Source organism: Aquimarina spinulae, assembly GCF_943373825.1.
Classification (GTDB): domain Bacteria; phylum Bacteroidota; class Bacteroidia; order Flavobacteriales; family Flavobacteriaceae; genus Aquimarina; species Aquimarina spinulae.
In genome coordinates, this window is record NZ_CALSBP010000002.1 from 346,029 (window position 1) to 461,371 (window position 115,343).

99 protein-coding genes and 1 pseudogene (2 of these 100 cut by a window edge) are annotated in these 115,343 nt (G+C 33.0%); 54 read left to right on the plus strand and 46 right to left on the minus strand.

Going from position 1 to position 115,343, the window contains the following annotated elements; genetic code table 11:
* The 8 genes and pseudogenes from NNH57_RS07140 to NNH57_RS07175 form a co-directional block, all read right to left on the minus strand.
* Positions 1-703, minus strand: the 5' portion of a protein-coding gene (locus NNH57_RS07140; protein WP_108809390.1) for a M16 family metallopeptidase. Its footprint begins 2,171 nt before the window's first position; only the first 703 of its 2,874 coding nucleotides appear in the window; the start codon lies at positions 701-703; its stop codon lies off the left edge, out of view.
* Between the two features lie 396 nt (positions 704-1,099).
* A complete protein-coding gene (locus tag NNH57_RS07145) occupies positions 1,100-1,720 on the minus strand; it encodes a hypothetical protein (RefSeq protein WP_074409267.1) in 621 nt (206 codons plus the stop codon).
* A 115-nt stretch (positions 1,721-1,835) separates the two neighbouring features.
* A complete protein-coding gene (locus tag NNH57_RS07150; RefSeq protein ID WP_159099342.1) occupies positions 1,836-1,994 on the minus strand; it encodes a hypothetical protein in 159 nt (52 codons plus the stop codon).
* 463 nt (positions 1,995-2,457) lie between these two features.
* Positions 2,458-3,297, minus strand: coding sequence for a T9SS type A sorting domain-containing protein (locus NNH57_RS07155; protein WP_108809389.1), 840 nt, complete (start codon positions 3,295-3,297; stop codon positions 2,458-2,460).
* 101 nt (positions 3,298-3,398) lie between these two features.
* Positions 3,399-5,096, minus strand: a complete 1,698-nt coding sequence (locus NNH57_RS07160) for an AraC family transcriptional regulator (RefSeq protein ID WP_159099341.1) — start codon at positions 5,094-5,096, stop codon at positions 3,399-3,401.
* A gap of 281 nt (positions 5,097-5,377) precedes the next feature.
* Positions 5,378-5,491 (minus strand): annotated as a pseudogene (locus NNH57_RS07165) (magnesium chelatase subunit ChlI family protein); the annotation flags it as partial.
* A gap of 155 nt (positions 5,492-5,646) precedes the next feature.
* Positions 5,647-6,549 carry an RICIN domain-containing protein gene (locus NNH57_RS07170; protein WP_159099340.1) on the minus strand — a complete coding sequence of 301 codons (903 nt, stop codon included), beginning with the start codon at positions 6,547-6,549 and terminating at the stop codon, positions 5,647-5,649.
* A gap of 202 nt (positions 6,550-6,751) precedes the next feature.
* Positions 6,752-7,282 carry a hypothetical protein gene (locus NNH57_RS07175; RefSeq protein WP_108809386.1) on the minus strand — a complete coding sequence of 177 codons (531 nt, stop codon included), beginning with the start codon at positions 7,280-7,282 and terminating at the stop codon, positions 6,752-6,754.
* Positions 7,283-7,566: 284 nt separating this feature from the next.
* Here NNH57_RS07175 and NNH57_RS07180 point away from each other — a divergent pair, with 284 nt between their 5' ends.
* From NNH57_RS07180 to NNH57_RS07195, 4 genes are read left to right on the plus strand one after another with little or no spacing between them, the layout of a single operon-like run.
* Positions 7,567-8,265 (plus strand): hypothetical protein, encoded by a 699-nt coding sequence (locus NNH57_RS07180; protein WP_108809385.1) that lies wholly within the window; start codon positions 7,567-7,569, stop codon positions 8,263-8,265.
* A 10-nt stretch (positions 8,266-8,275) separates the two neighbouring features.
* Positions 8,276-8,932: a hypothetical protein gene (locus NNH57_RS07185; RefSeq protein WP_108809384.1), complete on the plus strand. Its 657-nt coding sequence runs from the start codon at positions 8,276-8,278 to the stop codon at positions 8,930-8,932.
* Positions 8,908-9,684, plus strand: a complete 777-nt coding sequence (locus NNH57_RS07190; RefSeq protein ID WP_108809383.1) for a sensor histidine kinase — start codon at positions 8,908-8,910, stop codon at positions 9,682-9,684. Before NNH57_RS07185 ends, NNH57_RS07190 begins: the two co-directional genes overlap by 25 nt.
* Entirely contained in the window at positions 9,685-10,326 is a 642-nt protein-coding gene (locus NNH57_RS07195) for a response regulator transcription factor (RefSeq protein ID WP_108809382.1), read from the plus strand.
* An 83-nt stretch (positions 10,327-10,409) separates the two neighbouring features.
* Here the strand turns inward: NNH57_RS07195 and NNH57_RS07200 are convergent, their stop codons facing one another.
* Both NNH57_RS07200 and NNH57_RS07205 read right to left on the minus strand, forming a co-directional pair.
* Positions 10,410-11,948 carry a YifB family Mg chelatase-like AAA ATPase gene (locus NNH57_RS07200; RefSeq protein ID WP_108809381.1) on the minus strand — a complete coding sequence of 513 codons (1,539 nt, stop codon included), beginning with the start codon at positions 11,946-11,948 and terminating at the stop codon, positions 10,410-10,412.
* Positions 11,949-12,178: 230 nt separating this feature from the next.
* A complete protein-coding gene (locus NNH57_RS07205) occupies positions 12,179-13,513 on the minus strand; it encodes an aspartate kinase (RefSeq protein WP_074409428.1) in 1,335 nt (444 codons plus the stop codon).
* 113 nt (positions 13,514-13,626) lie between these two features.
* Here NNH57_RS07205 and NNH57_RS07210 point away from each other — a divergent pair, with 113 nt between their 5' ends.
* On the plus strand, positions 13,627-14,280 hold the full coding sequence (locus tag NNH57_RS07210) for a hypothetical protein (protein ID WP_024770387.1): 654 nt from the start codon (positions 13,627-13,629) through the stop codon (positions 14,278-14,280).
* 52 nt (positions 14,281-14,332) lie between these two features.
* Here NNH57_RS07210 and NNH57_RS07215 read toward each other — a convergent pair whose 3' ends face one another.
* The 4 genes from NNH57_RS07215 to NNH57_RS07230 form a co-directional block, all read right to left on the minus strand.
* A complete protein-coding gene (locus NNH57_RS07215; protein WP_082994971.1) occupies positions 14,333-16,402 on the minus strand; it encodes a M13 family metallopeptidase in 2,070 nt (689 codons plus the stop codon).
* Between the two features lie 165 nt (positions 16,403-16,567).
* Complete coding sequence (locus NNH57_RS07220) at positions 16,568-17,023, minus strand: RES family NAD+ phosphorylase (RefSeq protein WP_074409272.1); 456 nt, start codon at positions 17,021-17,023, stop codon at positions 16,568-16,570.
* On the minus strand, positions 17,023-17,475 hold the full coding sequence (gene parS / locus NNH57_RS07225; protein ID WP_025664116.1) for a type II RES/Xre toxin-antitoxin system antitoxin: 453 nt from the start codon (positions 17,473-17,475) through the stop codon (positions 17,023-17,025). The genes NNH57_RS07220 and parS overlap by 1 nt, the downstream gene beginning before the upstream one ends.
* Before the next feature lie 46 nt (positions 17,476-17,521).
* Positions 17,522-19,831 (minus strand): hypothetical protein, encoded by a 2,310-nt coding sequence (locus NNH57_RS07230; RefSeq protein WP_074409273.1) that lies wholly within the window; start codon positions 19,829-19,831, stop codon positions 17,522-17,524.
* Positions 19,832-20,191: 360 nt separating this feature from the next.
* Here NNH57_RS07230 and NNH57_RS07235 point away from each other — a divergent pair, with 360 nt between their 5' ends.
* From NNH57_RS07235 to NNH57_RS07250, 4 genes are all read left to right on the plus strand, one after another.
* Positions 20,192-20,725: a hypothetical protein gene (locus tag NNH57_RS07235; RefSeq protein ID WP_074409274.1), complete on the plus strand. Its 534-nt coding sequence runs from the start codon at positions 20,192-20,194 to the stop codon at positions 20,723-20,725.
* Between the two features lie 213 nt (positions 20,726-20,938).
* Complete coding sequence (locus NNH57_RS07240) at positions 20,939-22,345, plus strand: ATP-binding protein (protein ID WP_074409275.1); 1,407 nt, start codon at positions 20,939-20,941, stop codon at positions 22,343-22,345.
* 139 nt (positions 22,346-22,484) lie between these two features.
* A complete protein-coding gene (locus NNH57_RS07245; protein ID WP_108809380.1) occupies positions 22,485-23,789 on the plus strand; it encodes a carboxypeptidase-like regulatory domain-containing protein in 1,305 nt (434 codons plus the stop codon).
* A gap of 190 nt (positions 23,790-23,979) precedes the next feature.
* Positions 23,980-25,434, plus strand: coding sequence for a S41 family peptidase (locus NNH57_RS07250; protein ID WP_108809379.1), 1,455 nt, complete (start codon positions 23,980-23,982; stop codon positions 25,432-25,434).
* A 6-nt stretch (positions 25,435-25,440) separates the two neighbouring features.
* Here NNH57_RS07250 and NNH57_RS07255 read toward each other — a convergent pair whose 3' ends face one another.
* Positions 25,441-25,629, minus strand: a complete 189-nt coding sequence (locus NNH57_RS07255) for a hypothetical protein (RefSeq protein ID WP_025664110.1) — start codon at positions 25,627-25,629, stop codon at positions 25,441-25,443.
* 269 nt (positions 25,630-25,898) lie between these two features.
* Between NNH57_RS07255 and NNH57_RS07260 the strand changes: the two genes are divergently transcribed.
* Entirely contained in the window at positions 25,899-26,492 is a 594-nt protein-coding gene (locus NNH57_RS07260) for a DUF4202 domain-containing protein (protein ID WP_074409278.1), read from the plus strand.
* A gap of 6 nt (positions 26,493-26,498) precedes the next feature.
* Here NNH57_RS07260 and NNH57_RS07265 read toward each other — a convergent pair whose 3' ends face one another.
* The 10 genes from NNH57_RS07265 to NNH57_RS07310 all read right to left on the minus strand — a co-directional run bounded on the left by NNH57_RS07265 (position 26,499) and on the right by NNH57_RS07310 (position 39,928).
* Complete coding sequence (locus tag NNH57_RS07265; RefSeq protein ID WP_074409279.1) at positions 26,499-27,365, minus strand: N-acetylglucosamine kinase; 867 nt, start codon at positions 27,363-27,365, stop codon at positions 26,499-26,501.
* A gap of 159 nt (positions 27,366-27,524) precedes the next feature.
* Positions 27,525-28,526 (minus strand): type I glyceraldehyde-3-phosphate dehydrogenase, encoded by a 1,002-nt coding sequence (gene gap / locus NNH57_RS07270; RefSeq protein WP_074409280.1) that lies wholly within the window; start codon positions 28,524-28,526, stop codon positions 27,525-27,527.
* A gap of 57 nt (positions 28,527-28,583) precedes the next feature.
* Complete coding sequence (pfkA, locus tag NNH57_RS07275; RefSeq protein ID WP_074409281.1) at positions 28,584-29,570, minus strand: 6-phosphofructokinase; 987 nt, start codon at positions 29,568-29,570, stop codon at positions 28,584-28,586.
* Between the two features lie 235 nt (positions 29,571-29,805).
* On the minus strand, positions 29,806-30,534 hold the full coding sequence (locus NNH57_RS07280) for a T9SS type A sorting domain-containing protein (protein WP_074409282.1): 729 nt from the start codon (positions 30,532-30,534) through the stop codon (positions 29,806-29,808).
* 296 nt (positions 30,535-30,830) lie between these two features.
* Entirely contained in the window at positions 30,831-32,213 is a 1,383-nt protein-coding gene (locus NNH57_RS07285) for an alpha-amylase family glycosyl hydrolase (RefSeq protein ID WP_108809378.1), read from the minus strand.
* A 37-nt stretch (positions 32,214-32,250) separates the two neighbouring features.
* Positions 32,251-34,107: a glycoside hydrolase family 13 protein gene (locus NNH57_RS07290; RefSeq protein WP_108809377.1), complete on the minus strand. Its 1,857-nt coding sequence runs from the start codon at positions 34,105-34,107 to the stop codon at positions 32,251-32,253.
* Between the two features lie 198 nt (positions 34,108-34,305).
* Complete coding sequence (locus NNH57_RS07295) at positions 34,306-36,612, minus strand: glycoside hydrolase family 65 protein (protein WP_132065744.1); 2,307 nt, start codon at positions 36,610-36,612, stop codon at positions 34,306-34,308.
* Positions 36,613-36,731: 119 nt separating this feature from the next.
* Positions 36,732-37,394 (minus strand): beta-phosphoglucomutase, encoded by a 663-nt coding sequence (pgmB, locus tag NNH57_RS07300; RefSeq protein ID WP_074409286.1) that lies wholly within the window; start codon positions 37,392-37,394, stop codon positions 36,732-36,734.
* A complete protein-coding gene (locus NNH57_RS07305) occupies positions 37,394-38,776 on the minus strand; it encodes an MFS transporter (RefSeq protein WP_108809375.1) in 1,383 nt (460 codons plus the stop codon). The genes pgmB and NNH57_RS07305 overlap by 1 nt, the downstream gene beginning before the upstream one ends.
* A 129-nt stretch (positions 38,777-38,905) precedes the next feature.
* A complete protein-coding gene (locus NNH57_RS07310; RefSeq protein WP_074409429.1) occupies positions 38,906-39,928 on the minus strand; it encodes a LacI family DNA-binding transcriptional regulator in 1,023 nt (340 codons plus the stop codon).
* A 483-nt stretch (positions 39,929-40,411) separates the two neighbouring features.
* Here NNH57_RS07310 and NNH57_RS07315 point away from each other — a divergent pair, with 483 nt between their 5' ends.
* The 4 genes from NNH57_RS07315 to NNH57_RS07330 are packed head-to-tail and all read left to right on the plus strand — an operon-like array spanning position 40,412 to position 47,642.
* Positions 40,412-43,339: a SusC/RagA family TonB-linked outer membrane protein gene (locus NNH57_RS07315; RefSeq protein WP_108809374.1), complete on the plus strand. Its 2,928-nt coding sequence runs from the start codon at positions 40,412-40,414 to the stop codon at positions 43,337-43,339.
* Positions 43,340-43,350: 11 nt separating this feature from the next.
* Positions 43,351-45,021 carry a RagB/SusD family nutrient uptake outer membrane protein gene (locus NNH57_RS07320; RefSeq protein ID WP_074409289.1) on the plus strand — a complete coding sequence of 557 codons (1,671 nt, stop codon included), beginning with the start codon at positions 43,351-43,353 and terminating at the stop codon, positions 45,019-45,021.
* A gap of 31 nt (positions 45,022-45,052) precedes the next feature.
* Positions 45,053-46,165 carry a SusF/SusE family carbohydrate-binding protein gene (locus NNH57_RS07325; protein WP_074409290.1) on the plus strand — a complete coding sequence of 371 codons (1,113 nt, stop codon included), beginning with the start codon at positions 45,053-45,055 and terminating at the stop codon, positions 46,163-46,165.
* 28 nt (positions 46,166-46,193) lie between these two features.
* Entirely contained in the window at positions 46,194-47,642 is a 1,449-nt protein-coding gene (locus NNH57_RS07330; protein WP_108809373.1) for an alpha-amylase, read from the plus strand.
* Between the two features lie 653 nt (positions 47,643-48,295).
* Here NNH57_RS07330 and NNH57_RS07335 read toward each other — a convergent pair.
* The 3 genes from NNH57_RS07335 to NNH57_RS07345 all read right to left on the minus strand — a co-directional run bounded on the left by NNH57_RS07335 (position 48,296) and on the right by NNH57_RS07345 (position 51,712).
* Positions 48,296-48,436, minus strand: a complete 141-nt coding sequence (locus NNH57_RS07335; protein ID WP_159099339.1) for a hypothetical protein — start codon at positions 48,434-48,436, stop codon at positions 48,296-48,298.
* A gap of 214 nt (positions 48,437-48,650) precedes the next feature.
* Positions 48,651-49,907 (minus strand): hypothetical protein, encoded by a 1,257-nt coding sequence (locus NNH57_RS07340; protein ID WP_108809372.1) that lies wholly within the window; start codon positions 49,905-49,907, stop codon positions 48,651-48,653.
* Positions 49,908-50,083: 176 nt separating this feature from the next.
* Positions 50,084-51,712, minus strand: a complete 1,629-nt coding sequence (locus tag NNH57_RS07345) for an AraC family transcriptional regulator (protein ID WP_132065742.1) — start codon at positions 51,710-51,712, stop codon at positions 50,084-50,086.
* 380 nt (positions 51,713-52,092) lie between these two features.
* Here NNH57_RS07345 and NNH57_RS07350 point away from each other — a divergent pair, with 380 nt between their 5' ends.
* From NNH57_RS07350 to NNH57_RS07375, 6 genes are all read left to right on the plus strand, one after another.
* Complete coding sequence (locus NNH57_RS07350; RefSeq protein WP_074409296.1) at positions 52,093-52,347, plus strand: hypothetical protein; 255 nt, start codon at positions 52,093-52,095, stop codon at positions 52,345-52,347.
* Between the two features lie 11 nt (positions 52,348-52,358).
* Positions 52,359-52,601 (plus strand): hypothetical protein, encoded by a 243-nt coding sequence (locus tag NNH57_RS07355; protein WP_108809369.1) that lies wholly within the window; start codon positions 52,359-52,361, stop codon positions 52,599-52,601.
* Positions 52,602-53,155: 554 nt separating this feature from the next.
* Positions 53,156-53,635, plus strand: coding sequence for a hypothetical protein (locus NNH57_RS07360; protein ID WP_108809368.1), 480 nt, complete (start codon positions 53,156-53,158; stop codon positions 53,633-53,635).
* Between the two features lie 344 nt (positions 53,636-53,979).
* Positions 53,980-54,261: a hypothetical protein gene (locus NNH57_RS07365; protein WP_074409299.1), complete on the plus strand. Its 282-nt coding sequence runs from the start codon at positions 53,980-53,982 to the stop codon at positions 54,259-54,261.
* Between the two features lie 214 nt (positions 54,262-54,475).
* Positions 54,476-55,495, plus strand: a complete 1,020-nt coding sequence (locus NNH57_RS07370; RefSeq protein WP_082994974.1) for a DUF6624 domain-containing protein — start codon at positions 54,476-54,478, stop codon at positions 55,493-55,495.
* Positions 55,496-55,718: 223 nt separating this feature from the next.
* Positions 55,719-56,207 carry a hypothetical protein gene (locus NNH57_RS07375; protein WP_108809367.1) on the plus strand — a complete coding sequence of 163 codons (489 nt, stop codon included), beginning with the start codon at positions 55,719-55,721 and terminating at the stop codon, positions 56,205-56,207.
* 116 nt (positions 56,208-56,323) lie between these two features.
* Here the strand turns inward: NNH57_RS07375 and NNH57_RS07380 are convergent, their stop codons facing one another.
* The gene (locus NNH57_RS07380; protein ID WP_108809366.1) at positions 56,324-56,908 is read right to left on the minus strand and encodes a hypothetical protein; all 585 of its coding nucleotides are present in this window, start codon (positions 56,906-56,908) and stop codon (positions 56,324-56,326) included.
* A gap of 753 nt (positions 56,909-57,661) precedes the next feature.
* On the opposite strand from NNH57_RS07380, the gene NNH57_RS07385 reads away from it, so the two are divergent.
* The 3 genes from NNH57_RS07385 to NNH57_RS07395 all read left to right on the plus strand — a co-directional run bounded on the left by NNH57_RS07385 (position 57,662) and on the right by NNH57_RS07395 (position 62,575).
* A complete protein-coding gene (locus tag NNH57_RS07385; RefSeq protein ID WP_074409304.1) occupies positions 57,662-58,579 on the plus strand; it encodes a sterol desaturase family protein in 918 nt (305 codons plus the stop codon).
* A 265-nt stretch (positions 58,580-58,844) separates the two neighbouring features.
* The gene (locus tag NNH57_RS07390) at positions 58,845-61,049 is read left to right on the plus strand and encodes a peptidase domain-containing ABC transporter (RefSeq protein ID WP_074409305.1); all 2,205 of its coding nucleotides are present in this window, start codon (positions 58,845-58,847) and stop codon (positions 61,047-61,049) included.
* A 233-nt stretch (positions 61,050-61,282) separates the two neighbouring features.
* Positions 61,283-62,575, plus strand: a complete 1,293-nt coding sequence (locus NNH57_RS07395; RefSeq protein ID WP_074409306.1) for an HlyD family secretion protein — start codon at positions 61,283-61,285, stop codon at positions 62,573-62,575.
* A 274-nt stretch (positions 62,576-62,849) separates the two neighbouring features.
* Here the strand turns inward: NNH57_RS07395 and NNH57_RS07400 are convergent, their stop codons facing one another.
* The 6 genes from NNH57_RS07400 to tilS form a co-directional block, all read right to left on the minus strand.
* Positions 62,850-63,488, minus strand: coding sequence for a DUF4494 domain-containing protein (locus NNH57_RS07400; protein WP_108809365.1), 639 nt, complete (start codon positions 63,486-63,488; stop codon positions 62,850-62,852).
* A gap of 219 nt (positions 63,489-63,707) precedes the next feature.
* Entirely contained in the window at positions 63,708-65,579 is a 1,872-nt protein-coding gene (locus tag NNH57_RS07405) for a DUF885 domain-containing protein (protein ID WP_108809364.1), read from the minus strand.
* 24 nt (positions 65,580-65,603) lie between these two features.
* Positions 65,604-67,460 (minus strand): CocE/NonD family hydrolase, encoded by a 1,857-nt coding sequence (locus tag NNH57_RS07410; RefSeq protein ID WP_108809363.1) that lies wholly within the window; start codon positions 67,458-67,460, stop codon positions 65,604-65,606.
* A gap of 142 nt (positions 67,461-67,602) precedes the next feature.
* Positions 67,603-67,884, minus strand: a complete 282-nt coding sequence (locus NNH57_RS07415) for a hypothetical protein (RefSeq protein WP_132065740.1) — start codon at positions 67,882-67,884, stop codon at positions 67,603-67,605.
* Positions 67,885-68,042: 158 nt separating this feature from the next.
* Positions 68,043-70,022 (minus strand): protein-disulfide reductase DsbD family protein, encoded by a 1,980-nt coding sequence (locus tag NNH57_RS07420; protein ID WP_108809361.1) that lies wholly within the window; start codon positions 70,020-70,022, stop codon positions 68,043-68,045.
* Complete coding sequence (gene tilS, locus NNH57_RS07425) at positions 70,022-71,368, minus strand: tRNA lysidine(34) synthetase TilS (protein ID WP_234423454.1); 1,347 nt, start codon at positions 71,366-71,368, stop codon at positions 70,022-70,024. Before tilS ends, NNH57_RS07420 begins: the two co-directional genes overlap by 1 nt.
* Positions 71,369-71,497: 129 nt before the next feature.
* Between tilS and NNH57_RS07430 the strand changes: the two genes are divergently transcribed.
* Both NNH57_RS07430 and NNH57_RS07435 read left to right on the plus strand, forming a co-directional pair.
* Positions 71,498-72,199 carry a hypothetical protein gene (locus NNH57_RS07430; protein WP_108809360.1) on the plus strand — a complete coding sequence of 234 codons (702 nt, stop codon included), beginning with the start codon at positions 71,498-71,500 and terminating at the stop codon, positions 72,197-72,199.
* A 298-nt stretch (positions 72,200-72,497) separates the two neighbouring features.
* Positions 72,498-73,601 carry a leucine-rich repeat domain-containing protein gene (locus NNH57_RS07435; RefSeq protein ID WP_108809359.1) on the plus strand — a complete coding sequence of 368 codons (1,104 nt, stop codon included), beginning with the start codon at positions 72,498-72,500 and terminating at the stop codon, positions 73,599-73,601.
* 15 nt (positions 73,602-73,616) lie between these two features.
* Here NNH57_RS07435 and pabB read toward each other — a convergent pair whose 3' ends face one another.
* Both pabB and NNH57_RS07445 read right to left on the minus strand, forming a co-directional pair.
* Positions 73,617-74,921: an aminodeoxychorismate synthase component I gene (pabB, locus tag NNH57_RS07440; RefSeq protein ID WP_108809358.1), complete on the minus strand. Its 1,305-nt coding sequence runs from the start codon at positions 74,919-74,921 to the stop codon at positions 73,617-73,619.
* Between the two features lie 7 nt (positions 74,922-74,928).
* On the minus strand, positions 74,929-75,465 hold the full coding sequence (locus NNH57_RS07445; protein ID WP_074409316.1) for an NADPH-dependent FMN reductase: 537 nt from the start codon (positions 75,463-75,465) through the stop codon (positions 74,929-74,931).
* Positions 75,466-75,553: 88 nt separating this feature from the next.
* Between NNH57_RS07445 and NNH57_RS07450 the strand changes: the two genes are divergently transcribed.
* From NNH57_RS07450 to NNH57_RS07480, 7 genes are all read left to right on the plus strand, one after another.
* Positions 75,554-76,909, plus strand: a complete 1,356-nt coding sequence (locus NNH57_RS07450; protein ID WP_074409317.1) for a DEAD/DEAH box helicase — start codon at positions 75,554-75,556, stop codon at positions 76,907-76,909.
* Positions 76,910-76,956: 47 nt separating this feature from the next.
* Entirely contained in the window at positions 76,957-77,706 is a 750-nt protein-coding gene (locus NNH57_RS07455) for an NYN domain-containing protein (protein ID WP_108809357.1), read from the plus strand.
* Between the two features lie 25 nt (positions 77,707-77,731).
* On the plus strand, positions 77,732-78,724 hold the full coding sequence (locus NNH57_RS07460) for a DUF1028 domain-containing protein (RefSeq protein ID WP_108809472.1): 993 nt from the start codon (positions 77,732-77,734) through the stop codon (positions 78,722-78,724).
* A 79-nt stretch (positions 78,725-78,803) separates the two neighbouring features.
* Positions 78,804-79,823, plus strand: coding sequence for a serine hydrolase domain-containing protein (locus NNH57_RS07465; protein ID WP_108809356.1), 1,020 nt, complete (start codon positions 78,804-78,806; stop codon positions 79,821-79,823).
* 19 nt (positions 79,824-79,842) lie between these two features.
* Positions 79,843-80,379: a metal-dependent hydrolase gene (locus NNH57_RS07470; RefSeq protein WP_074409320.1), complete on the plus strand. Its 537-nt coding sequence runs from the start codon at positions 79,843-79,845 to the stop codon at positions 80,377-80,379.
* Positions 80,380-80,492: 113 nt separating this feature from the next.
* Positions 80,493-82,265, plus strand: coding sequence for an ABC transporter ATP-binding protein (locus NNH57_RS07475; protein ID WP_108809355.1), 1,773 nt, complete (start codon positions 80,493-80,495; stop codon positions 82,263-82,265).
* 27 nt (positions 82,266-82,292) lie between these two features.
* Positions 82,293-82,532, plus strand: coding sequence for a CDGSH iron-sulfur domain-containing protein (locus tag NNH57_RS07480; RefSeq protein WP_074409322.1), 240 nt, complete (start codon positions 82,293-82,295; stop codon positions 82,530-82,532).
* Positions 82,533-82,598: 66 nt separating this feature from the next.
* Here NNH57_RS07480 and NNH57_RS07485 read toward each other — a convergent pair whose 3' ends face one another.
* From NNH57_RS07485 to NNH57_RS07500, 4 genes are all read right to left on the minus strand, one after another.
* Positions 82,599-83,921, minus strand: a complete 1,323-nt coding sequence (locus tag NNH57_RS07485; RefSeq protein WP_074409323.1) for a serine hydrolase domain-containing protein — start codon at positions 83,919-83,921, stop codon at positions 82,599-82,601.
* 214 nt (positions 83,922-84,135) lie between these two features.
* Positions 84,136-85,020 carry a TlpA family protein disulfide reductase gene (locus tag NNH57_RS07490; protein ID WP_074409324.1) on the minus strand — a complete coding sequence of 295 codons (885 nt, stop codon included), beginning with the start codon at positions 85,018-85,020 and terminating at the stop codon, positions 84,136-84,138.
* 3 nt (positions 85,021-85,023) lie between these two features.
* A complete protein-coding gene (locus tag NNH57_RS07495) occupies positions 85,024-85,461 on the minus strand; it encodes a MotA/TolQ/ExbB proton channel family protein (protein ID WP_108809354.1) in 438 nt (145 codons plus the stop codon).
* Between the two features lie 23 nt (positions 85,462-85,484).
* Positions 85,485-86,924 (minus strand): alpha/beta hydrolase family protein, encoded by a 1,440-nt coding sequence (locus NNH57_RS07500; protein WP_108809353.1) that lies wholly within the window; start codon positions 86,922-86,924, stop codon positions 85,485-85,487.
* Between the two features lie 216 nt (positions 86,925-87,140).
* Here NNH57_RS07500 and NNH57_RS07505 point away from each other — a divergent pair, with 216 nt between their 5' ends.
* Both NNH57_RS07505 and NNH57_RS07510 read left to right on the plus strand, forming a co-directional pair.
* A complete protein-coding gene (locus NNH57_RS07505; protein ID WP_108809352.1) occupies positions 87,141-88,211 on the plus strand; it encodes a sensor histidine kinase in 1,071 nt (356 codons plus the stop codon).
* Positions 88,208-88,918: a LytR/AlgR family response regulator transcription factor gene (locus NNH57_RS07510; RefSeq protein ID WP_108809351.1), complete on the plus strand. Its 711-nt coding sequence runs from the start codon at positions 88,208-88,210 to the stop codon at positions 88,916-88,918. The genes NNH57_RS07505 and NNH57_RS07510 overlap by 4 nt, the downstream gene beginning before the upstream one ends.
* A 105-nt stretch (positions 88,919-89,023) precedes the next feature.
* On the opposite strand, the gene lpdA is transcribed toward NNH57_RS07510, so the two are convergent.
* Positions 89,024-90,430: a dihydrolipoyl dehydrogenase gene (gene lpdA / locus NNH57_RS07515; RefSeq protein ID WP_074409329.1), complete on the minus strand. Its 1,407-nt coding sequence runs from the start codon at positions 90,428-90,430 to the stop codon at positions 89,024-89,026.
* Positions 90,431-90,681: 251 nt separating this feature from the next.
* Between lpdA and NNH57_RS07520 the strand changes: the two genes are divergently transcribed.
* The 6 genes from NNH57_RS07520 to NNH57_RS07545 all read left to right on the plus strand — a co-directional run bounded on the left by NNH57_RS07520 (position 90,682) and on the right by NNH57_RS07545 (position 96,303).
* Positions 90,682-92,238, plus strand: coding sequence for a hypothetical protein (locus NNH57_RS07520; RefSeq protein WP_108809350.1), 1,557 nt, complete (start codon positions 90,682-90,684; stop codon positions 92,236-92,238).
* A 142-nt stretch (positions 92,239-92,380) separates the two neighbouring features.
* Entirely contained in the window at positions 92,381-93,835 is a 1,455-nt protein-coding gene (locus NNH57_RS07525) for a hypothetical protein (RefSeq protein ID WP_108809349.1), read from the plus strand.
* A 193-nt stretch (positions 93,836-94,028) separates the two neighbouring features.
* The gene (locus NNH57_RS07530; protein WP_108809348.1) at positions 94,029-94,577 is read left to right on the plus strand and encodes a GNAT family N-acetyltransferase; all 549 of its coding nucleotides are present in this window, start codon (positions 94,029-94,031) and stop codon (positions 94,575-94,577) included.
* Positions 94,578-94,593: 16 nt separating this feature from the next.
* On the plus strand, positions 94,594-95,127 hold the full coding sequence (locus NNH57_RS07535) for a Cif family virulence factor (protein WP_108809347.1): 534 nt from the start codon (positions 94,594-94,596) through the stop codon (positions 95,125-95,127).
* Positions 95,128-95,179: 52 nt separating this feature from the next.
* Positions 95,180-95,695 (plus strand): signal peptidase II, encoded by a 516-nt coding sequence (gene lspA, locus NNH57_RS07540; protein ID WP_074409334.1) that lies wholly within the window; start codon positions 95,180-95,182, stop codon positions 95,693-95,695.
* A 2-nt stretch (positions 95,696-95,697) separates the two neighbouring features.
* Positions 95,698-96,303, plus strand: a complete 606-nt coding sequence (locus tag NNH57_RS07545) for a carboxymuconolactone decarboxylase family protein (RefSeq protein WP_108809346.1) — start codon at positions 95,698-95,700, stop codon at positions 96,301-96,303.
* Here NNH57_RS07545 and NNH57_RS07550 read toward each other — a convergent pair.
* The gene (locus NNH57_RS07550; RefSeq protein WP_132065738.1) at positions 96,294-96,998 is read right to left on the minus strand and encodes a hypothetical protein; all 705 of its coding nucleotides are present in this window, start codon (positions 96,996-96,998) and stop codon (positions 96,294-96,296) included. The genes NNH57_RS07545 and NNH57_RS07550 overlap by 10 nt on opposite strands.
* A 220-nt stretch (positions 96,999-97,218) precedes the next feature.
* Complete coding sequence (glyA, locus tag NNH57_RS07555) at positions 97,219-98,493, minus strand: serine hydroxymethyltransferase (protein WP_074409337.1); 1,275 nt, start codon at positions 98,491-98,493, stop codon at positions 97,219-97,221.
* Between the two features lie 344 nt (positions 98,494-98,837).
* Here glyA and fahA point away from each other — a divergent pair, with 344 nt between their 5' ends.
* The 3 genes from fahA (at position 98,838) to NNH57_RS07570 (ending at position 102,060) form a co-directional block, all read left to right on the plus strand.
* Positions 98,838-100,118 (plus strand): fumarylacetoacetase, encoded by a 1,281-nt coding sequence (gene fahA / locus NNH57_RS07560; RefSeq protein WP_074409338.1) that lies wholly within the window; start codon positions 98,838-98,840, stop codon positions 100,116-100,118.
* Between the two features lie 106 nt (positions 100,119-100,224).
* The gene (locus NNH57_RS07565) at positions 100,225-101,412 is read left to right on the plus strand and encodes a hypothetical protein (RefSeq protein ID WP_108809344.1); all 1,188 of its coding nucleotides are present in this window, start codon (positions 100,225-100,227) and stop codon (positions 101,410-101,412) included.
* 48 nt (positions 101,413-101,460) lie between these two features.
* Positions 101,461-102,060, plus strand: coding sequence for a Crp/Fnr family transcriptional regulator (locus tag NNH57_RS07570; RefSeq protein WP_074409340.1), 600 nt, complete (start codon positions 101,461-101,463; stop codon positions 102,058-102,060).
* 3 nt (positions 102,061-102,063) lie between these two features.
* On the opposite strand, the gene NNH57_RS07575 is transcribed toward NNH57_RS07570, so the two are convergent.
* Positions 102,064-102,642, minus strand: coding sequence for an RNA polymerase sigma factor (locus NNH57_RS07575; RefSeq protein WP_074409341.1), 579 nt, complete (start codon positions 102,640-102,642; stop codon positions 102,064-102,066).
* A gap of 119 nt (positions 102,643-102,761) precedes the next feature.
* Here NNH57_RS07575 and NNH57_RS07580 point away from each other — a divergent pair, with 119 nt between their 5' ends.
* The 5 genes from NNH57_RS07580 (at position 102,762) to NNH57_RS07600 (ending at position 109,268) form a co-directional block, all read left to right on the plus strand.
* Positions 102,762-103,922, plus strand: a complete 1,161-nt coding sequence (locus tag NNH57_RS07580; protein ID WP_108809343.1) for a FecR family protein — start codon at positions 102,762-102,764, stop codon at positions 103,920-103,922.
* A 154-nt stretch (positions 103,923-104,076) separates the two neighbouring features.
* A complete protein-coding gene (locus NNH57_RS07585) occupies positions 104,077-106,956 on the plus strand; it encodes a TonB-dependent receptor (RefSeq protein ID WP_108809342.1) in 2,880 nt (959 codons plus the stop codon).
* Positions 106,957-107,091: 135 nt separating this feature from the next.
* Positions 107,092-108,366 carry an NRAMP family divalent metal transporter gene (locus NNH57_RS07590; protein WP_074409344.1) on the plus strand — a complete coding sequence of 425 codons (1,275 nt, stop codon included), beginning with the start codon at positions 107,092-107,094 and terminating at the stop codon, positions 108,364-108,366.
* Between the two features lie 158 nt (positions 108,367-108,524).
* Complete coding sequence (locus NNH57_RS07595; protein WP_074409345.1) at positions 108,525-108,806, plus strand: hypothetical protein; 282 nt, start codon at positions 108,525-108,527, stop codon at positions 108,804-108,806.
* Positions 108,807-108,848: 42 nt separating this feature from the next.
* On the plus strand, positions 108,849-109,268 hold the full coding sequence (locus NNH57_RS07600) for a group III truncated hemoglobin (RefSeq protein WP_108809341.1): 420 nt from the start codon (positions 108,849-108,851) through the stop codon (positions 109,266-109,268).
* Position 109,269: 1 nt separating this feature from the next.
* Here NNH57_RS07600 and ytxJ read toward each other — a convergent pair whose 3' ends face one another.
* Positions 109,270-109,665, minus strand: coding sequence for a bacillithiol system redox-active protein YtxJ (ytxJ, locus tag NNH57_RS07605; protein WP_074409346.1), 396 nt, complete (start codon positions 109,663-109,665; stop codon positions 109,270-109,272).
* Between the two features lie 203 nt (positions 109,666-109,868).
* Between ytxJ and clpB the strand changes: the two genes are divergently transcribed.
* The 6 genes from clpB to NNH57_RS07630 form a co-directional block, all read left to right on the plus strand.
* Complete coding sequence (gene clpB / locus NNH57_RS07610; RefSeq protein WP_074409347.1) at positions 109,869-112,469, plus strand: ATP-dependent chaperone ClpB; 2,601 nt, start codon at positions 109,869-109,871, stop codon at positions 112,467-112,469.
* Between the two features lie 213 nt (positions 112,470-112,682).
* Positions 112,683-113,330, plus strand: coding sequence for a hypothetical protein (locus tag NNH57_RS07615; protein ID WP_108809340.1), 648 nt, complete (start codon positions 112,683-112,685; stop codon positions 113,328-113,330).
* Positions 113,331-113,446: 116 nt separating this feature from the next.
* Positions 113,447-114,043 (plus strand): TetR/AcrR family transcriptional regulator, encoded by a 597-nt coding sequence (locus tag NNH57_RS07620; RefSeq protein WP_074409349.1) that lies wholly within the window; start codon positions 113,447-113,449, stop codon positions 114,041-114,043.
* A gap of 54 nt (positions 114,044-114,097) precedes the next feature.
* Positions 114,098-114,580: an acyl-CoA thioesterase gene (locus NNH57_RS07625; protein WP_074409350.1), complete on the plus strand. Its 483-nt coding sequence runs from the start codon at positions 114,098-114,100 to the stop codon at positions 114,578-114,580.
* Between the two features lie 55 nt (positions 114,581-114,635).
* The gene (locus NNH57_RS26450) at positions 114,636-114,761 is read left to right on the plus strand and encodes a hypothetical protein (RefSeq protein WP_255409709.1); all 126 of its coding nucleotides are present in this window, start codon (positions 114,636-114,638) and stop codon (positions 114,759-114,761) included.
* A 165-nt stretch (positions 114,762-114,926) separates the two neighbouring features.
* A protein-coding gene (locus NNH57_RS07630; protein ID WP_108809339.1) for a SixA phosphatase family protein crosses the window boundary here: on the plus strand, positions 114,927-115,343 show its 5' portion. The gene runs 96 nt beyond the window's last position; 417 of the gene's 513 nt are visible here — the first part of the coding sequence; the start codon lies at positions 114,927-114,929; the stop codon falls past the right edge of the window.

Below are 115,343 nucleotides of genomic sequence, written 5' to 3' on the forward strand. Positions count from 1 at the left end.
CGGCAAGTACTATAGTAGCATTATTGGGTCCGTAATATTTATCATAAAACTCTTTTACATCTTCTACAGTAGCATTCTGAAGGTCTACTAACTCTCCTATTACCTGCCAGTTATATGGATGCCCATCTGGATAAATATTCTTATCAATTACCCAGTTGGTATGCCCGTAAGGATTATTATCTACACGTTGTCTTTTTTCATTTTGCACAACTTCCTGTTGATTTTTGAAAGCACTTTTTGTGACTGTATTAATTAGAAAGCCCATTCTATCAGACTCTAACCATAATACGGTTTCCATAGCATTTTTAGGAACTACCTCATAATATATAGTTCCGTCCTGCCATGTTCCTCCGTTAAGTGTTCCTCCAACATCCTGAATCTTTTTAAAGAATTGATCCTGAGGTACATTTTCTGATTCCTGAAACAGCATATGTTCGAATAAATGTGCGAATCCTGTTCTTCCTGGTTTTTCTCGATTAGAACCTACACCGTATTGGATTGCAACCGAAACAATCGGATCAGACTTATCCTGATGTAACACTACTTGAAGCCCATTTTCTAACTCATATTTTTCGAAATCAATAGATAGTTTACCTACTTCTTCTGTTTGTACTTCAGAATTTGTTTCTTTCTTGCAAGAAATAACTCCTAACAATAAAAAGGACACTACTACGATGAGCACCCTATGAACCTGAGTTTTCATAATTATATTTTTTGTTTATGAAGTTAAAAATAACCTTTGCCAATGAGTATTTCTATGGATATGTTATTAAAATAAAGTTAAAGGGGGCTATTTTATGCTTGTAAACTCTCTTAAAAAAGCTTTTTATGAGATAAATAGAAAGGCCTTCCATTCCCTGAAAGGCCCTTCTATCGATAAGTAGTATGTACTCCTTTTAAAAAATTGTAGTTAGTTAAGTTACTATAGTTTATCTGAGTTTATTTGCACTCTTAAAATCTAATGTTCTAATCATACATCAACAGATTCTATGTAGTAAAGAAATATTGCTATTTTTCTCAACATAACAACAAAACTGTATAACTCTAAAACGAGGTACATTACTTACGCGAAAGATTCTTACTCCTGGACTTACCAAAGTTAATATGTACATTGGTTTGCTGCATTTGTACATTCGGTAGCCATATTATTCTTTCTTATTTGGTATTCTTGAGAATTCATAATACCACAAACGACTGCTTTAAGGCTTGTTCTTTTCATTTCTCGTGTCCAGGCAATTCCTCCGGTTACATCTGGCTCTCTTAAAAGCAATCCCCGGTAAGCAATATAAATATCTAAATCCAGCTGAAGCTCTGTTAAATTGTAACGATTCAAATAGCTATAATACTGATTTCCCCATCTTACTTTAGCTTCATTTGATATTATAAATTGTTCTGTTACAAAACAAACATCTCGTCTATTTAGCTCTCTTACCCATTGAGTAACTACGCTTTGGTTTTCTGGACATCTTCTCAGAAAAGACAAATAGGAAATCCTAATCACGCAAGTTGCATCAATTTGAGGAGGTGAAGGGATATCTCTTGGTGGTCTGAAATCGGGATCTTCGGGAAAAGGAAATGACTTTTCTGGCGTATTGGTAGTATCTACTATCTCTACTGGCTCATTATTTGCATCTTCTTTCTCGCAGGAAGAAATTAAAAGCAATCCTAAAAACATAGGAAATAGTACAAGGTACTGTAATCTATATATTAATTTTTTCATGATATAAAAGTTGTTTTATGATTATTATGTGAAATTATTTATGTTTCAAATAGAGGCTAAACTGCATAGAACTTAGCCTCTTATTTATTGATTTGTCATCCGGTTTTGAAATAGATTATCCTCTAATGCAATGACCGTTATTACTACATACTGGCCATAAAAAAGGGCAGTCTGCATCTGAGTTGCAGTCTATTTTTATTCCTCCTTTAATAAAAGCTTGTTCGTTTCTTTTTAATTGATCGACACCATTAAGGTTTACAATGTTTTTTAACATAACTATTAATTTTAAAATCGTATTTGTGTGAACATTTATAGACACTCACAGTTTGTGTCTATCCTTGCAAGAATATTTTTATATGTCCAAAACAGGTTTTACATCTTTAGGACAGTTTCTTTTCTAATGTTTAAAAAGCCAGATTGTGGAACATATGCTAATCACTTATTTCAAAATTAGGTCGTGAATCCCTTTAAAACAAAGGGTTAATATTCATATTTATAAATTTGAACAACCAAAAATCAATAGCGCGATTTTAATAAAATGATACTTCTTAAGAATTGGCATACTCATCATATTTAGAAGGCTTAGGCATATGTTTTATGATCATAGAGCAATTCATTAGCTGTAAAGAATTTTCTTTTATAAATATGATAGGGATATGATTAATAAGTTCTATAAAAAAACCGTCTAGACATTTTCGCTAGACGGTTTCGTTCATTTCAAAAAAGTAGATTGTTTTTTAATTTTTTACCAAGGTTTTATAATACTTATTTTCTCCACTGGTAATCTGGCAATAATACATTCCTTTTTCCCAACCTAATGTTTCAAAACCATACATTGTTTTAAGTCCTGTACTACTTTTTCTTTTTAGCACACTTCTTTTTAATTTTATTCCATTGCTATTATATACTTCTATATGGATTTTATGATCATTGCTTTGCTTACCGAAATATTCAATCGTCAAATGATCTTTAACAGGATTAGGGTAAAATGTAATTGAATTTTTATGAGTAGATTTCGTTGATGCACGACCAGAACGATCTTTACCTATAAATATGTCAATTTCTAAAATATCATCTAACCAATTCCCATCGCTACCATCGTCATCATTACGATAATCTTCTTCATTATCATACTCTACCAAACGTAATGAAATTAAATTATTCTTCTCTTTAAAAAATAGAGGTGTGTTAAAAACATAGGGGTAGTCAAATATCGGATCTACAATTGATGGCACAGGTGGAGGATCGTTTTTTACGGGAGGTATAATTACAGGTGCACTGGCTCCAAAAGGATCACTGGGTACTACGACATAGGACAATCTAAAATATTTTGTAGTATTTATATTGGAGCTATAATCCAAATTAAGTTTTAATCGTATAATATCGTATGGTCTAAACGCTAACCTTTCTGGTCCTTTTAACTTTACAACCTGTTCTACTATCCCTTTATCATTAAAGGAATCTGTGATAGATATGGATACATCAATGGTACGATCCCTAGGGGTTATTTTTTCTTGCCCATTAATGAAATTAGGAATACATACTACAAGGAGTATAAAAAAATACTTCGTTTTCATGATTAAAATTTTAAGAGTTATACATTAAAAACAAAGTATCAATATTTGGGCTTATCTAATAATCCGAATTGTTCATATTTATAAATTTAAACAATAAACCGCTAGCTTAGCTCTAGTTTCTTAATATAAAATGCCGGATTTAGTCCGGTTTTACTTTTAAAAACTTTAATAAATGTAGTGGCACTTTTATAACCTGTTTCTTTTGCTACGGCCCTGATCGTATAAGACCTAAACATAGGGTCTTCTTTAAGTTTTAACAAGGCATAATCAATTCTTAACTCATTAAGATATTGGTTAAATGACTTCTTTTTTATTTCGTTCAAGGCTTTTGATAAGTAGGTTGTGTTGGTATGAAGTAATTTTGCTGTTGAATACAAATTACAGTCTTGCGAAATATAAAAATGAGTATTTTCTAATTCTTGAAGTTTCTTGAGAATTTTTTCTGATTTTTCATCTTTTATTTTCACTTCTCGAATCGGGTGTTCTGGCTCGTGATCTAAAGATTTTTTCTCTTTAATATCTTCAATTACTTTTAGAAACTTTTGTTCTTTTATTTTAGTTTTTCTTCGATATACCAAAAAAACAGACAATAGCGCTGTAATCAATACTATGGATATAGTTACAATAATTTTCTTACTTGTCACACTTTTTGTTTTTTCACTTACCAGTTTATTATTCTCGATTTTGAAATCTTCTAAATCATCTTCATACAATAAATCCTTGGCCACTAATCTTTTGTCATTTTTTACCTGAATAACATTTTGAAGCCTATCATAATACGATATCTGCTTTTCCTGATCACCCAATATTTTTGATGTTTCGATGGCCAGTTTATACATATTTTCTATTTTATCTGCCTCTATGTTATCACCAATCAGATCAAAATTTTTGTTTAATAAAGAAATCGTTTCATCATATTTTTTTTGTTGATATAAACATCTTGCCATATAATAATTGGCTATATACAAATTAGTTTGTTGTCCCCCTCTACTATTTACAAAAATGTCTTTTCCTTGCTTAAGAAACCCTAATGCTTTATAGTATTCTTCTTTTTTATAATAGATATCTCCGAGGTTGATATAAAAATAGCTTTTGTATATAGGTAAGTCATAATTCTCTGCAAACAAAATACCTTGGTCATTTATTTTTAAAGCCTCGTCAAGTTTATGGATTTCTGCCAGGCATTTGCCTTTTCCTAATAATGAGCTTAGGTAGGTGTTTTTATATTGAATGAAATTATTTTTTGTTTCTTTTTCTAAGGTTTTAAGTACTAAATCATATTCATTAATAGCATCTCTGTATCGTTTTAATTTCATACGCACATTAGCTATATTGGTATGACTTATAAACTTATATGATAAATTCGGTATGCCTTTAGAAAGTTCTTTGGCACTAAGATAAGATTGTAGTGATTCTTCATACGCTCCAAGAACATAATAACTACCTCCTAACAGACTGTGGCTTCCAAAAATCTTTATGGTATCTTTTATTTTTTCTGCAGCTTTAACAGATATATAAGCATTTTTTATCGTGTTACTGTGATTAGAACGTATGTATTCTATATATGCAATTTGATAGCTTGAGAAATATTGAATATTATAATCTCCCTGTGTTTTTCCTCTTTGCAAAAAAGCTTTGCAATAAGCTAAACCTTTTATAGTATCTTTATCTTTGGAGAATGCGTTTTTGATAAAATTTTCTATTTTTCTTATAGAATCAGATTGACTAATAAACAGTTTTTCTTTTTCTGAAATCAAATAAGACACCTCTTTTTCTTCCGCTTTGTTTTGTCCAATCACAACATCAAAGCATAAAGTAAAAACATAAAAAATAAGACAATATCTACAGTATTTAGAGTTACTAAAAACTGATAAAATTGATTTTGTAAAATGTGATAGTGAAAATAAGGTCATTGGTTTTAAAGAGTTAAATTTCCATATCATCTTCAATTATATGTAGGACTATAAAGATAGTCCTACATATAATTGAATTTTAATAATTAAAGAAATGTACATTTATATTTCCAAAATCATATCTTAATTAACACAAATAAAACTTATTTTCTTATTGCTTTCTACGATTAACATAACCATCCATCACGATCCAGACTTCTATATTGTATTGCTTCAGAAATATGATCTCCCAAAATTGATTCTGCTCCTTCTAAGTCTGCAATAGTTCGGGATACTTTTAGTTATTATTTTCAGAAATTATTCTAGGAACAAAATTTGTGTTTATCTCGTATTGAGTATTTGGTTCTGCTTTTGAAATACATACTACTAAATTTATTTTTATTTGAAACTTATCATAATAGATTCAGAGAAAGACAATAAATTACCTCTGCGAAGATTAATTAAGGTTAATCATTGATATTTTACCTTTTATCTGATGTCCATCCTGAGCTTTAATAAAGAAATTTGAAGATGAGTGTGGTTTCATTTTTAGTGTCGTCGACCTTCTTGCATAGCCACTGATAAACCTTATTTCATTATATCTTACCTTACAATGATAGCCAGAGCACAAGTCACATGTTTTATGACAACCCCAAATATTACTCGACAATTCAAGTTGAAGTTTACCAGAAATATAGTCATTAAGGTTTACTATAAAATCAACATTATGAGCATAATTATTCAGTTTGTTGATATTTCTTTTATGGTAATCCTTGTTTAAGGTTCCGTTAAACAATAACAAATTGGAGTTGTAATCCCCAACATAATTGACAGATGGAGCTAAAGTATTTTTTGTTGGATTATAATACTCTGAGTTATCTATGTTCTTGATTCGTACGATAAGAGAACCTTGTAACCTCGAGCAATCATTGTTATGAAAGGATTCAAAAGACATATCAGAGACGCTTATTCGAATTAATTGATTTACCTTTTCTCCTTTCTTTATAGTTTTAAGTTTCCAAGCAGAACCGTATCTTTTCCACATGACTATTCTAGTTCCTTCAGTACGTTTCCCCCATTGATTAATCATGTACGTTCCTTTTTTAGATTGAATAGAGTAATAACCATCTCCTATATCATTAAACTTCCATTTTGTATTAGAATTCCCCTTCCCTTCCCAAAGAACAACCTTAGCATCAGAATTGGAAGAATTATTTTCTATATGAACATATTTTCCAAGGTCAGATTTGATATAAAAATATCCATTGCCTGCATCCTCCAAATTAAATCGTTGAGTGACATCATTACTACCATTTCTTAGGTTAAGTGGTGTGCCTATTAACTGACATATGCAATTCAATGTCGAGGTATTTGTCTTCAAATTCTGATTCTATATAATATTTCCCCTCTAATTGAGCGTTCAAATTAGTTATGAATAGAACAAGTACTACTAACTGAAATATAAAAAGTGTTTTCATGATTTAGTGATTTACCCAAATCATGCACTGAAATTTTGACTTCATTAGGAAATTTCAGCGCATAATCCTGGTCGTAAGTTTTATTTATTTGTTTTCTGAATTTTTTAAAGCTTTCAATTTCAATGAAATTTCTTTTTGAGCAACCCCAAGGTTTTCACATAATTCACTTAAAACTTCTTCTACAATGTTTTCTTTTTTTATTACATCAATAAAATTATAAGAATCATTCTTTCCTGGAGATTTGCTAACAAGATCATGTATCTTATCATTTACTAGATCTTTGACTAGCGGACCTAGTGGCCAAGGCCAAGGGTTTATATCGTCAGGAACAGGATAACCTACAGTATTATTAAACCACTTTGAACAATTTATGCAAGGTTCTGGCCATGGGGGACCTGACAAACCTTCAATTCCGGATCTTATATGAAAATAATTTTTCCAACCAATGGGTCGTGGCCATGTTATTGGGTAAGGCTCATCTGGATCTGGAGTATATCCTACTAGATTCCTGAGCTTTGACAGTTCTTGATTTTGTAAAAAATCCTTTAAATAAGTTCTTGCTATTGTGGTAAGTTGGTACGTACCTGGATCAAAAAAAGACTTTGGTAAATTCATTTTCTTATGTATTAAGTTAAACAATTGATAATTTTCTGACTCTATGCTAAACCACTAGAGATCATAGAAATAAATATTTGCTAATAATTTGTATTCCAAATTTCGTGAAGCCTTCTTTTTAAATCGATGACTCATTAACCCAAAACTAGGCAGTGTGTTAGCGTAATTTAATTGGGTCATTTAACCCTGTGGATTTAAGTTAGATCACCTTATCAGAAACCACCAGTTAATTGTTTCTTTGTGAGGCATTTAAAAATAATTTCAGTAACTCAAAACACACTATCATGAAAAAAAGAATCGTAACTTTATTAGTATTTGTAGGAATAGTAGCTTTTATAATTTTTAGTGGTTGTAAAAAACAAAAAGTAGATCCAGCTTTTGACAAAACTATTTGCATGAATTATAAAGAGCCTGTAAGTAAATTAAGTGTTAAATTAGTTAAAGAAATGATAACTGGGTATCGAGATAATCAGCTTAAAGAAATAAATGAAGAAATGCATATAAATGATGCTCATTCTATTTGGTTTGATTTGGATACGATTAAAAAATTCATTTACCATATTGAAACTACTGCAAAAAACAATCCTAATTATGTTTCTAATGAAAGTGGTTTAGGGATTCGTATATACTATGCTAACTATCCAAAAAGAGAAACTTGGGAAAATGAATATCAAAACGATTTATCCGGTTTCAACAATAATGAGGAGACTATGCAATATGAACATCTTCATACACTGGTCATGATACCTACCATAAGAAGAAAAGTGGGTGCTATAGAATATAATATTGATTTTGACATTAATGATTCTAGAACATATACAACCAATCTAAAATACATAAACGGTTATTTCTCAAACCCTGACGAAGAAACAATCCCTGCTTTAACCTATTCAAAATCAAACAGATCAGGCACTATACCAAATCGTAATCATGGTAGTTTAATTCCGCCACGGAAAACCGAAGATATTGAAGAAGCTTTTTAAGAGATAAAGTATGTTTGAATTATTTACAATAGCATTAAGTAAAATACTACTAGGGATAGAATTTTTATCTGCCCTGGTAGCTGTTTTTTATTTTTTCAAGTTAAAAAATACTTTTTGGAAATGGTTTTGTGTGTACTTAATAATTATTCTTATTCAGGAGTTTTATTGGTATTTTAATACTCCCGTATATGATATTACTAAGCAAGAATATTATGCTTTTATTGGTATCCCTATCCAATACTTGTTTTTTTTCTGGTTGTATGCTCTAAAGTCGCTTAAAAGAAAAATGCTCTTTATTATTTTCTCTGTAATATATATTTCAACTATTCCTATAGAGATATATTTGAGTAAATTAAATATAGTCTATTCTTTAAACTTAACTATTGGAACACTATTATTAACACTATTAATCATTTTAGAATTAAAAAAACAAATAAAGACCGATGATATCTTAAGGTTTAAAGAAAACAAAATGTTTTATATAAATATAGGGGTAGTACTGTTTTATATCGGTACTTATCCATTTTTTGCATTTTATGATTTGCTCCTGCAAGAACCATACTTGAAGATTGGAGATATGTATTATCTTTATTTTAGAATATCTATTTGTTTAATGTATCTAGCGTTTATCGCTTCTTTTATATGGGGGAAACATCATTTAAAATAATGTTAATCATTTTTAATGTAATCTTTATTGCCTTTATCGGGGCGATAGTTGTTTTCATTCGTGAATACCATAGAAAAAAGAGAGCATATATAGAACAAATCAAAACCATTGATATACTACATAAAAAGGAGCTTTTAAAGACACAAATGGAAATACAGCTTCAAACAATGAAATCTATAGGTAGAGAAATACATGATAATGTAGGGCAAAAACTTACTTTGTCTAGTTTGTATTTACAACAATTAACTTTTGAAAACAAAGCTCCTCAAATTAATAATAGCATTGCCAATATTAATACTATTATTAGTGAGTCGCTCGATGAATTGAGACATCTTTCAAAATCTCTGATGGATGATACTATAGATAATAATTCAATTTCTGATTTGATAGAAAATGAATGTAGAAAGGCAAACAATTTAAAAAAATACAAGGTTCGTTTTAAGAATAATCTGGAACATACACCTAAATTATATGAAGTTAAAAGTATTTTATTAAGAATAACACAGGAGTTTATCCAAAATAGTATAAAACATGCCGGTTGTAAAAATATAGATATCTCGCTATATGAAAATGAAGGTAAATTACATTTAAAATTACAAGACGATGGTAAGGGATTTGATGTAGAAAACTTAAAAACAAATGGTATTGGAATAAAAAACATGAAGAAGAGAACGGAAATGATTGATGGAATTTTTAATTTAGAAAGTAATACAAAAAATGGCACAAAATTAACTTTAATAATTCCTATTTAGATGAAACATACTATTGTCATAGTTGATGATCATATTCTAATAGCTAATGCCTTAAGCGATTTTATTTCAAATTTCGATCAATTTGAAGTTTTGTATGCTTGCGAAAATGGGAAAGATTTTCAAGACAAAATTAAAACAAAGCCTATTCCTGATATTGTTTTATTAGATATTAGTATGCCAATTATGGATGGTTTCGAAACATCAAAATGGTTAAAGGAAACGTATCCAAAAGTTCTAGTAATGGTTTTAAGTATGCAAAATGATGAACAAAGTTTGATTAAAATGATAAAGAATGGAGCAAAAGGATATTTATTAAAGAATACTAATCCTGGTGAATTAAAAAAAGCATTAAATGAATTAGTTGATAAAGGATATTTTTTTCCAGACTGGGCTACCAGTAAAATACTTACTTCAATCAGTGACAATACAATAAGTGCTGATATAAAAACCAAATTATCTGAGAGAGAAATAGAGTTTCTTAAATATACACCTACCGAAATGACTTATAGAGAAATTTCAGAAAAGATGTTTTGTAGCCCCAGAACCATAGAAAATTACAGAGATAGTTTATTTGAAAAATTAGAACTCAAAACGAGAGTAGGGCTTGCTGTTTACGCCTTAAAAAATGGTTATTCCAAATAAACACATACTTTTACTTGCTTAAAATTAATAAGTTAACCTCAAAAAAAGTTTGTCATTTTTTTTATCCTATAAAACAAAAGTATTCACCCTAACCATCCATCACGATCCAGACTTCTATATTGTATCGCTTCAGAAATATGATCTCCCAAAATTGATTCTGATTTTTCCAGATCTGCAATAGTTCGAGATACTTTTAGAATACGATCGTATGCTCTGGCAGAAAGATTTAATCGTTCCATTGCAGTTTTCAGCAATTCTTTAGAAGCGTTATCTAAAACACAGTATGCTCTGATTTGCTTTACACCCATCTGTGCATTGTAATGGATATTTTGTAATTCTATAAATCTTTCGGTCTGGATATCTCTGGCTTTAATAACTCTTTTCCTTATCTCCACACTGGATTCTCCCCTACGCTCTTCACTCAGCTTATCAAAAGGCACAGGTGTGACTTCTATATGAATATCTATTCTATCTAATAATGGACCCGAAATTTTACTAAGGTAGCGTTGCATCTCTGCCGGGGAAGAGGTCACAGGTGCATTCGGATCATTAAAATACCCTCCCGGACTAGGATTCATACTTGCAACTAACATAAAACTTGAGGGATAGGTTACCGTAAATTTTGCTCTCGAAATGGTTACTTCTCTATCTTCGAGAGGTTGGCGCATTACTTCTAGTACTTCTCTTTTAAATTCTGGTAATTCATCTAAAAATAATACTCCATTATGAGATAGTGAGATTTCTCCGGGTTGAGGATAACTGCCACCACCTACTAATGCTACATTTGATATGGTATGATGCGGACTACGAAACGGTCGTTGTGCCATTAATCCTACATTATCTTTAATGCGCCCTACTACGCTATGTATCTTGGTTGTTTCTAGAGCTTCTTGTAATGACATCGGAGGTAAAATGCTAGGTAACCTTTTACTTAGCATCGTTTTACCACTTCCCGGCGGGCCTACCAATATAATATTATGTCCTCCCGCTGCAGCGATCTCCATACATCGTTTTATACTTTCCTGCCCTTTTACATCTGCAAAGTCAAACTCAGGATTATCCAGTGCCATATAAAATTCTTCTCTGGTATCTACAATGGTTTGTTCAAGCTCTCCTTTTTCATCAAAATAGTCAATTACTTCTCTAATATTTTCTACTCCGTATACTTCTAAGTGATCCACAATCGCTGCTTCTTTAGCATTTTGTTTTGGAAGTATAAATCCTTTGAATCCTTCTTCACGTGCTTTGATTGCAATAGGTAGCGCTCCTTTAATAGGTTGTAAACTCCCATCGAGAGATAGTTCTCCCATAATCAAATATTCTGAAATTGCATCTCCCTTAATTTGTGAACTTGCTGCAAGAATTCCTAAAGCCAGGGTAAGATCATATGCAGATCCTTCTTTTCTTAAGTCTGCAGGAGCCATATTAATGGTTATTTTCTTTCCTGGTAATTTGTACCCATTGTTTTGCAAAGCGGCAGCTATACGATAACTACTTTCTCGTATTGCATTATCTGGCAACCCTACAAGGTGATACCCTATTCCTTTATCGATATTCACCTCGACTGTGATGGATGTTGCCTCTACTCCAAAAACAGCACTCCCAAAAACTTTTGTAAGCATGTGTTATGTTTTACATACATGCAAACATACGTACGATGAGTTTTAAAAAATGAAACTGAGATTTTGTATTCGAAATACTTTAGATACGTATTTTACAATCTTCCTTGTTTAGATATTAAAAGATAAGAATTGAAAAGTAGGGCCCTCGCCTTATAAAGATATATTACGTATGATATAATATCCCAAGCTTATGCCCTACTTATTTTATGTAAAAATTACATAACAAACAATCATACAACTGCTTCTACCGTAGTTTGAAACAGCTTATCATTTAAAAACTTTAGTGTTGGTATTTTGTCTTTGGTATCTACCAAAATAGATATATTGTTATTGCTTCCCCCATAAGATACCATACGTACCGGTATGAAATTTAATATTTCGAAAAGCTTATATGAATTCTTATCATTGATAACCGATTCTCCTACAATACATATGATACTATGATCTTGCTCTACAGTTATTTCTGCGTAGGTTTCTATTTCTTTTACGATTTCTTCCAGATTGCTTGTATTATCAATGGTTAACGATATTGCAATCTCTGAAGTGGTAATCATATCAATTGAAGTGTGATAGTTATCAAAAACTTCAAAAATTCTTCTTAAATATCCATGAGCCATCAACATTCGATTCGACTTGATCTTAATCGCTGTAATTCCATCTTTTGCAGAGATTGCTTTCAATCCTTTTCGATATGTTTTATTAGAAATTACGGTTCCCGGTGCTTCTGGATCAAATGTATTTTTAAGAAGTACTGGTATATCTTTACCTACAACCGGAGAAACGGTTTGAGGATGAAGAATTTTGGCGCCAAAATATGCTAATTCTGCTGCTTCATTATATGTAAGATGAGAGATCGGATGTGTTTCTTCAACATATCTTGGGTCGTTATTATGCAACCCATCGATATCGGTCCATATTTGTACTTCTGAAGCGTTTAATGCTGCTCCAATAATTGTAGCAGTATAGTCACTACCTCCTCTTTTTAAATGACTAATTTGCTCTACCTCGTTTCTACATACAAACCCTTGAGTTATATATAAGGATGTATGAGGATTACTTTCTATTACTTTATTTAGTTTTTCGCCAACCTTGCTAATGTTTGGATTTTCAACAGAACCCACATACATAAACTCTTTTGCATCTAGTAAAACATTAGATATACCCTTGGCATTTAAGAATCCAGAAAATATATATGTCAAAAGCGCTTCTCCAAAGGTAATAAGCTTAGAATTGACAACTTCTGAATACTTCTGACTAGAGATCTCGAACATTTCTGTGATCATTGCAGACAAACCGTCTTTAAGCACATTTCTTGTTTCCTGACCCTCGATTAATTCATCAATAACATCACTGTGTTTGCTTTCTAATCGATGTAAATTTCTTGTAATGGCATCAACATCATTAAATTTCACATTTTCTACCAGTCGAATTAACTGATCTGTAACACCAGACATTGCAGAACAAACTACAATTTTATTTTCTTGATCAGAGATCAAAATTTCCTTAACCTTATTAAGGTTTTCAACAGATCCTACAGAAGTTCCTCCAAACTTTAAAATTTTCATCAATCTTGCTTTTTCATTTGTTTTTAACAATGCATAGTTAATTAATAACTCACAAATAATAAATATTTTAAAAGAAAAAGCATAGATTTGCACAGAATGTTAAATATGTAACAATGAAAACAATTACAGATTGTGTACACAATATTTTAAGGCATCAGCCTTTTCTAGAGGACGCACTATCAAGGGACATTATTAATTTCAGTTCGTTGGCTGTCGATCTATTACCTAAAGTGGAAAAAATCATGAAAAAGCCTGTTAAACCAGGTTCTATTGTGATGGCATTAAGGCGTTACCATCCAAGAAAAATAAAACACATCGATAATCTAAGGAATCTTGGTGATATCATGGTACGATCTGGGATAACCGAGTATACATTTTTAAACTCTAATAGTATTTTAACCAGCCAGAGTAATCTTTTGGAAAGTGTAAAAAACGAAACAAAAGCTTATTTTACGTACTCTAGCAATTTTCAAGAAAGTAATATATTAGTGTCTTCGTCACTTAAATCTACTGTCGAGAAACATTTTAAAAATGAAGTATGTATCTCTGTTGCAGATGACTTATCTTCTATTTCTATAGCGCTACCCGAAGACAATTCTAAAGTAATTGGTTTGTATTTTTATATTTTTAAGCTATTGGCTTATGAAGGCATTCCTGTTTTTGAAGTTATTTCTACCTCAAACTACTTCACCTTATTTTTAGAAAAGGAATATGTTAATAAAGCATTTTTATTAATGAATGAAGTTAAAGAAGACCAATCCTTTTAAACAAAAAAACCCTGCTCAATAGCAGGGTTTTAACACATTACATATTATATTTTTACCAAATATGTACTCGTTTTTCTGGTGCCAAATACATTTTGTCACCTTCTTTTATATCAAAAGCTTCATAAAAGGCTTTAACATTTAATAAAGGTTGGATAGCACGTGTTGTACCAGGTGAATGCGGATCTGTCTTTATTTGAGTTCTTAAAGCATCTTCACGAATCTTTGTTCTCCATACGGTAGCCCAAGACATAAAGAAACGCTGTTCTGCAGTAAATCCATCAATATCTTCTGGTCTTCCATTTTCTGCAAAATACATCTGTAATCCATCATAAGCTCCTAATACACCTCCTAAATCTCCTATATTCTCTCCTAGTGTAAATTTACCATTTACAAATACACTATCTAACACTTCAATAGCACTATATTGTTCTGCTAATGCATCTCCTCTTTCTGTAAAAGCTTTAAGATCATCTTCTGTCCACCAGTTTTTAAGATTTCCTTCTGCATCAAAACGAGCTCCAGAATCATCAAAAGCATGTGATATTTCATGCCCGATAACTGCTCCAATACCTCCATAATTAACCGCTTCGTCTGCTGTATAATTATAAAACGGTGGCTGAAGTATAGCTGCCGGGAACACAATTTCATTAAATAAAGGATTGAAGTATGCGTTCACCGTTTGAGGAGACATCCCCCATTTTGTTTTATCTACTGGCTCTCCTATATCGGCAATTGTCTTTTCGAATTGCCATTTTGATACCGCCATTGTATTTTCAAAATTAGAATTCCCTTCCTTTACATCAAGTGTAGAATAATCTTCCCATTTATTTGGATACCCAATCTTAACAGTAAACTTATCTAATTTTTCTATAGCTTTAGCTTTTGTGCTATCACTCATCCATTCTAATACTTCAATTCTTTTTTGGTATGCTTTGATTACATTCGCAATCATTTTCTCTGCCTTAGCTTTTGCTTCGGGTGGAAATTTAGCATCAACATATAATTGCCCAATAGCTTCTCCTACAGAACCATTTACTGCACCTAATGCACGTTCATCAAGTGGTCTTTGTTTTTTTGCACCTCTAAGTGTTTTGCTATAAAAATCCCAGTTTGCTTTTTCTATTTCTGTAGAAAGAGATCCTGTTGCACTATTTAAAGTAGACCAACGCATTACGGTTTTAAGATCTTCAATATCTGTTCCTGTAAGCACTCCTTGCAAGGCTTTCATATATTTTGGTTGCAAAACCATAACTGTATCCAGTTGTTGTTTAACACCAAGATCTTTCAATAATTTATTCCAATCTACTGCTGGAGTCATTTCTGAAAGTTGAGCCATACTTCTTGGATTATTAAAGTTACGAGCATCACGACTTTGAACTTTATCTAATCTAGGTTCAGCTAATTTGGTTTCGATATCCAAAATCTTTTCTGCTGCTTTATGTGCCTGATCTTCTGTATCCCCAATAAACTGAAGCATTCTCGTAATATGATCTACATATTGTCCTCTAATTTCTTTAGACTTTTCATCCTGGTCCAAATAGTAATCACGATCTGGTAATCCTAAACCACCAGTAGCTACATATGGAGCATTTATATCACTATTATTTAAATCTGGAAAAGAAGTAAACCCTAAAAATGGTGCAGAAGCAGCTGTTTCTGTTGCTAATACAGATTGTAAATCCTGGATATTCTTTATCGCAGCTATTTTATCTAGTGTTGGCTGTAATGGGGTTATACCTGCTTTATTTCTTGCTATTGTATCCATTATGGATTCGAAGATAACCAGAGCTTTGTGCTGATCAGTTCCTGCGGCATATTTGCCACTGGATTTTGCTTCTTCCATAATCTTAAGTACATCATCATCTGTTTTCTTTCTTAAAACTCCAAAGCCTCCCCATCGTGTTCTGTCTTCGGGTATTTCAGTATTCTTCATCCAACTTCCATTAACATAACTATAGAAATCATCTTTAGGACTTATACTGGTGTCCATGTTTTCCAGCACTATGCCGGGAATCTTTTCTACTTCAGCCACTACTTCGCTTTCGCTATCGCTTTTTTTTGTTTCATTTTTACAACTCACGAAAGCAAAAATAAATGCAGCCAAAAAGTAAACATTTTTCATTTTTATACTCATTCTGTTATTAAATTAAGATTAGTTATTTAGTAGGTATGACGTTTGAACCGTAAATTCGTTACGCATATTAAGTTGGTAATTTATACAAAATGAAATATGTTGATGAATTTTGGATAGAGTTTTAACGAAAAAATAAGATTTCCCCAAAAGATTTTATTTTAACAACCTGGTATCAAAACAAAACGGTTCGACATCAAGAAGTTTTACTTTATCAAATTTAGGATGCATTGGATTGACAAGAAGATTTTTTTCTTTCGGAATTATAATACTAGGGACTTTAAGTCCTAGATATTGTTCTTCTGCGATCCACGGCATCACAAAGTTTTGAATCTCGATAGGTACAGGAATTTGATTCCAATTATCTGATATCTTTTCTATGTCTATTGTAGTAATTAATGTATCAGGAACTTCTATAGTAGCAATCGACATATCATCTGGAAAATATGCAGCTGGCAAATGAGCCAGTACTTCGAGAGCAGAAAGTGCTGCTGTAGTACTAGTATACAAAACAGCGACTCCTTTAGGGTTCCATCTTCCTCCTACTGTTTTTGCTCCAATTCCGGTAAGGTCTTTTATATATTTTTGTTTAGCTATTCGATATACTCGCATTAGGCAAAAATTCCATGTTCTATTCTAACTAATTCTTCATTAAGTAACTGAAAACCAAATGTAGTATCTAATAATTCTTTTGGTTTTTTCATGGCTAATGCCACACTTGGATGCCCCATCCAGTCTTTAAAACGAGAAAGGTCTCCAAAAATATTTTCTCCTTTTGCATAAAGCTTAGCCAACTGTAATACTCTAGCACTAGCTTCTGTTCCTAATTTTTTATTTAAATCATAACGCTGGATAGTGCGTTCAGACATATGAAGTATATGTGCCAGTTCTTTAAGATCGAAACCAATAGTCTTTGCAAGATGTAGCAATGCTTTTTTATCTATCCCATTTCTTGATAGTTCAATAAAATCATACATATTACGTAAAGGGATATCTATATTTAGGTATCGTAATAAACCTTTATTTTCGAAACTATCAAAATCTAATGGAGATACTGCACTCATAGCTATATAATTTACGACAAAAATACAAAAAAAAATGACAACTGTCTCAGTTTACTGTTAAAATTGCATCTAATTGTGGTTTTACCTCATTTAATCGTGCTTCCATAGACCTAACTGCAACAGTCGACAGGTATCGGCCTAGTGGTAAAACTGGTTTAATCATAAGAACTTCTTCTTCCTTATTTTCTGGTTCTGAGAAAGAAAGCGGTATCATGGTTGGCTGTAATTTTATGATATACTTACTCCCCAGTTTTTTGATAATTTCTTGAGTATGTCCATATCTAACATTCTGCAAGGTTGTTAAAGGAGCTTTATATTGTGTTTGTGTTTTTATGATTTTACGCTCCTCGCTATTAGCAATAATAATATGTTTGATGTTGATCTTATCCTGCAACTCGGGGAAAGAATCTCGTAATACATTTCTAAAAACTTCTTCAACCCCTTTGGATACTATACCTCCTACATTATCATAATATCCTGCATCTGCATATTGATCAGAATATTGTTTATCCGAAACAGAAGTTTTTTTTACCTCTCCTACCGGGGTTATATAAGGAAACCCAGCATTTATACGCATTGCAGTTGATAGTCCTATAGAGCTATCGGGATAACTTTTTTGTAAATTTTCTATAAAATCTCTCATCCCCGTAAGTGGTCTTAGATGTGCATATTTAACAGGGCTTATTACATTATAGTTTCCTGTTTGTGTATGTGTAGTATTAATAAGTAGAAGTGGTGCGGTTCTCTTCTCTTCTAACTTGTTGGTACTATTGTTATAAAAAGATAAAAACTCTTTCTGCAGGATATCTTTATCTGACTCTTTAGAAAAGTATTTTTTATATGTATGACTCCATTGTTCTTCTAACAACTTCCCTCTATTTTTAAAACGAAACAAACTTGTTGTTTCCTTAAACAGATCTCTACCTAATAGTGATAGTAATGAAACTGATAAATAATTTTCTTTGTATACCGCACTTGCTTTATATTTCAAAGCCGGGTACCCATCAGTCGACTTCGTTTTAAAGTTAGCTTTTTTGTTATTATACATTGCAAGTTGCGCTTCTGCAAAAAACATAGCATTACCTACGCTTCCTCCCGATGCTCCTGTTAAGGACAGTAAATTTTCCTCAAAATAACTTCCATTAGACTTCTCATATAAATAACTATGCACTAAAAAAGACCAAAGTCCAGCTCTGGATCCTCCTCCTTCTGATGAAACCAAAAGAGCAGGAAACTTACCTTCTCTCTTTTCTATGATATCAATTCTATCTTTTATCCATTGATACAGATATTGCTCCATATCAGGTCTCTTTACTTCAGAAGGTTTTATAGTAAGCTGGTAATGATCTGAACTCTCTGAAAAAAGTCTGGAAGAAAATAAACATAAAACAACAATTATAGAAAACAAAGGTAGTTTTAGCTTTTTACCCAAAAGAATTAACACAAAACTTATCATGAATAAGCTTAATAATGATAATGTTAAAATTGATAAAGGGTTTATTCTACTAGCCCATTCGGGAACAAAATTAAGTGCAAGAAAAGAAAACAATAAAGTAAAACCCGAAAAGAGAACAATCCCATAAAAGAGTTTTTGGGGAAATTCTTTTAAAAATCGATAGCTATTAAACGATAATGTAAAGAAAAACAAAGCCAGTGCACAATTAGACAGAAAAAGATTTCCTAAATCTTTTTCTGTCTGAGTATTTAAAGTACCCAGCGATATAATAAAAACGATTAACCCTACAGATAATAGAACGATAAAAGCATTGGTCTTGGGAATCTTATTAATAAATTCCTGCATATGACCATATATAGTAGGTTCTGATAATAGAAAAAGAAAAAAGGTACAGTAGATAAGTGTATCTGTTGGTTCTAAAAAATTAGTATAGATATTATCAAGTTCAAAAAGCTTCATTGCATTAAGGATACTTAAAGCAGAAATAATTAGTAGTAAAAGTGCTAATATTCTTGGCAGTACTTTTCTCATATGTACCCTAGCCAAATAATGATATCTCACCGATTTATTTCTCTCCTGAAATTTATAATGTTGATTAGGAACAAATCCAATTAAGTTAGAAAACGAAATATCCTTATAATTATAATAGTAGAAATACTTTGGTATATTCCAGATTAAAAATGCTGAAACCATAAGTAAGAAAAAATACAAAGGTACTTCAAACAAAAAGGCATCTGCTTGATTAAGAATTAGCAATAAATCTATAGTCTGAGGAAAATGCCATAAAGCAAAATATAAAGCTAAAATAAGGAAGAGGCTAATTAGGTTATTAGATAACTCGCTTAACAGTATTTTAAACCATATACTAAATTGTTGAAAAAACAACAACAGTTTTACCATTTCTGAAATAATTTAGGTTTTAAGAATAAGAATATAAATCTAATGAATAAAACGAATACTCATATCTAAAAGTATTTTAATTTATTATTCATTAAAAAACAAACAAATATGGGGGTTACTTTTAAAAAATGTTAAAGAAAACTAAAAAAGATAATTTTATTAAACTACCTGTAATTAGAGGGGCATACGTGATTTTCACCTCTTAATCACAAATAAAAATCAATATTAAACTCAAAAAATTTACGTTTTTCGCATAAAATGTTGTATATTGTCGTTGATTTTGTGTTTTACACCGATAAAAAATCATTTAAAGTAAGTTATTACTTACAAAATTGAAGTTCAACCCCAAAACCAAACTTTATGAAAAAATTTCTACCCTTATTAGCCTTGTTATTAACAAGCATAACATTTGCAAATACTAAAATTGACATTTCTTATAAGTTAATGTCGGTAACAGAAAACACTGTAGTTGATGGTTTGGACGAAAATTCTGAAGAAGGTGTTATTTTCATTACAGAAAGTTTACATCTTGAAGCTGGAGTACGTATTAAAGTAAGAAACGCTTGTTTAATAATTCTAGGTGATTTAACAGGTAATGGTATTATTGACATTGATGATACAGCTACCGTAACCTTAGAAGGAGAAGAGCAAGGAAGAATTACTTTTATCAATAGATTTTTGGCAGATGATACCTGTCAACAAACTACAGATCAAAAAACTTTTAAACATATAAAAGAAGTTCCTCAAGGACTTAAATATAGTCTATACAACATGTCTGGAAGATTACTAGACAAAGGAGAAGTAGATGATTATATTCAAAATTATATAGACCCAAAGACCTATTTAATTAAAATAGATGGATACAAATTAAAAAAGATAATTTTCAAAATGTGATTTAATCATTAAAAGTAAGGTTTAAAATCCACGGCAATCCCCTGTCGTGGATTTTTTTAAAAATACTCTAATCTCCCGTTATATAAACCCTTAAAACATTGCTTAATATTTCAAAAAAAAACTATATTTAGCATGTATTCTCCCTAAGCTTCCCTAAATACTGCCAGTTTTTTAGATAATAAAGAACGTAAGAGCCCAACCAAAATAATTATTATGGCACAAATATCATGGTTCAAATCTGAAGCGGCTAGATATACTTTTTATGGGATATCTTTTGGGTTTGCATTTCCTATTCTCGCCACAAGTATTGATATGGCTAGGCTTGATCTCGAATTCTCATGGCAATCTATCGCTTATGTACAAAGAAATTTTCCTATTCATTACATCATAGATACTGCTCCTCTATTTCTAGGCCTATTTGCTATGTTTGGAGGTAGAAACCTAGATAAATTAAAAGAAAAAAATCAACAAATCTTAAAAGCCTCAAAATTTAAACAAGAGTTCCTGGCCAATATGAGTCATGAAATCAGAACTCCCATGGTTGGAGTTATAGGTATGATTGATTTGCTTTTTAATACTACAGAACTTAATGATCTTCAGAAAGAATATGTTAGTACAATTCATCAATCCTCTCATAATTTATTAGAAATCTTAAATCAAATTTTGGATCTATCAAAAATGGAAGAAGGAAAATTTAATTTATCCCCTACTCCCATTAATCTTAAAAAGCTAATCCATCAAAATGTAGATCTCTTTTTGGCCACCGCAACGGCTAAAGAAATTAATTTAATTCCAAAATATTCTGAAGAATTACCCGAAAATATAATGGCAGATGGTAATCGCTTAAATCAAGTTATTTCTAACCTTATTGGTAATGCCATAAAATTTACTAATAGCGGAGAGATCCATATACAAGTTTCTGTAGTAGCTCAAAAAAATGATTATTTAACTATTAAAGTAGAAGTGATCGACTCTGGTATTGGTATTGGTAAAAAAGATCAGGGAGCGCTTTTTAGTCGTTTCAGTCAATTTAATGAAGCATCAATTCTCTCGGGACAAGGAAGTGGACTAGGGCTTTCTATATGCAAAAAACTAGTGGATCTAATGCAAGGCAAACTTGGTGTAAAAAGTGAACTCGGAAAAGGCAGTAATTTTTGGTTTACTTTTAAAACAAATATCATCGATACATCAATTTCTATAAAAGAAAATAAAGTACCTACCCGTGTAAAGAAATATAAATATGGTTTACATGTACTGCTAGTAGAAGATTCTGAAACCAATATACTGGTATCTAAACAAATTCTAAAATATCTTGGTTGTACTGCAGATATAGCAAAAAATGGAAGACAGGCAGTCGACATGTTTAAAGAAGATACTTATGACCTTATTTTAATGGATATCAATCTACCCGAACTTAATGGTGTTGAAACTTGTAATCTAATTCGTAAAAACCACAAAAAAGTTCCCCCGGTAATTGCATTAACCTCTAATGCATTACCCGGTGATGCAGAGCGCTTTATCGCCAAAGGCCTGGATGATTATATCACTAAGCCCTTTACTACAGAAATTTTGAATATTAAACTCAAAAACTGGTTCGGAGATCATTACGGGTATCATTAATTGTATTTGAAGTAATCCAAAATTTAACAAAAGCTACTGTTTTAACGTATTGACATCAAATTTCTTCGGTAAAATTTCTTACCTTGTAATATAGGATTAAGCTCTTTAAAAAAGAAATTACAACCAAAAAACTCGAGCTATGAACAAAAAAAGTATTTTTTTTCACAATAGATATACCACCTTTCTATTGTTTATTTTGCTAACTATCTCATATTCTGCTCACATACAAGCATTCACTTATTTTCAGGATAGTAGTCAAGATAATACCAATTATAATGAGTACAAAGGATATATACTCGATAGTGAAAACAAAAGGCCTCTAATATCTGCATCTATTGAAGTAAATGAAACTAATATTTCTACAGTTACAAATGATGAAGGAAAATTTTCGTTAAAAGTTCCTAAGGATATGGCTAATAGAAAAATAACAGTCTCTTATCTTGGATATAGAGATAAAGTAATTATGTTATCCAAATTTAATGGTAAAGAGTTAAAAATAAAACTCAATATCTCTATTACCGAATTATCCGAAGTTAATATTGACCCAAAGGATCCAAATGCACTTATACGTGAAGTAATAAAGAGAAAAGGGAGTAATTATCTTAATGAAAAAAGTATCATGACTGCTTTTTATAGAGAAACTATCAAAAAACGCAGAAGCTATGTATCGCTTTCAGAAGCTGTGGTAGATGTCTATAAAAACCCTTATGAATCGACAAAAACAGATATCATTAAACTTTTTAAAGCTAGAAAAAGTGCCAACTATAAAAAATTAGACACATTAACATTAAAATTACAAGGAGGGCCTACCAGTACACTTTATATTGATGTGATGAAAAACCCTGAGATTCTTTTTACTAAAAGTATGACTGATTTTTATGTTTTTAGTTTTGATAAGTCTACAAAAATCCATGATCAATATATTTATGTATTAAATTTTAAACAACGTCCATACATAAAAGAACCATTATATTATGGGAAATTGTATATAGATGCAGAAACATTAGCAATGACCAAAGCTGTCTTTAGTCTTAATATGGAAAATAAAGAAGAGGTTAGTAAAATGTTTGTTAGAAAAAAACCGAAAAAAGCAAAAGTATACCCTACCCAGGCATCTTATACAATTGATTATCGTCAAAAAGATGGAAAATGGTATTATGGTTATGGAAGAATTGATCTTGTCGTAAAAATTAACTGGAAGAAGAAATTATTTAATTCAGTTTATAAATTAAATGTAGAAATGGCGGTAACAGATTGGAAAAAAAATATCAATAATGAAACCGTTAAAGTAAGAGATCAATTAAAATCTTCTGTAGTAATTAGCGATGAAGCGTCGGGGTTCTCTGACCCAGTATTCTGGGGTGAATATAATGTTATAGAACCCGAAAAATCTATAGAATCAGCAATCAAAAAAATAAAAAGACAACTGCGAAAATTAAACTAAAAACAGAACAATTTGCAATCTAAAAAGAGTATGTTTTTCATACTCTTTTTTTATTAAACTCGTAGCATTAATCTAGTAATAGATAAAATTCACTCAACAATTTTATTATTTTTACACCTGGGAAAACAAAAAGATTGCAACAATAAGCAATCTAAAGAAGTCAATTAAGTTATATCGTTAAAATCATCTAATGAAAAAAATACAGAGTTTTGTACTTTTTTACATACTCACTTGCGTAGTTTATACACAAAAACGTATGGATTCTCTTGCTGTTAGAGAAGATTTTAGGATTTTTGAAAATATCCTTAAAAAAGGACACCCCAGTTTATATGAATATATTGATCAAGATTCTTTGGAATATATTTTTGAAGTCACAAAAGAATCCCTAACTACAACAGATTCTGATATAAAATTATATCAAAACATGCTGGATGTTACAGATAGAATAAAAGATGGACATCTTTCATTTTTTGCTCCCAATACCATAAAAACAGATCAATATTATTTCCCTTTGATTCTTAAACTAATAAATACAGAGTTTTATACCGATACCGATGATTTTGATATCCCGATAGGCTCAAAAATTAATCGAATCAATGGAAGAAAAACTTATAAAATTTTACAACACCTAAAGAAATACGTACCAAGTGACGGCTATAATCTCACTCGAAAATATAGAGAAATAGAATTGAAATTCGGGTTATACTTTGCATATGAATATGGTATTGAGAAAAAATTTAGCATCGACTATACAGAACCAGATGGTGCAGAAAAAAATAAAATATTACCAGCAGAATCTTTTGTAAACGTAAGACTTAGAAACACCAAGCGTAATTCTTATTTTGCTTCATATCATAACCAAGAAAACAGTTTTGACTACTTTGATACATTTATCAATAACAAAAGCCCTTTTGTGTATTACAAAGAAGACTTAAATACGGCCGTCGTAGTGGTCAATTCATTTAGAGGAGATCTCAGAATTTTTAAATCTAATCTAACAAAAATCTTTAAAGAAATTAATAAAAAGAAAATTAGTAATCTTATCGTTGATGTTCGACAAAATGATGGAGGTTTTAGATCTAATGCAGTACATTTATTCTCATTCATCACCAACAGTGTATTTAAACAGATAACTAGTGAATATGTGGCTTCACTTACTGTTCCCGAACGAAAACATGTCACCAAGACCTATCTTAGTGAAAAGCATTTTTTAAAAGATAAGTTTTATAACCATCCTATATATGATGGATGGAAACTAATTTTTGATGATATGGAAGCTCTTATGGTTCCTGATAAAGATAGATTTCGAGGAAACGTATATGTGCTCGCGGGGGGAGCAACTTTTTCTGCCGGATCTGCCTTTGCATTAAATGTTAAAAATGACCCTAACATTATTTTGGTAGGAGAAGAAACCGGTGGTGGATATCACTTTTCTAATGGAGAGTTTCCTGTATATTACGAATTTCCTAATTCCAAAATAATTATGGTAATGTATATGGAAAAAATCAACCATTATGTAATAGACAAAAGAGTTCTTAAAGGGTCTGGTGTACTCCCAGACAGGCAAACTATATTTTCTATTGATGATCTAATCTCTGGCAGAGATCCTGACCTGGATTATGTGCTAAAATTGATTCGGGGGTAAGTAAAATCACCCAATATATGTATTTACACTGGTGACTAACTCGCAAGAATTATGCAGCATTTGCTTAAATCTTAACGCAAGGTGTTCATCGTTAAACTTCATCGCCTCACTAATACTGTTAGACAATACCAGTTCACCGATAAGATATTCAACAAAATAACTTTGATCATCTGTTAGAAGTACATATTCTGTCATACGATAATTTATTTTCCGAACTATATTTTATAATGGTACAACCTCATAAAGTTCGAAGGTAAAAATAAGTTTAAAACCTGCTCAAAAAGATAAAAGAGCAGAATACTTTTACACAGAAGTATTAACAATTTCATCTTACACTTAAGTCATAAATATTATTGTACATTCTAATACCATCTTGATTGTTTATCAATTTTTAAAAATTCTAAATGGTATTTACTTACTACAAATACTTTAAATTTGTTATTGCACTAAAAAAGTAATCCTATATGTCAGTAGACAAACTAGCAAAAGCCTACATTAGTATTGATAAAGCAAATGCAAAAGACCCAAATAAGGAAAAAGTAAATGATGTATTTGTTCCCAAAGAATTAATCTATGGGCAACGAATGACTGATACTATTGAAAAGTTTGAACCAAATGCTCCCGAAGCTCTTAAACTTGCTGCACGATCGCAGCATATTTGCAGGTGGGAAATCCCTCGCAAAAATTATGCAATGGATCGTATTGGTTATTTAAAATGGAGAGAAGAACTAAAAAAATTTCATGCATTAAAAGCCTCAGAGATTCTCGATGAGGTTGGTTATGATATAGAAACGATTAACCGGGTATCTTTTTTGATTCAAAAGAAAAAATTAAAAAAAGATCAGGATACACAAACTTTAGAAGACGTGATCTGTCTCGTTTTTCTTAATTTTTACTATGAAGATTTTCTGACTAAACATACCGATCAAAAAGTAATAGATATCCTTCAAAAAACCTGGCGTAAAATGTCTGAAAAAGGTCACGAATCTGCACTACAACTTTCCTATTCAGAAAAAGCTTTAGACTTAATTAAACAAGCATTGAGTAAAGATTCCTGACCTATATTAAAGTTTAGCTTTTTTTTTAATGACTTCGTTGCGATAGTAATCAATAATTCCATCAATGGGTCTTCTTACGATATTACCAACTTTTAGGTGATATGGCCATACTGCTGCTCTTATAATATCTTCACTAAAATGAGCTATCGAACCAATAAAGTGTATAGGTACATGTTGTGATTCTGGAAAACACAGGACCCTGGTCTCTATAAACTCCTGAATACCTTCGGTAATAATTTTATAAAAATAGCCGTTGCGCTCACTGGTAAAAATAAATTCTGCAAAAGAAGCCAAATATGTATTAGGATTTTCTCTTTTGTATAAGTTTTCTTTAATTGAATCTGAAGAAAGGTCAAAACGTTTTTCAAATTCTGATGCTATTTCGGGAGGCATTCTTTTATAGTAATAATCGCGTATTAGTTTTTTTCCAAAGTGATTTCCACTAGCCTCATCCATAAGAATATACCCCAGAGAATCTACCGACATATGAATATCTTCGCCATCAAAGTAACAACTATTAGATCCTGTCCCTAAAATACATATAATCCCTGGTTCTGTTGTAGCGGCATACACTGCTGCAACCATATCTTCTTTAACGATAACTTCTGCACCAACAAAAAAGTCCTCAAAGACTTTTTTCAACATTACTGCTGGTTTTTTTGTACCGCATCCTGCTCCATAAAAATGAACAGTATCAATTTTATCTTGATAGGAAGAAAGTTTGTCGTTTTTTCTAACTCTTTCTTCTAAGAGAGATTTTTCGAATACAGCAGGGTTTAACCCTTCTGTACGGGTTTTAAAAACGATTTCTCCTACATCATCCAGAAGAATCCAATCGCATTTAGTAGAACCGCCATCAGCTAATAAAATCATTTAAAAAATTTGTTATGTGGTTAGCAAATAGAATAAATACTAACATTTATTCTTTTGAATTTAATATGCTATCATCTCGAGCGTAATCGAAAACTATTAATTCTAATTACTATTTTTTAATTACGCTCAGATAGCCAATACTATACGTTATATAATACTTTATAAATTACCTACATGCATTGATAAATCAACCAACTTAGTAGAATATCCAAATTCATTATCATACCAGGATATCAGCTTAAAGAAATTCTCATTCAGTGCTATTCCTGCATTAGCATCAAACACAGAAGTTTGTGATTCTCCCACAAAATCCTGAGATACTACAGCTTCTTCTGTATATCCGAGAATACCTTTTAATTCATTTTCTGAAGCTTTCTTTACAACAGCCTTAAGTTCTTCATAAGAAACCGACTTTTTAGTTTTTACAGTAAGGTCTACTACAGAAACATCTACCGTAGGTACTCTAAATGCCATACCTGTTAATTTTCCTTTTAAAGCAGGAATCACTTTGGTAACTGCTACTGCGGCTCCTGTAGTAGAAGGAATAATGTTATTTAATGCGCTACGTCCTAATCTATAGTTTTTTCTCGACGGAGAATCTACCGTAGATTGTGTAGCTGTAGAAGCGTGTACTGTGGTCATCAACCCTTCTTCTATACCAAAATTATCATCTATAACTTTTGCTAACGGAGCTAAACAATTTGTAGTACATGAAGCATTAGAAACAATGGTATCAGAAGCTTTTACATCGTTATGATTTACTCCCATTACAAACATTGGAGCATCTTTTGAAGGAGCAGAAATCACTACTTTCTTAGCTCCTGCTTTAAGATGAGCATCTGCCGTCCCTAATGTTGTGAAGATTCCTGTACAATCCATAACTACATCTACTCCTACAGCACCCCATTTTAGATCTTCTGGATTACGTTCGGCGGTTACTCGAATTTCTTTTCCATTGACAACAAGGTTACCATTTTTGACTTCGATAGTCTCATCAAATTTCCCGTGTACCGAATCATATTCTAATAAATAAGCTAAATGCTCTACATCTAATAAGTCATTAATCGCTACTATCTCTACATTATCACGTTTAGAAGCAATTCTAAAAGCAATTCTTCCAATTCTACCGAAACCGTTAATTCCAATTTTTAACGTACTCATATTTAAAAATTTAGTTGTTTTATTAATTTATACTGACTGTGGTTATACTATTCAAAATTATACAGAAGTGATGTCTGCTACTTTTATCAATCCATCATGTTTATGAGGTCTTTTATCTAATGCAGTTTTAAGAGGTACAATAGTAACCACCTTATGAACAATCCCAATCATTACTTCACTTTTACCATCTAATAATGCTTCGACTGCTCCTACTCCTAGTTTACTGGCTAATACACGATCATAACAACTTGGTGGTCCACCCCTCTGGATATGCCCTAATACAGATACTCTTACTTCGTAATCATTAAGATTTTCTTCGACATATTCTCCTAGCTCAAAAATATTCTTGCCCGATTTATCCCCTTCTGCTACTACAATAATACTAGAGGTTTTCCCAGTTTTCTTACTTTTTCTTAGCGATTCTATAAGTCGCTCTACTCCCATATCTTCTTCGGGAATTAAAATTTCCTCTGCTCCTGCTCCAATTCCGGCATTTAAAGCGATATCTCCTGCATCACGCCCCATTACTTCGATTAAAAACAATCTATTATGAGAACTTGCAGTATCTCTAATCTTATCAATTGCCTCTACTACCGTATTTAAGGCGGTATCGTATCCTATAGTATAATCTGTACCGTTAATATCATTATCGATAGTGCCCGGGATACCTACTACCGGAAAATTAAATTCTTCTGATAATTTTAAAGCTCCTGTAAAACTTCCGTCACCACCAATTACAACAAGTGCATCGATACTATTTTTAACCAGATTTTCATATGCTTTCTGCCTGCCTTCTATAGTTCTAAATTCTTTTGAACGGGCAGATTTAAGAAAAGTTCCTCCTTTATTTATAACATTACGAACAGATCGTGCATTTAATACTTCGACTTCATTATTAATAAGACCTTCATATCCTTTATAAATACCAAAACATTTTACATCGTAATAGCTACACGCCCGAACTACAGCACGAATTGCTGCATTCATTCCGGGAGCATCTCCTCCCGAAGTTAGTACGGCTATATTTTTAACTTTTTTTGTCATTGAGCCAAATCTATCGTTATTGATAGTAATAACCTAATTTGCCCAAAAACTAAAACGTTTTCGGTTAATAAATTCAGCTTTTACTGACAAAAAATGCATTATTTTAACACATATTTCTACATTACATTAAAAATAAATTAATGTGCTTAAAATTGTAAAAAAATAAAAACGACCCGCAATAGCAAGTCGTTTTTGTAAATTAACACTACTAATTTTAAATATTCCTTATCGAGGATTATTTTACAAATTGCTTAGTAATTATCTTATCATCCTCTATATATACCTTTATGATATAGTTTCCTTTTGGTAATTTTTTAATGTTAATAGAGTTAGTAGTAGAAACACCTAATAGTCTAGAGTTTAGATCATAAATTTCACTCTTCTTGATGAAACCAGAATATTGGATAACTACTCTTTCCTTCCCAGGATTAGGGAACACCTTCAGGCTATTTATATTGGGTGTACCCGATTCTAAAGACATTTTATTTTCTTCGGGGCCATTAGCTCCAGAAAATATTTCTCCTGTAGAACTTCCTGTTGCAGATTTACCACAATCCTTCATTTCTATTCCGGTCCATCTAATTACCCATTCTCTATTCTTTGCTGTACTTGCTCTTAACGGGTTTGGAAAATTAAGTGATCCAACCGTTGGCAAATCAGAAGGTGCATCTGCCCATCTTAGATATATTCTAAATCCTGTAGGCGTAGCATTATAAATAGACGAGGTCCCAGAGATATACCAATGAAATCCTTTGTTGCCTATAGACTCCAGAGTTACTAAATAATGTGGAGTTGTTTTAAAAGCACATGCTGTGGTATTTACATCAACATAGATTCCTGTTGTGTTATAATTAACCCAATCATTTGGGGAGGTAACACCTTGTCCCATTTTTATTTGCCCTTGCACTACCACAAGGCAAAAAATAGCTAAAATTGTTAAAAAAATAGTTTTAAGAGATTTCATAATAAAAGGTTTTAAGAATTAAAAAAGTGAGTTGTTTTTTTTATTTGTTTGGTATAAAACAACGTTCTTCTAAGATACTACAAACCTCAAAAATTAGCATATGGAATAACAGTAAAAAAAAGAACAAATCTCCTTATTTTTTAATTCAAAAAACATATTAATTACATAATAATCAGATATTTAAAACAAACAAACAATGCATTCAGAATTAGACCTACAGTTGATATTTAACATTTTATTAACTCATAATTTCCCCAAAAACAACTTGCGTTTTAGTTCTAAATCCAATACCTATATCATTCTTCAATCAAAATCTGATATTGCCATGCGGTAAACTCATATGCTGCACCAGATGATGCTTCTATGATTTCTCCGGAAAGGTAATCTGTAAACTTTCCTTCATATGCCAAAGTAAACTTTATGGGCTGCTTTGTCATATTTGCAATAAAGATCACTTTATGACCGTCTTTTTCTCTTAAAAATGCTAATACACCAGTATCTTCAGAAGTTTTAATACGAGTATATGAAGCGGCATTTTTACCACCATGCAATGCTGGGTTTGTATTTTTTAATGCTCCTAATTTTTCATATAACGGGAAAAAATTGCCTTGTTTTTTTATAATCGTATCTTTTTCAAAAAACAAAAGACGTTTATCCATATCATATTCCTGTCCAGAATAAATCAAAGGCATACCAGGTGCAAGGTATGTAAGTGCTGCTAACATCTCTTTTGCATCTCCCATTCTTTCTTGTACAGTACCGTTCCAGGAATTTTCATCATGATTTGATGTAAAGTTCATTAAAATATCATCTTTTGCATACATGGTATCTATCTGGACCATTCTTTTATCCCATTCAGCAACATTAGCTTTTCCCTGAGCAATATCATTCATTTTATGATGAGTATCCCACCCATATCCCATATCAAATGCATTTTCTAATAACTCGGGCTCCCAACCTTCGGCTAACATAAATACGGGTTTAATCTTTTTAAACTCTGCTATGGTTTTATCCCAAAAATCTACAGGAACCATTCCCGCCACATCACATCTAAAACCATCTACACCTTCTTCTTTTAACCAATACAGCATATCATTTTTCATCTGCTCACGCATTTCTTGATTGTCATAATTAAGATCTGCTACATCGGTCCAATCTGTACCTTCGGTATGCGTGATAGCACCATTTTTATCTTTGGTGTAATATTCGGGATGTTCTTTTAACCAAATATGATCCCAGCCGGTGTGATTAGCTACCCAATCCAAAATCACATAAATCCCATTATCATGCGCAGTTTTTACTAATGCTCTAAAATCTTCGATAGTACCAAATTCTGGATTCACCTTTGTATAATCAGATACGGCATAATAACTTCCTAATGATCCTTTACTTTTGGTTGTAGAGATAGGATATATCGGCATTACCCATACTACTTTAACGCCCAGTTTTTTAAGAACAGGAATATCTTTGGTAAATGCACTAAAAGTACCTTCTTCAGAATATTGACGAATATTTGCTTCATATATAACTGCATTTTCCATCATAGCGTCGTTAACCGGTGAAAGTGCTTCTTTTATGACCTCCTGAGTTTCAGTCTTGGCAGTAGTTTCTTCTTTTGTTGTCTTTCCGCAGGAAAATAGAATTCCGATTACTGTAAGACTTAAGATTATCTTTTTCATTTAATTAAATTTATAGGTGGTTATTTGTGGTTATATTTTATTTTAAATCCAGTATCATTGATGTTTTAGCAGGTATGCTAAAATCCTCGGTGATGTCTATATTAGAATCAGTAATAATATCGGTTCCTACACTATAGTTTTTCATACCTTCTTTGAATCGGGCAACGTCTAATTTTTGATCTTTTAGGCTATTATTAATAACTACCATTACGCTTTTCTCTTCATTATACCTGAAGTATACATATACATTATCAAAAGGAATAAATTGTAATAGTTTCCCGGTATGAATTACAGCTGCTTTTCGCCTCCATTTTAATACTTTGCTGGTAAAAGAATGAAATGCTTCCTGGTCATTAGTTCTTCCATTTTTGGTTTCTGAAGATAAAAAAGCATTTTTTGTATCTCCCGGCCATCCACCAGGAAAATCTCTGCGAATATCACCATCGCCTTTTTTATCGCGATTGCCCAACATACCTATTTCATCACCATAATAAATTTGAGGAATACCACGAGTGGTAAATATCAAAGTCATCACCATTTTATAAATATCAATATCTCCTTGATATATCTCATTAATACGATTCGTATCATGGTTTCCTGCGAATAATAGAATATTGTTGATATCTGGGTATAGAAAATCATTTGTAAAGTTATTATATGCTCTTATCATTCCTTTATCCCAGGAATTTTCGTCTTCGTTAAATAATACTGTAATGGCATCATGAAGCGTAAAATCCATTACCGATGGTAAGTGAGAATTGTAGTTATCGATAGCTCCGATTTTACTATTTTTTTGCCAGTATGCTATCTGCGCCTGATTGTGCATCCATACCTCTCCTACAATATTAAAATTAGGATATTCGTCCATAATTGCTTTGGTCCATTTGGCTATTCCATCTTTATCATTATAAGAATAGGTATCTACTCTAAAACCATCCAGATCTGCATATTCTATCCACCAAATTGCATTTTGGGTAATATACTTAAGCAACAAAGGATTACTTTGGTTCATATCTGGCATGGTAGTATCAAACCACCCATTCATACACCCTTTACTATCTATTTGTGAGGCATTATAATCAAATTGGGTAGTCATACGATAATTACTACGTCTGAAACCTTCTGGCCATTGGTGTATCCAATCTTTGGTTGGTAAATCCTTTATCATCCAATGCTTAGATCCCCAATGATTGGTTACATAATCCATAACCAGTTTCATATCCTGTTTATGCATTTCTGAGGCTAGTCGTTTATAATCTTCATTGGTTCCATATCTTGGATCTATCTTATACAAATCACTTTGCGCATAGGTATGATACGAATACGTTGGTTCATTATCTTCTAGTAATGGGGTACTCCATAATGCTGTAACTCCCAAATCTTTAAGATAACCCAAATGATCAATTACTCCTTGAATATCGCCTCCATGGCGCCCGCCGGGATTAGAACGATCTGCTTTTTCTACTGTATCCTTATGAGAATCATTCTCTGGATTACCATTTGCAAACCGATCCGGCATGATTAAATACATCACATCACTGCTATCAAAACCTTTTCTTTCTGCAGAATTTGCTCTCCTGGATTTAAATTGATAAGGTTGAGAAAATACTACATTACCATTCTCTTTAAAATCAATTGAAACTGTACCAGCTTCAACCTTTTTGGTATCCAGAGTTATAAACAGATAGTTTGAGTTTTCGGTTTTGGTAATATCGCTAATCGTTATGTCTTTACTCTCTACGCTATATTTAGCAATATCTTTTCCGTAGCACAGTATCTGAAGTTCGTCCTGCTGCATAGCACTCCACCAAAATGGAGGTTCCATTTTTTCTACCTGGGCTTGTGTTAAAGCAACCAGACAAAAGGAAAACAGAGCAATTAGTTTACTTTTCATTTTTATATATTTTGTATTTATAGAAATGTTTATATAATCACTTTTTTGAAAACAATCGGTCTAACAAAAAAGCATTACTGTTTCTATTAAGCAGAGTCGATAAAGTAGGGTTCATTCATCTTATTACAGCTCGACTCTGCTCTCTAGAAAAGGTTGGGGGGCAAAACTTATTACTAAAATCGATTTCTAAATAACAGGTTACACAGTTATTAAACTGTTCGGAGAAATTTTAAACTCCTTATTATCTACATAAATTAATAATTCCTTAGTACCTTCAAGAGTAAACGATGTTCCTTCTTGAGATACTTTTACTTTAAGGATTTGATTTCTGAAATTTACATTGAAGGTATACCCTTTCCATTCCTTAGGAATTTTAGGAGAAAAAGACAAGGTATCATTCTTAATTCTAAGTCCTCCAAATCCTTCGACAATACTCATCCATGTGCCTGCCATACTCGTGATATGCAATCCTTCTTCAACTTCTTTGTTATAATCATCCAGGTCTAGCCTTGAAGTTCTCAGGTAAAAAGTATAGGCCTGATCCATTCTATCTAAAGTAGCTGCCTGTATACTATGAACACATGGTGAAAGTGAAGATTCATGTACAGTAAACGGTTCATAGAAATCAAAATGTCGTGTTAATTCTTCTTTGGTAAATTGATCCTCGAACATATAAAAACCCTGAAGCGTATCTGCTTGTTTAATATAAGGAGAGCGCAATATTCGATCCCAACTCCACTTTTGATTAATAGGACGTTGTGACTTGTCTAAATTATCTACTGTAATCAATTCTTTATCCAGAAATCCATCCTGTTGTAAGTATACCTGGTATTTTTCTGAATATGGAAAATACATTTGACCAGCCACTTCTAACATTGCATTAATTTCTTCCTGATCTAAATTGGTCCTTTTTATAACCCTTTGATAGTCAATTGTATATTGGGTTTTTATTTTATCAACGTTTTCAATACAATACTCGATACACCATTTTGCCAGGTAATTTGTATACCAATTGTTATTGACATTATTTTCGTATTCATTAGGTCCTGTGACGCCAAGGATCACATATTTATTTTTTTCTGTAGAAAATGTCGCTCTTTGATGCCAGAAACGAGCAATCGCAATCATAACTTCTAATCCCTTTTCTGTAACATAAGTATAATCACCGGTGTACCTAACATAATTATAGATGGCGAATGTCATTGCTCCATTGCGATGTATTTCTTCAAAAGTGATTTCCCACTCATTATGGCACTCTTCGCCATTCATAGTTACCATAGGATATAATGCAGCTCCATTGGTAAAACCAAGTTTTTTTGCGTTCTCTATAGCTTTTTCGAGATGGTTATAGCGATAGGTTAATAGATTACGTGCTACAGCTTGATCTTTGGTAGCCATATAAAACGGAATACAATACGCTTCGGTATCCCAATATGTACTTCCGCCATATTTCTCACCTGTAAATCCTTTGGGTCCGATATTTAATCTTGCATCTTTGCCAAGGTATGTTTGATTGAGTTGAAAAATATTAAATCGGATTCCCTGCTGTGCTTTTACATCACCTTCGATTACAATATCAGCCATTTCCCATATGCTCGACCATGCCTTCTTTTGTAAATTTAAAAGTGTATTAAATCCAGATTCTGAAGCCTGCTTAAGTATAGCTTTGCTAGTCGCTTGCAGATCTTCTTCTTTATGATTAAGAGATACTGTATATCCTCCAAATTTTGTGAGGCCTGCTGTTTCTCCTTTACGAACCTGAACAGTATATTTTAAATGTATATATGTACTGTTAGCTTCTACTTTTGGGGATATATCTTTTTGTATACTATTAACAAAAATCTGATTTGACATTCCTGTGCACACATGATAATCAGTCTTCATGGTTTTAGATAAGATATATGCAGTGTTTTCTTCGTGTGCCAGGTTATAGGTATCCCAAAACTTATCATCCCAGTTCGTATCCTCATTCATAATTCCCGAATCCAGATACGGTACTAATGTTATAGTAGCTTCTTGATTTACAGGAGTTACTTCATATTTAATTGCACCTACTTCATCCAGGTCCAAGCTTAGAAAACGTGTAGAAATAACAGATACTTCTATATTATTTGGTAAAACAGCATGAAACGAACGTTGATACCAACCTTCTTTCATATTTAATTCTCTTCTAAAATTGGTTACTGATTTACATGTATATAAATCCAGTTTCTCTCCATCAACTTCTATATCGATACCGATCCAGTTTGGTGCATTCAGTACTTTGGCAAAATACTCTGGATATCCATTTTTCCACCAACCTACTCTGGTTTTATCGGGGTAATACACTCCTGCGATATAGCTTCCCTGAAAAGTAGGACCAGTATATGTTTCTTCAAAATTGGCGCGCTGCCCCATTGCTCCATTACCAATACTAAAAAGGCTTTCTGATGACTTAACTCGTTCTACATCAAACCCTTCTTCAATAATTGACCAGTTATCTGGTTTTATATAATCCTGATTCATCTATTCTTTTTTATTCGTTTTTAGTAATCAGACCTGTATTGATATAGATCTGTCTAAAACATGCCATGAATTTTTTATCCTAAATCTTTAGGATGAATTGCTATGGCTTTTATATTTTACTAAACTTTTTTGGCCGTAACCAATTGATTTATAAACTCTTCTTTTATTTCTGTAAAATCTCTAAAAATGTAATCTGCCTCGTGTAGTACTTCTTGATTACCGATCCCAATACTAATCATATTGGCGATATTTGCAGCCTTAATTCCGGCAACAGAATCTTCGAATACAATACAGTTTTCTGGTGAGATTCCCAATGCTTTGGCACCTAATAAAAATACTTCGGGATCTGGTTTAGCGTTAGAAACATTAGTACCATCTACAATCGTATTAAACTTATCATAGAGTTGTACTTTTTCTAGAATCGCCCTGGCATTTTTACTTGCAGAACCCAAAGCTATTGCCTGGTTCTCTAAAATCAGATACTCTAATACTCTTGGTACATCGGGTAGGATTTCACTAGCATCCATCTCAGAGATATAAGTGAGATACTCTGTATTCTTTTCAGACATCAATTGACTAAATTTTTCTTCTGATATGGTTTTGTTTCCCCATTCCAGAATCTTTTCTAGCGATTGTACTCTACTCACTCCTTTAAGTTGTTCATTCTGTTCCTCAGAAAAAGAAATACCAAGGCTATCGGCAAGTTTTTGCCAGGCCTTAAAATGGTATTTTGCAGTATCTACGATTACACCATCGAGATCAAATATAAATGCTTTTTTCATTACTCTATCTCGCCTTTTGGGTTATACGTTATAGCATCTTTATTGACAATCAACAAATTACACATCCCTGCAATGATCAAACTTATTCCTGCCACCAACATTGCATTAATCGTTTCGTTTCCTATAAGTTTGTAGGCAAAATTAACCCCACCTACAGCTGCGACAATTTGAGGAATCACAATAAACATGTTAAATATCCCCATAATCACTCCCATTTTTTTAGGGTCTACGGCACTTGATAACATGGCATATGGCATCGATAGAATACTCCCCCAGGCAAAGCCTACCAAAGTAAAAGAGAGAAATAACCATTCTGGCGAAGGGATAAAATACATCGATATAAAACCGAGACCTCCTAAAACCAGAGATATCAGGTGAACCCATTTTCTATTAATTCTTTTTCTCGAAGTATAAAAAGTTAATATCAAAGCAAAAGCCATAGAAGACAATCCATATGTTCCCATATATCGACCAACTTCGTTAGACGATTTTTGAAATGCTGTATTTGCTTTTTCGAATGCCGCAGCCGATTCTTGAATTTCCATATTAAATGTTGATTCGATCGGTGCAGGAGTATTAAACACATGTTCTGTTAATGCCGGATTTGCAAGGCTCCACATAGTAAAAAAGGCAAACCAGCTAAAAAACTGAATAAGTCCTAGTTTTTTCATAGTAAGAGGCATACTTCCGATATTACTCAAAATATCAGGTATAAATTGGTTCTTTTTCTTCTTTTCTAGTTTAAATTCTTCCATATCCTCGGGAGGATATTCAGAAGTTGTAAAAACGGTATATAGAATACTGGCAAGAAAAACAAAAGCTCCAATAGCAAAAGCTATTTTTACCGACAGAGGGATTACACCGTTTGGAGCAGCATCACTTACCCCCATCTGAGAAATCATCCAGGGTAAATTACTGGCTACCCAGGTCCCAATACCTATGATAAGTGTTTGAGTAACAAATCCGTATGACCGTTGAGATTCTGGTAATTTATCTGCTACCAAAGCCCTAAAGGGTTCCATAGAAATATTTATAGAAGCATCCAGGATCCATAAAAATCCTGCTGCTACCCATAAAACCGGAGAATGAGGTACCAGAAACAAAGCTATAGAACTTAGTACTGCTCCTATTAAGAAATAAGGTCTGCGTCGACCCCATCTTGGGCTCCAGGTACGATCACTTAAGTATCCTATAATTGGTTGAACCAAAAGACCTGTCAAAGGAGCTGCAATCCATAATAAAGGTATTGCGTCTTTTTCTGCGCCTAAGGTTTGGAAAATTCTAGACATAAATCCGCCTTGCAATGCAAAACCGAACTGAATTCCCAGAAAACCAAAACTCATGTTCCAAATTTCCCAGAAACTTAATTTACGCTTGTTCATCAAGTAAATGTTTAATTATTACTATGATAAGCGAAACTACTTATCAAAACTTATTTTAGTAGAAAGTGAAAATATAAGTCTTGATCGAGGTCAAAGATATTATAATTTTTGAATTAAAATAGCCTCTCCTTATTTTTTTGTCGATTTTCTTTCAATCAGACTTGTATCAATAATAACTGTTCTATACTCCTCTGTTACAGCATCATCCCCTTCTAATTTATCGATAAGAAGTTTTGCTGCTCGTATCCCCATATCTTCTCCATGTTGGCTTATCGTAGTTAAGCTTGGGATAAAATGTTTAGAAAGAATACCATCGGTAAAACCAATAATAGCGATATCATCAGGAACTTTTTTGCCTTGTGCATCAAGAACTTTGGCTGCTGTAACTGCAAATAATTCATTTACTGCAAAAACAGCATCTATATCCTTATCCAGTAAGAAATCCGAAATTTCGGCTTCACAATTATCGATATCCTCTATTTTAAGAATAAGCTCTTCTTTTTCAGGAATATCATAAGCTCTTAATGCTCTTAGATACCCATTAGTTCTTAATTTACCAACACTTATATAATCTACCGTAGTAAGGATGGCTATTTTCTTACATCCAATAGAAAGCAGGTGATTTGTAGCGGTTTGAGCTCCTTTGGCATCATCTATAATCACTTTATCACATACGACCTCATCAATAATTCGATCAAAAAGTACAACGGGCATCCCCTGGCTCATGGTCTCTTCGATATGATGATAATCTTTTTTAAGCTGTGTTTCTTTGGCTACAGACAGGATAAATCCATCGGCACTCCCACTGGCCAGCATTTCTAAGTTAATAACCTCTTTATCAAAAGAGTTATTCGAAGAACATATGATTACATTGTACCCTTTTTCATTTGCTACCTTCTCTACCCCGCCAATTACAGTCGTAAAAAAGTGATGCACAATTTCTGGAATAATAACACCTATGGTCTTAGTTTTTCTATTCTTAAGACTTAACGCTATATTATTAGGTTTGTAATTGTATAGCTTGGCAAAGGCTTTTACCTTTTGCCTGGTATCTAAACTTATCTCTGCACTATCTTTTAATGCTTTAGATACTGTAGAAATAGAAACATCCAGCTCCTTTGCTATTTGTTTTAATGTAACTTTTCTCTTCATCCTTGTTCCTTTTATTGTTTTATCATCAGATCAACCTGGAAATGTACTACAAAAACATCTTGAATTATCCTAAATCAAGATGTATAGCCTTTTCATTATTCGTATCTTTTAAAAGTCATTTGAACTTTTATTTCTGGGCTGCAAAAATGCATTTTGCACCCTAATTTCATTTTTTTTTCACACCGTAGCTATGGCTATGCTATTCAAAAATGGATTTATTATAGCACAAAAGTCTATTTTTTCGCTTCCATACAAAAAGTTCAAAATGACTTTTTAGTTAAAAATCAAATGTAAGCATCAAAATATGCCATATGGCCAGAATTATACTTAAAATTTTGATAGAATTCTAAAAGTTTTCCACACGCAAACGTTTGCGTAAGGTTCGGACTACAACTTGACAAAAAATTAACACAAAATTTACATACTTTGGTTGCAGAAAGTGAAAATATAAGACGTAAAACAATCAAAAACTAATTTAATTTTATGAAAACATTTACCAAAAGCGCATTGTTTTTATTATGGTTGATACCAATGAGCTTTTTTGCACAGTCAACTGTTAATGGGACAGTTACTGATGCTGGAAGTGGTCAGCCCATTCCTGGTGTAAATATCATTGTTAAAGGAACCACAAACGGAACAACTTCTGATTTTGATGGTAACTATACTATAAACAATGTTAACAATGAGGATATTATTGTATTCTCTTATGTTGGATTTATACCTCAAGAAATGGTATATAGTGGTCAGGCCACTATTGCTATCACATTAGAAGAAGATGCTGCAGAACTCGAGCAGGTAGTACTGATTGGGTATGGTGCAACCAGAAAGAAAGATCTAACAGGATCTGTTGCTTTGGTTACATCAGAGGATTTCAATACGGGTAACAATGTTACTCCCGAAAATCTATTTAACGGTCGAGTTGCAGGTGTATCCATTAACACTAACGGTGGTCCTGCCGCTAATTCTGAAATCAGAATCAGAGGTGGCGCATCACTAAACGCATCTAATGATCCACTAATTGTTGTAGATGGCTTACCTCTAAATGATCCAGGAGATTTAGCCAATGGTTCAAGATCTATTCTTTCTTCAATCAACCCCAACGATATTGAATCTTTTTCTATCCTTAAAGATGCATCGGCAGCTGCTATCTACGGTAACCGTGGTGCAAATGGTGTGATCATTATCACCACCAAAAAAGGGAAAAAGAACTTACAGATCAGTTTAGATTCTAAAACCAGTGCCACTCGTGCGCATGAAACAGTAGATGTTTTTTCTGCAGATGAGTATAGAGCATTTATCGCAGAAAATTTTCCTACTCGTGTTGCTGATTTAGGTACTGCAAACACAGATTGGCAGGATGAGATTTACAGAACGGCTTTTTCTACAGATCATAACTTATCTGTAAGTGGTTCTCTTATGCAAGTCTTACCTACGAGGGTTGCCATAGGAAGATCAGATCAGGAAGGACTTAGAAAAACATCTAAATTTGAGAGAACTACAACATCTCTTTCTTTAAATCCAAGGTTATTTAATAATCACCTAAAAATAGACGTAAACGCTAACTTAAACTTTGAAAAAAACCGGTTTGCGCCTGGTGTAGAAGGGGCGGCTATTACTTTTGATCCAACTCAGCCAGTCCTTGACTCAAGTTCTCCTTACGGAGGTTTTTTTGAATACCGAGATTCTAGTACTGGATTTGCCTCAAACAACGTTCAGAGAAACCCTCTGGCTCAACTATTACAAACAAAAGAGATCGCTAATGTAAGACGGTATTTTGGGAATATAAAACTAGACTATCAATTACACTTCTTTCCCGATATACGCGCTGTAGTAAACCTGGGAATAGATGATAGCGAAACAGACAGATTCCAGGAACGTTCTACCGAAAGTGCAACCGGTTTTAATGCTACACAAGGAGAATTTTTAGGTTTTAAATCAGATACAGATCTGTTAGTAAAAAACCGACTTCTGGATGCTTACCTTACCTATAACAAAACTCTTGGTCGATTAGACATCGAAGCAACAGGAGGATACTCTTATCAAAAATTCGAATTAGATAAGTATGAAACAGGAGATCAACGTGATCCAGGTAATTTCCCAGAAAGAACCATTGATCCAGACGAGGTATTACTAGCATATTTCTTAAGAACCAACTTAAAATTTAATGACAGATACTTTTTAACCGCATCTATACGTAGAGATGGTACTTCTCGATTCGGAGAAGACAACAGATGGGGGTATTTTCCTTCGGCATCTTTTGGATGGCAAATAAGCGAAGAAAACTTCCTTAGAAACTCTTCTACCGTAAGTAATTTACGATTACGTTTAGGATATGGTATTACTGGTCAGCAAGATATTGATCAAGCTTATGCATACTTAGAGCGATACAGAAGAAGTAGTCCTCTTACACAATATATCCTTGATGGAGAGCTCATCAATATTGTACAGCCACAATTTAGAAATGAAGATATCGAATGGGAAAAGATAACCGAATATAATATCGGTTTAGACTACGGTTTCTGGAACGATAGAATTAGTGGTGCAATCGATGTGTTTAGAAAAGAATCCGATGATTTACTTTCTCAGGCGCCGATTCCCGATGCTGCCAACTTTTCTAACCAGGGATTTCAGAACATAGGTAAGTTTATAACAGAAGGTATAGAGTTTTCTATTAATGCAGATGTTATTAGAAATAGCAACCTAAAATGGAATGTAAGCTATAATGCAACATTTATAGACCGAGAAATAGAAAGTCTGGCATTTGGTCAGGATATCTTAACCACTGGTATTGGTGGCGGTACAGGTAATACTATCCAGATACATAGACAAGGAGAGGCTCCGTTCTCGTTCTTTACCTATGCACAAATTTATGATACCAATGGCAAACCTATAGAAGGTGCATATGCCGATCTTAATGGTGATGGAATCATTAATAATAATGACCGATATATTTCTGGTAAAGGTACTCCAGACTTAATCATGGGGCTTCAATCTAGTGTAAGCTATAAGAATTTTGATTTTAGCTTTAGTATGAGAGCTAATATCGGTAACGAAATTTATAATAATGTTGCTTCTTCAAATGCACAACGAGGTAATATATTTAGAACCGTATTTAACAATACACCATCATCAATAGTAGATACTAATTTTCAGAATACTTCAGATGTTATTCTTTCTGATTATTATATAGAGGATGCTTCTTTTCTACGAATGGATAACATTACATTAGGGTATACGCTTAGAGATCTTATGAAAGGAGTATCCAGTCTTCGATTATGGGCTGGAGTGCAGAATGCATTTGTTATTACGGATTATTCTGGGCTAGATCCCGAAATTCAAAATAACGGTGTAGATAATACTATTTTCCCTAGAGGAAGATCACTCTTACTAGGATTAAATTATAAATACTAAAAAATTAAGAAATGAAATTATATAAGATTTTTTTATACACATTTCTATCCATAGGTATCTTCACCTCTTGCGAAGGGGATTTGGATATCGAATTAGAAGATGATGATGATTTACTAGCGAGTGATGTATTTAATACTCGAGAAGATTACCTTAAAGCTCTTGGCGGAGTATATGCAAACTTATCATTAGTTGGTCTTGATGTTGATGCTAGTGGTGACCCTAATCAATCCAATCTTGCTGGTATCGATGCCGGAACAAGTCAATATGTTCGTGGTTTATTTAGTATGCAAGACGTATCTACCGATGAAGTGATATGGACTTATGAGAATGATCCTGGGATTCGTGAGATCCAGAGAAATACATGGGATGCCAATAATGTTATTGTCCTAGGTTTTTGGGCGAGAGCAACATTTGAAATCTCTCTGGCAAATGAATTTTTACGCCAGACTACAGATGCCAAATTAGATGAGAGAGGTGTATCTGCAGCTCTTAGAAGTGAGGTTAGAACCTTTAGAGCAGAAGCTCGCGTATTAAGAGCATTAGCCTACTATCATCTTATGGATCTATATGGTCGCGCTCCTTTTGCAACAGAAAATGATCAGGTAGGGTTTATAAGAGTACCGGAAATTAAAGGTCAGGCGTTATTCGATTATATAGAAAAAGAACTTCTCGAAGTAAATGCAGACTTATTAGATATAAATCCTGGTCAAAACTATGCCCGTGCTGATAAAGGAGTGGCAAAAATGATTTTGGCCAAGATCTATCTAAATGCCGAAGTGTATTTAGGAGCAGGTAATGGTCGTTACTCAGAATGTGTACAAACAACCCAGGAGATTATTAATAGCGGATATTCACTAACCCCTAATTATCTGTATAACTTTATTGCAGATAATGATGCTAATGGTGCTCAAAACGAAATCATATTTCCTATTGTTGGTGATGGTGCAAACGTAAGAAACTTTGGTGGTGCATCAATCATCATCCAGGGACAACAAAATGCAGATGGTTTTAAACCTACTCCTGCTTCATTAGGAGTTCAAGGGTTTACTACACTATATAGAGCGAGAAAACAATTCTCTGAGCTATTTGTTACCGATCCGGTTTTTCAAAATGATGATAGAAATACGTTGGTGACTCAGGATATTAGTTCTGATCCGGCAAATACAGATCCTCCTGTAGACAGGCCTATCGAGATTGGTTCTGATTTCACAGATTTCTCTAAGGGATACCTGGTTTCTAAATATTCTAATATAAAGTCAACAGGTGAAGCCGGACAAAGCGCAAGATTTGTCGATACCGATTTTCCATTATTCAGGTTAGCAGATGCTTATTTAATGTATGCAGAGGCTCATCTTAGAAGTGGTGGCGGTGATCGAGCTACTGCTCTGGGGTATGTAAATGCCCTTAGAGAAAGAGCGTTTGGAGATGTGTCTGGAAATATTACAGATGCCGAACTCACCCTGGATTTTATCCTTGACGAAAGAGCACGAGAATTATATTGGGAAGCTCACAGAAGGCAAGATTTAATCCGATATGGTAAATATACCGGTGGGGCCTATAACTGGAGATATAAAGGAGGAACACCTAATGGGTCTTCAATCTCAGATAATTTTAAACTATTTCCGGTTCCGGCATCCAGTAGAGCTGCTAATCCTAATCTAGGACAGAATACTGGATTCTAAAACAACGATTACAAATTTAATTTACTCAGTCATGAAAAAAATATCAATACTACTATTTGCATGTATCGCTGCACTTTGCTTCAATGCGTGTGTAGAAGATGAAGAACCAACGTTTGTTATTCAAAACGAACAAACAGAAGGGCCTTTAATTGTAACCGCCAATTCTACAGTTAGTCTTGTTAAAGATTTAGAAGATCAACGCGCTTTTACCTTAGTTTGGGAAGATGCAGGATATAATATTAATACTCCTATCACCTATACTATAGAAGCCGGTTTAGGAGGTACAAATTTTGAAACAACCTTAGACCCTGCTGTTATTGCAACTACCAGTGATCGTTTTTATAACTGGACCATTGGAGAGCTTAACAACCTTGCCATCGGATTAGGTATAGAACCTGATAAAGAAGGAGCGATAGATCTACGTGTGATTTCTTCTATCGGAACAAATGGTGGAAGCGCTATACCATCTAATGCAACCTCTTTAACGGTTACTCCTTATGCTACTGTCATTCCTCAAAAAGATCTTTTCTTAGTAGGTAGTGCAACCGCACCAGGATGGGATAATAATAATAATAACCCTCCATTAGTAAGAGACCCTAGTAACCAGAATGTATTTAAATTCACTGGTAAATTTTTAGGTGGTGGTGACATCGCTTTCAAATTCTTAGAAGTATTAGGCGAATGGCAACCACAATGGGGATTAAGCGGTGGTAGTTTAGCCAGTAGTGCGACCCTTGGTTCTGATCCGGATACATTCTCTGTTGCTGCAGAAGGATATTATACACTCGATGTAAACATTCAGGATTTAACCTATACCGTTAATGCATTTGATGCTAGTGGCGCTACCGATTATACAGCTCAAGGTATTGGTATTATTGGTGATTCTACTCCGGGAGGATGGGATAATGATACTGATCTTACTCAATCTGCTTTTGATCCACACTTATGGTATATCAATGGGATTGTATTAACCAATGGTGAGGCAAAATTTAGAGCTAATAACGCCTGGGATGTAAACTGGGGTGCAGATACTGCAATAACAGGATATGCTACTGATGGTGGCCCTAATATTCCTGTAGCTGCAGGAACCTATAACGTATGGTTCAATGACATAGACGGAAGTTATGTTTTTATCATTCAATAATAAATCTGTACTCACTTAAAAAATTGAAATGAAAAAAATAACACATATATCAACCAAAACCATCCTCCTTTTAGGAGGGTTGGTTCTTGGATTGACCGGTTGTTCTGATGATGATGATTCTGCAAACGATGCTGCACCCATAATCACAAGTCAATCTCTAAAAATGGATTTGGCAGAACGTAAGAAAGAGAATGCAGGTGTATTCATGCAGGCTTTTTATTGGGATACAGAACCTGCAGGAGAATGGTATAATGAAGTAAGCACAAGGATTGAAGACTATAAAGCTTCTGGAATCAATAGAATATGGCTCCCTGCTCCGGGAAAAGGCGCCTCGGGAGGTTTATCTATGGGATATGATCCTTCTGATTATTTTGATGTTGGTGAGTTTGACCAGCATGGTACTGTAGAAACCCGTTTTGGATCCAGGCAAGAATTAGAAGACCTCATCCAGAAAGCACATGCTAATGATATAGAGGTGATTGCCGATATTGTAATAGGGCATAACTCTGGAGGAGGAAAACAAGCGAATCCTTTTCGCGGGGGTACCGAAGTATACTCTTTGTTTAATGAATCAAACGGAAATGCCTCTGGTAAATTTAACCGTTCTAATGAGCATTTTCACCCTAATGATATTCATGATCACGATGATCAGGCTTTGTTTTTTGCCGAAACAGACCTTTGCCATGATCAGCAATATGTACAGGATTGGTTATGGGGTAGAGATGACTCTGTTGCAGAATTCTATAAAAAAACCCTTGGTTTTGATGGATGGCGTTTTGACTACGTAAAGAGTTTTGACCCTAAATGGGTTAAAGCCTGGAATGCTAAAATTGGAGGGTTCTCTGTAGGAGAAAATTTTGATGGAAACCAACAAGTACTAAAAGACTGGGTAGATGCATCTGGATCAACTGCTTTTGATTTTGCATGTTTCTACAGATTAGATGAAACCCTAGACAGAGCAAATGATCTTACCGCATTAGGCGAAGCCGATAATATGCTTAGAAAACTAGATCCAGCTAATGCTGTTACTTTTGTTGCTAATCATGATACCGAAAAAGATGATAATCCCGAGAATAGAATAAGCTATAATAACAAGCTACTTGCCTACTCTTATATTCTTACTCATGATGGGTATCCAACTATTTTTTATCTAGATTATGAAGCTTTTAAAGGGCAACTTAAAACCCTTATCCAGATTTATACGACATTAGCTGTTGGTGATGTAGAAATACTCGAAGCTAGTAAAGATGAGTATATCATGAAAAGAAGTGGTAGCGGTGATAACCCGGGACTAATTCTATACATGAATATTGGCCAGCAAACAAAGCAACGTGTTGTAAAAACCAACTGGGCAAACAAAACCCTTGTTGACTATACCGATAATTCTAGAGCTACTCCTACTACAGACGCAGAGGGTAATGCCACACTACAGGCACCTGCAGGAGGATATGCCATATGGTCTGTAACCAAGGAATAAAATTCTATTGAATTCTTATTATACATTAGCCATAAACCATAAAAGAGTGCTTTTCAGCACTCTTTTATGGTTTTTATTATTGTCATCCCAACCTTTTATCACTCCAGCCCTGTCATCCCATTGAAGAACGGGATCCATAGTAAAAACACAAATTAGTTTTCGATACACCACGCCCAAAAGAGTGGTACTCGAACTGACAAGTGTTTGCTCTGTTATTCCAACCTCTTATCACTCCAGTCATTCTCGTCTCATCGAGTGTTTTATAGTGGAGCATAGCGTAAGTATAAAATGTGCTTCGACAAGCTCAGCCGAGCTATCGAGATGTAATTGAAAGTGAAAGTGCAAAATAGTTCTCGATACACCACACCCAAAAGCGTGGCACTCGAACTGACGGGCGTTTGCTCTGTCATTCTGTTAAAAAACAGGACTGGGATCCATACTAAAGTCGTTGCTTTAAAATGGATCCCAGTCTTTACTCTACTTTATCTCATGTTAACGTGAGTTCGGCTATAGAAAATTTACGTCAGTCAGAGTGATTTTCGATAGAAAATTGTATCGAAGACAAGTGAATTTTCAAGAAAAGCCTTATATCAAATTTACGTTAAGTAAGGTTAAATAACACATCAATCTATAGTATGCATTCATAACCAAAACTAGGCTTTACTCAATAAGGGGTGGTGTGTACCGTACCTTATTTCTCGTGTTTTTGCATTGATATATTGTATCCAATCTACAGGATTATCAGTTTTCCTCTTAGGAACATATGCGCTTTTTAATAGTAATTTCTTTTCCATAACAATGTGTTTTTATTCAATTTTTGTTGTCGTTATGAATACATATACCAATCATGATGCCAAAAATGTTTTTTTTCTATGTATTGTAGTGTTTATAGGGCTTAATCGGTGGTGTTAGAAGGGATATGAAAATATTGATTATTAGAAAAATATTATTGTTTATTGGATAATGGTTTTTATCATATACCTTCTAAAAATGGAATTATTACATGATTTATCGATTAAAAGGATATTCATTAATCCAGTTAAACCCTCTTCCGGTAAGTAAAAAGTCTTTTTTGTCTAATCTTTTTGTTTTACAATCAATCGTATCCTTGATAAAAACACCTTGGATATGCATTGTCGAATCTGTTCTACTGTAGTTTAAGGTATATACTTTTGTAGAATCTTTACGATGTGTTAGCTCTATTTTTTTGGCAATCGTATCAATTTTTGACAGATAACGTGTACTAGACATATTGGTTCTATATAGGTTCAAAGATTTTACACGCTCTATGGCAATGTATCTCCATCGGATCGAATCCGTAATAACAGGTGTAATCTCCTTAGAGTTTATTTTAAAATCGGTAACCTCATATAAACCGTATAAAACAGGTTTAGGCGCACTAGGCCCATATTTTTTGCTGGATTCTATAGCATCTCCAATAGTAGAATAAAGGAAAAAAACTACAGCGATCCATTTTACAGCATTTTTTATTTGTAATCGTCTTTTAATCGTAAATGGTTCTTTGTACTGGATAGGTACTGTTGGGATATTAAGCAGGATAACATTAAGTAGTCGTTTTAAGTGAGGCGACATGATAAGCAATACCATGATCAGTAACTCTGATGAATACAATTTAACAGGAACATCATAACAAAAATTGATCAACACAATATTAGCTAACACAGATATTAATATCATCCCCCCCAGTACAACTGTTCTTCTATGAAAAAGTAATAGTCCTCCGATCACTTCGGCTAGTCCGCTAAATATGGTATACCCTTTTGATGCTCCTATAAATGTCCAAACCAGTCCCATAGGAGACGATTCCCCATAGGGTAGTAAAAGCCTATAAAATGAAGGTTCTCGAAATTGCAACGGAATTACCTTTACCATACCATAAGAAAGCATTACATACCCTACATAATACCGTATAAATACCAAAAACCAATAATTAAGTTGCTCATAATTTCTTTCCTTTTTATCAAAAAATGACCATATAACGGTAACTATTGCTGCTACAACCACGAAAAATAATACCAACACATAATCATAGGTAGTATCCCCACTACCATTGGTAAAAACAGTGATCTCATAATCTAATTGCAAAATATGTTTCCCTATCCAGGGAATTATAATATGATATAGATCAACAATAGGGTCTTGTACAACATCTAACTTAGGAATGATATTAATAGGAAACGGAAAGATTAACAATCCAAAAAAGAGCAGTAAAAACCTAAGTAAAATTTTATTTTGAGTAATCATAGTTTATTGCTTCTTCAATCGCTTTTCAATTTCTTTTTTACCTCCAGGGGTAAGAACTGCACTAGAAGTTTCTTTGATAAAGGTATATTAAAAACTACTTATAAACCTTTATTTATTTAGAACATTGATCTTAATTCTAGAATCAAGACTATTGAAGTGTTGATGAGTTTTGATTTTTAGGAGTTTAATTTTTTAATAAAATAAGATGGATATATGCCAGTTCTTTTAAAAAAAGATTTCGAGAATACTTCGGTAGAATTAAAACCTGCTTCATTGGCTAATGCTTTAATCGTATATTTTTGTATTTTTTTATCCGTTTTTAATCTTTCTACAATATAATCAACTCTTAAATCATTAATATAGGGAGAAAAGCTTTTATCTCTATAAAATTTAATAACCTTTGTCAAATACTTAGAATTTGTATTTATTTTTTTGGCTAATGTTCCAGAAGTAATATTTAGTTCTAAAAACCCATTATTTTTTTCAAATTCATTGAGGGCTTTTAGAATAATTTTAACAACCTCTTTTGAAATACCTATTGAAGTATTTTCTTCATTTATTTTAGTATTGTTTCTTTTGACCTCATTATTTGTAGAAACCATGAGTTCGTCAAAATGTTTTTTGTATCGCTTATTTTTTCTATAAATATTGAAAAGAATAGAAGTAATAATAATTATAACTATTGATGTGATAAAAATCACATAATAGGACTGATTATTTTTGACTTTAAGTTCATGAATGATATTTTCTTTTTGTGATATTAAAATAGGGGTATCAAATTCTGAGTTTAATTTATCTGTCGTAGTTATATATCTGCTGTGAAATAAACTATCATTATAAAGTAACCTATTTATATAATAAAGCTGATTGTCTCTATCATTAATAGATTTATAATAACTTATAATTTCTGAATATGCCAATCTTGTCTCTGGAATTACATAATTAGATTTCTGAATAACCGAATCTACTTTTTTATAATAGGAAATGGCTAACTCCTTTTTAGATAAAGCGTTATAGGAACTCCCTATAAAAAGATATCCATTTAATAAATCGTACCTTTCTAGGTAAGCCGCTTGATTCTCAGGTTTCAATATTGTATCTAGTGCGAGATTTATATTTTTAATTGCATTTTCATATTCATTGCTATAGTATTGAAGTATTCCTTGATTTAATTTGAATAAACACTGTATTGTTTTTCCTTTAGACATAATAATTCCCTTATTATTTAAGCTAATAGCAGAGTCTATTTCTTTATTTTTTCTATAAGTAGTTACTAACTCAGAGGTAGTTAAAAGGTATTTTAAATAGTTATTTTTTGTCTTATCTGATATAGGTTCTTCGTAAGCTAAACATTTTCTAAATATTAACTTAGCCTCTTCATACTTTCCTAGTTGCCTTTTTAATATTGCAATGTTACGATTTAAAAGGATTACATAATTGGTGTGGTTAGTCTTTTTTGCAAATTCCAAACCTTCTAAATAATGATCTATAGCTTTATTAAAAACACCCTTTTTTTCATACACAGCTCCTTTGTGAGTATACAAAAATGTAAGGAATTTTTTATGTCTCGATTTTTTTATTATACCTATTGCGCTGTCAACATAAAAAAAGCGTCTTTCCAGATCATCTTTATGGAGACGTGACATGTAATAAAAACCTTTGGAAATATTAAGAACACTATCAGTATTCTTTCCTTTTTGCAAATATGCTTTTGCATAGATTTTAGCTAGTATAGGGTTTGTCTCTATTGTATCATAAAATTGATCATGAAGTTCTTCAAAATCTAGCTTTACCAAAGAATCCAAAGATAAAAGATTTTCTTGTTGGCAATACAGCAAGTTTTGATATACAAGTACAATGACTAAATAAAAGAATATTTTATGTCTATGCGTGAAACCGGTTTTTTTACTATAGGTTTTCAAAATATAAGTAGTTAGCTTTTTTATTCTTAGGGGGAAATATTCTGATATACCAGAAAAACGAAATAAATATACATTTAATATGTTTCATCTATAGCACCTATTTTACTACACACCTAACAATCAAGTAATTGAATACAAAAAATTTGAATTTATTATAGTCTTAATTCTAGAATTTTGACCTCTCAATTCTAGAATCTAGACATACTCCTCTTGCACTAACGCAATTCTCCCTGTTATATTTGACTCAACAAAAAACAACCAACATGGAGTATTTAGAATATAACAGTAAACACCGGTTTATGTCCGATATCTTAAAAACGTTACACCTTACTATGGATACTTTTATATATAACCTGGCAAATCATAGCCCATATGAGATGCTACTCTATCGATGGATTAATAAACTGTATAGTAAAGGAACATCTATAGATGATGCTATACAACTCATCTATAAAGCACGTAATATACTATTACTTACTCCCAAAAATAGTTGGTGTAGCCCCCCAATTTTATCATAAACCACCTACTTATGTTTATGCATTATGATCAACTATGTACTACACAAAAAGCTTTGGTACATCGTAAAATAGCAGTAAGAACAAAAGCTCCCCAAGAGACCATACTTAAAGTACTCACAGGTATTAACCCTGTATTAAAAATAATAGATAAGGATGTGCTTATGATGTACTATATGATGAGCAAAATAGAACAGAGAATACAAGAAGAATTACGAATATCGAATGAAGAATTACGAATTACGAATGAAGAATGAAGAATAACGAATACTGAATAATGTCACACTGAGCCCTTCGATAAACTCAGGACAGGCCTGTCGAAGTGGATTGAAATGTGAAAGGAGTCAGAAGTTAGGAGTCAGAAGTTAGAAATACCAAAAAAAATTATAGTCTATAGTAACAAAAAAAGGAAAAAGGTAGGAGTAATTTGTATAGCTAAGCATAGTTGAGTTTGTGTAAACACCCATTTTTCAATTGCTCCTACTTCCTTTTTTTAAAATGTAAAACCGCAAAATGACAAATGAAAAATATAATGGTAAAGACGCTGTAACTATCATTCCAGACTTGTTCTGGAATCCATAATACAGAGAAGCATTTTTGTGTATGGATTCCGGCCTACGCCGGAATGACAAAGCGTAATGTTAGAGTGATAATAGCAACACACTCACAACTAATCAATGTAAAACCGAAAAATGAAAAATGTAGAAGTAAAGAGATGCCGTGACTGTCATTCCAGACCTGTTCTGGAATCCATGAGATAAGAAGAGTCAACAAACTCATATACTCACAACTAAATACTAAAAATAAAACAATGAGAAACATCATTCAAGATTTATTGACACAAGAAGAAAGAGATCAGGCAGGACAATTAGTCGAACAGCTAGAAGCTATGTTTACTAATAAACTAGCAGCCCTAACCGAAAAAGAACGAGGGAGCTACAAGGCCATTAATGAGACCAATAAACTATTTGTAAATAAGGTTTGGGATTATCGTCAAAACAGTAGTACGCTTAGTTCTCCCGATGTAGACTGGGAAGAGTTTGAAAAAGATTATAAAGCTCGTGTATTTGCAGAAAATCTATTGGGTCGTTTAGAAAGCCTGGCTTATCGATTAGAAAGTACCAAAATCCTGCATGATTATGATAATTACCAGGATGCACTTAATGATTATGCGTATTCACAATATAGTAAAGGAGCAGGAAAACCGGGGTTTACCGAAAAAGTAGCAGAACTGAAGCAGTTTTTTAATCGTACCAGAAGTATCCCAAAGTCGGATAATACAGAAGAATAGGTGAAAAAGACCTTCTTATGGGTCAAAAAGACGTTCCATTAGACACCGGTGTCTCAAATTTAGGGATTGGGGTCCCAAAATTGGGTGTCGTACCTCTAATTTTAGAGAACAGAGGCTCAAATTTAGACATTAGTCACTCAACGTTGAGCCTCTAAAGCCTAAATTTTCATTAAAAAGGTCCAACAGAAGGTCAAAAAGACCAAACCACTGATGAGCAGCATACAAATTTTAAGTAGAAGGATTCAAATTTGAACCCGGGAGGTCGAAAATCCTACAGTAACCACCAAATTTTGACCTCAGGGCATTAAACATTGCAAAAAAACAAAATAAAGGGAAAACACATTATGAACATCATTATCAAACAGATTGAGCTTATAGAGCGGGTTGATCAACTTATTCGACTGCAAGCTACAGGATCACCAGATGATCTTGCCTATCGATTAGGAATCTCTAAAACCAAATTGTACCGTATTATTAATACTATGAAATCCTTGGGTGCCCCTATAGAATATGATATTGCCATACAGAGTTTTGTCTATGCAGAAGCTGTAGGGTTTACATTCGGGTTTTACCCAAGACAGCAAAAATATAGAAGAAAACTAGATCCTTTTGTAGGAGAGTTTTAGAGGTTAATTAAAGAAAAGACGTATTTACTTTTATAAAGTATTGAAAACTTGTGGAAACGAAGAAATTTTCATGAAATTTTTCTCAGTCCCGAAAAATGAAACTGACTTCTCATAATATTGCAAGTAGAATATCATATTTTAATAACCTAATACAATTCCAACTTATGAAAGGCGAAATCATATAACCATCGCTAAAATCAAAACCTAAATAAGAATGAAAAAAACAATATTCCTATTAGTTCTAGCTCTGGTATTTTCTTGTAAGCAGCAAAAAAAGGAAATCAAAACCGAAGTTAGTACCAAAGAACTTACTGTTGAAGAGAAAGCCCAATACACTGCTTTAAAAAATGAAGCTTGGAAACTCTATGAATCTAAGGATTATCTGCAATCTGCTAAGAAATACGCAGAAGCTTTTGGGATAAGTGGATACCATGGGAATACATCAGACATATATAATGCTGCTTGCTCCTGGGCCTTGGCCAAAGAAGTAGACTCTGCGTTTGTACAACTATCCCGAATTGCCGAGAAAGGAGAATATACTAATTACAACCACATTACCAAAGATAGTGACCTCTCTATCTTACATTCGGATGAGCGATGGAACCAAGTTCTGGCATTAGTTAAAGCAAACAAAGAAAAAGCTGAGATCAATTTTGATAAACCGTTAGTTGCCCTACTCGATACCATATACCAGAATGATCAAGGGCCAAGAAGACAAATAAATGAAGTAATAGAAAAATACGGCAGAGATTCTGATGAGCTAAAACAACATTGGAAAAAAATAGCTGCTAAAGATTCGGTCAACCTGATAAAAGTTGAAAAAATACTGGATAAAAAAGGCTGGCTGGGTAAAGATATCATTGGTAATAGAGGAAATACTACCTTGTTTATGGTGATACAACATTCTGACTTAGAAGTACAAGAAAAATATCTACCCATGATAAAAGAAGCTGTAAAGAAAGGAAATATACGGCCAAGTAGTTTAGCATTGTTAGAAGACAGAATTGCTATACGTAAGGGGAACAAACAAATTTATGGGAGTCAAATCGGGCGAGACACAGAAGCTGATACATATTATATTTATCCGCTACAAGATCCTGATCATGTAGACAAAAGAAGAGCAAAGGTTGGACTTGGACCACTACAGGATTATGTTTCTAGATGGGATATCACCTGGGATCCAGAAAAATATAAACAACAGTTACCAGATTTAGAAAAAAAACTAAACAAGTAATTAAATTACCCGTTGTGCATTTTATAAAAAAAAGCGTCAATTCGAGTGTTTTGTCGTAATGGAATGGAGACAAAATGTATCGAGAATAGCTTTTTTAAGCTAAAATCTTTGTCATCCTGAGTGTATCAAAGGGCTCTACACTTCTCCAGCCTGTACTGAGTTATGTCGAAGTATCAAATCACTTAAATACGAAAAGCTAAAGCATAAAAAAAAGAAACATCTCATGGTTTCGATAGGTATAAAACATAATAAAGTAGCATTAAAGGTGATTCTGATTTCGTTATTGTTTTCCGTATCAATACATTGCCAGGGTCAGAAAGCCAAAAAAAGTGAAATTGTTAAATCATTTTTTGAAGATATTTTTTCACACAATAAGTCTTCTGAGAAATTATTTCTAGAATATGCCGATAAAAAAGGTTCTGGAGTAAGTACTTCAAAAGATACAATCTCTGTCATGTTTAATAAATGTGTTTTGCAGTTAAAAGCAGATAGAAAACATTTACTGAATAAAAATGTTAGCTTTTATGTAGAAAATTATGATACAAGTTCTCAACCTAACTTAAGGTATTTTGACAATAAGATGAGAAAACTAATATATGTAGTTAGTGTAAATAATAAGATTGAATGTTATGTTCTAATGAGGAAATCTAAAATTCTGGCATTTCATTATATCACAAAAGGTACAGAAGGGCCAACCTATTTTTTATATTAATTAGAATCAAAAGGTGATATACCCGATAGCACGAATTTGCAATCCATACAGCATAACAAAAGATTAAAACAGTCTCGTATACGTTGACTGTTTTTTATACATTATTGAAACCTGTTTTAATCTTCAAACATACTACCTCCTGTAAATTTCTTATTTACTATTGTCCAGTTTTTATCATTATCTTCAATTTTAATATCTTTATACTCGTAGTCTTTATTCAGAATTTCATAAAAAAACTCAAGATTACATTCAGTTATTTTGGCTCTTTTCCCTTGGTTATCAAATGTTGTCAAATAAAACCCCGGTTTAAAATAAATGTTTCCCAGTATATATTTAGATGGTGAGCTATAACTTTTATTTTTATCCTTGTCCAATCCATTATCGGGTAATTTAATTAATAGGATCATTACAGACTCTTTATGTACAATCTTTAGCGGAAAAACCATATCGTTGTTAATTATATGACAGTTAACCACAGAAAAAGAAGTATCGGTGTTTGTATTATATTCTTCTACATAGTTAAACTTAATAGGGCATCTACAAAAAGTGAGGTCGGGTATTGAAAATAATTTTACAGATTCTCTGGTGAGTAAAGAATCAGTACTTTCTATTTTAAAATCAAAAATATTAGCTCGACATACTTGGCCATATGTTTTGGAAAATGAAAAACTAATAATGATAAAAAAAACGTACTTATTCATTTTCTTTCTTTTAATTGAGTTCAACAATTGGATATAACCACCTTGATAGCTATATTTCTTATCTAGGTAGCCAAATTAATAAATCCTCATTATTTAGATTACCCCATATCCCGTGAAAAACAACTTATTATATAATGCCCTTTATACCATTTACAATTTGAATTTATTCTGAAGAAGTTTTATAAAGCACGGATTGCAAATCCCCCTATCACCGTTTTTGTCATTCCAGCAATCTGTCATCCTGTTAGAGAACGGGACTGGAATCCATTTTGATATAGTGCTATTATAAGTGGATTCCGTTCTTCAACGGAATGACAAATCAACTCATTTCTACAACATACAATTTTTGTCATGCACTAAGGTTTTGCAGTTAAAACCCGATAGTGTATTCTATGGATAAAAATCATATCTCTCCTATTCTTCTTGCTATAAATTTACCATCCATAACATCTTAAAAAAACAAGGGAAAACACCTATTGTTATTAGTGGGAGTATATATTACCTTTAGAATACTACAATTACATCCCAGAAGATAGTGATGCAATAGCATACCCGAAGGAAAAAAGAAATCAACACTATCACAAATACATTGATTGAATAAGAATCTAGTTTAACGTTTTTATACCTCCCAATCAATATTTTACCCTGTAAAACAAAGCACATAGATACCCCAATGTGACTACTTGAAAAAGGAAGTCACACCCCTACAGTTTATACCCTAATTGTTATCAAAAATTAATACCATAAAAGGCTATGAAAAAGTTAAGTATACAAACGTTCTTTGATTATCTCTCTGATATCGAATTTTACATAAAAATCACACTTGCATGTGTGTTATTTCAATGGATATTTGTTCACCTATTCGGAGGGGTTCAACTTACGCTAATTTCTAAAATCCTTATATATTGGGGAGTAAATCTATCCTCATATTATATCATTGCTTTTTTGATAGAAAAGGTAATTAAGAAAAATCGAAAGCTCACGACAAAGCTAAATACCCGGGTGACCAAGGTAAAAAGCCAGCCTTATAAGCACCCACCAATCAAACTTTTTTTTCTATCTCTTTTTCAAAATCTTATGATTTCTAGTGGGGTGATTATCATACTTAGAGAAGTACATCGAGAGGTTAATTTTGTCGAAAACTGCGGTTGGTTCCTCCTTAGTATTGTGGTTACAGATTTTGCTTTTTTTGCGCATCACTACTGGTTCTTACACAATAAGAATTTCCCAAAATTGTTTAAAATCCATGGCAAGCATCATCGCTATAGAGATACATCGGGTTTTGTAACTGCGTATAAAGATTTTGCAGACCAGGTGATCAATTTTGTTTTTGCAGATATGGTGGTTCTCATTCTATTTGGATTTGATTTTTACCAATTACTTGCCTGGACAGTGGTTATCAACCTATTTAACATAGAAGGGCATAGCGCCGTATCCCTATTTTTTATAGGTTCTGATTTTCATGATAGGCATCACACCAATTATAGAGGTAACTATGGTATACAAGGGCTTTGGGATAAGATTTTTGGTACGTTTATAAGTAAAACAAGAAAGACTGGGATTTTCTTTCCTTCTAATACATTAGGGAAATACTTTATAAAAAAGAACGAAAAGCGTATCAATAGTATAAAAAAAGAAAAAGCATATATCGGCGATATGTATAAGAGTTGATCCTATTCTTTAACGTAATAGCCCGGATTACAAATAGATACTATCAGATTTGCGTGAAGGATAGTAGCGGCATCCTTTTTTGCATTTGTTCGCTTCTTTTTGCTTTAGCAACATGTACTAAGAGATAATAAAAAAGATATAGCGAATAGCCTGACCCCGCAGGGTCACGCCCCAAAATATGGTATTAGTATTATAGAAAAGAATTACTTTACTTTGTAGATAGATATTATCACACAAAAAAATCAATTTAATTTAAAAAAGCTTAATGCCTAAATTTCCATTTTACAAACAAGCAGAGTCGAAAGATTGTGGACCTACTTGTATTAAGATTATCGCAAAACATTATGGAAGAGTTCTCAATACTCAAAAACTTAGATCATTAAGTGAAACCACCAGGGAAGGAAGTTCTCTTTTGGGACTTAGCGATGCGGTAGAGGAAATAGGCTTTAGATCCCTGGGTGTAAAACTATCGCTAAACAAATTAGACGAGGTACCTCTACCCTGTATTGTACACTGGAACAAGGTACACTATGTGGTTGTCTATAAAATCAAAATCTCGCGCAAAGGTGATATGACTATTTATGTCTCTGATCCTGCTCATGGATTGATTACCTATACAAAAGATGAATTTATAAAAGCATGGATCGGTAATAACGCCGACGAAAACACAGAAGAAGGTGTTGCTCTGCTGGTAGAACCTACTCCTAATTTTTATAGTGATAACCTGGATGAAGAGGATCAAAAATTTGGGTTTAAGTTTATATCTAAATACATATTTAAATACAAAGCTTTTCTTTTTCAGCTGGCATTAGGTCTGGGAGCAGGAAGTTTATTACAGCTTATTACTCCGTTTTTAACGCAGAGTATAGTCGATGTCGGGATTAAAAATCAAGATCTTAATTTTGTATATCTCGTACTGATCGCAATGCTTTCTCTATTTATTGGGAGAACATTAATCGATGTACTTAGAAGCTGGATTTTACTTCATCTTAGTACACGTATCAATATATCGCTGATATCGGATTTCTTTATTAAGCTTATGAATCTGCCTATCTCCTATTTTGATGTAAAAATGACGGGAGATCTTTTACAAAGAATTAATGATCACAAACGAATCGAGCAGATACTAACCATGTCTTCTTTAAATGTACTATTCTCGATGGTAAATCTTATCGTGTTTAGTATCGTTCTGATCTATTATAGCGTTCCTATTTTCGGTATTTTTGCAATAGGAAGCACATTTTATTTTGCCTGGATACTTGTTTTCTTCAAAAAACGTAAAAAACTAGACTACAAACGCTTTTCGCAGATTAGTGAAGAGCAAAGTAAGGTTATCGAACTGGTAAACGGTATGCAGGAAATAAAACTGCATAATGCTGAAAAAAGAAAACGATGGAACTGGGAGTTTGTACAGGCAAAACTATTTAGAATATCTATCGAGAATCTGGCTTTGGAGCAATATCAAAACGTTGGATCTTCTTTTATTAATGAATTAAAAAATATCCTGATTACGGTTTTCTCTGCAACACTCGTTATAGATGGTGACATCACATTGGGTATGATGCTGGCGATTACTGCTATTGTAGGGCAGTTAAATGCGCCTATTTCACAATTAATTAATTTCTTAAGAGAATTACAGGATGCGCAAATTTCTTTAGAACGTCTGGGAGAGATTCATAATAAAGAAGATGAAGAACACCCCGGTGATGAAAAAATTAGAGATATCTCGGCAAACTCTGGGTTTGAAATCAAAAATCTAAGTTTTAGATATGTTGGGGCCGATAAACCGGTTTTAGAAGACCTCAACCTTTCTATCCCTGCTAATAAAATCACAGCCGTAGTTGGGGTTAGTGGTAGTGGGAAAACCACTCTTATGAAACTCCTTCTTAAGTTCTATGAACCTGATGAAGGACAGATTTATATTGGTTCTCATGATTTGCATAATGTATCCCAAAAAGCATGGAGAGATCAATTTGGTGTGGTGATGCAAGAAGGGTATATTTTTAATGATACGATTGCTAATAATATTGCGGTAGGAGAAGATTATGTAGATAAGAAAAAATTGGCGCATGCCGTAGATGTTGCTAATATTAAAGAGTTTATCGAATCACTCCCGCTTTCTTACAATACCAAAATAGGAATGGAAGGTGTAGGATTAAGTACCGGGCAAAAACAAAGGTTGTTTATAGCCAGATCGGTATATAAAAATCCTAAATATTTGTTCTTTGATGAAGCTACCTCTGCTCTTGATGCCAATAACGAAAAGGTAATCATGGAAAAACTGGATACCTTCTTTAAAGATAAAACCGTAATGGTAATAGCGCATCGATTGAGTACGGTAAAAAATGCACATCAGATTGTTGTGTTAGACAAAGGTAAAATTGTAGAAGTAGGAAATCATGAATCTCTAATCAAAGAGAAAGGCAACTATTATCACCTGGTTAAAAATCAACTCGAATTAGGGAAATAATACCTGAATTAGGAATTAGATGAAACGAATATGAAAGATTCTTAGATTTAGAATATGTCATGCTGAGCCTGTCGAAGCAAATTATAGCAAAAAGCCCTTCGACAGGCTCAGGGTGACATACCGGATAAAATATGTTAGTTATAGTTACTTAACAAAATTTTATTGGATGTTTCAAATCGACAAGAACAATACAATAACTATTAATAAAAAAACGCAATACATAATTAAACATTATGCCAGACACTTTAGACGACATACAATTACGTAGTGAAGAAGTACAGGAAATCCTAACCCGGGTTCCGCATTGGATGATACGATGGGGAAATCTTTTGATTTTGGTATTAGTGCTTATGCTATTATTTCTTTCCTGGATGTTTAAGTATCCCGATGTAATACCTGCAGAAGCTATTATCACTACTCGAATACCACCGCAAAAAGAATATGCCAAAACCAGTGGTAAAATTGAGTCTCTATTTGTTAAAGACAATCAAATTGTACCCGAAAACACTCCCCTGGCAATATTAGAAAGCAGTGCTAATTATAAAGATGTGTTTTTGCTTAAATCTATTGTAGATACCATTAAAGTAAATACTAAATCATTTACATTTCCTATCGATGAGTTACCGGTCTTGTTTCTGGGAGATATTGAGACCAGCTATGCAATATTTGAAAACAGTTATTCTGAATATATTCTAAATAAAGAATTACAACCTTTTTCTAATGAAGCCATAGCAAATCAAACCTCCTTATCAGAACTCTACAGACGTCTAGAAAGTCTAAAGGCGCAAAAAAGACTGGGTAAAGCCGAACTAGAGTTTAAACGAAAAGAGCTTCAGCGTCAAAAAAACCTATTCGAAAAAGGAGTAATCTCTGCACAAGAGTACGAAAGCAAAGAGCTCGATTACCTGCGAACAAAACGTAATTATGAAAATAACGACGTGCAGCTATCTCAAATTAACGAAAGTATTAGTAATGCTACCAAAACATCAAAAGGTACAGAGATTAACAAGAGAAAAGAAGAAATTAACCTGTTTAAAAAGGTGTTACAATCCTTTGGACAGTTAAAGAAAAGTATTAAAGACTGGGAGTTACAATACGTGCTTAAATCTGATATCGAAGGTCGTGTCTCTTTCCTTAATTTTTGGACAGAAAACCAAACCGTAGCCCTGGGAGATCTTGTTTTTATTATTGTCCCTTCAGAATACTCTTCTTACCTGGCAAAAATCAAAGCTCCTTCTCAAAATTCGGGAAAAATAAAGGTCGGACAAACAGCAAATATTAGATTAGAAAACTTTCCTGATAATGAGTTTGGAACGCTGAAAGGTAAAGTAAAACACATATCCCTGTTACCAGATAAAGATGGGTTATATCTTATTGATGTCGAATTACCCGAAAAACTAATTACTACCTATGACAAAGAAATTCCTTTTAAACAGGAAATGAGAGGTGTTGTAGAAATTGTAACCGAAGATCTTCGACTGATCGAGCGTTTCTTCTATCAGTTTAGAACATTGATGGATAAATAAATAGATTCTAACACTTCAAAGAATTTGAGTTCTACATAAATTTAGGGTTCTATAAAATCCGTCAAATCGAGTGATTTTTCGAAATGAAATGAAGAAAAATTGTATCGAGATCCAATTGTGGTATACCTCTTATTGCATCTCGATACAATTTTATAAACCGCTATCACTACTGATAAAATCACTCTATGAGATGTAAGAGTATATAAATAATAATCAACAAGTTAAATCATCTGTCAATAGTGTTTTCTTATGTTGAACTCAGATTTTAAGTAAATTATATATCTTCTACTTCTTCTGATATTTCTTCTTGAGAAGAATCAACCTCTTCTTGATTAGAATTAATCTCTTCAGAAATTTCCTCTTGAGAAGGGTTAACTTCTTCTAATATTTCTTCCTCAACAGCATTAACTTCTTCTGGCACCTCTTCTTGAGAAGAACCAGCTACTGCTACCGGTTGAGCTTTCTCAAATTGCTCTTCCTCGCCTGAGAAATAAGGAAAAACATCCATAATCGGAGATTCTGAAATTGCAGGTACTGTGTAATCACTAACAGAATCCTTCATCATACTAATGGTATTATCATAGGCTTCTTTTACATCATTAGCCTGTACCAGCAGGTACATACTTGACTTTCTTTCCTTACCGCTTTCTTCATCATAAGAAACCAGGGCTACTTTTGATTTAAACCATCGATCAGAATTATCAAAAGGATGTATCTCTGCAAAATTTGCAATCTTAATATTAGTGATTTTAAATTCTTCACTAATATATGCCGACATTTCTTCGTTAATTCTGGTTTCAGCTTCTGTATAGGATAAAGCATCTACCAGATAAGGTTCTGTTGTAACTTTCTGTACTCCAGATTCATCTATTTTTCTATACTTTACTTTACATTCATACCAAGTTGTGCTCATATCTTTTTTTTAGGATGGCAAATATATATTTTTAAAAAAACGCTAACCACGAATGCGCATAATAGATATTCACAATTTGAAAATTCTATAATTTCTTGATACGTATGTTCTGTTATCTAAACCCGAAAACAACAAACTAAAAAAACCTCACAGGGATACTGAAACAAGTTCAGTACATGCCTGTGAGGTCTGATGGATTATCATTTGTAAATTGAAGTATTAAGAACCTACTTCTTCTTTAGTCTCATCTGTACTTTTACTCGCTACCCATTCTCCTACTAATTCTTCTAATATCGTAAGGGGTACAGCTCCATTGGTTAATACTACATCATGAAACTCTCTAATATCAAATGCATCTCCAAGAGTTTTCCTTGCATTTTCGCGTAGCTCAAGAATCTTAATCATTCCTATCTTATAGGCTGTAGCCTGACTTGGCATAACAATATGGCGTTCTACCATTTTTACGGCATCACTTTCTGCATTAGGGGTATTATCAACATAATATTTAATCCCTTCTTCTCTACTCCATTTTTTGCTATGAATCCCAGTATCTACAACTAATCGGCAAGCTCTCCAAAGCTCCATTGCTAGTCTACCAAAATCTGAATACGGATCACTATACATTCCTATTTCTTTTGGTAATAGTTCGGTGTATAATCCCCATCCTTCAGAATATGCTGTGTATCCACCAAATTTTCTAAATTTTGGGATATCCTTCAATTCTTGTGCAATAGACAATTGCATATGATGTCCCGGTATACCTTCATGATATGCCAAAGCTTCCATCTGGTATATTGGCATTGCTGCCATATCATATAAATTGGCGTAATATGTTCCTGGTCTTGAGCCATCGGGAGTTCCTCTTTGATAGAAGGCTTTTCCTGCGTTTTTCTCTCTAAAGGGTTCTACTGCTTTAACAATGATATCTGCTTTGGGCTTAGTCATAAAAAGCTCATCCAGTTTGGATTTCATCGTATCGATTAGTCCAACTGCTTGTTTAAGGTATGCTGCTTTTCCTTCTTCGGTATTTGCAAAATAGAACTTTTTATCTTCTTTCATATACTTGAAAAAATCCTGTAATGTTCCTTCGTATTTAACTTGCTTCATAATATCCCGCATCTCACCATGAATACGAGCCACCTCTTTTAATCCTAGCTCATGAATCTGATCTGCAGTCATCGTAGTAGTGGTCGTGCGTTGTAATGCGTTATCATAAAATGCAGCTCCTTTAGGAAATTTCCAGCAACCATCATCTGTAGTTGCTCTTTGTTGTTGTCCTTCTAATAATGTAATAAGATTATCATACGCTGGTTTTACACTGTCTATAAGCCCTTTTTCTGCTTTAGATACTAATTCACTCTGTTCTTCATCAGGCAATTTAAGTGTCGAGATTTTACTTTTGAAATCGGCCAATAATGTACTTTCCTGATTAGATTTATCAAAGGGTTGCCCTATAATAATGTTGCGGCTATCATCAAGAACTCTGGCAAACACAAACTTAGGAGGAAGAATCCCATTCTTTTCTCTGATTTTTATATTTTCTATCGCCTGAGTAAACATTTCATTAATACCATTTAATCTAGAAATGTAAGCTTCTGCATCACTCTTATCCTTGATCTTATGCATATTGATAAGAAAAGCAGGAATCCTGGATTGCATTCCAAACATTTGATTTACAGGGTAATCATAGAATCTATATTGAAAATCTGCAATCTCATCTTCGAGATCTTTTTTCATTAATTTATAACTTAAAGCGGTTGCATCATTTAATTGAGATACATCTACAGAGTCTTTTAAGTAAGCTAAACGTTCTTTTGCTTTTTCTAAATCTTCTGCTTCCTGTTTAGATGAAATATCATCCCATTTACCATAATCATCTGTTTTAATTCCTAAATACGTTTGCATCATTGGCGATTTATCAATTTCTTGCTGAAACTGTGCTTCGAACCAATCGTTTAGTTTTTTTGATTGCTCTTTGATGATCTCTGCTTGTGAAGCAGCATCCTGTTCTGGGGCTTTTACTTCTTGTTTACAGCCGGTTAATGCTAGAACAGAAGAAAATAGCAATACACTAATTTTTATTTTGGTCATGATAGTATAATTAGGGTTAATTGGTTATTTTAAAATCATAACTTCTATAGCAGAATCATGATATACTTTGTGCGTTTGCCTGGTATAATCAGAAGCCGCAGCCTTAAAGATATTAGGAACATAAGTCTGCGGGTTTAAATCGATTAAAGGAAACCACGTACTCTGCACCTGAACCTGTATTTTATGTCCTTTTTTAAACGTATGGTGTATATCCTGTAGTTTAATATTTACATCTGTTTTTTGATTAGCAACAAAAGGTTCGGGTTTACTAAAATCATTTCTAAAACGTCCTCTCATCACTTCACTACGAACCATCATATGGTAATTGGCCATTTTTAAATATTTCTGTGTTTCTTCTGTATCTTTGGCATCATTAGGATACACATCTATCAATTTTACTACCCAGTCTGCATCTGTACCCGTTGTAGCTACTTTTAGTTTTGCTAATACTTCTCCCGATAATGTCATGTCCTCGGTAAGAACAGGGGTTTCAAAAACTAAAACATCAGGACGACGTGCTGCAAACCGTTGATCATCTGTCATATATTTTCTTGGTGTAAATACCATTTTAACATCTTCGGAATAAGGAACTGGTTTTTTGGGGTCACTTATAAATTCTGAAGCCCCCACTCCGCTTTTACCAGACAACTCATCATTGGCAGAAAGGTAAAATGTCTTTTTCTCTACATTTGCAGGTGGCCAGCTTTCATAAGAACTCCATTCCTTTTTTCCGGTATCAAAAATTTGAATTTCTGGTAACCCGGTTTTTCCATCTGCATCTCCTTTTAGGAAGTGATTAAAAAAGGTGGTTTCTACATTTTTTTGAAAATTTAAAGAAAGGTCATCTCCAAAATAGACATTACCAATGGCTTGGCGCTTTTTGGTTCTTGCCCAATCCCCATGACTCCATGGTCCAAAAACCATGATATTATAATTATCACTTTTCTTTTCGATATTTTCATAAGTCTCAAAAGGACCATATAAGTCTTCGGCATCGAACAAACCTCCTACAGTCATAACCGCTGGCTTGATTGTTTGGTTTTTTAAATGTTGAATGATTCCTCTTTTTTGCCAGAATTCATCATAATTCGGGTGCTCTTTTAATTGTGTCCAAAATACATTGTCTTCTTTATAATACTGGTCTAAAGTGCTTAAAGGTCCTGCATCCAGAAAGAATTGATATTGATCTTTACTTTTCAAGTCAGGAAAAGTATACCAGCTCTCTGTGGTAGGTTTAGTTTTTTCATATCCAAAAACTGCCGTAGCTCTCCAATAGCTTAACAAATATGCTCCATTATGATGAAAATCATCAAAAAAGAAATCACCAATACATGCTTGTGGCGATACTGCTTTTAAAGCCGGATGTGCATCTAATAAAGAATATGTTGCATAGAAACCTGGATATGAGATCCCCCATATTCCAACTTTTTTATTGGTATTCGATACATTCTTCACCAACCAGTCTATGGTATCATAGGTATCACTGGCTTCATCAAATTGTTTTCCTTTTTTATCAGGAATATAGGCTCTCATATTATCATAAACTCCTTCACTCATCCAACGTCCGCGCACATCTTGATAAACAACAATATTGCCTTCTTTCATTAAAAATTCATTTGGACCTATTTTAGATCTAAATTCATCTTTACCATATGGCCTTGAACTATACGGAGTTCGATGCATTAAAATTGGATATTTTTTTGAGGTATCCTTTGGTGTGTAAATGGTAGTGTGAAGTTTAACACCATCTCTCATCACAATATCAACTTCTTGTTTTGTGTAGTGTTCTTTTACATTATAGGAATCTGCTTCCTGAGAGAACATAACACTTGTGTAAAGAAGTACTATGCTTCTTAAAAGAATAAATCTGACTGATCGCATTGGTTTTAGTTTAGTTTATTGCTGAAGATAAAAAAATGGTACTGCGAGCCAGATAGATTTAAGGAGATTTTAACAACTTACAATCAATATATACATACTACAATAGGCACAAAGCAGTATAGTCACTCTATAGAAAATCATATTATTTTTCTATAAAAGGCTGTCCTGTTATTTTTTCGAAAGCTATAACTTTTGCTAAACTATAATCACCAAAAAGCATTTTTTTAAGTTGGAATTTTGCTCTTATACCATAGTTTTTTTCAGCCATCTTAAACGGGCTTTCTGGCCATAATTTGTCAAAGTCTGCTTTACTTACATATACCCACCTAATAGTGCCATAAGGCTCTGCAAGCCATACTCTTTTATTTTTATTTAGAGATTCAAGACTATATCTTATATAATCTTTCTGTTCTATATCAATCATTTTATATTTTATAGAAGAGTCAATTATGATAGTCGAATTCAAGGTTAAAATCCGGTACCTAAATAATGTAATCAAAAAAAATAGAAATACTACTCCACAAATACTTATAAAAACATTCATTACCTATCGGTGGTTTTAGTAGTTTTAATGTAAAGAAATTATTTTCTAAAATTCTTCAGGCCTTTCTGTAACCATTTAAGATATTCATTTGTATCTGGGGTATAAGCAGTAGTTTTGTTAAGTAAATTCATATCTGCATCTAATAATGCATAATAAGGTTGTGAGTTATTTTTGAAGTTTAAAGTCTGAAATGTTGCCCACTTATCTCCTACTGTTCTAATGGCTTTAATTCTTCCATCGGGTTTTAAGAACTTAAACTGATCATCTTCTGATAACTTCTCTCGATCATCAACATACAAAGAAATTAAAACGTACTTATTCTTAAGGATATCGATAATTTCTGGATGACTCCATACTTGTTCTTCCATTTTACGGCAATTCACACAAGCCCAGCCTGTAAAATCAAGCATAATAGGTTTGTTTTGGGCTTTGGCAGCTTGTACTCCTGCTTCAAAATCGGTATAGGCATTAAGTCCTAAAGGTCCATGAGCTTCTTTTTCATAAATACTATAAAATAATGGTGGAGGAAAACCGCTTAGTAATTTTAGATTCGCATAGGCGGTATTCGTAAGCCCAGGAACCAAATAAATAACAAATGCCAAGGTAATAATACCCAGCGTTTTTCTTCCTTTACTTAATTTTTGTATTGGGCTATCATGCGGAAAGCGTATTTTTCCGAAAAGGTATAAGACCATACCCAAGCCGATTACTATCCAGATACCTATAAATATTTCTCTTTTTAAAATTCCCCAATGCTCCACAAGATCTGCATTTGAAAGGAATTTAAATGCTAATGCCAGTTCGATAAAACCCAGGACTACTTTTACAGTATTTAACCATCCACCACTTTTTGGTAAAGAATTTAACCAATTAGGAAATAACGCAAATAGCGCAAATGGTAACGCTAAGGCTAATCCAAAACCTCCCATACCAAAACTTAATTGCATCGCTCCCCCATCACTACTTAGAGAACCTCCTAATAATGATCCCAAGATGGGTCCTGTACACGAGAAGGATACCAGAGCTAGTGTTAATGCCATAAAGAATATACCTATCACTCCCCCAATACTTGTAGCTTTACTATCAAGCTTGGTACTCCAGGAAGCTGGTAAGGTAATTTCGAAATAACCAAAAAAGGATATTGCAAATACAATAAAAATGACAAAGAAGACAATATTAAGCGTAACATTTGTCGAAATATTATTTAATATCTCTGGATCTAATGAGTCTAACAAATGAAAAGGAAGACTTAATAAAATATAAATAATAAATATAAAAAACCCGTACAAAACAGCATTGAATAATCCTTTTTTACGATCCTTGGCTCCTTTAGTAAAAAAAGAAACTGTAAGAGGTATCATAGGAAATACACAAGGTGTCAATAAAGCAATTAATCCTCCCAAAAACCCTAAAAGGAAAATATTAAAATAACTTTTCTCCTCTACTTGCTCTGAAGGAAAAACATCTTTACCTTTTATATCAATATGTAATGCTTCAGACTTTTTTTGATCCTTTGCTGTAATACTAGACAGATCTCCTTTATTTTCGATTGCTTCTCCAGAAAGATTGATGTCAAATTCTACAACTTCTGGAGCCAAACATTTCTCATCATCACAAACCGAAAAGAATACTTCTGCCTTAACCTGTTGCAACGTCTTGTCTATACGCTTGATTTTTTGAGAAAAAGTCACTTTATCTTCAAAATATTTCACATCCATCTCGAAGATATTATCAAACTTCTCGATACCTTTAGGTTCTGTCGTTTCTCCTATAAGTGCATAACTCTCTGGAGTATTATTATAAGTAAATTCTGTTGGTGTTGGAGCTATCTCATCACTATCGGCTTCATTTTGAGAATATAAATGCCACCCTTCATCAAGAGTCGCCTCAAAATATAAGATATAAGTATCATCAGTTTCCTTCTCTATAGTAGCTTTCCACTTAATAGGATCCAGTGTTTGTGAAAAAAGCGTTGTAGAAAATAAAATAGTGGTAAGTAATAATAAGAGATATCGCATCAGGCTATTGTTATTTTAAGTATTTGTTTTGTTTGGGGTATTATCTTAAATCTATTATCTGCTCTATAGTTTATAATCCAAATTATTTCTTTTCCAGAACATAATAACCATACTCTTTCTTTGGCTAGTAAAGATAATTTTTCATCTTTAAAATATTTACTCAATTTCTTTTTCCCTTTCATTCCCAGAGGATAAAAATAGTCGCCTTCTTTCCATTTTCTTACAGTTAATGGGTACTTTAACTTTTCTTTATCAACATAAATGGTCTTGAGATCAATATCCGATATTTCGGATATCATTTTAAATTTGAGGGTTCCTGGGGGAATCATTAACATACTTTCGGCTTCGGGTATGCTGTAATTGCGATTCTCTATTTTTTCTGATATCGGACTCAATAATAAGTATTCTCTAGCCTTTACCAAACGATGGGTTCCCGAAAAAATTTGTTTCCCTGATTGACCAGTGATCATATGTTCTATATCTCCCCATGCTGTAAAACCATATTCTTTTAATAAAAAATACAGGCTAGTTTTTGGGTCTCCGTAATCCATTAATCTATTAATAGGTATCTTAATGATATCATTTTCTGAAACCTCGAACAGCTCTTTTTTAAGTTGAATTATCTGGTTTTTAATAAATTCGTTACTCTGTTTTAGATATTCTAAAGTGGTATTAAAATTCTCTAAAAACTGAGGATTAACACCTTTTAACTCCGGAATTACATCTAGACGAAGTTTATTTCTAAGATACTTTGTACTTTTATTACTGCTATCTTCTCTCCATTGCCAATCATTCTTTTTTGCATACGCCAAAATTTGCGCTCTCGAAAAAGGTAATAACGGCCGTACAAAAACCCCATTAACTTCTGGTATACCCGTTAACCCTTCTATCCCGGTACCTCTGGACAGGTTAATTAAAAAAGTTTCTAGATTATCATCTGCATGATGCGCAGTGAGAATATAATCAAACTGATGCTCTAGAGCTAGTTTCTTAAACCAATCATACCGTAGCTCCCTGGCTGCCATCTGTATGGATAAATTATGATCTGCGGCATATTTGTTGGTATCAAATTGTGTAATAAAAACCGAAGATCGAAGCTCATTAGACAATTGAGTAACAAAGTTTGCATCCTTATCACTTTCTTCTCCTCTTAGTTTAAAATTACAATGCGCGATACTATATTGCAGATGTAATGCCTGGCAAAGTCTTACAAGCATAACACTATCTAATCCACCACTACATGCAATTAGTAGTTTGCTTTCTGATAGAAATGAAAGGTTTTCAGTAATATGATCTTTAAACTCTTGTAACAACAGATTCTGGATTGAAGTTTTTCGATTTTTCAAATATACGATTTTGAATTGCGATAACCACCTTCTACCAAATTACATTTTATATATTGATTATCAGGTTTTTAACACTTTTTTCAATTTGTTTTTCTTATTTTTAGAAAGCAACTCTTAAATTACTGATAAATGAATAGGACACATGAATTACAAGAATTTTATGAGGCAGATGATCAAAGGGAATTTAGTAAAAAATTATTATCCATTGTACCACACTTACATCCCTATGTAAAACACAGATTATATATTGCAGAAAGCGTAGGCATTTTACCTCAGAACATGTATTGTTCTAATGGTATTATAGACGATGCAATATTGAAACTTTATCATGATGATCTTGATGTCGAAATAGACACCTTATCTCTGGAACTTCAACTTTTTAAAATTGCCGATGAGCTTATTGATGAATTATACATTCGCGAAGGATGGCATCAAACAAGCATTAGCACCAGTTATTTTCTTAAAGAAGAACTCGAAAAACTCGAAGAAAACTATACTGTAGAAGCAAATAACGAACTTATTATGAAAGAAGAGTTAGATGATATTTGTTATCATCAAAATTCTGAAGAAAAGCAGAGTTTTATATACACTGATATGGATTCTGATATCCTTAAGGTTATAGATTCTGAACCCTCTTCTGAGCATCGAAAACAGAAGTTATTAGGTAAATTCTATAGTTGGCTCCCTATAGAAACTTCTAAAATTATTGATCTTTTTGTTTTTGGGAAATTAAATTTTGAAGAAATTGCTAAAATTAAAGAGATAACTGCACAAGAAGTCAAGGAAATTATTATTGATGTACGAAAGAGTTTTAGGAGGAATCTTATTTAGGATCTATTAGAAAATATCAGTTTTTAGAATTTCTAAACTTGGTTGTTTTCTATTTTGCGCATAAAAGATTATTAATATGATAGTTCTTATACCTACTTATATCTTGAATATATAAATAGTTGAAACTTTTTAATGGAAACTATCTGTAATCACCAAAAACTTACAAGAAAAAACAGCACTCTATTTTAGTATAAATAATTACCTCCATTTCTTTTATATCAAATTCACGGTTTACGGGGTGTTTTCACCCACTACAAAACGGACCTTTGTATCCGAAATATATCAATAAAGTAAACCTATGAAAAATGTAAAACTTTTTATAGCACTGTGCATTGGTGTTATTCCTATCTTATACTCCAGCAATGATAGTATCCTGCTAGAAACCACCAATCAAGTAGTTTTATCCTATTGCCTTGCAAAAGAAGATCCTACTAGAATTTTTGCCGTAGACTCAAAAACAGCAGAACTAAGCAAAGAAGGAAAAATAACAGTACATCTAAACAATGCTATAGAAACTATTAAAGGCAATATCATATTTACTGATGCTAATTTAAAAAAAGCATTGTTGACGCATACCCCAATAATAGATACTAATAGTGATGGAGAAATCTCTGAAAATGAAGCTAAAAATGTAAAAGAACTTTTTCTAAATCGTAAAAACATCTACGATCTCTCAGAAATCAAATATTTTACAGCGTTGACCAAGTTAGAATGTAACAATAATCAACTCACTACTTTGGATATAAGTAAAAATACAGCCTTAGATCGACTGTCTTGTATTCAAAATCAACTTACTACTCTGGATGTAAGCAAAAATACGAAATTAAGATCCCTGAATTGTATTCAAAATCAACTTACTACTCTGGATATAAGTAAAAATACAGCGTTGAAATGGTTGATTTGTGGTTATAATCAACTCACTGCTCTAGACACAAGTAAAAATACAAAATTGACTCATTTGGCTTGTAATTATAATCAAATCACTACTCTGGATATAAGCAAAAATATGTTGCTAAAATGGCTGGTCTGTAGTTATAATCAACTTAGTACTCTAGATACAAGTAAAAATACAGAATTAGAATTTCTAAATTGCCCAAATAATCAACTCACTACTCTGGATACGAGTAAAAATAGAGCCTTAGAATTCCTAAATTGTCAAAATAATGAACTCAATACTCTCGATATATGCAAAAATATAGTGCTTACCAGATTAGAATGTGATAATAATCAACTCCATTTTCTAAACATGAAAAACGGGAACAATGTTGCTTTTACCGAGGTAAGTCTAAAAAACAATCCCTCTCTTACTTGTATAACTGTAGATAATCCTACTGGATCATATGTAAACAAATGGCAAAAAGATGCTACTACAAGCTATACTAACGATTGTAGCACGCCATAATAAAATTTATCAGACCTACACCCCTTCTAGTACTTCTCGCATTGCTTTTGCCTTAAGTAAACATTCTTCGTATTCTTTATCGGGATCTGACTTGGCAGTTATAGCTCCACCAACGGTATATGATATATATTGGCGTTCCTCATTGTAGAGAATACTTCTAATTACTACATTAAAGTCAAAATCTCCATCTGGGGTAAAATATCCTACGGCTCCACTATATAAACCTCTTTTAGACTTTTCGAGGTTTTCTATTATTTGCATTGCAGAAATCTTAGGTGCTCCGGTCATACTTCCCATTGGGAAAGTTGTTTTGATAACATCAACAGGAGAAATGGTATCATCAATTGTAGAAGTTACCGTAGATATCATTTGATGCACTTGTTTAAACGAATACACCTTACACAATTCCTCAACAATAACCGATCCTTTGGTTGCAGTACGTGATAAATCATTTCGTACCAGATCTACAATCATTACATTTTCTGATCTTTCTTTTGGATCCTTATAAAGATCTGATACTAATCTCTTATCTTCCTCAATATCTTGTGATCTTTTTGCCGTTCCTTTTATGGGTTGTGAAATTACTTTTTGTCCTTCTTTTCGCAAATAGCGTTCTGGTGAAGCTGATAATAAATAGTGATCATTCATCCTAAAAAATGTGGCAAAAGGAGGTTTTGAAATATCATTTAAATGATAATATGTCTGTAAAGGGTCAATACAACTGTTTTTTGCAAAAAACTCCTGACAGAAATTCGCTTCATAAATATCTCCTCGATGTATATGGGCAAGCATTTCATTTACCTTCTCTTTATATTCATCTTTTGTGATACGAAGGCTTATTTTTACCTTACCACAAGGTTGCTCTATAGTATCTTTTTTGAGTAAAGAATGCTCTGTGATTTCCTTAAAATCTTCTTCCATTTCATCATCTACCATTCTCAAATAATGCATTTCAAGAATGTTTCCTTTGAGCAGAAAAAGTTTTTTAGGCTGAAAAAAGTACAAATCCGGAAAACATAACTCGTCCTTATTTTCAGAAATTAAATCTTCTGTATCATTTTTAAGATCATAAGAAAGATATCCAAAAATCCAATCCGAAGTTACGTTTTGATATTCTTTTAGCCTATCAAAACCATTATAATAATCGGTTTTAATCGTCGTAAAAGCATCTACTGCCAATACCGCATCATAACTTGAATATTGCTGTGAATAGCTATTAGAATCCAGCCAAATAGCCTCTTCAAATTGCTGTCCCCAATGTAATAGCTTGCTTTTAAATTCTGAAAAATCTTCTAAAGTATATTGTTGAACACTTCGCACTTACTTGTTAGATTTGATGTGCAAAAGTACTGAGAACTTCGTTTAATCCCAATAAAAGTGTCTCATCTGTTACTGTATTGGATTCTATAGAAAAATTATCATAAAAAGAAGGAAAACTAAAACTCTCTACGATCTCGGCACCAAACCTGGGAAACACATTTTTAGCAAATTCTAATGAGCTTAATCCTCCTCTTTTTCCGGGAGAAGTACTCATTAATAAAATCTTCTTTCCTTCCAGAAAATTACGATCTAGTCGAGATAACCAATCTATTACATTTTTAAAAAAAGCACTCCAGCTCCCATTATGTTCATTTACCGAAATAATCAATGCATCAGCCTCAGAAATTTCTTGTTTTAACCCCATAACCATCCCGGGGAAACCAGCTTTTTTTTCTTCATCTTCACTATACATTGGCATAGCATAATTTACCAGGTTAATTATTCTTATATCATGTCCCTTTATTTCTGAAACTACAAACTCTACGAGTTTATGATTAATAGAAGTACTGCTATTAGAACCTGCGAAGGCAATAATTTTCTTCATTAGTATCGTATTAGAAAGTCAAAAGTAACCAAAATGTTCACAGTCCCAAAATAAGGCTACCTTTGTAGCATCAAAAAAAATAGATCAATTGACTTTTCGAGATTTAAATCTAAACACACAACTTCTTAATGCCCTTGACGATTTAGGGTTTGAGACTCCTACACCTATTCAGGAAAAAGCTTTTGCCCCGGTAATGTCTGGAAAAGATGTTGTAGGTATTGCACAAACAGGTACTGGTAAAACATATGCTTATATGCTTCCGATTTTAAGGATGCTAAAATATTCTGTACAACAAAACCCAAGAATATTGGTCTTAGTTCCTACGCGAGAACTTGTTGTACAGGTAGTTGATGAAATCGAAAAACTCTCTACGTATATCAATCTGCGAGTAACAGGAGTGTATGGAGGTACGAATATCAATACACAAAAACAAGCCGTTTCGCAAGGGTTGGATATTATAGTTGCTACTCCAGGGCGTTTATATGATCTGGCCGTAAGCAGAGCTTTACAACTTAAATCTATTCAGAAACTGGTAATCGATGAAGTCGATGTAATGTTAGATTTAGGATTTAGACATCAATTGATGAATATTTTTGATATCCTTCCGCGACAGCGACAAAATATTATGTTTTCGGCTACAATGACAGATGAAGTAGATCAAATGATTTCGGAAATATTTATCAAACCACAAAAAATATCAATTGCCAAAAGCGGAACACCTCTTGAAAACATCAAACAGTATGGTTACAAGATTCCAAATTTTTATACAAAAGTTAATCTGCTGGAACAATTGCTTTCTGATAAAGAAACCTATCACAAAACACTAATTTTTGTTGGTTTTAAAAAGATCGCCGATCGTTTATTTGAGCAGTTAGAAAAAAAATACGCAGACGAGATTTGTATTATACACTCTAACAAAACTCAAAACTATAGATTACGGAGTATAGAGCAGTTTAGAAAAGGAGAAAATCGAATATTGATCGCTACAGATGTAATGGCCAGAGGTTTGGACATAGAAAATGTAAGTCAGGTAATTAATCTCGACACCCCAGAATATCCAGAAAATTATATGCACCGTATCGGTAGAACCGGTCGTGCCGAAAAAGAAGGAGTCTCGTTTGTACTTACTACAGAAAAAGAACAAGAACATCTGGAAGCTATCGAAAGTTTGATGGAGATGAAAATCGAGCAATTAGACATTCCCTCTGGTGTAGAAATTTCTGATCAGCTTACTCCAGAAGAACAACCCAAGGTTAAAGAAATCAACAACCCTCATAAACGACCTAATGATGAAGTTGGGGCTTCTTTTCATGAAAAGAAAGAAAAAAATAAAAAAGTAAACCTGGGAGGTTCATACCAACGAGAAATTAAGAAAAAATATAAAAAACCTAAAACCAAAGGGGATAAAACATATAACTTAAAAAACAAAAACAAGAAACGATAATGTAACTGATTTTGTTTTTTTAGATTGAACTCTTCTAATACCTTTTTATGGATTTAAATCTTGCAGTATTAATCGACGGTGATAATATACCATCTTCGTATATAAAAGAAATGATGGAAGAAATTGCAAAATATGGCAATCCAACTATCAAAAGAATTTATGGCGACTGGACTAAACCAGATCTTACAAAGTGGAAAAAAATTCTTCTGGAAAATGCAATAACACCTATCCAGCAATATGGGTATACAAAAGGTAAAAATGCTACAGATTCTGCAATGATTATAGACGCAATGGATATTCTATATTCTGAAAAAGTGACTGGCTTCTGTTTAGTATCTAGTGATAGTGATTTTACTCGTTTAGCAACAAGACTTAGAGAGGCAGGAATGAAAGTCTTTGGAATAGGAGAAAAAAAGACACCAGATCCATTTATTGTAGCTTGTGATAAATTTATTTATCTCGAAATTCTTAAATACGAAGCAGAAGAAAATGAATCGGAATCTATTGATAATAAAGCCGTTTCTAAAAACAGTGTTGATAAAATCACTTCAAAAGAGATTAAATTAATTTCGCATACTATATCCGACGTAGCCGATGATGATGGTTGGGCTTTTCTTGGAGATGTTGGTAGTTTGTTACAAAAAAAGCAACCAAATTTTGATTCCAGAAACTACGGTTTTCAGAAATTAACTCCTTTAATCAAGTCTATTAAAAATTTTGAAATTGAACAACGTGAAGCTGCTAAAGGACGGTCTAAGTTAATTTATGTGCGAAATAAAAGACAAAGGAAAAAATAAGCTAATTGCAACAAAAAATATAGATATGAAATCATTAGTAGCAAAAGGAGGAATATTTTTCATTATTCTAATGTCCTTTCAGGTAGAAGCTCAACAGGTCTATAAAGAAAAGTTTGCACATACTTTTTCTATTGTAGCAAGAGATAAAACTACCGGAGAAATGGCAGTAGGAGTGCAAAGTCACTGGTTTTCTGTAGGGTCGATTGTATCGTGGGGGCAATCTGGTGTTGGCGTGGTAGCAACACAATCCTTTGTTAATCCAGCATACGGCCCTAATGGGCTTGCACTTATGTCTGAAGGTAAAAGTGCAAAAGAAGCACTCGATCTTCTGGTAGCTAAAGATGATGGAAAAGATTTTAGACAAGTAGCTTTTCTGGATGCAAAAGGTAATGCAACTGCTTTTACTGGTGAAAAATGTATTGTCTCTGCACATCATATCGTTGGAGATAACTATGCTGTACAAGCCAATATGATGCTTAATGACAAAGTGGTTCCTGCAATGGCCAAGGCTTTTGAAGAACATAAAGACCTACCCCTGGCCGATCGTGTAGTCAAAGTACTTATCGCTGCTCAGGAAGCCGGAGGAGACATTAGAGGTAAGCAATCTGCTGCACTGGTGGTCGTGAATGCAAAACCAGCCAAAAACTCCTGGGAAGATAAAAAAGTAAACCTAAGAGTAGATGATCACGCAACACCATTAGTAGAATTACAACGCCTATTACAAGTACACAAAGCCTATGAATATATGAATAAAGGAGACCTGGCAGTAGAAGTCGGAGATATGGAAATGGCTCTCCAAGCCTATGGATCTGCAGAACAATTATTTCCAGAAAATTTAGAAATGAAGTATTGGAAAGCAGTAGCATTGGCTAATAACAAAAGACTTGATGAAGCATTGCCTGTATTTAAGCAAATTTTTGATAAAGATGATAATTGGAGAGAACTCACCAAAAGGCTCCCAAAATCAGGATTATTAACCGTATCAAAAACACAACTTAATCAAATCCTTACCTTATAGAATATGTATTAAAGTTTCAAGTTTGCATTAACCCGTTTTGACTCATAAATTTACACTTCTTAATAAACACATCAAATCAATGAAAAGTAAATTATCCCTATTATTTATCTTTTTTATGCTACTTGTTGCATGTAAAGAATCAAAAAAGAATACTCCCAAAAATGAGAAACCATTATCTAAGGAAATAGTACTCGATGAAAATGATATCTATTCGGTATTAGTTTCTAAGAATAATCAAATTGTATTTGAAGAATATTATAATGGAAAAACATCAGAGAATGTATCAAACGTTCAGTCTCTTACCAAAGGAATTATGAGTATTCTTATTGGAATTGCAATCGATAAAAAATTTATTACCAGTGAGAATGAAACCATTGATACATACTTCGCCGATGAATTCAAAGATATTGAAGACGAGAGAAAAAAGACGATCACTATTAAGCACTTGCTAAATCAAACCTCTGGACTTTCCTGGAAAGGTTTCTTAGAGCATCAAAACTGGATAAATAGTGAAAACCCAATAGCATTTGTCTTACAAAAAAAATTAGAGCACACTCCTGGAGAAACATATAATTACAATACCGGCGCTACCCACCTACTATCTGCTATCCTAAATAAATCTACAGGAAAAACAACTCTTGAGTTTGCAAATGAAAATTTGTTCAATGCATTAGCTATTAATACTGTAAATTGGGAAAAACGAAATGATGGTCATTATGATGGTGGTGGACTTGGATTAGAAATGAAGCCTGGTGATCTTTTAAAAATAGGTCAATTATTAGAGCATAAGGGTACATATAATGGTGTTGAAATAGTTTCTAAATCATGGGTAGAAAAACTATTTGATGTAAACGAAAAATTAGCTACCGATTGGGGGCTAAGAAATTCTAAACATGGTTTTTGTTGGTATCATGCAAATCTAAATGAGGATCGTATTAATTATGGAATGGGATATGGCGGACAATTCATAATCATGATTGCTGATAAAAACCTGGTGATCGTTACAACACATAATCACGATACACCAAACGGAATTAAACAACAAATCAAATTCTTAAATGGAAAACTTCCGTTATTAATTGAAAAATATGGTAATTAACACCTGCAATATTTTATAAATGGCCTCTATCTTTGCTCATGGATTTACAGCATATGCCTTTGGTAAAAGTTTTTCGAAAGAAATATATACCAAAAAGTTATGGATATTAGGAATTATCTGTTCTATCCTTCCTGACGCAGATGTCATAGGTTTTAAATTTGGTATAACGTATGAAAGTTTTTGGGGGCATAGAGGGTTTTCGCATTCATTACTCTTTGCTTTACTCCTGGGGATTATAGTTACTTTTATTTTCTATTCTAAAAAAGCATATCCCAAAACAAGAGTTGCACTAATCTTATATTTTACGGTTTGCACGGCTTTTCATGGCGTTCTTGATGCTATGACTACAGGGGGACTTGGGATTGCATTCTTCTCTCCTTTTGATACTACCCGATATTTTTTTCCGTGGCGACCGATTCAGGTATCGCCAATTGGCGCTAGTAAGTTTTTTAGTACCTGGGGCATTAAAGTATTGTTAAGTGAGTTGATCTGGGTCGCCATACCAACAAGTATTTATATCTTAGTAATTCGTTATTTCAGAAAACGAAAAAACTAACTTCAAAAAAACAATGAAAAACTCGATTAAACCTCTATTTATTTTAATACCCCTATGGCGGACAGGAGTTATTAGCGTATACTATTTCTCTATTTAAAACTGAACAATAATATATGAGAGAATTTCAAAATAACACTTCACCAAAAAGCAAAAGAAAATCAAAAGTTACTATAGGGCAAGCTTTCAAAACCATCATATGGCCTCGAAAAAATCTTGTTTTTATTGGATTATTATTAATTGTACTAAGTAGATTAGCTGGCCTGGTATTACCTATGGCCAGTAAATATCTAATGGATGATGTTATCGCCAAAAAAGATTATGAAATGCTAAAAATGCTTTTGATTGGCGTAGGTCTCGCAATTCTGGTGCAAGCAGTAACATCATTTCTTTTAACCCGAATACTAAGTGTACAGGCACAATTTCTAATTTCAGAATTAAGGGCACAAGTACAGAAAAAAGTGCTCTCTTTACCTATTAGTTTCTTCGACAATACAAAATCCGGAGCATTAGTATCTCGTATTATGAGTGATGTAGAAGGTGTTCGTAATCTTATTGGTACTGGATTAGTACAATTAGTTGGAGGTACAATTACGGCTATTATCTCATTGGTATTGCTCATTAGAATTAGCCCTTCGATGACATTATTTGTACTGGTTCCTGTATCTGTATTTGGAATCGTTGCTTTAAAAGCATTCAAATATATTCGTCCAATCTTCAGGAAACGAGGAGTTATCAATGCAGAAGTTAAAGGTCGATTAACCGAAACTCTTGCCGGAGTACGGGTAATAAAAGGATTTAATGCCGAGGCACAAGAAAACAAAACCTTCGAAGAAGGAGTAGATCGACTATTTCAAAATGTAAAAAAGAGTTTAACCGCTACAGCATTAATGACTAGTTCTTCAACATTTTTATTGGGTATTGCTTCTACCGGAATTATGGGAATTGGTGGATATAAAATTATGATTGATGAATTGACCATTGGTGATTTTCTTTCGTTTACACTACTGCTGGGATTTATGATTGCACCCATTGTACAAATGAGTAATATCGGAAGCCAGTTAACCGAAGCACTGGCAGGTCTGGATCGTACCGAAGAGCTTATGAATATGACTCCGGAAGAAGAAATAGAGGATAGAAACATCACTTTAGAACATATAACAGGAGATATCATCTTTGACAATGTTTCATTTTCATACGAAGAAGGAAAAGAGGTACTCCATAACATTAGTTTTAAAGCTCCTTCGGGATCTGTAACTGCTTTGGTAGGCAGCTCTGGTTCTGGCAAATCTACAATCGCCGGATTAGCAGCTACATTCTTAAACCCAAAATCAGGAACTATTACTATTGATGATAATGATATTTCTAAAGTAAAGTTGCATAGTTACCGACGTAATCTGGGAGTTGTATTACAAGATGAATTCTTGTTTGAAGGTTCTATTAGAGAAAATATTTTATTTCCTAATCCAGGAGCTACAGAAGTACAATTGCAACAAGCTGTAAAAGCTTCATACGTGAATGAGTTTACAGATCGTTTTGATGACGGGTTAGATACACTAATAGGAGAACGGGGTGTAAAACTTTCTGGAGGACAACGACAGCGAATTGCCATTGCAAGAGCTATTCTGGCGAATCCTAAAATTATTATTCTTGATGAAGCAACATCAAATCTGGATACAGAAAGCGAAGCTTTGATTCAAAAAAGCCTTGGCGAATTAATGAAAGGCAGAACTACTTTTGTTATTGCACATAGATTAAGTACAATCAAAAAAGCAGATCAAATTTTGGTTATCGAATCTGGTAACATAGCCGAACGCGGTAATCATGATGAACTTATTGCCGCAGAAGGCAGATATTTTGATCTATACACATATCAAGCTAGAATTTAGTATTTTTAGAATACAAAAATCAAGCTTATGAAAAATAACATTAGAGGTGGTAATGCACCAATCGCATGCCAATTAGAGGTTGATAAAAACTATGCTTGGTGTTCTTGTGGTCATAGTATAGATCAACCGTTTTGCAATGGGAATCATAAAAAAACAGGAGGTTCTCCTCCCATCATTTTTTCTGTAGAAGAAACAAGAGAGGTTTATTTATGTACTTGTAAACAGACCAACAATCCTCCGTATTGTGATGGATCACACGACAACTAAACAAAAAACCTGTATACATACTATCATGATACAGGTTTTTATAATTAACCAAATTTTTGAAATTCTCTATTCTCTTATAAACTCTGATCGTTTATTTCTAAAATCTAAAATCATTTTATTCTGATTAGGCAAGAATTCCATTTTTACTTCATATGGCTCAGATCTAAATTTATCCTTATCATAAGCTTCCAGGGAAAAAGTAGGTCCGTTTTTTGCATGTACAATCAACGCAGCATCTTCATTGGTGATTTTAATTTCAAAAGGGAAAGTATCTCCTTTATAAACCCCTAAATATGTATCAAGCTCTTCGGTTTTTAATAGTAATGCAGGTTTAAACTCAGGAAGTTTATTATCTATTCCAAAATAAATTTTCAAAGCCGCAAGTATGCAACTTTTGGGCGACATTACAGCTCCGTTAGCAATATAAGTAACTGCTAATTTCTCTTCTGGTATGTAAATCGATAACGATTGAAACCCATCTATGCCTCCATTATGCCCGTATATTTGTTTACCATGCAATACGTTATCGTCTAATCCCATTCCCATTCCGGTTGATGTATCTGTCATTTGATTTAAAGACGTATCTGAAACCAGTTTTCCTGAAAACAAGCTTTCATAAAAAGCATTTAATTCTGAAGCTGTTGATACTATGGCTCCAGCTCCCATTGGGCCACTCATATCGGTATGGTTTTTTATTAATTTCCATTCAGAATCCTCTTCAAAATAAGGTAAAGCTTCATTATTTTTAGGATTTATCTTTTTACCATATTCTGTTCTTTGCAGTTTAAGAGGTTTTATGATTCTTGACTCCAAAATTTTAGAAAAGGATTTGTGTTCGATATTCTCTGCTATATAAGAAAGTAAAATAAAATTCGTGTTCGAGTATTTTGTTTCTTCTCCAGGTTCAAAGACAGTTCCGTTTTTAATAAAACGTTCTAACATCTGTTCTCTGCTTTTTGGGGTTATTATCCATGATGCAAAGTTTTCTTGCTCTGTAATATTAAACAAACCACTTTGATGTCTTAGCAAATTATCGATCGTTATTTTTTTGGCATTAGGGATGTTAGGAAAATACGTATCCAAAGTTGTATCAAAACTTAGTTTTCCTTCTTCAACAAGTTTTGCAATTATAGTCGCTGTAAATGTTTTTGTAATCGAACCTATTCTATATTTTGTTTTCTTATTATTTTTGGTTGTGTTGGCGATATCAGAATAGCCTATAGATTTATGATAAATTTCTTTTCCTTCTTTAAAAATAGAAAAACTCCCCATTCCTTTATTATTGGTTTCAATCAACATAAACAAACTATCTAATTTCGCTTTGTTAAACGTTTGAGCGTTGCTACCGTAGCTTACTAAAAAAGCTATCATTATTATCTTTTTAATCATGATATTTTAAGTTTTAAATTTGTTGAATTAGGCAATAAAGAGTCCTGTATAGCATATTTAAAATCAGATGTTTCTTGATTTTAAATGGGCTAAGATCAACAGGTTTTATGTTTTTATTTATTGATTTTGATGAGGTAGTATTCTAAAAAAATCCACTACCTAGGGCTAAAATTGATATATAGTACTGTACCGTTTTTTGTTTTTGAATGAATGATTATAATTTATTTTTACCCTTTAACACTACTTTGGCGTATTCTAAGTCATTGCTTTGTTTAAAAACCCCTTCAGGGTTAACAATGCAATGAAAAGGAATTGTAGAAAAATAAAATTTCTGCATTGTTTCGAAATCATGACCATTGGTGTTCAATTGGATTCCTTTTGGATTTTTATTGGTTATATATTTTTCCCATCGTTTTGTATCTCGATCTATTGAAATATCAATGAATATAATATTCTCATCCTCTTTAAATTCATTTTTCATTTGTTCGAGTATAGGTTTTTCTGCTATACAGGGAGGGCACCAGGTCGCCCAAAAAGTTATATACAATGTTTTTCCTTTGTAATTATTTAAAGAAGCTAAATTTCCTTCTGAATCAATATATTCTATATCTGGTAGATAATTATCTGAGTTTGTATTAAAGTCCCATACCGTCTGAGCATGTACTAAGTCTCCGTCCTGTGTTATTTTAAATCCTTTTTGCAATAATATCAAAGGTTGAGAAAGTAAAAAATAAGTAAACACAAAAAACAAAATAAAGATAGAAGATACTCTATACACTTTTTTCACTTCCTTTCTTGAAGCAATCAATGACAAAACTCCAATGATTATCAGTACTATTATAAAAGGGAAATACAAAAACCTAAATGGCTTAAAAATCAAAAGTGGCAAAAACAGAAAAGGAAGATACTGTACAGAAGTATTCTTATTTATCGTTCCACTTACATAAAACCCTAATATGCATATCAAAATAGGTATCCATTTTAGTAATGCCGAATTATAAATAGGGAATACTTTAAGAAATAGAAAAAACAACGCAAATAATAGTATTGAGAAAGAAAGAATTCCCAAAAGAATTTTAAAAATAGATTTCTTGATCATAACTTACTCTTTTTCTTTAGTTATCCATGTAAAAACAATTGTAGCAATTCTTGAAACTATAAAAACAAAAAAACCAAAGACTGCAGGAAGTGCAGATACTTTTAATCCACTTGCAAAAACATGAGTAGAGATTTCATCTATTATTTCTACTTTATCAAACATTCCTACAATACCTATTAATTGCCCTAATAGCCCCCATACCAATGTTAAAAGTCCTATAGAATTGATTAGGTTTATGTATTTTTCTGAAGGAATACCTTTTTGTATAACTACCCATATGTTTTTTATAATGATAAGCAATACGATCAGAAACATAATAACTATCGGTATCATAAAAAACATTCCTCCCTCTTCTATTCTATCACCTAGGGTTGTAAAGATTGATGAAGTTCCGTTTTGTAAAACAAATAGCTTTACAATATTGAGCATTAAATTGACCATGCTATAAAATCGATTTTAAAAAGTTATTTTTTGATAATTTCTATTTCTGAATACTCTTTTTTGGTAAAAGTTCCTTTCATTTCTAATGGTTGTTGTTTAACATATTTATTAAAAAAAGTAAGAATCAATTGATTAGTAATATAAGACATTCTATCTGGATCGATTTCTCCTGTTTCTGTAAGTGAATGGATTTTTGACCAATACCCCAGATCTCCAAAATTAGCATGCCCTGTCGACTTTATCGTAACCAAATAGTAATCATTTTTTGCCACTTGATCGTATACATAGAAGTTTGGAGTAAAGAATTTATCATAATTTCTATCGGCATGCATTACCAAGAGTGGTGCTTTCAGCGTGGTATCGATTACTCTTCCAAATTGCGCTCCGTCCATATTAATTACTCCTTTAATCTTTTTATTTACCGATGCATTTTGCACTACTGCTGCCCCACCCCATGAATGTCCCAATAATCCAACTTGATCCATATTCAATTTTTGATATAAAAAGCTACTCGAATCCTCGCTTAATACAGCCAATTGATCTATAACAAATGAAATATCATCCGACCATCTATCAAGGCTTTCAAAATATGGTAAATATTGTATGAGTTCATAGGCTGCCTTATTGCCACGCTTACCTTTTGCATGGAGCGCTAAATCCATCTTTTTACGTACAAAACCAAAATCTACCTCTGTATTCATGTCGTCAATATTTTTTTGACTCCATTTGATTCGTTTTCCTTGGTATTCTGAAAGAAAAGATTCATATGTATGATGTATCCCAAAAACCACATATCCCTGACTTACAATTTCCTCAATAATCGAAGTATACATTTTACTATTCCATAATAACCCATGAGATAAAATGATAATAGGCAACTGTTTATTTTTTATGATTGGAAGTGACTTTTGGGCGTGAGTCTTTGTAAGATCAAAATGTGTAGCAATGATAGAAGGCATACCTTTACTTTCTACAAAAGCCTCTGCATATCCATGATCCATATACCGTATCGGTTTTGTAATTTCACGGTCAGAAGGATAGTATACATCTATTGTTAACTTTCTATAATCTCCCTTTTCTTTTGTAAGTGTTTCTTCTCGTGTTTTATCTTCAAGATATAATGACGTTAATCCCACCGAAAAAGCACCAGATGGTTCTGGAAACTTAATCACAGGCATTATGATGCAAAGAACAATACTAAGTAAAGTAATACTCAATCCTAAACTAACTAACAAAACCTTTACTATTTTTTTAATGTTGGAGACATAGTATAATACTATACTTATCAAAAGTGCGATATAACCTAAATACATCTGCCATCGAACTCCTTCTACTAACCAGTGAAGTACAAAAAAAACAATGCTAATATAAAAAAGCCATTTTTTGGTCTTCACATATTGTGTAAAAGAACAGATTAAAAAACCTATTAATGAAAGAAATAAAAAAAGTTCTAAGATTCGCATTGATTCTGTTATGGTTTATTTTGAATCAAAACTAACCCCATTAGATTTACATTATTGGGTATTTGCGACCAACTACCAAATTAGCTTTGCTTATACCTTAAATAGTACCAAAAATGTGGTAAACCTGTAAAAAACCATATCAATTTGGCTTTTTACCTCGTTAACAATGCTGTTTAAAAAAATATATTGATATTACACTCTATTTTTGTTTAGCTAATGATTTCTAAAGAGTTTGTATTAAAAATAATTGTAGAATTATTACTTCATATCATCTTTTGGATTGTAGTATTGGTTTGCTATACCTATTTCTTTGGACATAATACAGATAACATAAATTATGTTTTTTCTTTTTCGTTATTCTTAATGCCGGTAACAATTGGGACTACCTACACTATAATTAACCATCTCATTCCAAAATATCTATTAAAAGAGAAATATTTACTTTTCTTATTATACTGCATATATACTATCATTATTTCTGCTTTTTTTATTACTATTTCGTTTTTTTACGGGTTGATTTTTTTATCATCCCTAAAATTAGAAGGAATGGCTCCTATGACCAGAAGTCCCTTTTTTCTGTTTATTGCGGTATATTTTGTAGTCTTTGTTGCCAGTGCTTTTAGTTTGGTACGACATAATTATAAATCAAACTCAGCAAACCGAGAACTACAACATAAAGTCTTAGAGGCTCAGCTTAAACTTAAAGAGCAAGAATTACATTATCTCAAAATGCAAATTCATCCTCATTTTTTATTCAATACGTTAAACACGATGTATGGATTTGCACTAAAAAAGTCTGAAGAGACTCCAGAAATGATCTTAAGGCTTTCGAATCTATTAGACTATCTCTTATATCAGGTAGATAAACCTCTGGTACCATTAAAACAAGAATTAGATCATATCAAAGACTATGTTACCTTAGAAAAAATGCGATTTAATGATACACTAGATGTAATTATGGATTTTGAAAATGTAAACGATTCTATTCATATTGCTCCTATGCTGTTAATTCCGTTTGTAGAAAATAGTTTTAAGCATGGTCAAATAAGGAATAAAAAACTCTCTATTTATATGAAACTAACCCATATAGATAACGTAGTACATTTTTGTATAAAAAATTCAATTTATAGTTCGTCTGAAAATGACCCGGATGGTATTGGTTTATCTAACATCAAAAAAAGGCTTTCCTCATTGTATGCAGATAATCATGAGTTACTAATTTCTATAGATGAGCAGTGGCATAGTGTCGAATTAAATCTAAACACTTCTAAAACAAAAAATCTATGAGCACCAAAATATCCTGTATCATAGTAGATGATGAGCCTACGGCAAGAGAGATTATCACATCTCACCTGTCAAAAATTGATCGTATTGAGGTTATAGCAACATGTAGTAACGCTCTAGAAGCGTTTAATTGTATTAATACCCAAAAAGTAGATCTTATTTTTCTAGATATAAATATGCCTGAGATTTCGGGAATCTCTTTTGCGAAATCTATTAATAAGGATATCAAAATTATATTTACTACTGCTTATCGTGAATATGCTATTGATGGTTTCGATCTTCATGCAGTAGATTATTTATTAAAACCTATCGCTTATGAACGATTACTAAATGCCATACATAATTATTTTGAAGTCTATCATAAGACAGAATTATCAAAAACTATCGAAACCAGCTCGAATGAATTTATTTTTGTTCGATCAGATCGAAGAATGAAAAAAGTTGATTTTTCCGAAATTATTTATATCGAAAGTTATAGCGATTATGTAAAAATCCATTGCTCATCTAATACTATTGTTACTAGAGAAACAATAAGTACAATCGAATCCAAATTACCACAGCAATATTTTATGCGAACCCATCGATCTTATATTATTGCTATTTCGAGGATAGATTCTTTTTCTAATGAAGAGATTATAGTTGGTAAAAAGTCTATCCCTATTAGCAGAAATTACAAAGCTGAAGTATTGTCGAGATTAGAGAACATGTAAGTATGAGTCTTACCTAACAATTCTAAGCCTGTTGAAGATTATAAAAACTTCAACAGGCTTAGTTTTACACTAATATATTATGCTTTTTACTACTTCTTAATTTGATTAAGAATGTAACGCTCTATTATCTGTAGCTGCAAGTGCTGCTTCTTTTACTGCTTCCGCAAAAGTTGGGTGCGCATGAGACATACGAGAAATATCTTCGGCAGATGCTCTAAACTCCATTGCAGTAACTGCTTCGGCAATAAGATCTGCGCAACGTGCTCCAATCATATGAACGCCCAATACCTCATCTGTAACTTCGTCTGCAAGTATTTTTACAAAACCATCAAGATCGCCACTAGCACGTGATCTACCAAGTGCTCTAAAAGAAAATTGCCCTGATTTATATTTGATACCAGCTTCTTTTAATTCTTCTTCAGTTTTACCCACCGCAGCTACTTCTGGCCAGGTATATACTACTCCTGGGATCAGATTATAATCAATATGTGGTTTCTGTCCTGCTAGCGTTTCAGCAACAAAAACTCCTTCTTCTTCAGCTTTATGTGCTAACATAGCTCCTTTTATCACATCACCTATCGCGTAGATATTAGAAGCACTCGTTTGTAAATGGTCATTAACCTCAACTTGTCCTCTGTCATTAAGTTTTACTCCTGCGGCTTCTGCATTTAATCCATCTGTATATGGTCTTCTTCCTACAGATACCAAGCAGTAATCTCCTTTAAACTCTACCGGATTTCCTTTTTTATCATCTGCAGTTACCGTTACTTCATCTCCAGAAACCGATACTCCTGTTACCTTATGAGAGGTATAAATTTTGGATTTCTGTTTTTTCATTACTTTCTGTAATTCTCTAGATAGCGCTTTATCCATTCCGGGAATAATTCGATCCATATATTCTATTACAGAAACTTCTGCTCCCAAACGGCGATATACTTGCCCTAATTCTAGTCCAATTACTCCACCTCCAATAATAATTAGGTGTTTTGGTACTTCTTTTAGTTTAAGTGCTTCTGTAGATGTAATTACTCTCTTTTTATCAATTTCGATAAATGGTAATGTTGATGGTTTAGAACCAGTAGCAATTATCGTATTTTTAGCTTCGATTGTTTCTACAGTCCCATCTGTTTTTGTAATATTAATATGCGTAGTATCTTTAAATGATCCTACACCTTCAAAAACATCAATCTTATTTTTTTTCATCAAAAAACTAACTCCGTCACAAGTCTGATCTACCACAGTTTGCTTACGGGCAATCATCTTTTCTAGATTGATCTTTACATCACCAGGAATCTCGATCCCATGATCTGCAAAATGCTTTACAGCATGCTCATAATGGTGAGAAGAATCTAACAATGCCTTACTGGGTATACACCCTACATTAAGACAAGTTCCTCCAAGTGTTGAATATTTTTCGATTATTGCGGTTTTCATTCCCAGTTGTGCGCATCGAATAGCGGCCACATATCCACCAGGTCCAGAGCCAATTACGGCTACATCATATGTACTCATAATAGATTATTATGTTGTGCGTGTTAATTATGAACAACAAATGTACAAATGTTTTGCTTCTTACAGAAGCACTGATCTTGTCAAATTTTCATTATAAAGCAATATTAGGGCAATCAAAAAGTTATACTTTAATTCATAGTAAAGAATGAATTAATGAAAGAATGAGATCATGAAGCCATCAAAAAACAAAAATCTTTGCTAATTTGCAGCTTCGATACTTTATTTACTCTTAATGACCTTTTGATATAATTATGCGATATCTATCAACTCTTTTTTTGCTTGCTGTACTAGTTTTATGGAGCTCCTGCCGTAATGATTTTGAGTCAAATCCTAGTATAGGAAATTTAAATTTCTCGACAGATACCTTATTTCTAGATACCGTTTTTACCAATATAGGTTCCAGTACATATAGTTTTAAAGTATATAACCATACCAGCGACGATTTTACCATTCCTGCAATTGCGCTAGAGCGTGGTGAAAATTCTAACTACAGGCTTAATGTTGATGGTATTCCCGGAAAATCCTTCGAGAATATTCAGGTCTTAGCCAAGGATAGTATTTTTGTTTTTGTAGAAACAACAACAGATATCACTAATCAAACAGCAGATGCAGAGTTTTTATATACAGATCGAGTGTTATTTGATACAGGAGGAAATCAACAGGATGTTGATCTGGTAACTCTAATAAAAGATGCCGTATTTTTGTTCCCTTCTCGAGATGCCATGACAGGCGAAACAGAAACGTTATTACTCGGTCTGGATAATGAAAATAATGAAATTAGAATTGAAGGCTTCTTTCTAGAAGATGATCAACTCAACTTCACCAACGAAAAACCTTATATCGTTTATGGATATGCTGCTATACCTAGCGGAAAAACACTTACTATAGATGCAGGTGCAAGAATACACTTCCATACTAATTCTGGGATTATAGCTGCAAACGGTGCTACTCTTATTGTAAACGGTGAACTAAGTACAGATCCAGAGCTTCTTGAAAACGAAGTGATTTTTGAAAGTGATCGCTTAGAACCTGGTTTTAGTGATATCCCGGGGCAATGGGGAACTATCTGGCTTACTGCAGGAAGCACAGGTCACTCTATAAATCATGCAACCATAAAAAATGCAACAGTAGGAATACTAATGGACTCTAATGACGGAGGCTCAGATCCGACGCTTACGATTAAAAACACCCAGATCTATAATAGTTCTAATGTAGGACTTCTGGCACGTACAGGTAATGTACTGGGAGAAAATCTGGTAATTAATAATGCCGGGCAAGTATCTCTTAACTGTTCACTAGGCGGTACCTATAATTTTAACCACTGTACATTTGCAAATTATTCTAGTATCGGAACTGGGTTTAGAGAGCTTCCAACAGTATTGATTGATAACAATTTACGAGTAAATGAAACCGATGTTGTTGTCGCAGATTTACTTGAAGCTAATTTTACAAACTGTATTATCTACGGAAATCAGGATCTAGAATTAATATTCAGTAAAATTGATGGCACAGCATTCAATTATAATTTCAAGAACTGTTTAATTAGGTTTAATGATTCTGGTGACCAGTTTACTGGCAATCCTTTATACGATTTTACCAATACTTCTTTGTATGAAAATATTCTTTTAAATGAAGAACCCGATTTTAAAACTCCGCTTGAAAACATGCTTAGTATTGGTGAAAATTCTGCCGCTAATGGTAAAGCTTCTACTCCCACCTCGGGAACCGATATTTTAGGAACCCTTCGCAGTACTACTGCTCCCGATATAGGTGCATACGAAAGTACAGCCTTTGAAATAGAAAATTGATTTATATTATCATTCTTCATTAGTACCTTTTAGTATCTTACATACAGAGATACTAAAAACCGTATTTTTACTTATAGGAAACAATTACGATAAAGGTTAGATTTGATATAATAACCATATTACTAACTAATCTTTTACACAAATGAAAACTAAATTTGCCAACCTAGCAAGTTCTTTATTAGTGGCTTGTCTTGTAATCTTCGTTATTGTTATTTCTTGTAAAACAGACAAAAAAGACAAAAAAGAAAAGACAGAGCAACAACCTGTTGCTTATGAAAATGTAGAAGAAAAAAGTAACGATTGTAATTGCGAACCTGCATGGTTTCCTCACGCTCAAACACCTCCTCCAGAAGAAGGTAAAGGAAGTCCGTTTGATACTACCAGTACAACAAATTGTATTTTTCAACAATGGTCCTGGCAAAAATTCTTATGGTTAACCAAACCAGATAATGGAACAACTGTTTTTGAAAATAAGTTAATACAGGTTAGTGATTTAATGATTCCTGTAGAACCTCAATCAGGATTATCTTTAGTTCTTAAAGATATAGAACAAGCCGGTTCTGATGGAGTCTTAAAAACCAATTCTCAATTTAATTCGAGCATAAGTAAATCTGATACGGTTTACTATTCGATTCATATTGACGATACCTTAAAAGTTGCTGCCGATCATTTTAAAACTGCTATCCTGGATGGATCCATTCCTCATAATAATACCGAAACATTTCCTATTGGATCATTAGAGTTAAAAGTTTCGTGGGTAAAAACCAGTGCAATACCTACAGGTAAGCTTTCGTCATATTACCAAACCAAAGCAGCCATTTATGAAAATGGTACATATGTTACCAGTGATGTTGCTTTACTAGGAATGCATGTCGTTGGGGTTGTCATAAATCATCCAGAATTTATTTGGGCAACTTTTGAGCATAATGATATGGCACCTTACTATGATTGGAATACCAATACAGTATCTTCTCCCGATGAAAAATTATTATTTGGGAAAGGAAGTACTTCTTCTTTAGATGCAATTACTTGGGATACTATTACAAAAGAGCCTAAAGAGCCTAATAAAGCTTTTACGCTTTTCGAATTTGGTGTTCCTAGAACACAGGGCAACGGTTTTATGGAAACCAGTCAAAAAGAACCAAAAAATTATGACAACATTACAACGATCAATTCCTGTGTTTCTTCAAAACTTAAGGATGTATGGAAAAACTATTTTTATAACGGAGGGATTTGGATCGATACCGATGGGCTATCTCCACAAAAACAAGCAGATACCATCCAAAAATTAGCCGGTAATATATCTCATGCTACAAAAGGATCTATCGCAAGAGGGTCTCTAAATCTTTCTAACCTTACTATGGAAACCTATACACAGACTTTTCAAAATGATGTACATGATATCAATGTAAATAACTTGGTCAATTGCTTTGTTTGCCATAACTCAGAGAATTTTAACGAAGACAAAGCTAAATCACCATTATACTTAAGTCATATATTTAATGCTTTTCTGCAACATGGAGCAGGAAAAACACATGATGAAATCAATGCATTAAAAATCAAAGAATTTAACGACCAGTTTATAAAAAAAGAGTAATTCTCATATTCAATTCCATTAAAACTGCTCGTATTTTATCATAGGCAAATACGAGCAGTTTTCTATTTCACCACATATCGAACTCCATTCATCCCAAGATTTTTCGAAACTTAAACAATAAAGCCAACAAATCATTACATTTGAATACGTTTATAAAAACGAAAACTTATAATCTATTTTTCAGTTTATTACAATGAATTCATACATTTTTACCTCTCAACGATTAGGTTTCCGTAATTGGACCCTCGATGACTTAGAAACATTAGCCGAAATCAATACTGATGATGATGTGATGGAGTTTTTTCCGTTTAAGCCATCAAAAGAAGATACCAAAGCATTTATTATAAGAATGCAGGAAATGTACACAGAAAAAGGGTTTTGTTATTTTGCTGTTGATTTGCTGGATAATGCAGAACTTATAGGGTTTATAGGTTTATGTGAACAAACTTATTTAGAAAAACTAAACCCCTTTGTCGATATCGGTTGGCGACTCAAAAAAAGTATCTGGAACAAAGGATATGCTACCGAAGGCGCCAAAGCTTGTTTAGATTTTGGTTTTAATACTATTGGATTAGACAAAATTTACTCTGTAGCACCAGCAATTAACATAAAATCAGAATTAATTATGAAAAAGATCGGGATGCAACAAATCGAAACCTTTGAACACCCTAAATTATTAGATAATGAGCGATTGAAATGCTGTGTGTTATATGAGAGAGAAAAAGGATACATACTAGAATAATTAAAAAACAATTACTATGTCAAAATTTAAAATTATAGCCATAGCATTAATTACTTTTCTATGTTTTACACGAATAGCTATAGCTCAAGAAGATGCGGTACATAAAAAAATCAATGCAGACATGTATGGTAATTTCTCTAAAGCATTTGAGACTTTAGATTATGACTTATTTGCTTCTATACATAGCAAAGAAATGATTCGAATTTCGGGAAATGGTGGTGAAATTAAAAAAGCAAGTGCCTATTTAAAAGGGTATAAAAAACGATGGAGCGTTCCTTCCAAAAAACCTGCTCCGATTGATTTTAGGTTATTTGAAAGAATCTACTCTGATTCCCTGGTTTCTGACAGAGGAATTTACAGAGTTACTTATATCGACGACACTAATCAAACAAAACACTCCTATGGTCAGTTTCATGTTGTATTAAAGATGGAAGATAAAAACTGGAAAATATGGATCGATTATGATTCTGATGAAAATAAAAGTATTAATAAGGATAATTATGATGCTGCTTTTTCTATTTCTGAATATAAAAAATACTGGAAACACTAAGATAGTCTGAAGTTTCTATTACATTTGAAAAACACTTACTGCAATTGTACACATGAAGATTACAAGAAAAATAAGAATCATACTCATTCTCTCTCTGGTCTTACTAAATATAAGTTGTGATCAGATTTCAAAGAATGTTGTTCGGCAAACGATCGAACCTTATGAGCGTATAGAAGTTTTTAAGGATAGTTTTGTATTGACTAAAGTAGAAAACACTGGTGCAGCCTATAGCTTGGGATCAGATTTGGCTCCGATCTTAAAAATACTTTTATTACAAATTCTTCCAATACTAGTGTTGTTACTATTATTAAGACAGATACTGATTAAGACAAATTATTCTAGAGAAACAATCATAGGTTTTGCTTTTATTATCGGTGGCGGAATCGGAAACCTTTTTGATCGCATTGTATATGGATCGGTAACTGATTTTTTGATTTTAGATTTAGGAATCATAAAAACCGAAATATTTAACCTTGCCGATGTTTCAATTTTTTTAGGTTCAATTTTAGTTTTAATTACTACTTTTTTTAATAAAAAAGGAACTATTTTTAAAGAAAAAATTCAATAACAATGAGTTGGATTAAAGAAATATCATATACCGATGCAACGGGTCAATTAAAAAAAATCTATAACCGTATTAAAGGTCCAGATAATAATGTAGATAATGTATTGTCTATACACAGTTTACGACCACATACTCTGGTAGGCCATATGGGCTTATATAAAAATGTATTACACAACTCTAATAATACATTACCCAAATGGTACTTAGAGACTCTTGGTGTATATGTAAGTAGCCTCAATCAATGTAGCTATTGTGTAGATCATCACTCGGTTGGATTAAAACGACTATTGAATGATGATACCAGGTTTAAGGAAATTTTGTCCTGTTTATCCAAAGATGAATTGCAAAATCATTTTAAGTATCAATATTTGGCAGGCCTTCAATACGCTAAGAAGTTAACATTATCACATCATACTATTACCGAATCAGATATTCATAACCTTAGGGATCAAAACTTATCTGATGGTGAGATCCTGGAGATCAATCAGGTAGTAAGCTATTTTAATTATGTAAATAGAACTGTAGTTGGTTTAGGAGTTAATACTGATGGAGATATTATTGGACTTTCACCCAATGATAGTGATGACGCCAAGAACTGGAGTCATTCCTGAATATTGTTACCTGTTTTAAGATCATTAGAATTGATAGTAGTATAATGTTTCCATTTCTTTTGAAATATAGAATCATTGTCGATATATCGTTTTCCTGATTCATAATAAATAAACTCATCTCTTCCTGTTAACTCAGAATCATTAGATATTTTGCTATAAAAATTAGCATACTCTTCTTTTTCTTTCTGTAATGTGTTACGAAGGGAAATATAAACATTTGACTCTGGATGAGACTTTTTCCAGATATCATATTCTGTTGCATTTGAAACATACCTAATAGTATGCAATAAACTATCCTTAATTTTTATATCCATACCGTCTGTATAATATATTCTTTTGTTTGCATAGTCTATATTTTTCATATAAAACCGACTCTTATTGTATGACAAAATCCCATATTCACCAACGGGAGTAAGTCCATGTACTTTTCTTACTACAATAAAACCAAAATCTTTATCCGAAATTCTTTTTATTAGCAATATAGCCTTATACACAGGATGATTATGTATTGTATCCCGAAAAAAAGCATATCCATCTACAAGATCATAACGTCCTTCTATACTTGGGGTCTCAATACTATTTATGGTATCTTCCTTTTTTTCAGCACGTTCAACCTCCTGTTGTAAGTTTTCTTTTTTTACATTTTCTTCAGCTGGTTTGGGCGTTAAATTACTACAACCTGATAATGTAAGCACTAAATAGAATAAAATTTGGATATGGCGTATATACATGATAATTCGGTAAGTAAAAGTTTTATAATAACAATATAAGCAAAAAGTGCACTGTCATATAGTATGGCAGTGCACTTTCTTTTACTATTATATTTAAATCAAACTGGTTTAAATTTTTATGATTTTGCAGAGTATTGCAGTTTCAAGTGAATTGAAAAAATCTAAAAACCAATTTAATAAAGTTTTATCCTATAAACAAAGGCTTATCTGCCATCATCGCATTTACATCATCTGCGATAGCATGCAGTTTTTCTTCGCTTTCAACATTTTGGATTACCTGATCGATCAATTCAACAATGGCTACCATATCATTTTCTCTCAATCCACGAGTAGTAACTGCTGCTACACCAATACGAATTCCCGATGTTACAAATGGGGATTTATCATCAAACGGTACCATATTTTTATTTACAGTAATTTCTGCAACACCCAATGCTTCTTCTGCCTGTTTACCTGTTACTCCTTTATTTCGTAAATCGATAAGCATCATATGATTATCGGTACCACCAGAAATAACCTCATACCCTTTCTTTACAAATGCCTCAGCCATAACCGCTGCATTTTTCTTCACCTGTACGATATAATGTAAAAACTCATCTGTTAGTGCTTCTCCAAATGCGATTGCTTTTGCGGCAATAATATGCTCTAATGGTCCTCCCTGATTACCAGGAAATACCGCACTGTCAAATAATGAGGACATCATTCGTTTTTTTCCGCTTTTTAAGGTGATTCCGAAAGGATTTTCAAAATCTTCTCCCATCAAAATAAGACCACCGCGTGGTCCTCGTAGTGTTTTATGGGTTGTCGTAGTCACTACATGGCAATGTGGTACAGGATCCGAGATTACTCCTTTTGCAATTAACCCTGCAGGATGAGCAATATCTGCAAAAAGAATTGCTCCTACACTATCTGCTATCTCTCTAAATCTTTTATAATCAATCTCTCTTGAATAAGCAGATGCTCCTGCAATAATCAACTGCGGTTTTTCTGCTGTAGCGATTTCCTGAATTTTATCATAATTTAACCTTCCGGTCTCCTTCTCTACTCCGTAAAAAACAGGAGTATATAACTTACCAGAGAAGTTAACTGGTGAACCATGAGTTAAATGTCCTCCATGAGAAAGATCGAAACCTAATATTTTATCACCTGGTTTAAGACATGCATGATATACCGCTGTATTAGCTTGTGAACCAGAATGAGGTTGTACATTAGCATATGCAGCACCAAACAATTCTTTAGCTCTATCAATAGCAATCTGTTCTATAACGTCTACTACGGCACATCCACCATAATAACGTTTACCAGGATATCCTTCGGCATATTTATTGGTTAGTACAGACCCGGCAGCTTCCATTACTTGTTCACTCACAAAGTTTTCTGAAGCAATAAGTTCTAATCCGTTGATTTGACGTTCTTTTTCGTCCTGAATTAAATCAAAAATTTGTTCGTCGCGTTGCATGAATTCATTATTTATTAGTAAAGGCGTAAAAATAGGAAATCCATTCTTTAAATCGACCTAAATAGTCCCTAATAAATAAGAACGTCTTGTTCTTTTTCTGAATTCATGTTTCCTGCCATACATCACTGATAATTTTGCATTAATACTTATCAAATATTACGAAGTAAAACGTTTCTGGGTTTCAAAAAAACTAAACAAATAAGTAATCTCATCTTGGTATTCTACTATTAATAACATATCTTATCATTATTTTAAATTATTTTTCACATAATTAAAAACTTTTAACCATTCGAAAATTATATATTTGATCATAAAAATTACCAACAACATTTAAAAGAACAATAATGCCCATAACTGCAAATTATCCAGACAGAAAGACATGGATTGAAACATTTCCTAATACGGATTTTCCTATACAAAATATTCCTTTTGGCGTATTTCTTACCCGAGATGATATTATTACTATAGGAACCAGAATTGGTGATACTGCTATTGACCTTGGAGCACTTCATCAACTTGGTTATTTTGAAGGAATCCCATTAACAGATGATATTTTTTTACAGGATTCTTTAAATGATTTTATTTCTGATGGAAAAAAGACATGGAGATTGGTTCGAAATAGAATTGCTGAAATTTTTGATGCCAAAAATAATTCCTTAAAAAATAATGAAAAGCATAGACAAGAGGTTTTATTCTCTCTAGATGAAATCGAAATGCAGCTACCCGTTAGCATTGGGGATTATACTGATTTCTATAGCAGTATTGAGCATGCAACTAACGTAGGAAAAATGTTTAGAGATCCCGAAAACGCTTTGCTTCCTAATTGGTTACACATGCCTGTTGGATATCACGGTCGTAGTAGTTCGGTTATTCCTTCTGGTATTCCTGTACATCGCCCGCAAGGTCAAAAACTAACCAATGGTGCTAAGGATCCTATTTTTGGTCCTTCGAGATTAGTTGATTTTGAGCTTGAAATGGCTTTTATCACTACCGATGCTAATCAATTAGGAGAACCAATACCTATCGAAGAGGCAGAAGATTATATATTCGGGATGGTATTGTTTAATGATTGGAGTGCCAGAGATATTCAAAAATGGGAATATGTTCCTCTAGGTCCATTTTTAGGTAAAAACTTTGCTTCATCTATATCTCCGTGGATAGTAACTCTTGATGCTTTAGAACCCTATAGAACAGATGGGCCTAAACCAATAAAAAAACAACTACCTTATCTTCAATATAAAGGAAAGAAAAGTTTTGACATTAACTTAGAAGTTGCTATTCAACCAGAAAAAGCAGTAGAAACTGTTGTGTCTAAAAGTAATTTTAAGCATATGTACTGGACAATGGCACAACAACTTACTCATCATACAGTAAATGGATGTCCCGTTAATTCTGGGGATCTTATGGGTAGTGGAACATTATCTGGACCAACACCAGATTCGTATGGGTCAATGTTAGAATTAAGCTGGCGTGGAGAAAAACCTCTACAACTTAATGAAGGAGGTAGTCGTAAATTTATTGATGATAATGATACCGTGATTATGAGAGGGTATTGCGAAAAAGGCGGAGTTCGAATTGGATTTGGCGAAGTCTCTACTAAACTACTTCCTGTGTTTAAAAAATAAAGAAGTTACAACCATTATATAACCTCGGAAAAATAGTTTTCGAGGTTTTTTTATTATCTTTTGGCATCAAAGTTGTTTTCAATACCCAAATCAAAATATTATTGATATGAAAAAACTACTACTCCTACTACTTACAACTACAATTATTTTTTCATGTAGCAGTGTTAAAAAAACCGAAAAGGCACTTAACACCGGAAATTATGATCAAGCTATAAATATTGCTTTAAACAAGCTTAGGACAAACAAAGGAAAAAAAGGAAAACAACCTATTATCCTTATGCTGGAACAAGCATATGCAAAAGCTCTAGATCGAGACAATAATGCCATTGCATATCTAGAAAAAGAAGGAAATCCTGCAAACCTTGAACGTATTTATAATACATACTTATCCCTAAAGAATAGACAAGAACGTATAAAACCATTGTTACCACTATATCTTGTTGAAGAAGGTCGTAACGCTAACTTTATACTACACAACTATGATCAAAAGATTATAAATACAAAAGATAAACTTTCTCAATACTTATTTAATAATGCCAAAACTTTATTGACATCTGCCAAAAGAAAAGCAGATTATAGAGCGGTATACGAAGATTTGAACTACCTAGACAAAATTACTCCCAACTACAAAAATACGCGAGAAATGATTGATGAAGCTCATCAAAAAGGGACTGATTTTGTAAAAGTAACCATGAAGAATAGAACCAATGTTATTATTCCTAAGAGATTAGAAAGCGACTTACTTAATTTTGGCACATATGGCCTTAATGATCTATGGACAGTATATCACAGCCAACCTCAAAAGTCTATCCCATATGATTATGCTATGGAAGTAGAATTAAGAGAAATTAATATATCTCCAGAACAAGTTAAGGAGCGTCAATTACAAAAAGAAAAGTTGATTAAAGATGGTTGGGAATATCTACTGGATGAAAATGATGAAATCGTGGTTGATGATAAAGGTGAAAAAGTGAAAGTAGACAGAATGGTAAAAGTACATTGTGAGTATTATGAATTTACCCAGTTTAAAGCTACGAATGTAGTAGGTAATGTTCAATACCGAGACTTAAGAACAAGACAACTCCTAGATGCTTTTCCTATTGCAAGTGAATACGTTTTTCAGCATATTTATGCAAACTACAATGGTGATAAACGAGCTTTGGAAAGTGGTTTATTAGGATATTTGGGTGTAAAATCTGTGCCATTTCCTTCTAATGAGCAAATGGTGTATGATTCTGGAGAAGATTTAAAAAATAAATTAAAGAATATTATTACTAATTATCGTTTTAAATAATACATTACACTATAATTATTCGGTACTATATAATAGAGAATTATAAGTATGATCGATCACGCAAGTTTACTTAATTCGGGGGCGGTACTAAAAAAATATAAACGGGGAGAGTTTCTTTTTAGAGAAGGTTCTATTGCCCGTTATTATTATCAAGTACACCAGGGAGAGATTAAAATGAATAATTATAACCAAGAAGGGAAAGAATACATACAAGGTATTTTTACCAAAGAAAAAAGTTTTGGTGAGCCTCCTTTATTTGCAGATTTTAAATACCCTGCCAACGCAGAAGCTATTATAGATTCTGAGGTCTGGCAATTACCAAAAGAAAAATTCTTAAAGCTTTTAGAAGAAAATCCTGGTATTCATCATAAATTCACCAGTACACTAGCCTTACGGTTATATTACAAAGCAATCATGGTCTCTGAAATATCTACTCAAGAACCAGAACACCGTATCCTTAGAATTCTTGATTACTTCAAAAAAAATAGCGACTCAAACACAATAGAATCAGATGCATACAAAGTAGAACTAACCAGGCAACAACTCGCCGATCTAACTGGATTACGTGTAGAAACCGTTATACGAAGCATTAAAAAACTAGAGCAAAAAGGAGAACTCTTTATTAAAGACAGGAAAGTATATCGGTAATACTTATTGTTTATTGATAAAGACAAAAAACAGGATAGCTTCATATTTGTCACCAAGTTTTTCGCGCAACAGGGAAAAAGATCTAGTTATTTGAGCTTCTACTGTTTTTATGGATACATTTAAATACTCTGCTATTTCGGCATTTGTCAATCCTTCTTTTTTACTTAACTCAAAAACTTGCCTACATTTTGGAGGTAGACTTTGTATTTCTTTATTTACTATTTCTATCATAACCTCCAAAACAGAATCATCACTACCCTCTGCTACCTCATACAATGACTCAATATATTTGTATTGAAGTACCATTGTTGATTTATTTTTTTGATATGTATTTATAAACTCATTATAAATCGACTTAAACAGAAAACTTTTGATAGAATAATTACTATTTAGTTTTTCTCGAAATCGCCATGTTTTCAAAAATACATTTTGTACTATGTCTTGCGCCATTACATGATTATTAGCTAAGGATAAAGCATAAGCATGTAACCTCCTATGATATTTTTCTAACAAAAACATATAAGCTTTTTCCTCTCCTTTTTTAAGAGCCTGTGTTAAAACGTAATCATCTTTAAACTTCACTTAAAAAAAATTAACAATTCAATTTAATACCCAAAAAATTACGAATTTTCCAAAAAAACAATTAAAAAGTAAGGGTATTTGTATTCCGTCTTGTATTATTATATAAAGTTACTAAATATATGATTTCTCCTGAAATAGAAAAACTTCTCATAAAATTCTTTAATCAGTCTACAACCAATGAAGACCTTGATCTACTGAATGATTGGATCAAAAACTCCAAAAACCAATCTATTTTCAAAGATTATGTCAAAGCGCACTATGCAATCACACTTGGTATGAACAACCCATCTCTAGACAAAACAAAAGAACTTTTACTAAAGGAAATAAAGAAAGAAAAAAACCGCTTTCACAAACCTCAATTTAGAGTATTCTATAAATATGCCGCTATTGCTATATTATGTTTAGGAATAGGTTATCTACTGCAAAAAGGTAGTTTAAATACTAAAGAAGAAACAATCACTCCAGAAGAAAGAACAATTACCTTAAAATTAGAGAATGGAGACACCCAAATAATCTCAGAAGACGGTGACATCAATATTATCGATGTTTCTGGTACTGTAATCATGCAACAACAAGGCACACAATTAGTGTATAACAAAAATATTTCTACTGAGAAACTTAAATACAACACCTTAACTATTCCATACGGAAAACGATTCGACATTATTTTATCTGATGGAACTCATGTTTTTTTAAATTCAGGAAGCTCAATTAAATATCCAATAAAATTCATTCCAGGAAATCCCCGTAAAGTTTTTCTAGAAGGTGAAGCTTTTTTTGATGTTACCAAAGATGAAAAACATCCATTTTTAATAGAAGCTCAATCACTCGATGTAAAAGTACTTGGAACCAAATTTAATGTAACGACATATCCTGGCGATAATGAAACAGAGGTTGTACTGGTTGAAGGATCTGTGAGCTTAAGCACTTCAGAAAATAAATCAGATAGTGAAAAGGATGTTATTCTAAAACCCGGATTTAAAGGAACATTTCATAACGTAGAACAAACAATCTCTACTCAAAATGTAAACACTTCTATATACACTTCTTGGGTAGAAGGTATTATTGTATTCAGAAATATTCCTTTTGAGGATATCATTAAAAAACTAGAGCGTCAATACAATGTTACCATAATTAACAATAATAGAGATTTGGCAAAAGAGACTTTTAACGCGAGTTTCGAAATCGACAGAGAAACAATTGATGAAGTTTTACATTATTTTAATAAAGTTCACCAAATTAAATACAAAATCATAAACAATAAAGTAATTATAGAATAATAAATCAAATACATATGAAAAAAGTGAACTAAACAACCAAAAGATTTTACTCACTTCAATTCAATTAAAAAAATCGGAAAATGCTGGCACACTTTCCGATTGAATAAAGTGATTTAACATCAATACGTAAACCACAAATAAACATTTTAAAATTATGAAAAAAATATTGAAATCCGAGGATAGACCTCGAGGGATATTAAAGCTTACTATAAAAATGAAAATATCTTTACTTTTTATATTTCCTACACTATTTACCATACAGGCAAATAGTTATTCCCAGAACACCAAGTTGTCGTTAGATATGAAAGATGTAACTGTAATACAAGTAATTGATGAAATTGAATCTCAAACCGAGTTTAAGTTTGTTTTTAACACAAAAGCTGTTGACTTAGATCGAAGAGTAACCATAAAACTTAAGAAGAAAAAAGTTAAAGAAATTTTGAATACGCTTTTTTCAAATTCTCAAACCGCTTTTGAGATAGACAATCGTAAGATTTTATTGAAAAAAAACTTAAATAAAACTCACTCATCACAAAATGATGAAATAGATAACAAAGAAAAGCAGGAAATAGAAATCAATGGGCAGGTTTTTGACTATCAAAATGCCCCTTTACCTGGTGCCAGCATAGTAGAGAAAGGCACTACAAGTGGTACTACAACCGATTTTAATGGTAATTTTTCTATCACCGTTTCGAATATCAATGCCGTTTTAGTGATTTCATATCTTGGATTTGAATCCAAAGAGGTAAATATCACTTCACCCACAGAAGAATTAAAAATCATTTTAAAAGAAGGCGGATTTGCTTTAGAAGATATTGTGGTTACAGCAAGAAAAAGAGTAGAAAATGTTCAAGACACTCCGATTTCTATTACTGCAGTACAAGGAGTAGTTTTAGAAGAGATGGGAGTAAACAATATAACTGGAATTGCAGATATTGCCCCTAACCTTACATTTAGTACAACCGGAACCGTATCTGGATCAAGTTCTGCTGCAGTAGTTTACATCAGAGGGATTGGCCAGAATGATTATGTGCCGGTAGCAGATCCTGGAGTAGGAATTTATGTTGACGAAGTGTACCTAGGAAGAACCGTTGGGGCTGTTTTGGATTTAGCAGATTTAAAAAGTGTAGAAGTCATTAGAGGTCCCCAGGGGACTCTCTTTGGAAGAAACTCTATTGGTGGAGCCATATCTTTGTTATCTAATGATCCAGGTGATATATTAAAAGGAAAAGTTAGTCTTACAGGAGGCAGTTATTCAAGAAATGATGCTACGTTTAGAATAAGCGGACCTATATCTGAAAGTTTTGGGTTTACTTTTAATTTAATACGACGAAACAGAGAAGGGTATGTAGAACGAGTATTCGTTGATGATTCTGATTTAGGCGATGAAAATTCCCATGGAGCAAGACTCAAATTAGACTATCATAAACCATCCAGTAAATTTTCTGCAAAATTTATTGTTGATTTTGCAACAGAAAGAGAAGAATCTGCCGCAGAACAGAATTTATTCTTTCATGATGATAGATTATTACCACAATTATGGAATACCAATGCAGCACCTGCAGTTACATCTACCGCCTCTGGTTATGTCCCTGGAGATACCACTGTAGGAACTGATATTTATGACGAAAGATGGAATTTTGGACCATTCAAAACAGGTGAAACTTCACTTTCCCAAAATGATATTGATACCTGGGGTATATCTGCTAATTTAAAATATGAAATCGGAGAAAATTCTGAGACTAAATTAATTTTGGCCTATAGAGATCTAGATGCCGAGTTTGCAAGACAAACAGACGGATCACCACTTAATATCTTTGAAAATAGAGATATCTATGAGCAAGATCAATTTAGCTCAGATTTACGTTTTAGTCATTCTAGTGAAAAGCTAGATTTTGTAACTGGTTTGTTTTATTTTATAGAAAATGTAGACAACGCTTTATCATTTACCGGTGCATTACAAAATACCGTTTATCCGGTATTCTTAGGAGGTTTGGTAGAGAATAGTAATTATGCAATATATGGAGAAGCAACTTATAAAGTAACCGATAAACTATCATTAACAGGAGGTCTGAGATATACTAATGAAACTAAGAAAGCAAAACCAGATGCTTTTAGAGACCCCACAGTAAATCTAGGAGATACTCCTAACGCTCCTAGTCCAATTCGAGATATCAATACAAATCCCAGACGTTTACTCGACCAAATATGGCAAGAGAACACTTTTGATCAGGTAACATGGAGGTTTAATACCGCATATAAAGTTTCTGATGCATTAAATATTTACGGTACTGTTTCTACCGGTTTTAAATCTGGCGGGTTTGAATGGAGAGTTACCAATACATCTTTTTATGAGGATCCTTCAAATGATTTTGACGGAGATGGAGATGGAGATTTACCTCAATTTTCTCCAGAAACAGTTACATCTTATGAACTGGGTGCAAAAGTAAAAGTAAAAAAACTAAGGTTCAACACTGCATTCTTCTATACCGATTATAAAGATTTACAAATTGCCGCTAATCCACCAGGATCAATTGCAACTTTCCAGACAAATGCCGGAGATGCTGAAATTAAAGGGTTAGAAACCGAAATTATTTGGCTCCCTAACTCTTTTATGCTTGTCAATATTGGGTATGGATATACAGATGCAGAATACAAAGATCTTATCGAAGGTGTCACTGTAACCGAAGATGACAATTTCATTTTAACTCCAGAACATACTTTAACTTTTGGAGGGTCATACAAAATTCCCGTATCCTTTGGTAGTTTTACCCCAAGAATAGACGGCCATTATAAATCAAGAGTCGATTTTGAAGCTCAAAACAGTGATTATGTTTTTGATGATGGTCATACCGCATTAAATGCTTCTTTAAAATTTAATGCAAAAAAACACTGGGAACTTATCATCGGTGTCGAAAACTTAACAGATGAGCTATATCTAGTTGGAGGTGACGCTAATACCGCAATAGGCTACGAGAATGGGATCTATGCAAGACCTAGAAATTATTACGCCACTCTATCGTATTCTTTTTAAATACTTGGATAGTTAGCCCCTTTCCAGAGTTTAATCCTTTTTTGGATTAGACTCTGGATTATTTAATAATGTCGAGTTTGAAAATTCAAATACTATAAAATTTTATATCCAGAAAGGACCTAATACTATAAATTAATGAATTGGAATAAGCTTAGAAAAACTCTAGGGCCTGGAATTTTGTTTGCAAGTACCGCAATAGGCGTTTCTCATTTGGTTCAAAGCACACGTGCAGGAGCTAATTATGGTTTTACACTCTTAATTGTTATCATCATTACCAACATTTTAAAATTTCCTTTCTTTGAATATGGTGCCAGATATGCTAACGCAACAGGAGAGAGCCTTATAGATGGATACAAGAGGTTAGGTAAATTTGCTTTATGGATTTACTTTTTAGTTACTATATCATCTATGTTTTTTGTTACCGCTGCCGTAAGTTTAGTAACAGCTGGTTTTATGGATAACCTTTTTGAGGTATCTACACTTTGGCCTTCTTTCAAATTATTTCCTATTACACTCGTTTTTTTAGTATCCTTTGGCGTGCTGGCCTTTGGAAAGTTTAACGTACTAGATAGTATCATTAAAATAGTAGGATTCCTATTATTTATTTCTACTATAATTGCCTTTGTAATGACCCTTAGTAAGGGTCAAGCAATACAGATAAAAAGTTTTGTTCCTCCAGATATTTTTGATGATACAGGAATTTTATTTCTAATCGCATTAATGGGATGGATGCCAACAGCTTTGGATTTATCCACTTGGATCAGTCTATGGGCGATAGAAAAAATAAAATCGACAAAATATCATCCAACACTTAAAGAAGCATTATTCGATTTCAATCTAGGGTATTGGATCTCAGCTTTTCTAGCCATCTGCTTTTTGATTCTTGGAGCATATCTTGTATATGGAACCGGAAAAACACTTCCTAAAGATAGTGTAGGGTTTGCCGGCGATATAATTGAGTTATATACTACTACTATAGGAAATTGGAGTTACTTAATTATTGCTATTTCTTCTTTTTCAATTATGCTAGGAACAAGCTTAGGAGTCTTTGATGGGTATGCAAGAACACTACAACAGACTACAAAGTTAATATTCTCATCAAAAACCAATAACAATATAGTACAGAAACCCAGGCTACTATACCTTGGTTCGTTGTTTATTCTAGCCATAGGATCGTTCTCAATTACAGTTTTCTTTAGAGGGCAGTTTAAAGCTCTTATTGATCTGGCAACTACCATATCTTTCTTAATAGCTCCTCTAATCGCCCTTGCTAATTTTAAGTTAGTTAGTAAAAAATATATTAGCAAAGAAGCAACCCCAAAACCATTTATGAAATTGATTAGTTATCTCGGAATTTTATTTCTAACAGGTTTTGCTCTATTTTATTTCTATATTAAATTTTTAAAATAAATGCCTTGATCAGTTCTCTATATTATTTTTAAAACGATTTATCAATCTGTATTTTATATATTTTAAGAGAAGCACATAGAACCTTTACTTTATGATCAGAATCATAAAACTATAGCCCTTCCTTGAAATATCTTTGAATAACACTAAAAATAATTGTTATGTATTCGAAGTTATTAAAGGATTTTAAAGAAATGTATATGGCATATATTCCATTAATGATTATTCTTTCCAGTTGTTTAGGATCTGTTGCAGCAATGTACATTCTTATGCAGGAGAGATCTTTTTCGCAAGTCGTTCAATTATCTCTTTGCGTAATCATTTGTATGGCATTTAATGCATCTATTCTAGCTCAAATGAAAGCTAAATTTGTATTCAATCTATTAATTGCAAGTCTGGTAATTAATACTCTTTTAGTATTGCTAAACATCGCCTTTTATTAATATGAATAGGAAACTATGTGACTTCTTAGAACAAAAAAGCAAATGAAAGTGATTCCTAAAAATGATATCAGAAATAGAGATGACGTTGCAACGCTAGTTTCTATATTTTATAAAAAAATCAGAAAAGAAGAGCACTTAGGCCCTATTTTTAATCATATGATAAAAGATTGGGACAAACATTTAGATAGACTCACCGATTTTTGGGAAACCAACCTCTTATTTGTTCCAAAATTTAAAGGAAATCCAATTGAAGTTCATAAACAAGTAGATCGAACATTTAATCATAGCATTACAAATGTACATTTCTGGATATGGTTACAACTATGGATCACGACAATAGACGACCTTTTTGAAGGTGAACTCGCTACTTTAGCTAAAAATCGCGCCAGAAAAATGAGCACAACATTATTCGTAAAAATGTTTCAGGACAGACCTTCTCAAAAAATGGTCCCTAACAAATAATTTATACAAATTGATGCAATACCTGAGGTGTAATCGCACTATGCGAAGAATGATGCACCATAACACCATTTCTTATAACAATAAATTGTGGTGATTCGTGGAATACCTGAAATTTTGCAGCTACTTCTGCAGATACATCACGATGATTCAACAAATCAAGATAATACAAATCTATTTGATCTTCTGTAACATCAAAACTGCTTTCAAAATTACGAATCACCATTCTACTAATACCACAACGAGTCGAATGTTTAAAAATAGCCTGCGTTTTAGTCTTTGATGCCTTTGCAATTTCCTCTAATTGCGAAATAGAATTAAGCACTTGCCATGGCAAAGCTTGTTTTTCTTGCTTAGGTTCTTTCTCTTCTGATCCAAATAATTTACCAAATATTCCCATTTTTTTTCCTTAATTCAAATTATCACAAACATAGTCAAATGATTTTTAAAATTGACTATAATCATATATTGGTCGTAACAAAATTCGTAACTTTACATTGCGTCAAAAAGTCAGCAAAACCAAGCGATCGCAAGACATTTTGGCACATTACTAAAGTAGGAATGTTATTTGATTCTCTACTAGAAAACTCAAAATAAGAGACTATGAATTTTAATAATTTCACTATAAAATCACAAGAAGCCATACAACAAGCTCAACAGCTTGCACAAGGTTTTGGACATCAACAAATAGAAAATGAACACATTTTTAAAGCCATTTTTAATGTAGATGAAAATGTACTTCCATTTTTGCTAAAAAAGCTAAATGTTAACCTCGATCTTTTACAACAAGTTCTCGATAGTACACTAGAAAGTTTTCCTAAAGTTTCTGGTGGAGAATTACAGCTATCAAGAGAAGCAGGAAAGTCACTAAATGAAGCAAGTATTATTGCCAAAAAGATGAACGACGAGTATGTTTCTATTGAACATCTGGTGATTGCCATTTTTAAATCTAAAAGTAAGATTGCGCAAATCCTAAAAGATCAAGGAGTAACAGAAAAACATTTAACCGAAGCTATTAATGAAATTAGAAAAGGCGAACGGGTAACATCACAAAATGCAGAAGAAACCTATCAGGCTCTAAGTAAATATGCCAAAAACCTTAATGAAATGGCAGAGAACGGGAAATTAGATCCTGTTATAGGTCGAGATGAAGAAATCCGAAGGATATTGCAAATCCTTTCTCGCCGTACCAAAAACAATCCGATGCTGGTTGGCGAACCCGGAGTTGGTAAAACTGCTATTGCCGAAGGATTAGCTCATCGAATTATAGCAGGGGATATCCCCGAAAATCTAAAGAATAAACAAATTTTTTCTTTAGATATGGGAGCATTAATTGCTGGCGCTAAATTTAAAGGAGAATTTGAAGAACGTCTTAAATCAGTTGTAAAAGAAGTAACTTCTAGCGACGGTGACATCGTATTATTTATTGATGAAATCCATACGCTTGTGGGTGCAGGAGGAGGCCAAGGAGCTATGGATGCTGCTAATATCCTAAAACCAGCTTTAGCAAGAGGAGAACTTCGGGCAATTGGAGCCACAACTCTCGATGAATATCAAAAATATTTTGAAAAAGATAAAGCTCTGGAAAGACGTTTTCAAAAAGTTACAGTAGATGAACCGGATACAGAAAGTGCAATATCTATTCTTAGAGGAATTAAAGAAAAATATGAAACACATCATAAAGTACGTATAAAAGACGAAGCTATAATCGCTGCGGTAGAATTGTCACAGCGTTATATCACAAACAGGTTTTTACCCGATAAGGCTATTGATTTAATGGATGAAGCTGCTTCTAAATTACGGATGGAGATTAATTCTAAACCCGAAGAACTCGATGTACTTGATAGAAAAATTATGCAACTCGAAATTGAAATCGAAGCCATAAAACGCGAAGACGATGAAACCAAGTTAAAAGCACTTAATGGTGATCTTGCAAATATTAAAGAAGAACGTAATGAGATTTTCTCAAAATGGCAAAGCGAAAAGGAAGTTGTAGATGCTATTCAAAATGCAAAAACAGATATTGAAGAATTTAAACTTGAAGCAGAACGTGCAGAGAGGAATGGAGATTATGGAAAAGTCGCCGAATTGCGATACGGAAAAATAAAAGAAGCTCAAGAGCGACTGGATGAATTGCAAAAGCAGTTAAACGAACAACAAAGCAAATCTTCGCTTATTAAGGAAGAAGTTACTAATGATGATATTGCAGAAGTAATAGCAAAATGGACAGGGATACCAGTGACCAAAATGCTACAAAGTGATCGCGAAAAATTATTGGTACTCGAAGAAGAATTACAAAAACGTGTAATTGGGCAAATCGAAGCCATACAAGCTGTTAGTGATGCTGTACGAAGAAGTCGTGCAGGTTTACAAGATCAAAAAAAACCAATCGGATCATTCTTATTTCTAGGAACTACCGGGGTAGGAAAAACAGAATTAGCAAAAGCACTGGCAGAATATCTCTTTAATGATGAAACTGCCATGACCCGAATAGACATGAGTGAATATCAGGAACGTCATGCAGTAAGCAGATTAATGGGTGCACCTCCCGGATATGTAGGGTATGATGAAGGTGGACAATTAACCGAAGCTGTTCGAAGAAAACCGTATTCTGTAGTCTTACTAGATGAGATAGAAAAAGCACATCCAGATACGTTTAATGTGTTATTACAAGTATTGGATGAAGGTCGTTTGACAGATAATAAAGGTAGAGTTGCCGATTTTAGAAACACTATCATTATCATGACCAGTAATATGGGTAGCCATATTATACAAGAAAAATTTGAAACTATCAAAGATATGGATGCCGCTATGGAAGCTGCCAAAGTTGAAGTATTAGGGATATTAAAACAATCTGTTCGTCCAGAGTTTTTAAACAGAATAGATGATATCATTATGTTTTCTCCGCTTACCAAAGCTAATATCAATGAAATTGTAAAGCTTCAGTTAAAGCACGTTTCTAAAATGCTGGCAGAGCAACACATAACTTTGGATGCTACAGAACAAGCTATAACTTATCTTTCTGAAAGAGGTTTTCAACCAGAATTTGGAGCAAGACCGGTGAAACGCACAATTCAAAAAGAAGTTTTAAATAAACTATCAAAAGAAATTCTAGCAGGTAAAATTTCTACAGAAAGTGTAATTTTACTCGATGAATTTGATAGCAATCTAGTATTTAGAAATCAGGAAAATTTGGTTTCCTAATTAGTCTATAAACGTAATTTTACCTAAAAGCAGGGCTATTGGTTTAAAAAAAATCAATAGCTCTATTAGTTTTAAACAAAAAAATCAACAATGCTATATTTTGTTGAGCAGCACATATTACGGTTTTACCGTAGATATTAACAAAATTATTCCTACAATAGTTAATAACTAAATAAAGAAAAAAACAAGGTTTTTAAGTACATTGCTTCCTCAATGAGACCAACCATATTATTTGCACTTCTATTAATTTCACACATCTCCCTGGGCCAAAGCAAAAAGGGAGCCTTAGCTGATATTAGAAATAAATATCAATTAATCCGAGAATTAGTAGATACCAATACACTTAGACAACATCATACCGACTATTCTTGTAATGAATCTACAGAAAAAGGGTCGCTTACCTTTTATTATAATGGTACCGAGTTAAAACATATCGTACACACATATACTTTAGGGCATGTAAAATTTAGAGATGAATTTTATATTTGGGATAATCAACTATTTTTTCAATATGCTATTCATAAGGTTTGGTATAAGGATTATGAAAGAAGTCGTTCTGGTAAGCGCAGATTAGCAGATGTCGTATTAACACTTGAAGAACGCTTTTATTTTAAAGATAGAAACGTTATAAAATGCCAGTTTAAAGATTTTGAAAATAGGAGTAGTAGTCCAAAAAAAATCAAAACTAACAATATTAGAAACATAAATGTAGGATGTGATCAGGCTCAAGTTGCTCTTGAAAAATTTGATCTTTTACTCGATTTTCAAAAAATGAAGATCGAAGATGCTTGTAACCTACCAAAAAGTATTACCAATACAGAACCTTTGGATCATATTTATGGTAATATCCGCCAGAATTAAAGACTCCCTTTTTTATTAAGTTCGCTTCAGAATATGTTAAAATAAAATATTCATTATGTTAAAAAATATACCGATTGGTATTTTTTAGTATATTTGACTATATTTTTTAGTAAAACATGCTTACCAAAGCCGAACAAACTGCAGAATTTATAATTCAAACCGTTGCTCCTATTTTTAACAAAAATGGATATGCTGCAACAAGTTTGAGTGACATCACCAAAGCTACCGGGCTCACTAAAGGTGCTATTTATGGCAATTTTAAAAATAAAGAAGAATTAGCTATAGCCGCTTTTAAGATGACCGAAGGAAATATGATTGGTCGAATAGCTGATCATCAAGCTTTAAGCAAATCACCTATCGAGAAATTATTTTTGGTTACCGACTTTTATCGAAACTATTATAATTTCACTCAAGAGATAGGCGGTTGTCCTGTCCTTAATATGGGAGTTGATGCAAAATATCAAATCCCTGTTCTTTTTAAACACGTAAAATCTGCAATCTCTAAAATCCAGAACAATGTTGCTAAACTTATAGATGCCGGAAAAGAATGTGAAGAAATAAAAGAGGAAGTAGACTCGATGCTATATGCAAAACGATTGTATAGTATGATCACAGGGGCTATTTTTATGACCCATACTATGGAAGATAATAGCTATTTACTTGAAACCATGGATCAGATAGACACTATGATCCATAAAAACCTAAAACGATAATTATCATTTTTTTTAACTATAAATATACCGATTGGTATAAAAATAAATTAAATTATGACATTAACTAAAATACCAGAAAGCAAAGCAAAAATAAGGTTTCAGGATTGTGACCCTTTTAACCATCTTAATAATGCTGCATATATTAATTATATGATCAATGCACGAGAAGATCAGATCGATCAATACTACAACCTTGATATTTTTAAACTAGCAAAAACCAAAGGCATTAGTTGGGTAGTAGGTACAAACCAGATTGCTTATTTAAAACCAGCCTTACTAATGGAGAATGTTGTTATTGATTCTCAACTTATACGATATACAGAAAATCAATTGCATGTAGAGATCAGAATGTGGAACCATGATAAAACAGAGCTTAAGGCTATATTATGGAGTTCTTTTGTACATTTTAATTTATTACAACAAAAGCGCTGGAATCACGATCAACAACTCCTGGAACTATTTAAAAATATAATAGAACCCATATCTGCTACTAGTTTTGAAGAAAGAATTTTACAATTAAAACCACAAAAAGTGTAACATTTCCATTTTTTATTCGTCTTAATATAGAACGTAACCATTTAAAACTGGCCATATGAAATCTTCTGGCGATTTAGGCTCTTCTAATAAAAGAAGAAGCTCCTATATTTATATAGGATTTTTTATCATTGCTATTCTATCCATGGGTATCGTTATTTGGCAAATGGGAATGTTAGAATAATAGAATCAGGTATAAAAAGGTTAATATTATTTTTATAATAGCTATTTTTATACCTGATATTATTTAGTTTTATGTCATAACTTAAGCATAATTTAGAACTTCAACATTTCCCGAAATAATTATTATGCAGTCCCGTTCGGCCTCTAAGACAATAAACATATACAGATGAAACCTATATTCTTTTTACTTATTTTTCTTTCTTCCTGGGTTAGTTCTTGTCAAAGTAATACACCTCAACAAGAAGTAACTACTACATATTTTTTAGTTAGACACGCCGAAAAGGATCTTAGCGATCCAAGTAATCGAAATCCTAAACTTACAGAGGCTGGAAAAATGCGATCAGAAAACTGGGCAAAAATGCTTGTTGATGTACCAGTAGATATGGTATATACAACAGACTATATTAGAACCAGAAAAACAGCAGAGCCAATTGCCAAAAGTAAAAATTTAGAAATCACTTTATATAACCCTAGAAATTTAAACGATACCGAATTTCAGGAAAAAACCAAAGGAAAGACCGTTGTGGTTGTTGGCCATAGTAATACAACACCAACCTTTGTTAATAAAATTATTGGTAAAGAA

What these genes read in the sequence shown, in the direction of transcription:
- NNH57_RS07145 (WP_074409267.1), bottom strand. Translation starts at nt 1,720, where the DNA reads ATGAAAAAATTAATATATAGATTACAGTACCTTGTACTATTTCCTATG.
- NNH57_RS07150 (WP_159099342.1), bottom strand. Translation starts at nt 1,994, where the DNA reads ATGTTAAAAAACATTGTAAACCTTAATGGTGTCGATCAATTAAAAAGA.
- NNH57_RS07155 (WP_108809389.1), bottom strand. Translation starts at nt 3,297, where the DNA reads ATGAAAACGAAGTATTTTTTTATACTCCTTGTAGTATGTATTCCTAAT.
- NNH57_RS07175 (WP_108809386.1), bottom strand. Translation starts at nt 7,282, where the DNA reads ATGAATTTACCAAAGTCTTTTTTTGATCCAGGTACGTACCAACTTACC.
- NNH57_RS07180 (WP_108809385.1), top strand. Translation starts at nt 7,567, where the DNA reads ATGAAAAAAAGAATCGTAACTTTATTAGTATTTGTAGGAATAGTAGCT.
- NNH57_RS07185 (WP_108809384.1), top strand. Translation starts at nt 8,276, where the DNA reads ATGTTTGAATTATTTACAATAGCATTAAGTAAAATACTACTAGGGATA.
- NNH57_RS07190 (WP_108809383.1), top strand. Translation starts at nt 8,908, where the DNA reads ATGGGGGAAACATCATTTAAAATAATGTTAATCATTTTTAATGTAATC.
- NNH57_RS07195 (WP_108809382.1), top strand. Translation starts at nt 9,685, where the DNA reads ATGAAACATACTATTGTCATAGTTGATGATCATATTCTAATAGCTAAT.
- NNH57_RS07200 (WP_108809381.1), bottom strand. Translation starts at nt 11,948, where the DNA reads ATGCTTACAAAAGTTTTTGGGAGTGCTGTTTTTGGAGTAGAGGCAACA.
- NNH57_RS07205 (WP_074409428.1), bottom strand. Translation starts at nt 13,513, where the DNA reads ATGAAAATTTTAAAGTTTGGAGGAACTTCTGTAGGATCTGTTGAAAAC.
- NNH57_RS07210 (WP_024770387.1), top strand. Translation starts at nt 13,627, where the DNA reads ATGAAAACAATTACAGATTGTGTACACAATATTTTAAGGCATCAGCCT.
- NNH57_RS07215 (WP_082994971.1), bottom strand. Translation starts at nt 16,402, where the DNA reads ATGAAAAATGTTTACTTTTTGGCTGCATTTATTTTTGCTTTCGTGAGT.
- NNH57_RS07220 (WP_074409272.1), bottom strand. Translation starts at nt 17,023, where the DNA reads ATGCGAGTATATCGAATAGCTAAACAAAAATATATAAAAGACCTTACC.
- parS (WP_025664116.1), bottom strand. Translation starts at nt 17,475, where the DNA reads ATGAGTGCAGTATCTCCATTAGATTTTGATAGTTTCGAAAATAAAGGT.
- NNH57_RS07230 (WP_074409273.1), bottom strand. Translation starts at nt 19,831, where the DNA reads ATGGTAAAACTGTTGTTGTTTTTTCAACAATTTAGTATATGGTTTAAA.
- NNH57_RS07235 (WP_074409274.1), top strand. Translation starts at nt 20,192, where the DNA reads ATGAAAAAATTTCTACCCTTATTAGCCTTGTTATTAACAAGCATAACA.
- NNH57_RS07240 (WP_074409275.1), top strand. Translation starts at nt 20,939, where the DNA reads ATGGCACAAATATCATGGTTCAAATCTGAAGCGGCTAGATATACTTTT.
- NNH57_RS07245 (WP_108809380.1), top strand. Translation starts at nt 22,485, where the DNA reads ATGAACAAAAAAAGTATTTTTTTTCACAATAGATATACCACCTTTCTA.
- NNH57_RS07250 (WP_108809379.1), top strand. Translation starts at nt 23,980, where the DNA reads ATGAAAAAAATACAGAGTTTTGTACTTTTTTACATACTCACTTGCGTA.
- NNH57_RS07255 (WP_025664110.1), bottom strand. Translation starts at nt 25,629, where the DNA reads ATGACAGAATATGTACTTCTAACAGATGATCAAAGTTATTTTGTTGAA.
- NNH57_RS07260 (WP_074409278.1), top strand. Translation starts at nt 25,899, where the DNA reads ATGTCAGTAGACAAACTAGCAAAAGCCTACATTAGTATTGATAAAGCA.
- NNH57_RS07265 (WP_074409279.1), bottom strand. Translation starts at nt 27,365, where the DNA reads ATGATTTTATTAGCTGATGGCGGTTCTACTAAATGCGATTGGATTCTT.
- gap (WP_074409280.1), bottom strand. Translation starts at nt 28,526, where the DNA reads ATGAGTACGTTAAAAATTGGAATTAACGGTTTCGGTAGAATTGGAAGA.
- pfkA (WP_074409281.1), bottom strand. Translation starts at nt 29,570, where the DNA reads ATGACAAAAAAAGTTAAAAATATAGCCGTACTAACTTCGGGAGGAGAT.
- NNH57_RS07280 (WP_074409282.1), bottom strand. Translation starts at nt 30,534, where the DNA reads ATGAAATCTCTTAAAACTATTTTTTTAACAATTTTAGCTATTTTTTGC.
- NNH57_RS07285 (WP_108809378.1), bottom strand. Translation starts at nt 32,213, where the DNA reads ATGAAAAAGATAATCTTAAGTCTTACAGTAATCGGAATTCTATTTTCC.
- NNH57_RS07290 (WP_108809377.1), bottom strand. Translation starts at nt 34,107, where the DNA reads ATGAAAAGTAAACTAATTGCTCTGTTTTCCTTTTGTCTGGTTGCTTTA.
- NNH57_RS07295 (WP_132065744.1), bottom strand. Translation starts at nt 36,612, where the DNA reads ATGAATCAGGATTATATAAAACCAGATAACTGGTCAATTATTGAAGAA.
- pgmB (WP_074409286.1), bottom strand. Translation starts at nt 37,394, where the DNA reads ATGAAAAAAGCATTTATATTTGATCTCGATGGTGTAATCGTAGATACT.
- NNH57_RS07305 (WP_108809375.1), bottom strand. Translation starts at nt 38,776, where the DNA reads ATGAACAAGCGTAAATTAAGTTTCTGGGAAATTTGGAACATGAGTTTT.
- NNH57_RS07310 (WP_074409429.1), bottom strand. Translation starts at nt 39,928, where the DNA reads ATGAAGAGAAAAGTTACATTAAAACAAATAGCAAAGGAGCTGGATGTT.
- NNH57_RS07315 (WP_108809374.1), top strand. Translation starts at nt 40,412, where the DNA reads ATGAAAACATTTACCAAAAGCGCATTGTTTTTATTATGGTTGATACCA.
- NNH57_RS07320 (WP_074409289.1), top strand. Translation starts at nt 43,351, where the DNA reads ATGAAATTATATAAGATTTTTTTATACACATTTCTATCCATAGGTATC.
- NNH57_RS07325 (WP_074409290.1), top strand. Translation starts at nt 45,053, where the DNA reads ATGAAAAAAATATCAATACTACTATTTGCATGTATCGCTGCACTTTGC.
- NNH57_RS07330 (WP_108809373.1), top strand. Translation starts at nt 46,194, where the DNA reads ATGAAAAAAATAACACATATATCAACCAAAACCATCCTCCTTTTAGGA.
- NNH57_RS07335 (WP_159099339.1), bottom strand. Translation starts at nt 48,436, where the DNA reads ATGGAAAAGAAATTACTATTAAAAAGCGCATATGTTCCTAAGAGGAAA.
- NNH57_RS07340 (WP_108809372.1), bottom strand. Translation starts at nt 49,907, where the DNA reads ATGATTACTCAAAATAAAATTTTACTTAGGTTTTTACTGCTCTTTTTT.
- NNH57_RS07350 (WP_074409296.1), top strand. Translation starts at nt 52,093, where the DNA reads ATGGAGTATTTAGAATATAACAGTAAACACCGGTTTATGTCCGATATC.
- NNH57_RS07355 (WP_108809369.1), top strand. Translation starts at nt 52,359, where the DNA reads ATGTTTATGCATTATGATCAACTATGTACTACACAAAAAGCTTTGGTA.
- NNH57_RS07360 (WP_108809368.1), top strand. Translation starts at nt 53,156, where the DNA reads ATGAGAAACATCATTCAAGATTTATTGACACAAGAAGAAAGAGATCAG.
- NNH57_RS07365 (WP_074409299.1), top strand. Translation starts at nt 53,980, where the DNA reads ATGAACATCATTATCAAACAGATTGAGCTTATAGAGCGGGTTGATCAA.
- NNH57_RS07370 (WP_082994974.1), top strand. Translation starts at nt 54,476, where the DNA reads ATGAAAAAAACAATATTCCTATTAGTTCTAGCTCTGGTATTTTCTTGT.
- NNH57_RS07375 (WP_108809367.1), top strand. Translation starts at nt 55,719, where the DNA reads ATGGTTTCGATAGGTATAAAACATAATAAAGTAGCATTAAAGGTGATT.
- NNH57_RS07380 (WP_108809366.1), bottom strand. Translation starts at nt 56,908, where the DNA reads ATGAATAAGTACGTTTTTTTTATCATTATTAGTTTTTCATTTTCCAAA.
- NNH57_RS07385 (WP_074409304.1), top strand. Translation starts at nt 57,662, where the DNA reads ATGAAAAAGTTAAGTATACAAACGTTCTTTGATTATCTCTCTGATATC.
- NNH57_RS07390 (WP_074409305.1), top strand. Translation starts at nt 58,845, where the DNA reads ATGCCTAAATTTCCATTTTACAAACAAGCAGAGTCGAAAGATTGTGGA.
- NNH57_RS07395 (WP_074409306.1), top strand. Translation starts at nt 61,283, where the DNA reads ATGCCAGACACTTTAGACGACATACAATTACGTAGTGAAGAAGTACAG.
- NNH57_RS07400 (WP_108809365.1), bottom strand. Translation starts at nt 63,488, where the DNA reads ATGAGCACAACTTGGTATGAATGTAAAGTAAAGTATAGAAAAATAGAT.
- NNH57_RS07405 (WP_108809364.1), bottom strand. Translation starts at nt 65,579, where the DNA reads ATGACCAAAATAAAAATTAGTGTATTGCTATTTTCTTCTGTTCTAGCA.
- NNH57_RS07410 (WP_108809363.1), bottom strand. Translation starts at nt 67,460, where the DNA reads ATGCGATCAGTCAGATTTATTCTTTTAAGAAGCATAGTACTTCTTTAC.
- NNH57_RS07415 (WP_132065740.1), bottom strand. Translation starts at nt 67,884, where the DNA reads ATGATTGATATAGAACAGAAAGATTATATAAGATATAGTCTTGAATCT.
- NNH57_RS07420 (WP_108809361.1), bottom strand. Translation starts at nt 70,022, where the DNA reads ATGCGATATCTCTTATTATTACTTACCACTATTTTATTTTCTACAACG.
- NNH57_RS07430 (WP_108809360.1), top strand. Translation starts at nt 71,498, where the DNA reads ATGAATAGGACACATGAATTACAAGAATTTTATGAGGCAGATGATCAA.
- NNH57_RS07435 (WP_108809359.1), top strand. Translation starts at nt 72,498, where the DNA reads ATGAAAAATGTAAAACTTTTTATAGCACTGTGCATTGGTGTTATTCCT.
- NNH57_RS07445 (WP_074409316.1), bottom strand. Translation starts at nt 75,465, where the DNA reads ATGAAGAAAATTATTGCCTTCGCAGGTTCTAATAGCAGTACTTCTATT.
- NNH57_RS07455 (WP_108809357.1), top strand. Translation starts at nt 76,957, where the DNA reads ATGGATTTAAATCTTGCAGTATTAATCGACGGTGATAATATACCATCT.
- NNH57_RS07460 (WP_108809472.1), top strand. Translation starts at nt 77,732, where the DNA reads ATGAAATCATTAGTAGCAAAAGGAGGAATATTTTTCATTATTCTAATG.
- NNH57_RS07465 (WP_108809356.1), top strand. Translation starts at nt 78,804, where the DNA reads ATGAAAAGTAAATTATCCCTATTATTTATCTTTTTTATGCTACTTGTT.
- NNH57_RS07470 (WP_074409320.1), top strand. Translation starts at nt 79,843, where the DNA reads ATGGCCTCTATCTTTGCTCATGGATTTACAGCATATGCCTTTGGTAAA.
- NNH57_RS07475 (WP_108809355.1), top strand. Translation starts at nt 80,493, where the DNA reads ATGAGAGAATTTCAAAATAACACTTCACCAAAAAGCAAAAGAAAATCA.
- NNH57_RS07480 (WP_074409322.1), top strand. Translation starts at nt 82,293, where the DNA reads ATGAAAAATAACATTAGAGGTGGTAATGCACCAATCGCATGCCAATTA.
- NNH57_RS07485 (WP_074409323.1), bottom strand. Translation starts at nt 83,921, where the DNA reads ATGATTAAAAAGATAATAATGATAGCTTTTTTAGTAAGCTACGGTAGC.
- NNH57_RS07490 (WP_074409324.1), bottom strand. Translation starts at nt 85,020, where the DNA reads ATGATCAAGAAATCTATTTTTAAAATTCTTTTGGGAATTCTTTCTTTC.
- NNH57_RS07495 (WP_108809354.1), bottom strand. Translation starts at nt 85,461, where the DNA reads ATGGTCAATTTAATGCTCAATATTGTAAAGCTATTTGTTTTACAAAAC.
- NNH57_RS07500 (WP_108809353.1), bottom strand. Translation starts at nt 86,924, where the DNA reads ATGCGAATCTTAGAACTTTTTTTATTTCTTTCATTAATAGGTTTTTTA.
- NNH57_RS07505 (WP_108809352.1), top strand. Translation starts at nt 87,141, where the DNA reads ATGATTTCTAAAGAGTTTGTATTAAAAATAATTGTAGAATTATTACTT.
- NNH57_RS07510 (WP_108809351.1), top strand. Translation starts at nt 88,208, where the DNA reads ATGAGCACCAAAATATCCTGTATCATAGTAGATGATGAGCCTACGGCA.
- lpdA (WP_074409329.1), bottom strand. Translation starts at nt 90,430, where the DNA reads ATGAGTACATATGATGTAGCCGTAATTGGCTCTGGACCTGGTGGATAT.
- NNH57_RS07520 (WP_108809350.1), top strand. Translation starts at nt 90,682, where the DNA reads ATGCGATATCTATCAACTCTTTTTTTGCTTGCTGTACTAGTTTTATGG.
- NNH57_RS07525 (WP_108809349.1), top strand. Translation starts at nt 92,381, where the DNA reads ATGAAAACTAAATTTGCCAACCTAGCAAGTTCTTTATTAGTGGCTTGT.
- NNH57_RS07530 (WP_108809348.1), top strand. Translation starts at nt 94,029, where the DNA reads ATGAATTCATACATTTTTACCTCTCAACGATTAGGTTTCCGTAATTGG.
- NNH57_RS07535 (WP_108809347.1), top strand. Translation starts at nt 94,594, where the DNA reads ATGTCAAAATTTAAAATTATAGCCATAGCATTAATTACTTTTCTATGT.
- lspA (WP_074409334.1), top strand. Translation starts at nt 95,180, where the DNA reads ATGAAGATTACAAGAAAAATAAGAATCATACTCATTCTCTCTCTGGTC.
- NNH57_RS07545 (WP_108809346.1), top strand. Translation starts at nt 95,698, where the DNA reads ATGAGTTGGATTAAAGAAATATCATATACCGATGCAACGGGTCAATTA.
- glyA (WP_074409337.1), bottom strand. Translation starts at nt 98,493, where the DNA reads ATGCAACGCGACGAACAAATTTTTGATTTAATTCAGGACGAAAAAGAA.
- fahA (WP_074409338.1), top strand. Translation starts at nt 98,838, where the DNA reads ATGCCCATAACTGCAAATTATCCAGACAGAAAGACATGGATTGAAACA.
- NNH57_RS07565 (WP_108809344.1), top strand. Translation starts at nt 100,225, where the DNA reads ATGAAAAAACTACTACTCCTACTACTTACAACTACAATTATTTTTTCA.
- NNH57_RS07570 (WP_074409340.1), top strand. Translation starts at nt 101,461, where the DNA reads ATGATCGATCACGCAAGTTTACTTAATTCGGGGGCGGTACTAAAAAAA.
- NNH57_RS07580 (WP_108809343.1), top strand. Translation starts at nt 102,762, where the DNA reads ATGATTTCTCCTGAAATAGAAAAACTTCTCATAAAATTCTTTAATCAG.
- NNH57_RS07585 (WP_108809342.1), top strand. Translation starts at nt 104,077, where the DNA reads ATGAAAAAAATATTGAAATCCGAGGATAGACCTCGAGGGATATTAAAG.
- NNH57_RS07590 (WP_074409344.1), top strand. Translation starts at nt 107,092, where the DNA reads ATGAATTGGAATAAGCTTAGAAAAACTCTAGGGCCTGGAATTTTGTTT.
- NNH57_RS07595 (WP_074409345.1), top strand. Translation starts at nt 108,525, where the DNA reads ATGTATTCGAAGTTATTAAAGGATTTTAAAGAAATGTATATGGCATAT.
- NNH57_RS07600 (WP_108809341.1), top strand. Translation starts at nt 108,849, where the DNA reads ATGAAAGTGATTCCTAAAAATGATATCAGAAATAGAGATGACGTTGCA.
- ytxJ (WP_074409346.1), bottom strand. Translation starts at nt 109,665, where the DNA reads ATGGGAATATTTGGTAAATTATTTGGATCAGAAGAGAAAGAACCTAAG.
- clpB (WP_074409347.1), top strand. Translation starts at nt 109,869, where the DNA reads ATGAATTTTAATAATTTCACTATAAAATCACAAGAAGCCATACAACAA.
- NNH57_RS07615 (WP_108809340.1), top strand. Translation starts at nt 112,683, where the DNA reads ATGAGACCAACCATATTATTTGCACTTCTATTAATTTCACACATCTCC.
- NNH57_RS07620 (WP_074409349.1), top strand. Translation starts at nt 113,447, where the DNA reads ATGCTTACCAAAGCCGAACAAACTGCAGAATTTATAATTCAAACCGTT.
- NNH57_RS07625 (WP_074409350.1), top strand. Translation starts at nt 114,098, where the DNA reads ATGACATTAACTAAAATACCAGAAAGCAAAGCAAAAATAAGGTTTCAG.
- NNH57_RS26450 (WP_255409709.1), top strand. Translation starts at nt 114,636, where the DNA reads ATGAAATCTTCTGGCGATTTAGGCTCTTCTAATAAAAGAAGAAGCTCC.